Below are 115,343 nucleotides of genomic sequence, written 5' to 3' on the forward strand. Positions count from 1 at the left end.
ATTATTTTTATAAAAATTTTTTTTTTTTTTTATCAAAATAAAAAAAAAAAAAAAACCCCAAAAAAAAAAAAAAATTTTTTTTTTTTTTTTTTTTTTTTTTTTTACCGGCGCCCCCCCCCCCCCCCCCCCCCGAAACCTGAAAATAAATTCAAAAAAAAAAAAAATACTTTAATCAGTAATTGGGTGATAATTTTTCTTTTCAAGAATTGAAAAGAAATCATCAAAATTTGTCATCATATAAAGATCCATACGAAAACGAACTATATACTGTATTTAGACACGGAAGTAACAAACTTAATGAAAGAGAAATAAAAAATCCCCGGACTTCTCCGAGGATAAAAACTAATAACCATGAAAACTCAAATTAAACATGAGTTACTTTTTTATATTGAAATATTGTGCCAATATTTAACGCAAATTTCATTTTAACTTTATTTTAATAGTTTAAAATTTTACAAGAAAACAAGGTCAATAAGTGAAAGAAGTTATAAACAATTGTCTTTTAGGAGAAATAAAAAAATAAGTTCTAAAGAGCATATGAAATCAGCATATAGAATGTTAAAAAGAATTAAGAAAATCTACTATCGTCGCTGAAATTTGAAAACCCCTCTTACGGGAGGGGGCAACTTTACTGAGATATTAATAACACTTATTAATTGAAATCAAATATAAAAATTTAATTATCAAACATTTATGACCACAATCACAAAGAGAATAAATTAAAATAAATCGTAAACATTCTACTGCCAAAGAGAATTACTTCAGAACTTGTTGATAATATAGTAACAGACTCTATTTTATCTTTATCCCGACAGTTTAAATTCCCAAATCCTTTTATACTAAATATTTTTGATTTAATAGTATGACCACAGTCAGGTATTGATAATAATTATCCAAATAAATACTCACCAAACAGTGACTTTAATTTAACGGTGAAAATTCATTAAAATCAGATTTTCAACATATTATATATTTTTGATTCAAAAAATAACGCTAAAATTAAAAATTTAACAAAAAAGAAAACTTATTTTAACGAAAACCATATTATTTTTTTATACCTTTATACTATAATTCTTTTAAAAGTGAATAAAATATCAATCCTTATCGCCAATTATAACAATGGCAGATACTTCAAAGAATGCTATGATTCTATCATTAGCCAGTCGCATGCGAGTTGGGAAGTTATCATTGTGGATGATGCTTCTACAGATAATTCTTTAGAGATTATTCATAACATCATTAAAGAAGATCCGAGATTTAAAGTGTATGAAAATTCATCAAACAAAGGATGTGGATACACAAAAAGAAGGTGTGCCGAACTTGCCACTGGGGATTATTGCGCTTATTTGGATCCGGATGATGCACTCTATCCTCATGCCTTAGAATGGTCTCTGGAAGAACTTGATGATAATGACAAAATTATAGCCACCTACTCTCAACTTAAATTTTGCGATGAAAAGCTTAAGCCAAAAAATATCTTTAACAAGATAAAACAGGTTCACAATAATAAATATTTCTTTAACTGCCCTATTCAGATTTCTGCATTTTTTGTATTTAAAAGAAGTGCTTATTTAAAAACAGAAGGTATCAATCCTGAACTCACAAGTGCAGTAGATCAGGATCTGTATCTCAAGCTTTTGGAAGTAGGTGATGCACTATTTATTAAAGAGCCATTATATAAATACAGATTGCACCCTAACGGAATCTCACAATCCAGATCTAAACAGAAAGCAAAAGATTCATTTTCAAAGGTCATTCATGATGCCATGAAGAGAAGAGGAATCCAGGAAATAAATAACAAATCTGTTCCTCAAACTTACACCAATGCAGAGGAAATTTATAAACTTCTAGAATATCAGACAAGAATTTTATACCGATTAAAAACTAAAGCTACGTTATTTTTAACCATGTAAATGTATTCAATTTGATTTTCATATTTAACTTAGTAATTATAAAAAAATAAGCTCTCATTTCTGAGAGCTTATTCTATTTTAAGATAATATCAAACTTTTATTCTTTGATAAATTTCTTTTGTGCCGTACCTTCTGTATCTTCGATGTCTATTACATAAACACCATTCGTTAATGCGTGTACATCAATTTTATTATTTAAGATAATCCCATTAGATACTATTTGACCCGCAGCATTGTAGATCTTATAATTAGCTCTTTTGCTGATATTCTTAACATTTAAAACTGTTTTAACCGGGTTTGGATAAATTGTGATTTCATCCTGGTTAACAGCATTAGGAACCGGTTGCTTAGAAATTCTTACGGTATAGTCTTCTACTTCACCATTATCGAAGTTTGTACAATTTACAGGGATCCCGTCTCTCTGCATTGCCACTCTCATCACTACATACTTATAGTCTGTCATACTGATGAATGCATCTGTAGGCACACTGAACGTTCCTTTAACAGGAGTCGTTGTATTAGGAGAAGAAACTAGAATTCTTTCATCGATATCAAAATATCCATTTCTGTTAAAGTCGATCCAGACCGCAATTCCTTCTTTATTGTTTGTGCCTACCCAAGATTTTTCAATCGTGATTTCGTTTCCTGTAGAACCTTGAACTAACTCAATAAACTTAGCAGGAATTCCTGTATAATCAGTATATGTAGAAGCTCCCGATGTATTTGTCATTTCCGGTTTACCGTTTGGCTTCACAGAAACTTTAGAAATATATTCATCTGCTGAATTTGTAGAAGACATATTACAATACATCACTGTTGGTGTTGTAAATACGTATGGTAATGTATATGTACCCGGAGTACCGCTACAAACATTCGCTACCATCATTTCATACTGAACCAACTCCTGTAAACCTGTAATAGTGTAAGTATTTGTATTAACAGCAACTGTTGTCCAGCTCGGAATACCTACTTTTCTGTATCTGATAAGATAAGAAGCTCCCGGGAATGGATCCCAAGCCACAACAGCTGTTGTAGTAGTAAGGTTGGTAATCGTTAATCCCGGAGGAGGTAAATCACATGTTCTTTCCGTAGTGAATACTTTTGGATTCGACCATGGATTAAGTGTGGTAGATCCGTCACATTTGTTTGCAATCTGCACTTCGTATGAAGTATACACACTTAAATTATTAAGAACATACGTATTGGCAGGAGCAACCGGTAAGTTGATATCAGCACTCCATCCTGCAGTACCGCTTCCTACTACTCTATATCTCATTACGTAAGTTGAGCTTGCCGCAAGAGGTGTCCAAGAGATTAATGCAGAAGTTGTTGTAATATTAGTGGCATTAACATTTGGAGGTGTAGGATCACACTTCGTAGTAAATTGGCTGTGAGAATATGCTCCAGGTGTCGTATTACAAACTGCAGCTACCTCAACCTCATATAAAGTTGCTGATAAAAGGTTTGTTAAATTAGTTGTATTGGTTGTTGTAGGGTAAGGGGCTGCTGCCACATTTACGGTCTGCCAAGCTCCACCACCACCTACTGGTCTGTATCTTACAATATAAGAAGCTCCTCCTAAATCTTGTCCCCATGTAACAGTAGCCGAATTATGAGTAACAGCACTTACAGTAGGCGTTGGAGTTGCATTGCTACAGATAAGAATTTTCACGTTATCAATAGCTGCTGGCGGTTGAGTTCCCCCAGATCCGTCATTTCTCCATTCGAATACAAGACGCATGGTCTGTCCTGCAAAACTGCTTATATTTAAGTTCGGATTAAGATAACTTTGCCAAGTACCTTGCTGGTTATAAGTTGTTCCTAACTGAATTCTACCTGTTCCTGCAGTAATCAGTGCACCGGAAGTGGGTGTAAATGAAACCGGAACCAACCATACTCTTAAATAATCCCAAGTAGATTCACCTTCAGCTTTCCAATCAAAAGATAAAGTAGCTGTAGTAGTACCCGCAGGAACTGTTACATCTCTGTATGCATGAACTGTACTGATTGCAGATGATATCGTATAGGCATTGCTCGTTCCGTTATCATTAGAAATATAGATTGACTTTCCTGTATTACCGGTAGCCGCACCATAGAACCATTTATTAACCTGTGTTCCGTTTGTAAATCCAAAATCATTGATTGTGGTGAAATCCTGAACATAAGGAATCGTTGCAGGAACCTGTCCTGTAGTAAAGCTAGGACCAGCTACCCAGAAGCTTCTGTCTGTACCCACACAAACTGAACGTACCCACCAGAAATAATTGGTGTTTGGTGCTAAAGTAGAAACAATAACAGATGTACCTGTTGGTACTGCTGTTCCAACAGTAGCCGCAGTTGGCGGTGTATTGGTTGTTGTAATATAATATTGATATCCGCTTGCAGGAGCAGGAGTTGGGCCTGTCCATCCTAATGTTGCAGTGTTTGTTCCGATTGCTGAAACAGCCAGTGCAGAAGGCACTTTACAAGTAGGAATTGTTAAACTGATATTATCAATTGCTCCCGGAGGTTGCGTACCCCCTGATCCATCATTTTTCCATTCGAAAACAAGACGCATCGTCTGTCCTGCAAAACTGCTTAAGTTTAAAGTCGTATTTAAATAATTTTGCCATGTCGTTTGCTGATTGAAGTTTCCTCCAACCTGAATTCTTCCTGTACCAGCAACAATCTGAGTCCCTGCTGTAGGTAAGTAACTTGTAGGAACCAACCATACTCTGATAAAATCGAAAGTACTTTCTCCATCACCTTTCCAGTCGAAAGATAATGCAGCTTCTGTAGTTCCAGCAGGAATCGTAATATCTCTGAATGCATGAACACTGCTCGTATTTGTAATCGAATATGCATTGGCAACTCCATTATTATTTGAAATATAAAGAGCCTGAGCAGGGTTTCCTGTTACTGTTCCTCTGAACCATTTATTAGTCTGAGTTCCGTTTGCAATCTCAAGATCATTCCCTACAGTAAAATCCTGAGTATAAGGCACTGTAGCCGGAACCTGAGTCGTAATAAAACTAGGACCCGCAACCCACACACTTTTATCTGTTGCTCCGCAAGAAGAACGTACCCACCAATAATAAGTGGTAAGTGGCGCTAAACCTCCCGGGTTTGCAGAAGTACCTGCTACTGGCGTTCCAGCTGTAGCAGCGGTAGGTGCTGTATTGGTTGTACTGATATAATATTCATATCCGCTTCCTGGTGCAGGAGCTGGTGCAGTCCAGGCTAAAGTAGCCGAGTTTGCTCCAACAGTAGGAGTAGCCATTGCAGAAGGCGGAATACAAGAAGGAATCGTTACATTGATATTATCAATAGCAGCAGCAGGCTGCGTTCCTCCTGAATTATCATTTCTCCACTCAAATACCAATCGCATGGTCTGTCCTGCAAAACTGCTTACATTTAATGTAGGATTCACATAGTTCTGCCAGCTACTCTGTAAAGTAAACTGACCTACCTGAATTCTTCCTGCAGCTGCAGTAATCAAAGTTCCTGCGGTTGGTGTAAATGTAGCAGGTACCAACCAAACTTTAAAATAGTCGTAAATAGTAGTAGTACCTTCTCCTCCTGACTTCCAATCAAATGCAAGATTGGCAATGGTAGCTCCTGCAGGAATTGCGATATCTCTATATGCCTGCACGGTACTCGCCGTGTTAATGGTGTAGGCATTACTCACACCATTGTCATTGGAGACATAAATAGAGCCTGCAGGATTTCCGGTAAATGTACCGTAAACCCATTTGTTGATCTGCGTACCATTAACAAACGTAAAATCATTCGCTGCCGAAAAATCTTGCGTATAAGGTAATGTTGCAGGTGCCTGACCATAAACGACGGGCATGACTCCGACGTTAATCAAACACAGAAGAAGTACTAAAAAAGTAGAAATTTTCTTCATAAGTTATTATTATTTATATTAATCGTGCAAATCTAAACCGTTTTTTAATAATACATAGTATATATCACGATGTTTTTTATAGAATTTTGAAATAGATAATAGTTTTCATATTCCATGTGATCAACTCATTACTTTATCCTTAATATTAAAACGAACGTTTAATAGTAACAATTACAAAAGTATAAACATTTATTTTTGAATTTTATTATTTGAAAATAAACATTTAACACTAATCAAATAAATAAACAATTAACAATCAATACGTTAAAAAAATGCAGTAGAAATGCAGTAGCCGTAATCTTGTATATTTCTTCTAATTTTGCAAACAAGGAATTAATAAAATTCTACTTCAAAAAACTCCATCTGATAACAATTGTATCTGATCTTAATAAGTTGATTATACTCAAAATGATCGCAACGATTTATTCAAATCTTTTCATGTTCCTTTTAATCAAAAGATACTTTCAGAATTCGGGTTTCGTGTAAATAAGAATTACAAACACTTAAGACTGAAAAAATGAAGAAAGTTTCAATTCTGATTGCTAATTATAATAATGGCAAATATTTTAAAGCCTGCTATGATTCACTTATTGCTCAAAAATATGAAAACTGGGAAGCCATTATAGTTGATGATGATTCGAAAGACAACTCAGTAGAAATAATTAAAGATATTATAAAAGACGACCCAAGATTTATTTTTTACAAAAACGAGATCAATCAAGGATGTGGATTTTCAAAAAGAAAATGTGCAGAACTTGCAACCGGAGATTTTTATGCATACTTAGATCCGGATGATGCCCTCCTTCCGGATTCAATCAGTCGATCATTAGAAGAATTCGACAAAAACAAAGACCTTATTGCTACCTATTCCCAATTATTTTTCTGTGATGAAAATCTTAAGCCTGATAAGATTTTTGACAAAATCAAACAGGTTCACAATAATAAATACTTCTTTAATTGTCCTATACAGATTTCCGCTTTTTTTGTTTTTAAAAAAGAAGCATATCTGAAAACATCAGGAATAAATGCAAACTTAAGAACTGCAGTAGATCAGGATTTATATTTAAAATTACTTGAATTTGGAGATGCCAAATTCATCAAAGAACCTTTATATAAATACAGACTACATTCAAGAGGGATATCTCAGGAATCTTCTAAGCAAAATGCCAAAGATTCTTTTGCCCGAGTAATTTATGAGACCATGCAAAGAAGAGGCATTAAAAGTATCAACAATAATAAGGTACCTGATCACTATACCAATTCTGAAGAAATCTACAGTCTGTTAGAATATCAGACAAAACCTTTATTCAGATTAATAAATAAAATAAAAATCATTATTTGTGCTTAAAAACAAAGACCTCCTGATGAGGGAGGTCAAAAAAACACAAATGATGAAAAAAAACTTTTTTATATTAGAAATATATTTTTGTCGTATTATATGTACAAAAATAGAATATCAAATCTCCTGATTTTATGCGCTCAGTCATAAAAAGATTATTCCTTATTATTTTCCAACAATCTGTGTTACATAAAATGGCCTCCCGATGAAAGGAGGCCGTAAAAACACAAATGATGAAAAAAATCTATTCAGAATGAACTGAACAGAATATCTTGAATAGCAAGAGCTATTATATTTTAAGAATATTCTTTTTTCTTTAAAATTCTAAATCTAAATATTCTAAAAAAGAACAAAATAGATGTCTAAGATAACAAGCATTATCGAAACAAACAAAATACTTTCAAAATAAATGAATAATTAGATATATCATTTTATTTTGAGTGGCAAATTTACTATTTATTTCTAAATACAGTGAATAAAAACATAAATTATTTGCTTTTATTTAAAAATTTTACTCAAAGTCATCAATAAATATTAATAATACTCAACTTCTTTTCTTTGGTTCAAAACCTGAGCAATAACCGGACCATCTTCCATTCTTATCAAGCTTCAATTTAAACTGTAAATTTTTGTGCTAAAATAAAGATTTAATGAATCAAAATTAATCATTTTACATCAACTAAATGAAAATCAGTCATTAAATTAAATTTATATTTAAATATTTTTTATTTAATTGAAAATTTACTTCTGGTTTCATACATCCTACTCTGACCAAACTACTAAACTTTTAAGTGTTTTTTATATTATTTAACATTACTTAACTAAAATTTGGCTTCATAATTGAAAATACATATAATGTTAAAGTCATTCGGCAGTAACAATCCTTTAAAATTTGAGTTATGAAAAATATAGTGTTAACAGGTATTTTGTCAGTTTTTTTAATGACAGCCTGTAAAAAAGATGATCAGGTAGCAGAAAAGTCTCTGGAACAGCAGAAAATGGAGTTCCAGATGAGACAGCTAGATATAGAGAAACAAAAATTGGCTATTGAAAAAGAAAAAATGGCCTATGAAGCTCAGAAAAAAGCAGACAGCATTGTGGAAGCAAAAAAAACAAAAAGTGAAGCCACCGCCAATGCCAAGCCCCAGGTGATCAGAGAAACACATACTGTCTACAGAGACAGACCAAGTTCCAGCTCGAATGGAAATTACGCAGACAACGGAAGCAGTGCATCTCAGGGAACCACTAAGAAAAAAGGAATGAGTAAAGCCGCTAAGGGTACTATTATCGGTACCGTAGGTGGTGCAGCAGCCGGAGCCATTATTGCCAAGAAAAACAGAGGTCTTGGTGCCGTGATTGGTGGTGTTGTAGGTGGAGCAACCGGTTATACAATTGGTAGAGCCGGAGACCGAAAAGACGGAAGAGTACAGCCAAAATAATTAATATATTTTCAAAAAGAATAAAAGATTGCTTATTTTTAAGCAATCTTTTTTTATGATTTTGATACTTCTTTCTACAATTTTTCTTATTCCTGCCTTAATGGGTTGGGGGAAAATTATGGAAAATATACTAGGTCCGATGTTTGAGGGAATCTCTGCAAAGATACTTTCCGGAATTTTGGGAATCAGTCTGATCTGGACCGTTCTTTCATTTTTTATTCCTTTAAATATATCTGTAGAAATTCCAACTCTTCTATTGGGGTTTTTTAATTTTTTCAGAAATAGATTATATCATAGTTTTTATTCATTTTCAAAAACAGATTTTTCATTAATTTTAATTGCTTCAGGAGTTATTTTATTTTCAGGATCATTTTATCCTTATATATTAGATCATTTTGGATATTATGTTCCGACTGTACAATGGCTTAGAGAATTTGGACTGGTTAAAGGGATTTCAAATTTAGATCTCACACTTGGTCAAATGTCGGTCTGGCATATTTTTCAGGCAGGATTTTCTAATTTTTCTGATCCTTTTTTAAGAATAAATAGCATTCTTCTGATTGTTTACTCCGTATACAGTCTCGAAAGAAAAAGTTGGATACAACTCTGTTTTGTTCCTGTGATGCTTTTATTTTCCCAGTCTCCAAGCCCCGATTTACCGGTAATCGTTTTTTCACTGATTATTTTAAATGAAATTATCCACAACAATAAAAATACTTCTCTCCTATTTGCTTTTTCAGTTTTTGTACTGGTCATAAAACCCACCATGATCTGGGTGCCTATTTTGAGTTTTCTCTACTCTGTATTTATAGTAAGGCCAAATTTCAAACATTTGATTCCTGGAATATTCATCATTGCATTATTTTTCATTAAAAATATATGGACCTTTGGATATCCTGTTTTCCCTGTGGCAATCGGAGATTTAGGAATATATTGGAAACCCGCTCCGGAAGTTTTAAAAACCTCCTCACAATATGCCATTCAGAAAACATATGATATGCAATATTCTTATGCCGAAATTCAAAAATTTTCAACATTGGATTATATCAGAAACTGGATTTTTCTGGATGGAATAAAATCAAAAATAAATATCCTGTTTATTCTAAGTTTGTTATTATTTACCGTTTTTACATTTATTAAAAAAAGCAGGATCATTACTTTCATCTGGATTTCTTTACTCATAAAAACAATTTTAGTATTATTATTTTCAGCACAATACCGATTTTTCACAGATGTATTTTTTGTCATTTTTTTCTTAATGTTCCTGAGCTATTTTAATCAAAAGAAATCCGTAATTGTATTTTCAAGCTTAAGCTTGTTTTTTATTGTGTTGCTGTCTTTCCCCAAGCTTGTTAAAACTTATCTGCCAAGCTTCAACCCCGGAAATTTCATGGGAACATTTAAAACTGATCAACTCTATCAACCTTCAGTCTATGAACCAACGGATTATGATACTTTCAGGGTCGGAAATCTAAAATTCAATGTTTCAAGAAAATATCCATATAATTATAAAACACCGGTGCCCGCTATTTCATCAAGTTTTATTTTTGATGATGAAAAAGCAGGTATTTTTCCACAATTAATAAATGAACATAACATAAAAGAAGGCTTTATCTGGAAAAATCTGAATTCCAAAGAAAAAAAAGAAGCTCAAAGCATCATCAATTCTATCAACAATTCATATCAATAGAACAAATTTCCAAGCCTTATTATCTGAATAAAAAGCTGTAAATTTGTGCTATGTTAAATACTCTAGGTAATCTTCTCAGTCTTACAACATTTGGGGAAAGCCACGGTCTGGCTTATGGTGGAATAATCAATAATTTTCCGGCAGGTTTAGCGCTTGATTTTGATAAAGTTCAATACGAACTGGATCGAAGAAAGCCCGGTCAGTCGGCAATTGTTACACAAAGAAAAGAAAGTGACACTGTAAAATTTCTTTCAGGAATTTTTGAAGGAAAAACAACCGGAACTCCCATTGGTTTTATCATCGAAAACGAAAATCAGAAATCAAAAGATTATGATCATATCGCCAATTCTTATCGTCCAAGTCACGCAGACTTTACGTACGATCAAAAATATGGTTTAAGAGATTATCGCGGCGGAGGAAAATCTTCTGCCAGAGAAACGATGAACTGGGTGGTAGCCGGAGCTTTAGCCAAACAGCTTTTATCAGATATTGAGATTAACGCATACGTTTCGTCTGTAGGTGATATCTTCTGTGAAAAACCCTACCAGGCATTAGATTTTTCAAAAACTGAAAGCAATGAAGTTCGTTGTCCTGATGCAGAAACTGCCAAAAAAATGATCGAAAGAATCAAAGAGATCAAAAAAGAAGGCAACACCATTGGCGGAACCATTACCTGCGTGATTAAAAATGTTCCTGTAGGAATTGGGGAACCTGTCTTTTCAAAGCTTCAGGCAGAACTGGGAAAAGCCATGTTAAATATCAATGCTGCAAAAGGTTTTGAATACGGAAGCGGATTCTGTGGGGCTAAAATGACAGGAAAAGAACATAATGATCTTTTTAACGAAGATTTTACTACCAAATCTAATCTTTCAGGCGGAATTCAGGGTGGAATTTCAAACGGAATGGATATTTATTTCCGTGTAGCTTTTAAACCCGTAGCCACTATTTTAAGACCTCAGGAAAGCATTGACAAATATGGAAATCCTGCTATTGTAGAAGGAAAAGGACGTCACGATCCATGTGTACTTCCAAGAGCGGTACCTGTTGTGGAAAGTCTGGCAGCTTTCGTTTTGGCGGATTTATTTTTGATCAACAAAACAAGAAATATCAATAATTTTTAATATAAATTTTAAGTAATGAAAAATTACTGGGATAAAGGGATTTCTTTCGAAGAATATGTACACATAGGAAGAGAAAGACTTGAAAATCCTTCTAATCAACAAGAAATTGATTACAAACAATATTACGAATTGGGACTTCAGAGAATGGACAGAACATTAAAAAAATATGTTCCGGATGAAGAGCAATTAAAAGAACTAGCTTCAAAAAACTTTGACGGAAAAATTTTAATTATTTCAGAAGCATGGTGCGGCGATGCAAGCGCTACTGTTCCCGCATTGGTTAAATTTTTTGAAGGTAGAAATGAAGTGAAAATATTCCTTAGAGACAGTGACAAAAGTTTAATCAGTCAGTTTCTTACCAACGGTACAGAATCTATTCCGAAAATTATTATCCTTGACGAGGATTTTAATGTAAAAAATTCATGGGGTCCACGTCCAAAATACGGCAAAGACCTATTATTAAAATATAAAGCTAATCCTGAAGAATATACAAAAGATCAGTTTTACAACGATCTACAGCTGTATTATGCTAAAAACAGAGGAAAAGATGCGGTTCAGGAAATATTAGAATTGCTTTAATTCAATAACTTCAATAACTATAAAATCCTTCGACTGCTTCACATTCAGGATGACAGCTGAAAATTTACAAAGAATAAATTAATAATAGCAATGTTATCGTATACGAAGTGAAAATCTCAATATTTTTCAGTTAAAATATACAGATTAAAACAATTTTTATCAAAAAAGTAAAAATGAAAAAAAATATAATTTATCTTGTACTGATAGTCATCATTGGAGTGATCGCCTTCGTTCCGGGAGTGAAAGACAAGCTTAAAGATATGTTCTTTCCCATTGCAACGATTGAAAATGCCGTTCATATCAGTGATGAAGATTATGATGTTGAACTAAAAGGAATCAATGCCCCGAGCACCAATCTTAAAAATTTCAAGGATAAAGCAATTTTTCTGAACTTTTGGGGAACGTGGTGTCCTCCATGCAGAAAAGAATGGCCTTCTATTCAGAAATTATATGATACCAGAAAGGATCATGTCGATTTTGTATTAATTGCAATGAATGATCAGGAAGATGCTGTGAGAAAGTTTTTGAAAGAAAATAACTACACTGTCCCTGTCTATATTGCACAGAGTCCTATCTCGGAAAAGATACTTCCAAAGGTATTCCCTACTACCTTTCTTTTAGATAAAAACGGAAGAATCCTGATCAAAGAAGATGCTTCAAGAGACTGGAATACAGAATCTACCCATCAATTTATTGATAATATTATTAAGTAAAGTTTAACTAAATTTTATAGTTAGTTGGTACAGAATTTGCGAAATTTGTATAGTTGAAAAATTATTTAAAACTAAACACAAAATGAAGTATTCAAAATTAAATTTGGCTAAAGAAGCGATCAACCATAAAGGATTTATAAAAAAAATTCCTGATATATTCAGAATGGTAAAAATGTGGCGCAAGGGTGACTACCCTATGAGGTCTATTGATATTATTCTGCCGTTGTTAGGTCTTTTGTATGTGATCTCTCCGATCGATTTACTTCCTGAGGTTGCTGTACCGGTATTAGGCGTTTTGGATGATCTTGCGGTTTTATCCCTGACTATTCCGAAACTAATTAGAGAAGTCGATAAATTTTTACTTTGGGAAGCTGAACGAAAATACAGCTCTGGAGATACTAAAATAATTGATGCGCAAATCATAAAATAATAAAAAACATTCCTTTCTGGAATGTTTTTTTGCTAATAACCTAATATATATTGAGCTCATCAAGGTTGTTCCGACAAAGTTTAAAATTCATCGTTTCCTTAAAATTAACAATAAACCAGGTTCGTTTTTCAGCAACGACGCAAAATTCACTATTGGCAATTGATTTTAACATCAATTTCTTAAATTTGCAACATCTAATAAAAAATAATGGAAAGTAAAAAAGAATTCTTTTTGGAGTGTTACAAGCTCGGTATCATTAAATTCGGAAGATTTACATTAAAAAGCGGTATTGAAAGTCCTTTTTATGTAGATTTAAGACCTCTGGCTTCGGATCCTAAAATTTTAAAAAATCTGGCAAATTATTTACTGGAAATGCTTCCTTTAGATAATTTTGATCTGATCTGCGGAGTTCCTTACGCTGCTCTTCCGATGGCTACAGCTATGTCGTTGGAAAGTTATATTCCATTAATTATTAAGAGAAAAGAAGCCAAAAATTACGGAACCAAAAAGCTAATTGAAGGAATTTACCAGAAAGGACAAAACTGTCTTTTGGTGGAAGATGTGATTACTTCAGGAAAATCTTTGATAGAAACGATTGCAGAAGTTGAGCAGGAGGACCTTAAAGTAGCGGATATCGTGGTTGTTTTGGACAGAGAACAAGGCGGAAAAGAACTTTTGGAAAGCAAAGGCTACAGAGTTCATACCCTTTTCAACATTTCTGAAGTTTGCAAAATTCTTCAGGAAAATGGTGAATTATCGGATGAAGAGGTAAAAAGAATTCAGGACTTCCTACAGGGGAATCACATTCAGTTTGAAGAAAAAGTAAGACCTTCTTATGAGAAAAAATTAGAGGTTTCACAACATTCTGTTTCAAAAAAATTATTAGAAACCGCTTTAGCAAAAAAATCAAATTTAATTGCATCAGCTGATGTTACCACAACTCAGGAATTATTGGATCTTGCTGAAAAAGTAGGTCCGCATGTGATTGCATTAAAAACTCATATTGATATTATTTCTGATTTTGATTATGAGAAAACGATAAGCCCGTTAAAAGCTATAGCTGAAAAACATCAGTTTTTATTAATGGAAGACCGAAAATTTGCTGATATCGGAAATACGCAGGAACTTCAGTTTACAAGTGGAGTTTTTAAAATTACAGATTGGGCAGATTTTGTAACATCGCAGGTAATCGGAGGGTTCGAATCTTTAGACTGTTTCAATAATGTAGGTGTTGTGGCTATCGTGGGAATGTCTTCCAAAGGAACTTTAACCACCAACAGCTATAGAGAAGAAGCATTAAAAATTGCTTTATCACATCCAAATGTTATCGGAGGCGTTTCACAAAATATAATCCCTGAGGATCTTTTACTGTTCACCCCAGGTGTAAATTTGGCAGATTCAGGGGATGGAAAAGGCCAGCAGTACAATACTCCGGAACACGTTTTCAAAACACTTCATACTGACTTTATTATTGTAGGAAGAGGAATTTATAAATCTGATAATCCAGAACAGGCAGCCGTTACTTATAAAAATGAAGGATGGAATGCTTATTTGAATTCTTTAGAGAAAAAGTAACTCAGAATTAACTTTTTCTTTCTTGAATTATATACAAAATAAGTTATATTTGGTACTTTATCAAGAAAGTTGAAAAGAATCAGTATTTGTCTTATTTTGTTTCTGGGGGTTGTAGAGGTTTCTGCACAGAAAGATAGTATTTATATCGAAGCACAATTGTCTTCAGATAAGAAAACGCTGGCTGTGAATCAGGAGCTCGTTTATTATAACAACTCTGAAAAAGACATCAGTTCCATAAAACTTTTAAACTGGGTTTCGGCTTATCATAAAAGAGGAACATCATTAGTTTACAGAAAACTTGAAGACAGAAATACGGATCTGCATTTTGCCAAAACAGAAGAGCTTGGAAAGCTTTTAAGTTTGAGTATTAAAAATTCTGATCAGCTGGAAATTCCGGTCAATAATATTTCTGATGAAAACTTCTTTCTTCCTTTGAGCAATACGTTGAAGCCGGGAGAAAGTATAAAATTACAATTGCAATATCAGATTCAGCTTCCTGATAAAAAATTTACAGGATATGGGACTTCTGATAAAAATATAGCTTTAAAATATTTCTTTATTGTTCCGGATCATTTTGATCCGGACAATATTTCCAAAAGAAATTATCATGATATTGAAGAATCCGTAAGTTTTAATACGTATTGGACTGTCAATTTCGATCTTCCTGTCAATCATTTTATAGAAAGCAACCTGAAACAGATTCAAATGAATTCTTTTAAGGGTTATCTTGATTCTGACCCGGAGTTTTTGATTTCACAAAATGAATACCCATCCATCAATGTTGATACGGAAGGAATTCACACGGAAGTAAAATTTGGTTATAATTTAAAACCTGAAGAAAAACAAAACTTAGAGTTCTACCTTCCGTTACAGTTAAAGTTTATAAAAGAAAGAATCGGTTTTCTGCCTGAACGTCTTTTTATTTCTGAAAAATTCAGGGAAAAAGAAGATTTCTTTGGAAACAATGATATTACCTTCTGGAAATTCAGGTTTCAATTGTTTACCGATGCTGAAAAAACTGATCTGGATTATTTTGGAATTATTGCCAAAAAGATCTTAGACGAAAGTACTATTACTGATAAACAGGATTATCACTGGTTCAAAAACGGATTAAAATCTTACCTTGAAATTCAATATCTGAAAAATTTCTATGCAGATGCAAAGATTTTGGGGCATTTACCGGAAGCTAAAATTTTGGGGGTAAAGCCTTTAAAATTGTTTCATGCGTCGAAAGTTAATCTGATTGACCGCTATGGTCTGACCTATCAATATATTGTTGCTCAAAACCTTGATCAGAAGATTGATGAAAAATATGCCGTTCTAAGTAATTTTAATGACATGGCTATCAGCAGTTTTGAAACCGGAAGCCTATTCAACTACTCTGCCGAAAAAATGGGTTATAAAAAATTCAATACCCTTGTAGAGAGCTTTATTAAAAGAAATACTGACAAGCAGGTGGATCCTAAAGATTTCCTGAAAGAGCTGGCAGAAGTTGATAAAAGAACAGCTTATCTTACAGATTTTATCTCCAGAAAAAACAGAGTTAATTTTAAGCTGAAAAAAATAAAAAAAGAAAACGATTCTTTACACATTAAAATTTATAAAAATACACAGGCATCCATTCCTGTAAAGTTAGAAACACAAACCAAAGAAGGTGAAGAAAAAAACTATTGGGTAGAAACTGAAGAAAATGAAAAAATAAAAACTTTTTCTATTCCGGCGCTGGATGTTTATAAAATCACGCTCAATGATGATTATATTTTCCCTGAATCAAAATACAGGGATAACTTTTTATATGCAAAAGGATTTTTCTCTAATACCAAGAAGATAAAATTTAAACTTATAAAAGATATTCCGAACCCGGAGTTTAATGAAATTTATGTAAGTCCGCGAGTGCGTTTCAACAATACATATGATAAATTTCTCATTGGATTTAATTTCAAAAACCAGTCTTTTTTTGATCAGAAGTTTTTATACTCTGTTACTCCTACTTACAGTACAGGAACAGGAAAACTAACCGGTTCTGCAGGAGTTTCCTATTCATTTTTACCAGCAGAAAGTATCATCAGAAGTTTAACTTTTGGTGTTTCCGGTTCTTATTTTCATTACGATTATGATCTGGCTTACAGAAAAGCTTCTGTTTTTTCAAATATCAATTTCAGGAAAAATCCAAGAAGTACCGTGAGCCGAGGTATTGGTATTTCGTATAATTACCTAGAGAGAGATCTTAGTCCTCTCATGATCGCCAGAAATGATTATGACAAATACGGTCTTTGGAGTGTAGGTTATGGATACAGTGACAATCAAAGCATCCACGAAAAAAGTTTAAGTGTAAGTACGCAGTGGATGGAAGATTTCCATAAAGTGGCAGCAGAAGCCTTCTATCGTTGGGAATTTGCTCCAAAACAAAAATTAAGCGTCAGATTATTCGCTGGATATTTTATAAAAAACAATACCCGTAATAATACTTTTAATTATGGAATTTCCAGAGTTTCAGATTATTCCTTTTCCTATAATCTTTTAGGGCAAAGTGCAACAAGCGGTATTTTATCACAGCAATATATTCTGGCCGATGGTGGTTTTAAATCTTTTCTTCCCGGAAGTGTCAATCACTGGATCGGTTCTGTAAATGTAGATTCCAGTGTATGGAAAATTTTCCATGTCTATGCTGATGCGGGAGTTTATCAAAATAAGAATCAGCCGACAAAATTTATTTGGGACAGTGGTATCAAAGTAAGACTTATCCCGGATTTCCTTGAAATTTATTTCCCGGTTCAGTCTTCATTAGGATTCGAACCTTCTTTCAAAGATTATGCAAAACGAATCAGATACACCCTGGTCCTAAACCTTGGATCAATCATTAATGCTGCAAGAAGAGGTTGGTATTAAAAAAAACAGCTGTACAAAACTGCACACTGTTTTTCATAGTATATACATTTCATTTTTATTAATCTTTTAAAATCTTTTGGGATACAGGCTCATTGTTGATTGTTCCTGTAACGATATAATTTCCTTTTGGTAAATCCGTTACATCCAGATTATATATAGGTCTTGTGGATGATTTTTTCACCATTTGACCAAACATATTGTAAATTTTTACATTTTGAATTTCGCCTCCAAAAATAATTTCATTTTCTTTAACAAAAGAGTTTTGAATAAAATTATATTTAAAGTCATTGAAGTCAGTTTCTGCAATGGCTAATGTTCCGCCTCCTGAATTAACAGGATTAGTAACTCCGGTAGTGAAATCAATCGTATTATCATTTGTATCACCGGAAATTCTTTTAATAGCTGTTGTGGTAGTCGGAGAAGGAGCCGGTCCTGAACCTTCAAACTGATTAGCCGTTAATCCGTATCCTACAAAATCTGCAACATTTGAACTCAAAGGACCTGTAACCTGTACTGCATTATTGGCTAAAACTATTTTCCCGGAAGTAACAGCGATTCCAATTCCTACGGAAGGATTAGAAGATCCGTCAAAATTAATAACTGTGGTAGCAATAAAATCAGGGCTCGGAAGATTTACAGTTCCACCTCCACCTGTTGCCTCTTGAATCAAGTAGCTTTGACCGGGGCTCAAGGTAATATTTGGTAACGTATGATATTGAGTAAACGTAGATGTTGCCGGAGCATATTGGATTGTTGCTCCAACAAGAGAAGCCGTAGATGAACCTATATTTTTTAAAACTACGTAGTCATTCTTCAGAGTAGATCCTGTGTTTCCACCTCCACCATAAATTTCATTAATTACAATTTGGGCATTTGTAAATAGAATTACCGAAACGAATCCGATAAAGGTAAAAATCTTTTTCATAATAAATTATTTGGTGTTTGTAATTAACTGAATACAAAAACAATACCACCTGAACGAATTAATTTCATTCAAAATAACGCTATTATTAATCACAACCACCGAAATATTATATTAAATGAAAAATATTCATTTAATATAAGTCTTATTTATAAGTTTAAACATAAAAAATCCGTCGTTTCTGCGAAACGACGGATTATATTTAAAAAATTCTATAAGAATTAGTCTTTTAAAATTTTCTGAGAAACCAATTCATTGTTAACTGTACCTGTTACGATATAGTTCCCTTTTTGTAATTCAGAAACATTTAAAGTTTCGTTTTCTTTAACAGAAGCAGATTTTACAACCTGTCCGAACATGTTATAAACTTTTACGTCTTTTACGTTGGCTCCAAAAGTGATTCCTTCAGATTTAACAAAAGTATTTTTGATCATTCTATATTTAGATGCCGCTACTTCTCCTGTAGCTAAACTTCCTGCTGCTACAACAGAGAAATCATCAAATGCAGCTACAGTTGCATTATTATAAGCTCTTACAGCTAACTGTAATGTTGTAACATTTGCAGGAGCAGTAACCGTAGTTGTAAACTGAGTCCACGCACCAGAAGTTGCTAAGTATCCATTCTCAGGTCCTCTTAAAGGATCTGTACCTACTGTACTTGCGTTACCTTGCTGATAGATAATATTTGATGATGCATCCTTATAAACTGACCATATTCTTGCGTCAGTACCATCTCCTGTTGCTTTGTACCAGAAAGAAACAGTATAAGACTGTCCTGCACTTACAGGAACATCCTGATAAAATCCTGTAGTTGCTGTTGCATTTTGATACTGAGCTGAATTCGTTCCATTATGACCATCAGCAGCTACCAAATTTGGTAATTGATATGAATTAGTAGGTCCAGCAGTCCATCCTGTCAATCCGTTATTAAAAGTTGGATTAGATACTAAGTTCTGAGCAAATGCACCAGTTGAAATTAATGCTACTGCAATAAGAGAATAAATCTTCTTCATAGTTTAAAAATTTAATTATTAATAATTTACATTACAAAATTACAGGAATTTTTCTTTTCAATACAATAATTGGGTTAATTTTTTGTTAATAATGCTAAAACCCTAATCATTAACATTTTTTAGCTATTTTTACCAATTATTTTTACTGAGGCTTGCGGAATTATATCCTGATATTCGTGTTGTTTTTTATGGGCTTATTCTCAAGTAACGCACAGGTTTTTTCATGGACTAATCCCAATATCCCACAAGACAGTATAAAAAGAGACAGTATACTTGCTGCCAGGCTTGAACAGGACATTTTTGCAAAAGATACTTTAGATTTTGTTAAAACAAGCAACCGAATAGTTGTAGATGAGGCCGTACTTGCTAAAAATGATAAAAAAAGATTTCTTGGAGAGCTAAATTCTAAAGGTTCCATTATTAGGGGAATCACGTTTGGTAACAATCAGGGGCAATCTGTACAGAGCTCTATGGATTTACAGATTTCAGGAAGACTTTCGAAAGATGTTACTATTCTCGCCAGTATTTCAGATCACAATTTACCCATCCAGGCTGATGGATATACGCAAACTTTAGAAGAGTTTGATAAAATCTATATGCAGCTTAATATTAAGGATAAATCGATCTTAAGAGCCGGTCACTTAGACTTGGTAGAATCTAAAAATTATTTCGCCAAATTTCAAAGACGAAGCATGGGTCTTGAATTTCAGACCGAATTCGGCAAAGAAAATAAGACATTTGTAGATGTATCCATGGGTGTTGCCCGAAGTGAATTTCACAGGGTTCGTTTTCAAGGGGTTGAGGGAAATCAGGGACCATATCGACTAACAGGTAAAAACGGTGAACAGTTTATCACTCTTATTTCAGGTTCGGAACAGGTTTTTATCGACGGTATTTTAATGAAACGTGGAGAAAACCAGGATTATATCATTAATTACAATACAGGAGAAGTTACCTTTACCAGTTTCCGTCCTATTTTCCAACAAAACTTCATTACTATTTCTTATAACTATACAAATAGAAATTATTCCAGATATTTATTTACCGGAAAAGTAGAGCATAAAAGAGAAAAACTGAAGCTGGGGCTGAACTGGTTTATGGAAAATGATAATAAAAATGCTCCGCTTTCTTTAAATCTTTCTCCTGAAGATGAGCAGATCTTAGCTGATGCCGGGAACAATCCTGATCTGATGTACGCTCCATCGGGAGTCGTTACAGAATATGACGTAAATAAAATACTATACCGATTGGTGCAAAACCCGAGCGGCAATTATTATCAGTTTTCCACTGATCCGAATGAAACTCTTTATACAGTTTCTTATACTTATTTCGGATCAAATCTTGGAGACTATAAAATTACTCAGACTACCAATAACGGTCGTGTTTTTGAATATGCAGGACCTAATTTGGGAGATTACAGAGCAGTAAGAAAATTACCTTCACCTCAGAAGTCTCAGGTATACTCTTTAAATTCGGAGTATTTACTAAAAGATGGAAAAATAGGTGCCGATTTCTCCTTAAGTAATTATGATGTCAATCTTTTCTCATCAAAAGATTCGGATCAGAATGTAGGCTACGCATGGCGTGTATTCGGAAATAAAAAGTTTACAAAAAATAACTGGAACGGTACTCCAAGCTTTGAATATCAGTACATTGACAGACAGTTCCATATTCTGGACCGTATTAATGATGTAGAATTTTCCAGAGATTTTAACCTGGCTCAGGAATTCAGCGGAAGAACACAAAACAGATTTATTTTCAGCTTTTTAAATAAATGGAATAATAAATCAACTTTAAACTACAGAGTCAACTATCTTGATGAGCAGGATTCTTATAAAGGAATTAAAAATGATCTTGATTTCGGATGGATCAAGAAAAAATTTTTCACCAAAGGAAATCTTTCTTACCTAAGTACCAATGCTACTCTTCAGGACACCAAATTCATCAGAGGTGGTGTTTCTACCGAATATACCGGCAAAAAAGGAAGTTGGGCAATCGGTGGTAGTATGGAACACAATGAAAAGAAATACAATGACACCCAGTTGATGGATGTTACAAGTTTCAGCTGGAAAGAAATTTTTGTTCAAAAGAAAATCGGGGACAGTACAAGAACAAAATTATTGGCTAAAGTTTATATGCGAGACAATGATTCCGTTCGTGATAACAGGCTTCAAAGCATGAATAACATTTTAGGATTTATGGCAGAAAGTCAGTTGATTAAAACAGAAAAAACTACATTAAATGCCTTAATTCACTATAGAAAATTCTTCTATCAGAATCAGGATGCCGATATGTCAAGGAATAATGATTTTGTAGTCGGAAATATCCTGTACAACCAACAGCTTTTCCGAAACGGTATGCGTCTGCAGGCATTTTATGAATTAGGAAACGGACAGGAAGCGCAAAGAGAATTTCAGTATATTAAAGTAACAGATGGGCAGGGTGTCTATAAATGGACCGATTATAACGGTGACGGAATTCAGCAGCTTGACGAATTTGAAATTGCCGAGTATTCGGATTTGGCCCAATATATTAGAGTGTACACCAATTCTGTACGCTATTTACCTTCCAATAAAAATAAATTACAGCTGGCTTTATTCGTCAACCCATCTGTCGTTTTCAATTCTGAAAATGCATTTTTAAAACGTTGGAATTTTAATATTTCCTTAAATTCCCAAAACTCTTTCTATAAAAAAGACAAGGTTTTGGTGATTAACCCATTCGAAAAAAATGCAGATCAGATTCTTAAAAATCAAAATATTTTAACATCAGTTCAGTTCAGTCCGACAGAGAAGTCAGGTTGGAACGGAAACTATCGTTTTATCTCTAATGACAACCTCATCAATGCCAATTTCAGTAATGAAGAGCGTGAACAGACTTCTCATTTCCTGAATATCGGATACTGGTTCAACAAAGAATTCAGAGTAGACTGGGAAAATTCCGTTCATGATATTAAAAACTCTTCACAGCTTTTTGCAACACGAGATTACCGTCTGAATAACTTTGAGACCAAGCCTAAAGCGACTTATAAGTTCACAGATGCTATTCAGGCCGAACTATCTTCTGCATACCGACAAAAACAGAGAATGGATGGAGAAGAGCTACTGAAAGCTTTTGATGTTACAGGAACCATTCAGTGGGACCGAAAAAAAACATCCATTAGAGGAAACTTCTCATTTATTAATAATGATTTTAACGGAAACAATTTCAGCATTGTAGGAAACCAGATGCTGGATGGTCTAAAACCTGGAAAAAACCAAGTCTGGAGCGTATTTATTCAACAGGCTATCAACTCATTCCTGCAGCTAAACCTTAACTATGAAGGAAGAAATTCCGGAGACCGAACAATACATATCGGAAGTATGCAGGTGAAAGCAAGTTTTTAGCAGTTCATTATTTTTTTAGCATAAGTCATTTAATATTTCAAAATATTATTCTATATTTAGTGAAATATTAATTATCACCATGAAAAAAATTCTTTTTACACTTTTCAGTGTATTCATTCTTTCTGCATGCCAGACGAATGAAACTGACGATCTTAACAACCATCATGAAGATCTTACATCAAAATCACAACTTTCAAAAAACACTACAGGAACTTTAATGTCTTCTGTAGATAAAAATGTTCTATGTGGTGGTGGAAGCTTTACCAATCCTATTAATGTTAATCCAAATTATCCTTATATCACAGGTTATACTGTAGCATTTTGGGATAACAGTCCTTTAATACAAGGTCCGGATGTAGATAGATATACAGTTGATTTATCACATTTTGTGATCAGAAATCTTTTCCCTTGGGATGAAGTAATCTCTCCGAGTATATTCCCTATTTATTACGGATATAGTAACGAAACTGCTTTTTCTATATTTTCAGAAGGGCACAATTGGGAGACTAAAACGTTTACCATCGGACAAGATGGTGATAATGCCGCCATCTATGGAGATATGTTTAGCGGACCTGGTGGGTTTATGACAAATGATGCTACCAATACCGTTTTACATGGTTTTAAAAGTATGTTGGCTGCTAACAATTTAAATATTTACAACATAAAAGCGATTCATATAAAAACTGATGGCTTATTGTGTATTCCCTCAGTAAATTATATAAAAATTACAATAAAATATTAGCTTGCTATAACAAATAACACTTATAAAATCCTTCAATCAAATTGAGGGATTTTATTTTTTAAGAATTTCGTAAATTTGCGCCATGGTAAAAATAGGCAACATAGAACTGCCGGAATTTCCGCTTTTGCTGGCTCCGATGGAAGACGTGAGTGACCCTCCGTTCAGAAGATTATGTAAAATGCATGGTGCAGACTTAATGTATTCAGAATTTATCTCTTCTGAAGGCTTAATTCGTGATGCGATGAAAAGCAGAAAAAAACTCGATATCTTCGATTATGAGAGACCCGTAGGAATCCAGATCTTCGGTGGTGATGAGGAAGCCATGGCGATGTCAGCCAAAATTGTGGAAACTGTAAATCCTGATTTGGTAGATATTAATTTTGGATGCCCTGTAAAAAAAGTGGTTTGCAAAGGAGCCGGTGCCGGAGTATTAAAAGATATAGATTTAATGGTTCGCCTTACAAAAGCTGTTGTAAGCTCTACTCACCTTCCTGTAACGGTAAAAACTCGTTTGGGTTGGGACAGTACTTCTATCAACATTGATGAAGTTGCAGAACGTCTTCAGGAAACCGGAATCAAGGCATTGACAATTCATGCCAGAACCAGAGCCCAAATGTATAAAGGGGAAGCTGACTGGGAGCACATTTCAAGAATCAAGCAAAATCCTAATATTGAAATTCCAATTTTTGGAAACGGTGATATTGATTCTCCTGAAAAGGCTTTGGAATACAAGCAGAAATATGCCTGCGACGGAATTATGATTGGTCGTGCAGCTATTGGATATCCATGGATTTTTAATGAAATTAAACATTTCTTCGAAACCGGTGAACATTTACCGGAGCCTAATATTTCAGACAGACTACTGGCAGTCCGCCAACATGCTGAATGGAGTGTTGAATGGAAAGGTGAAAGACTTGGACTGGTTGAAATGAGGCAGCATTACAGCAACTATTTCCGCGGGGTACCTCACTTTAAAGAATTCAGAAAGAAATTCCTTGAGGTTTTTACCTTAGAAGAAATGGATACACTTATTAAAGAAACTCAGGCCTTTTATACAGAATATCAGGCACAGTTATAAAAAAAATAAAACCATCAAAATATTTTGATGGTTTCTTTTTATGTATTGAGTGAATTTTATTTTAATATCCTTCTGAAGCGGACTGATTTTTAATCAAAGCCAATGCTGAAGACGTTCCTATTCTTTTAACGCCCATATTAATCATTCTCTCTGCATCCTCTGGAGTTCTAACACCGCCTGCTGCTTTTACAGGAAGTTTTCCGGCATTATCAAGCATAATTTTTACACCTTCAAATGTTGCTCCGTTTGGCTTTCCACCGGTAGTTTCATAAAAGCCTGTAGATGACTTTACAAAGATATTTGACAAGTCGTTATCAGAGAAATTTTCCTCTGCCCAATCAGAAATATTTTTAGTAAGATCTGCAATCTGCTCATCTGTTAAAGCTGCAATTTCGATAATCCATTTCGCAATTTTATGATGCTGTAAGCACAATTGTGTACATTTTACAAATTCATTTTTTACCAGATCCGTATTTCCTTTCAGGTATGCATTATAATTAATAACAAAATCTAATTCGTCTGCTCCGTTTTGTATTGCCTGAGTAGCCTCTGCAAGCTTTTCATCTATGGAATACGTTCCTTCATGAAAACCTATAACAGTGCCTACTACAACATTTGAATTTTTGTCGTTGATGTACTTTTTAATTTCAGATACATAATCCGGACGGATCATTACTGCAAAAATACCATTATCAATAGCTTCCTGTGTAAGTTCTATATCTTTTTCTAAAGTTTCTTCGTTTGACATACCTGATTGTGCGGGCGTTTTCAGATAGGTCGAATCCAAATATTGTGCAATGTTCATAATCTGTTATACTTTCAATTGTCTGTAGATACCTTGTTCCAAAGATATGAAAGTTTCTGTTCTTGTCACGCCTTTTAGCTTTTGAAGTTTGCTAAGAATTTGCATTAAGTGATCATTATCTTTACACAAAACCTTTAAGAAAGTTGTATAATTACCGGTTGTGTAATGAGCTTCCACCACTTCATTGATATCTTTCAGAGACTTTACCACTTCCGGATAGTGACTTGGCTGATCCAAGAATACACCAATATATGATATTACTTTATATCCGATTTTTTTAGGGTTTAAGAAAGAGATTGAGTTTTCAATAACACCTGCATGTTCCAGTTTCTTTATTCTCTGGTGAACAGCTGTAGTTGAGATCCCAACATTTTTTGAAATGTGAGCTAAAGAAGTTTTAGCGTTATCCATCAACATATAGATAATTTCTTTGTCGATTGAATCCAAATGGTAGTTTGCGTTGCTTGAATTTTTCATTTTCTACTTTTTTTTATTATTTATGTTTTTACTAATATTTTATAAACTTTTGAATTTAACAAAAACCGGAAAATGATCGCTATAGCCTCCCAAATATCTCGTACCCGCATACGTTCGAAAGGGTCTGCCTTCAAAATTCCTGTCCCGACTGCTAATTTTCTCAGCGTTAAACACTTCAGCGTCCTGAAATGAGAAACCATCATTATCAAAAAGTGATTTTGACAATATAATCTGATCAAACAGCAGTCCAGATTTATAATGAAAAGTAGAATAATTTCTTGTGGAAAACAACTCTTGAAATGGGTTCTCCAGAACCTTTTCTTGGGCGTTGTCGTAGAGAATTTTTACTAAATTTTCATCATCTGGGTTTTCATTAAAATCACCACACAGAATAACGTGTTCCTTTTCTTCATTCACAATATTCAATATCCGCCCCCGGATTTCGCTCATTATAAAGTCTCTTTTTGGTTTATTAACATCTTTTTCTCGCTTAGAGGGAAGGTGGGCGATAAAAACATTAATAATCTCTCCTTTATATTTCACTCTTGAATAAAGTACATCCCTAGTTGTATCGTAATTTTCTGTGTTTTTGTTTATAATTTCAAAGAAGAAAGTAATAGTTTCTGAATCTATAACTTCTACTTTATTTTTATCATATAACATAGCTACATCTACCTTTCTTTCATCCATAGAATTGTAATGTACAATTCCGTATTCAGAATTAAAAGGATCCATCTGCACAAGATCTTCCAAAACTTTCCTTCCGGAAACTTCGGACAATCCGATCATAAATGGCAGAACGCCATTCTCCTCCTTCATCAATTGAAATACATGAGATATTTTAAAGAGTTTGTTCTTATATCTTTTTTCGTCCCAGTTTCTTAGTCCTGATTTGGTAGGATCTAATTTATGAACTGGCTTCGGATCCGGTAGAAATAAATTTTCTACATTATAAAAAGAGAACAGCTCCATCTACAATCTTTTCAATTCTTTAAAATATACATTCGCTTTCAGAATGTAAATTTATTATTTTTTTTGAAATATGGTTAATTTATTTATAATATATTCATATTAATTTTATATTCAATTCATAACGATGACATTAAATAAACATAACCAAATACTTATATACAGTTTAAAATTTCAGTTAATTAAGAAAATCACTTAATCAAGTAAGATAAAAACAGTATATAAAATTTAAAAAACTTAGAATAAAATATATTATAGATTACATTTACAGCCAAGTATTTAAACCTCAATCCCTTTAATTGCAATTATTGTTCCATTCCGTAAATAGAACCGTAAAAATGTGAAAAAAAAGGTTGAGGTTAACGAATTTCTGCAACTTTTTTTAAAGTAAATCGGGACGTTTTTCTTTAGTAATCCTCACAGCTTCATCATGACGCCATTCTTCAATTTTACCGGAATTACCGCTTAATAGAATTTTTGGCACCTCTAAACCTTTATAAACTTCAGGTCTTGTATAAATAGGTGGTGACAGAAGATCATCCTGGAAACTATCGGTAAGAGCGCTTTGTTCATCATTTAAAACGCCCGGAAGTAAACGGATAATAGAATCTGCAAGAACACATGCTGCCAGCTCTCCACCTGTAAGAACGTAATCTCCTATAGAAATTTCTTTGGTAATATGTAAATCTCTTACACGCTGATCAATCCCTTTATAGTGTCCACACAAGAAGATCAGATTATTTTTGATAGAAAGTGTATTGGCTATTTTTTGATTTAAAGTCACACCATCCGGTGTCAGATAAATGACCTCATCGTACGCTCTCTGAGATTTCAGTTCAGAAATACATTTATCTAAAGGCTCTATCATCATTACCATTCCTGCTCCGCCTCCGTAAGGCTCATCATCAATTTGCCTGTGCTTATTGATTGACCAGTCTCTCAACTGGTGAAAATGTACTTCTACCAACCCTTTATCCATTGCTCTTCTTAAAATAGAAGTCTGAAACGGACTTTCCATCAGCTCAGGAAGTACGCTTATAATATCAATTCTCATTGTACTGTTTCGTTTTTCTTATTTGGCAAAATTATTAATCTTAAAGAAGAATCTTTATTAAAATAGCTCCACATCCAGTTAAAAAATACCGCCAGTTTATTTCTTACACTTAAAATTAACATCAAGTGTAAAAACATCCAGAAATACCATGCCAGAAAGCCCTGGAATTTTATAAACGGTAAATCTACTACTGCCCTGTGTTTCCCGATGGTAGCCAATGAACCCTGATCGTCGTATTCATATTCCTGCCATTCGGCTTCACTCTTCTTTATCAGATTTTTCCCTAAATTTTTCGCCTGATTAATGGCTACATTTGCTACCTGAGGATGCCCCTGAGGATATTTCGGAGTCTCCATATAGGCAATATCTCCTATCGCAAAAATATTATCATAGCCTTTGATTTTATTATATCGATCTACGATGTATCTGTTTCTAATTAATTTTTCTTCAGGAAAACCATCCACAACATTTCCGGTAACTCCGGCTGCCCAGATTACATTATTGGAAGCTATTTCTTTTCCGCTCTTCATGAAGACTTTATCTCCGTCATAATCGGTCACATACTCCTCACTCAGAAAAGTCACGCCCAAATCTTTGAGATATTTTTCAGATTTCTCCTGAGCTTCCGGACTCATGACCGCTAAAGGTTTTTCGGTGGAACTGATCAATATAATTTTAAGGTGATCAAAATTCATATAAGGATAATCTCTCGGCAGGATTTCCTTTTTCATTTCTGCAAAAGCTCCGGCCAGTTCTACCCCGGTGGGACCACTTCCTACAATTACAATATTCCAGTTTCCGTCATCACTTCGGCTTTTTTCAATGATCAGTTTTTCAAAAGTCATCAAAACATGATTTCTGATGCCGATTGCTTCCTGAGTATTTTTCATTCCGAAAGCTTTGCCTTCAAGATCTTTATTACCGAAAAAGTTAGTTTTACAACCTGTTGCAATGACTAATTTATCATACGTAAACTCAGCTTCATCCGTAATCACTTTATTATTAGCCGGATCAATTTCACGAACCTCTGTTAAACGGAATTGAGTATTTCTTGACTGCTGAAAAATTTTCCTGAATGGAAAGGAAATATTGGAAGGTTCTATCCTTCCACACGCTACCTGATAGAAAAGCGGTTGAAACATATGATGATTTACTCGATCCAGAACAATTACTTTTTTATTTTTATTGTTCAATGTTTTTGCAAGTTGCAGTCCCGCAAAACCTCCTCCTATAATGATGATCTTTTCGCGTGTTTCCATAGTATACAAATTTACTGATTTTATTTAGCATTTAGAAGTGAAAAAAGCTAGTTTTGCAAAACTTTATGTCACCAAAAAAGTACACCAAAAAAACTGCCAAAAACATTCACAAAACACGGAGAAAGAATTATTTTTTCCGTAGAAAAGTGGTATTGGCTATTTTGATCATTGCTTTAATAGGAACGGGATTGTACTTAAAACAGTCCATCAGCTATTATTATGCTTTGTACTTTAACAAATTCACTCATAAAAAACTTCACAACTCTGAAAAGGAAACCCTGAGAATTCAAAGAATCATCAGCAGTAATCTCGATAAAACCTATGGCTTTGATATTTCACATTATCAGAACAGAGAAGATATCAAATGGGACAGTTTAAGCATCGGAAACAAAACCATTCCTCTGGAGTTTGTAGTCATGAGAGCCACGATGGGCAACAGAAATGCAGACAAACATTTTGATGAATTCTGGGGTCAGGCAAAAAAATACAATCTGGTCCGCGGTGCCTATCATTTTTACAGAGCCGATGAAGATCCTGTGATTCAGGCAAATAATTTTCTAGAAAATGTAAAACTGGAAAGTGGTGACCTCCCTCCGATTCTGGATATCGAAAAAATCCCAAAAAGAAAAACCAATAAAAAACTGATTGAAGACTTAAAGGTATGGTGTAAAATCGTTGAAGAAACTTATGGTGAAAAACCTATCATTTACACCTACTACCATTACTACAAAGATTTTCTGAAAGGGGAGTTTGATGATTATCCCCTTTGGCTGGCCAATTATAACGATGTCCCTACTCCATCTCCTGATACCGACTGGGATTTCTGGCAGTTTACAGAAAACGGAATCGTTCACGGGATCAACACCAAAGTAGATGTAGATATCTACAATGGAAGTTTGTGGTCTTTAAAGAGACTTACTATCGATTAATTTTTCAGAAAATCGATCACATCTTTATTCAGCTCGTCAGCAATTTCGAAAGGAAGATAATGCGAAGCCTTGGGATAAATTTTCAGTTTTGTATTGGGGATTTCTTTTGCTATCATTTCGGTGTGCTCTTTTTTGATTACGTCATTTTCTCCTACGATAACAAAAACCGGATTTTTTATTTGACTTAAAGACTTCTTATTGATATTCGGTTCGTTCAACATTAAATTCAGCAGCCTTTTTTCAGTATCATGTTCCCTTTGATTGGCAAGATCCATAAATTTCACTTTACTTTTAAAGTTTTTCAACAATTCTACATCAACACCCTCAGGAAAAGTATTGGCTCCTATAATGATCAGTTTATTTAGATTTTGAGGATATTTCAAAGCAAATTCCAATCCTGTATTTCCACCATCACTCCATCCTAAAATATTGATTTTCGTTAGATTTAAATGAGTCATTAGATTGTTAAGATCATCAGCAAAAATTTTATAATTTAAATCACCTTTCGTAAAATCTATGCTTTTACCCTGAGCCCTTGTATCAATAGCAATAATTTTAAACTGTTTGGAAAGTTCAGGAATCTGTTTATAAAATTCCTGTATGCTTCCTCCGTTTCCATGAAGCAAAATAAGAGGCTCACCTTCTCCATACGTTTCATAATACAATTCTGCATCATTTAATTTCACTGTTTTTCCGACAGCATCATTTTTACCGTAAACAGAATTTTCAGATTCAATAGTGTATTGACTGATATCCGGTGTGAGCACAGAAGCTCTGTCGTTATCTTTTACTTCGTCTTTGATATTTTTACCGTTCTTATCCACTTTTACATCAATATTTATAGCAGGAGCAGCAATAGACATCTTCTGCCAGTCTCCATAAAACTCTCTGATAAAACCTGCCCTGAATAGTGCAGCACTGATTCCTATCCTGCCTTCAAATCTTTTCAGAAACTGAATTCCAATAAAAAATTTGCCCTGCACCCAAATATTCTGATCATTAACATCTATTGTAAATGTTCCGTCTTTTATCTTATCCTCCGCCAGTTCAACAGTAATTTCTTCATCCAGAATATTTTTATCCGGCAGCCCGTTTTTTTCACTATAGACACTGTAACGCATTAAAACAGGCTGATCTGATTTATAACTTGCAATATTTAAGTTGATATTTTTGATTTTAGATCTTTTATTCGTGCTAAATTCCAAAGCCGTTTCGCCCAGAAAATTTTCATTATTAAATGATGGATTTACCGAATAGATGACATGTTTCGTTTTTGTATTGACTCCCCAGTTTTTATCTACCAGTTTTTTAGGTTTGATCTTTATTTCCTGAATATTTTTAACCTTTTCGCTTAAAACAATTTTTTGTGGATTATTCTTGATAAATTCTCCAATATTCTGGGTATAAACTTCATATCCGGGTACTTCAATTTTCAGTTTATGAGATGTATTTGCTTTGGAAAGATCAATAGAAAAATTTCCTTTTTCATCAGATATAATCCCTTTTGACTCTCTTTCAACTCCAATTTTCACATAAGGAATCGGTTTATTTTCTTCTTTTGAAAAAACTGTTCCCGAAACAATTTGCGCATTAAAATAAAAAGCTGAGAATAATAGAAATAACGAATTGATTTTTTTCATGTTAAAAGTTTGCAGCAAAAATCAATAATTCCGGTAACAAATACTCATAACAGGATATTAAAATTAATTTCGTTTGTGTTAAAATTATTTTAAAGAATCACCAGACAGTGATCATTGTTATAGGAAACATCTAAAATTTCAAAAACAGCATAGATATTTTATTTAAAAGGTTTCCTTTGGACCCAATCGATTTTTGGAGAAATTGAAGGAAAAACAGAGCTCATGAAAGGATTAATGATAAAACTGTTATGTCTTATTAATCCAAAAATTTCAAAAGGTTCCGCTCCTACAGTAGATTTAATTTCCAATGCTGTTCTTCCGAAAATAACTCTTTTAAATTGATTGGTAACAGCAAACTCAACCATATCAAGCAGCATGTTCAGATATAGCTGTTTTTCTTTTTGAAGTTCTTTATTATATCCTAAAAAATAAGTATCAATATCCTCTGAATTTAGAATTAAAGTATAAAAACCTATTAACTGTCCTTCTAAAAAATATCCAAATATTTTAAAATTTCGTCCCAAATTCTCCTTCATACTTCTAAAATGATTTTCCGGTAAGAAAAAAGTATTGAAGGGTGCATTGTCAGCAACATTCTGATACAATAAATCAAGTTGAGTCTGGTAACGGATAATGTCTGGTAACGAAAGTTCTGACTTTTCAGTTTTCTCGATTTTTTTCCGGGCAGATTTGGCTCTCGTTCTGTATTTTTTAGAAAAGTCATTGAGATAGTCATCAAAACCCTTCCAGTGATCTCTTATTTTCAACATCATATTAGGCTGAACAGAAAATCTGAAATAAGATTTATATTCATTTCCCTTAAAATGGGTAATAAAATTAGCCTGATAATCTTTATAAATTATTAAAGACGTTTTTCTGATTTCGTTTTGCATCTTATCAACAGCGTCATTTAAAAGCGGAATTACCTGCTCAAGATTAATTTTTTCCGGATTAAAGTAAAATCCGTTCTGTCCGGTCAGCATATTATTTCCCAAAATCATCACATCGCGACTTAGTTTCTTTGCAAAGAAATTTCTAATGTTACACCAAACTTCATTTTTCTGAAAAGTCGAATGATAACGAAAACTCAGATATTGAAATAAAGCTCCCCCAATTAATTCTTCATGCTGAAAAAAACCGATCAAATAGCAATCCATGTTCTCAGGAGAGGAAGTTTCCAGAACATGAAAATATTCTTTGGAAAGCATGATATTATGATCTCCAATAATCAAATTCCAGTTCTCCGGCAAAGCTGAAGAACTTTTATATATTGTTAATTTATATGACATAAAAAAGGCCACAAATGTAGCCTTATCTTTTTAAATGAGTTATCTTTTATTTCTGAGTTACCCAATGAAAACCATCAATAGCATACCAGCCACAAATAATCCCACCCATAATGGTAATCGTAACCGTCCAGTAAGCTGTATTGATCATTGTATATTTCCAGGATTTCCTTTCAAACATTGCATTAATTGCAAACATCGGAAAAACGAAGAAAGCTCCCGCCATAAAAGAATGTAAGGCACCATGGCCAAACGAGCGATACGCCATGCCGTAGTCTTTCATAAAAGCAGCATAAGAATCTTTGGCATTCATTTCATCTCCACCAACCATTCCTACAGCTCCAAACTGATGAATTGTAACCATTTGCAGGAAAAAGGCTACCAAAAAAGATAAAATAACCGCGAAAACAAAGACAAACCCCATATTTCCGCCCTGTATTTTCTCTTCAGAAAGTCCAGCTTCCTTCATCCATACACTTCCGAAAACCTTTGGATTATACCAGATAAATCCCACAATTAACGGAATCAAAGCGGCCACAAAAATGGCCCAAAAGTTAATCTGTATCATAGTTTTAATTTTTAAAATAAGCTATATAAAGCTACATTAAAAAACAATACAAAATAAATTTAATATAAAAATACATTCATTTTAATTATAAAATCACAAACAAAATACCATTTAAAGAATAATAATTTAAAACAAACAGATATTTAGTTATAATTTCAATTTAAAATAAGAGATTAAAAACCTGCTGTATAAATCCAAATGACTTTCGAGGCTCACTAATAAAATAATATATCATTTGCGGTAGCGCAGTGGAGACTTCTAAAACCACCGCGAATACAGGAACCATTAAATACAAAATCACAGGAAATTTTCGTTTTAAGGAAAATTCTTTAATCATCGTATTCCAGATAATTTTCATTCTTTCTCTTTCATGCCATAAAATCAGGAAGCAAAGGATAAAATACAGGATAAATCTTTTTACAAAAACCGTTGCGAGATCCTCAGGCATAAAACTGATATCCATCAGCAGAATATTAGCCGCAATAGGGATGAAAAAGAAAACTCCCAAAATCACGGTTCTGTGGAAAAGCAGTAAAAGCCCGGTGATGATCTGAAGTATTCCGACTACAGATTTAAAAGGTTCATGATCAAACAAATACCACATCACCCGGAATAAAGACAAATCTTTAATAGGCATAGACATTTCCTTTGCGGAAATTCCAAACTGTCCGTGCTCAGTTAATTTTCCGGAGCCGTAGAGTATAAAGATTACAGCCAGTAAAAACCTCGCTACCAGAATAAAATATTCCCAATATTTCTCTCTTGGGACAGATCTCAATTTTGTTATCATGATTAATCGTTTTTTAGTATGAGTTTATTTAAAAGTTTTCTTGTTACATTTTCGTACTTTTGCGGCTCAATTGAAATTATAAATCAAACTACTATATTCTAATGAATTACGTTTCTGTCGAAAATCTTACCAAATCCTACGGCATCAAAGTTTTGTTCGAAAATGTCTCTTTTCACGTCAATGAAGGTGACAAAATAGCCATCGTTGCCAAAAACGGAAGCGGAAAATCTACCCTTTTAAAAATATTAATGGGTAAAGAAATTGCAGACAGCGGAAATGTGATGATCAATAAAGATATTCAGGTAGTACTGTTTGATCAGGAAATTGATTTTGATTCTAACCTTACGATTGATGAATTTATGATGACTTTGGATTCAGCGCCTATCCTGGCTTTGAAAAACTACCACAAGTCACTTCATTCCACAGACCATGATTTTATCGAAAAGGCATTACTTGATATGGAGGCCCATAAAGCCTGGGATCTTGAAAATGAAATGAAGCAGATCCTTTCGCAGCTTAAAATCACAGATTTGGACGCCAAAATGGGAACTCTTTCGGGTGGTCAGATCAAACGTGTGGCTTTGGCGAAGTTATTAACAGAAACAAGAGCTGAGCACCGTCATACTTTATTAATTATGGATGAGCCTACCAACCACCTTGATGTAGAAATGGTGGAATGGCTGGAAAGCTACTTAAGCAAAGCAAAAATAACTTTACTTCTGGTAACTCACGACCGTTATTTCCTTGATGCAGTCTGTGGGATAATCTGGGAGATGGAAGATAAAAACCTTTATGTTCACAACGGTTCTTATGCCACGTATCTTGAGAATAAAATGATCCGTGAAGATAATCTGAATGCCACCATCGATAAAGCCAACAACCTTTACAGAAAGGAGCTGGAGTGGATGCGAAGACAGCCTAAAGCAAGAACTACAAAATCTAAATCGAGGCAAGATGACTTTTACGAGACCGAAAAAATAGCCAAAACTGATACCCGAAAAGAATCTTTAGAGCTTGATTTCGAAATGAAAAGGCTTGGAAATAAAATTTTAGAGCTTAGAGATATTTCTAAAAGTTATGGTGATAAATTGTTACTAAAAGATTTCAGTTATCAGTTTCAACGCGGTGAAAAAGTAGGAATTGTAGGAAAAAACGGTGCAGGAAAATCTACCTTACTTAATATTATCCAAGGACTTGAGCCAAAGGATTCCGGGGAAATAGAAACTGGAGAAACGATCAAATTCGGATATTTTTCACAAAAAGGTCTTAAATATAAAGAAGACGAGCGTGTCATCGATTTTATCAAAGAAATTTCTGAAAACTTTCCTCTGGCCAATGGAAGAACCATTTCGGCTTCACAATTTTTGAGATTATTTTTATTTGATGATCAGACACAATATTCTCCAATTTCAAAACTTTCGGGTGGTGAAAAAAGAAGACTGCATCTGATGTATATTTTATATCAGAATCCTAATTTCCTGATATTTGATGAGCCTACGAACGATCTGGACCTTCCGACTCTTACTGTACTGGAGAATTTTCTGCTGAATTTTCAGGGAAGCTTAATTATTGTTTCTCACGACAGATATTTTATGGACAGGATTGTGGATCATATTTTAGCATTTGAGGGAGAAGGAAAAATAAAGGATTTTATCGGTAATTTCTCCGAATACCGTGAAGCAAAAAGCAAAGAAGAAGCGCTAGGAAAAACGACGGCCTCAAAACCTGAACCCATAAAAGAAACGATAACTCCTGCCCAGCCTGTATCTAAAAAGAAAAAGCTTTCTTTTAAAGAGCAGCGCGAACTGGAAATGATCGAAAAAGAAATGCCTGAACTGGAAGAAAAACGTACTAAAATTTTGGATCAGCTTAACAATGAAAGTGATTATGAAAAAATCGCCAAACTTTCAGCTGAATTGGAAAATCTTTCTGAAAGTCTTGAAAATCATGAAATGAGATGGCTTGAACTTCAGGAAGCTTTAGGAGAAGGATAAAAAAGTTATGAGTTATAAATTATGAGTTATGTTTATATTGTAAAAACGGCTCATAATTTATAACTCATAATTCACAATTAAGCTAGACTAATTACTTTTTGAGCATTTGAGCTCTCCATAGCAGCATCTATAATTTTCATATTCTGGATAACCTCTTCCGCAGGTGACGGCAGATAATATCCAAATACAATATGCTCATAGATATTCTGATAATAATTCATATAATTTCCCGGCTCGCTTGAGGTAAGTATTCTTTCTGTTTCTGAATTTTCATTTAAATAGTTTAAAATTCCGTCTGTTCCCTTCAAAGGCTGAGTCCAGTCTTGTCCATAAACAGGAATGGCTCCGGCTACCAGTTCATTTTCTTGATTATCGGTTCTTTCCTGTAAAAAACTTCCTTTATCTCCATGAATAACGTAGGCATAGTGTGCCTCTTTACTAAATACCGAAGACTTTAATCGTACCCTCAGATCATTTTCATAAAACAAAATAATTTCAAAGTAATCATTTGCAAATTCTTTTCCTTTCATTGAAAAAACATCAGCAAACAATTTCTCAGGAAAACCAAAATACTGAACCGCCTGATCTACCAGATGCGCTCCCAAATCATGAAGAGACCCTGAACCTGTAGCTTCCGGATTTTCTTTATGAGCCTTACCACTTGCTGTTGTACGGAATCTGTCAAAACGGATTTCAGCTTCTTTGATATTGCCTAGTTTATTTTCATTAATCACTTTTTGAACCTGCAAAAAGTCTCTGTCAAATCTCCTGTTCTGATAAACACTTAAAAAGAGTCCTTTTTCTTCCGCTAATTTCACAAGCTCTTCTGCTTCTGAGACATTTACAGTAAAAGGTTTTTCAACAATCACATTTTTACCGGCTTCCAAAGCCATTTTTGTATATTCAAAATGCGTCTGAACCGGCGTATTCACAACCACCAATTCAATATCCGCATTTTCCAGCATATCTTCTACAGAACAATATATCGTAGCATCCGGATATTTCTCTTTTGAATCTTCCTTACTTCGTTCTACAACAGCAGACATAAAAAATCCTGGGTGCTCTTTTAAAAATGGAGCGTGAAAAATTTTCCCGCTCATTCCGAAAGCACATAAACCAACTTTTATCAATTGCATAATTTTATTTTTAACAAATATATTTATAAAAAACATTTTAAAGAACAGTCTACCATATTAATAGACATAATTCATTATCTTTTGAATAATATGATAAATATCAGAATTTTATTTTTATTAATTCTAAATTACAAGCTTACATTTGCGCCTTATTTAAATCCACTCTAAATAAAGGTAAAAAATGAAAAAACAGCTAGTTACTTTAGGGTTATTGTTCACTGCAATATCCTTCACCGCACAAATGAAAAACACTGAGACTGATACCATCAGAACTCAAACCATTGAAGATGTCAATCTTCACAAAACCGGAAATCCAAACAAAGCAAAACCGTTCTCTACAAAATCTAACCTTACGGTTATGGAAACGCCGCAGCCTATTGCCATTGTCACACATGAAGTGATTGAGCAGCAACAGGCCAAGCAATTGAGTGATGTCCTACAGAACGTAAACGGTATTTACCTTACATCTTCCAGAGGAAACTCTCAGGATAGTTTTGGAGGTCGAGGATTTATTTTAGGAAATGATAATATTTTCAAAAATGGATCAAGAATCAACAGTGGTGTTTTCCCTGAAGTAAGCGGATTGGAAAGAGTGGAAGTTTTAAAAGGAGCCAACGCCATGCTATATGGAAATACTGCTGCCGGAGGTGTCATCAATATGATTACAAAAAAACCTAAGTTTAATTTCGGTGGAAATATAGGGTTAAATGCTGGAAGCTGGAATTCATATAAGCCCACGGTAGATATATACGGACCTCTTTCTAAAAATATTGCATTCCGAGTAAATGGTGCTTATGAATATGCAGAAAGTTTCCGAGATGTGGTACAGTCGGAAAAGTATTATTTCAATCCTTCGTTTTTATTTAATCTGAGCCCAAAATCTCAATTAATTGTAGAGGCAGATTATCTTAAAAATGATTTTACACCAGATTTTGGGATTGGGTCTATTACCAAACAAGATGGATTAACTTATGAATTAAATAATTTGTTGCCTAGAAATGCATTTTTAGGAACAGATTGGCAATATCAGAATATAGAACAAGTTTCAACAAATGTTACTTTTAATCATCAGTTTAATGAAAAATGGTCTTTAAATTCTACGGCATCATACCAAAACTATACTAAAGACTATTTTTCTACAGAAAGAGTTCAATGGGGATACGCCAGTAACAGATTATCATGGAAAAGACCTTTAAACAGAACGTATAACGAACAAAACTATACTTCTGCACAAATAAACTTAAATGGCGAATTTAATACCGGAAAAATTAATCACAAAGTATTAATTGGAGCTGATGCGGATTACAGCGCTGCAGATTCTTATACTTATTATAACCCTACGAATAATCTGCCTTACGGAAACAGTTATTTATATGGAACAAATGGAAACAGCAATGGAATTCTTTATCTAGACGATCCATCAAGTTGGGCAAGCGGAGCAATACCAGAATCTACAAGATTAGAAAAAAACCGTATTAATACAAGAAGAATAGGTGTGTATGCACAAGATTTCATTAGTCTTACTAAAGAATTCAAAGTAATAGCCGGATTGCGTTGGTCATACATCGAAAATATGCCAACCATAAACACTAAGTTTAAAACAACTAAAAGTGGCGTTGTTTTACCAAATTCAACAACTGGTAAAGGCTTAGTAGATAATACATCATCGTCGGATCAGTCCATTTCACCAAAAGTAGGTTTGATATATGCTCCAAATGATAATTTATCTGTTTTTGCTACTTACACAAATTCTTTCGTTGCCAACACGGGCAGATTAAGAAATGATGAAGCATTAACTCCAACAAATATTGATCAATATGAAGTGGGCGCTAAGAAAAATCTTTGGAACAATGCATTAGCAATCAATCTTACAGTTTATCAAATCTTATATAGAAATTACTACCAGGTAGCATTAAATGATGCGGGGCAGCAATTAGATCCAAATGGCTTAATTAAAGATTTTGCCGGAAAAATGAGAAGCCGTGGCGTAGAATTAGATATCACGGGAAACCCAACTGAAAATCTATCGATAATAGGAGGAGTTTCATATAATAACTCTGTATATCTGGATACGCCGGAAGCCTTCGGATATGTGGAGAATCAAAGATTGGTAAGAACTCCTGCTACAACAGCAAGTGCATCTGTTTTCTATAAATTTACCAATTATGTAAAAGGTCTTAAAATTGGTGCGGGTATCTATTATATTGGAGACAGAATTGCAGGGTGGAATGATACAAAAACCGGGAGTAATAGCTTAGCTTCAAGAAATGGTGTAAGTAGAATGTTTGATTTAAAGGATTACACAACTGTTTCTCTTTCTTTAGGCTACGAATGGAAGAAATTCATGATTCAGGGAAAGGTTGGGAATTTATTTGATGTTGTTAATTACAATGTTCATGAAAACTATTCTGTAAACCCGATTACACCTAGAAACTACTATTTCACATTAACTTATAAACTGTAATATTTTATACAGATAATAATTTCTTTATATAAAGTGGAAGTTGCAAATTTGCAGTTTCCACTTTTGAATTTTAAAATAACAAACTTTTTAGATATGGATAAGATTAAGGATACAAGGAGTTTTATGAGAATCACACACCGTTATCTGGGCTATTTTCTGGCAGGAATTATGGCTGTTTATGCTCTAAGCGGCGTACTGTTAATTTACAGAGATACGGATTTCCTTAAAAAAGAAAAAAAATACGACAAAATCATTGCTAAAGAACTCAATGAAAAAGAACTCGGAAAAGAATTAAAAATTAAAAACCTTGAGGTTGAAAAAACCGAAGGCGCTCTTCTTACCTTTAAACAGGGAACTTACAATGCATCAACCGGACAAGCTCAATACAGCAAGAAAGAACTTCCCTTTGTATTGGATAAAATGACAAAACTTCATAAATCACAGTCAAAGGACAAATTGTCACCTATTAATGCCTTCTTTGGCATATCACTCTTCTTCTTTGTCATATCAAGTTTTTGGATGTTTAACCCAAAATCAAAAATCTTTAAAAGAGGAATAATTTTCACTACTGTTGGGATTATTGTTTCTATTATTTTGCTATTTTTATGATATTATATTTTTTTTAATTAAAATGTTAAAATAACCGAATATTAATTTTGTATAAATTAACATTAATTGTGAGAAATTAGCTAAAATAAAGTATTCTGGCATATTTATTGTTTTTACCCTACTTTAACAAATGATAAACAATTAATTAATAAAATAATTAAATTATGAAAAAACTAATTTTAACAGGAATACTAGCAGTCGCTGGTTTAGCAACAACTGCGAACGCTCAAATTCAAAAAGGCAACTGGCTTGTAGGAAGTAGCTTATTGACTAGTAACTTCGGATTAAATACAGGCGGTGGATATAGTATAGCATTACAACCAAAAGGAGCTTATTTTATTAAAGATAATGTAGCTGTTGGGGGATACGTAAATTTAGGTATTAGTAAAGTTACCAACGGAAGCCCTACAGATTTCACATATGGAGTTGGAGGTTTAGGACGTTATTATCTATCTCCGGGTGAGAAGGGTGTTGATAACTTGTTAAACCACGGACGTTGGTTCGTTGAAGGTAACTTAGGTATAGGAGGTAGATCTGTAGAAGGAGGTAACTCTACAACAGGTTTAGATTTCGGTGTTGGTCCTGGTTATTCTTACTTTATTACTCCAAACATTGGTTTAGAAGGTTTAGTAAAATATCAAGGTCAATCTGGATTCGGTAGCGAAGGATTAAATTCAAACATTACTTTCAATGTAGGATTTAGTATTTATTTGCCAACTTCAAAGGCTAAGCAAGTTGTTAATGATGTAAAGTAATCAATCACTTCACATATACATACACTAGTATAAATTGAAATCGCCTCGAAAAATTTTCGAGGCGATTTTCTTACAAATTAAAACTAAACTATAAAAAATCAAATAAATCATGTATTAGGTTGAGGCGTATATCTTAGATACGGCTTTATTTCTGTAACACCTTTTGGAAATATTTTTCTGGCATCTTCCGTAGAAATCGTCGGAGGCACGATAACATCTTCTCCGTCTTTCCAGTTGACAGGTGTTGCAATTTTATGAGAATCAACAAGCTGAAGAGAATCCAGGACTCTCAGAATTTCATTGAAATTTCTTCCTGTTGATGCAGGATAGGTTATAATCAATCTTACTTTCTTTTGCGGATCTATAATCAATAAAGAACGAACCGTTGCTGTAGCAGAAGCGTTCGGGTGAATAAAATCATATAATTCAGAAACTTTTCTTTCTTTATCTGCAATGATTGGAAATTGCACATCTGTATTTTGAGTTTCGTTAATATCTTTAATCCAATTCTGATGATCTTCTACTCCATCCACACTTAGTGCAATCACTTTCGTTCCTCTTTTATCGAATTCTGATTTCAATTTTGAAGTATAACCTAGCTCTGTAGTGCAAACCGGTGTATAATCGGCAGGGTGCGAAAACAGAATCCCCCAAGAATCTCCTAAATAATTATAAAAATCAATATCACCCAAAGATGATTCGGCTTGAAAGTTTGGTGCTGTGTCCCCAAGTTTAATTGACATAATATTTTGCTTTATTAGTCTACAAATTTAGTAGACTTTTTGAGACTGGCAAAATTTTTGTTTAAATTTTTTTATATTTAATTAAAATAATTTTAGTTCATGCAAAAAAATGGTTTAAGCTACATCGATGTTGTCTATAGGGTTCTTGAAAGTTGGTATGTGAAATTTGCAGAACTTACTCCCAAATTAATTGTTGGAGTTTTAGTTTTTTCGTTTTTCCTGATCTCAAGTAAATATTTAAGTCAGTTCTCCGTTAAGGTTTTTCACAAACTATTTCCCAAGAGTAAAAAAGAAAGCTCACTGGTAACATTAATCAGTATTTTCCGATTTGTAATTATGCTGATGGGAACTTTCATTGCACTGGAAATTATGGGATTCAGTGGTTTTCTTTGGAAGTTTATCGGAAGTTTAGGGGTTGCCGGGGTGATTGCCGGGGTTGCCCTGAAAGATTTAGTTTCAAGTATATTTTCGGGTATGCTGATCGGTATTGATAAAGCTTTTAAGGTCGGAGATTATATCACTATTGGAACCCATTCGGGAACAGTACAGGAAATTGGTTTTTTAACGACAAAAATTATTACTGACGATGGAAAGAAGGCTTACATTCCCAATCAGGTGGTTTTTAATGCTCCTTTTTATAACATAACGGCTTCCCCGCAGCGAAGAATTATTTTAAATTTTGAAATTCCAGCCGATGAAGATATCAACAAAGCTCAGATAGGTATTTTAGATGTTATTAAGAATCTGGAAAATGTAGATAAATTAGATACTGCAGAAGTTATTCTCACTGATTTAAAGCAAGGGGTCTTCAGCCTTCAGACAAAATTCTGGATGAATGTCGGCGCCAATATGCTTCAGCTGAAAAGTGAGGCTTTAATGAAAATTAAAGAACGTCTCGATACAGATCATATTCAGCTGGTCACGCCTACAAGTATTAATATTACGAATGGAGAAAGTCTTATCAACGAAAACCATGACTAACACTAATTAAACCGCTTTATAAGGGCGGTTTGTTTTTATGTAAATTAAAAAAATTATTTCTTCTGATTTTGCTTTAATTGAATACTATCTTTTAATAATCTTTTCGCAGTCTGTTTATCTTCCCGGATTACAGCTTCTCCAATCACATAATTTTTATTTTGAGCTGTATCCAACTCTATGTCTTCGATGACTGTCTCCTCTGTTGTAATACAAACTTCATCTTTGGATTTTGAGCAGCCCGTCCAAAACAAAAGCACTGAAAAAACCGTTAATGCTATTTTATTACTCTGGAGATTTGAAGGGATATATTTAAAAAAATACCTCTTAATCTGCTCAGACATATTAACACGATTGGTTAATTGATGACTATAATATCTTCCACAAATATTTTCCTCCTTTCTTTCAGCGAAAATACTTTTAATTTCGTCCTTATTCTTTTGTGTAAAATCAATCACACATTTATTGCATACAGAGCAGAACCTTCCTTTTTCCTGAAAAGACATGGATTCCCAATTTTCTGAACATGGATTCGGAATATATAATTTTTCCATTAAGCATTATTTAATTCCAAAAAAGAAAAAACCGTTCCAAAAATGAAACGGTTTTTTTTATATAAAAATTTTAGACTAAGCTAAAACTTCTTTTACTTTGTTTGCAGCTTCTTCTAAAGTAATTGCAGAATGTACAGGAAGACCTGAATCATCAATTAATTGTTTAGCTTCAACAGCATTAGTTCCCTGTAATCTTACGATCAATGGAACAGGAAGGCTTCCCATAGCTTTATAAGCATCTACAACCCCTTGAGCAACTCTGTCACATCTTACGATACCTCCGAAGATATTGATCAAAATAGCTTTTACGTTTGGATCTCTCAAGATGATTCCGAAAGCAGTCTGTACTCTCTGAGCATCAGCAGTTCCACCTACGTCTAGGAAGTTTGCAGGGTTACCACCAGATAATTTGATGATATCCATAGTTGCCATTGCAAGACCAGCTCCGTTTACCATACAAGCAACGTTACCGTCTAGTTTCACGAAGTTAAGACCAGCTTCACCAGCTTCAACATCGATAGGATCTTCTTCTCTTGTATCTCTAAGCGCTTCAAGATCTTTGTGACGGAACAATGAGTTACCATCTAAAGTTACTTTAGCATCTACCGCGATAATTTTGTTATCCGAAGTTTTCAACACAGGGTTGATTTCGAAAAGAGAAGCATCAATTCCTGTATAAGCATTGTATAAAGAAGAGATGAATTTTACGAATTCTTTGAAAGCATTCCCTTCAAGACCTAAATTGAAAGCAATTTTTCTAGCCTGGAATCCCTGAAGACCCAAAGCAGGATCAATCAATTCATTGTGGATCAAATGAGGTGTTACTTCAGCAACGTGCTCAATATCCATACCCCCTTCAGTAGAATATACGATTGTATTTTTACCTTCAGCTCTGTCTAAAAGAATAGAAACATAAAATTCTTTAGTTTCAGATTCACCTGGATAATACACATCTTCTGCAACCAAAACAGAATGTACTTTTTTACCTTCTGCAGAAGTTTGTGGAGTTACCAACTGCATTCCGATAATGTTCTGAGCGTTTTCTTTAAGCTTATCCATGTTTGGAGAGAACTTAACACCACCACCTTTACCACGACCACCTGCGTGAATTTGAGCTTTTACAACCCAAGCCTGAGCTCCGGTTTCAGCAGTCAATTTTTCAGCAGCAGCTACAGCTTCGTCAACATTATTAGCTACAAAACCACGTTGGATTGCTACTCCGTACTTTGATAAAATCTCTTTTGATTGATACTCGTGAAGATTCATATTATTTTTATTATTTTATTTTAAAATTTAAAGGTTGACAAATTTACTAAAAATGAACAAGGTTAAAAAGAAAATTATAGAACTTTTAACGCATTCATTAAGTTTAATGTTAATCTTATTCGGATTGAACCTGCCAGAGATAAGAATAATGCCGTAAAGATGGTAAAAAACCCTGAACAACATCTTATATTCTAATCACATTTTAATAGCATTCTAATTCTAGATAAGAATAATCCCCGATCTCATATTTTATCTTTGTTCCACCGAAAAAATAAGGATCTTTTCAGAATTTCCAGCAATTCAAAGGTCATCCAAATCGGTTTTCACACATACCATTCACAAAATAGCGACGAAGTATTTAAAAACATTTAAACTTACAACATAAGAAAATGGAAATAACTGCTAATGAACAGGGAAAAAGATTAATCCGCTACATTACAAAAGAAAAAAAAGACGTTACCAATATTTATTTTTATGCTATTTTGAATGGACTTGTCTCGCTGAGCATTCCGTTGGGAATACAGTCTATTGTGAGTTTTGTAATGGGTGCCACAATGGCCACTTCAATTTATATCTTAATCTTTTTTGTTGTTATCGGAACATGGCTTGTCGGCTATTTCAGACTGAAAGTGATTGAGATCATCGAGAAAATACAGCAGAAAATATATGTTGAGTTTTCAATGGCCATTGCGGAAAAAATTCCTAAAATAAACCTTTCCTACACAAGAAAATATTACCTCCCGGAGCTTGTTAACCGATTTTTTGATATTCAGAATCTTCAGAAAGGTGTTTCAAAAATTTTATTGGAAATTCCGACTGCACTGATCCAGATTTTCTTTGGAATCTTGCTGCTTTCCTTTTATCATCCTTGGTTTTTGGCATTCGGAGCTTTGGTTGTGATTTGTGTGATCATTATTTTCAGATATACCATGGAAAGCGGCATCAAATCAAGTATTGAAGAAAGCAACAAAAAATATGAGACGGCAGCCTGGATAGAAGATATTGCAGGATCTGTAAAGACATTTAAAATGCATTCTGAAAGCAGTGCCCATCTGAAAGGAACCGACGACCGCGTGGTAGAATATCTGGATCACAGAACTTCGCATTTCAAAGTTTTGGTTTTTCAATACAAAACTATTATTGCTTTTAAAGTCATTATTACCTTAGCAATGCTTGCGATAGGAACCTATTTATTGATTAATCAAAAATTAAATATCGGAGCTTTTATCGCCACAGAAATTGTTGTTTTAAGCATTATGGCTGCGGTAGAGAAATTGATTGTAAGCCTTGAAAGTTATTATGATCTTATTGCTTCTTTCGCCAAACTTTCGAAAATTACAGATCTTAAAGAAGAAAAAAACGGAGAAATCATACTTTCTCAAAAAGAAAAAGGAACTGAAATTGAGTTCAAAAATGTTAATTTTTCTTTCAACGACAGCACGCCTATTCTTTCGAATCTTAATTTTAAAATAAAAGAAAACAGCATTACTGTTTTAACCGGAAAACTAGGAACCGGAAAATCTCTTTTGCTGAATATGATCGCCGGTTTCTTTGAACCGAGTTCAGGAACCATTCTTTTTGATAAAATCCCGTTACAGAATATCGATAAACAGAAAATGCGAAACTCCATCGGGTTGTATCTGGAAAATATGAAAGTGATCCAAGGCAATGTAAAAGACAACATCCTGCTGGGAAATACAGAAAGTACGACTGAAGATATCCTTGAACTTTCTGAACACATCGGAACTGAAAATATTTCAAGTCTTTTCAGCAGTGGATTTTTCACAGAAATCAGCGAGACAGATTCTGAAATTACGTTTAGTTCAAAGAAAAAAATATTACTGCTTCGGGCACTTTTAGGCGAAAAAAGGCTTCTCATTTTAGAAAATCCGTTTGCCGGATTACAGCCGGAACATCAGCAAAAAATGATGCAATACCTTCAGGTGAAAAAAGAAAAAACAACTATTATTCTTGTTTCACAGGATAAAAACTTGTTGAAGATCGCAGATCAGCATATTCACATGGAAGAAGGTACTTTAAAAATTCTATCATAAAATTTCACCACAATGGAACTACAGTCATTCGACAAAATATATCATATTCATAAAAAATCAAGGGTAAAAAGATGGTTTTTATTCATTTTTATCGGTGGAATTATCACGTTGTTTCTTCCCTGGACTCAGAATATAAAAGTAAAAGGCAATGTAAGTTCGCTTTATCAGGAACAGAGACCTCAACAGCTGAATTCTCCAATCCCCGGAAGAATTACCAAATGGAACGTAAAAAACGGTGATTATGTAAAAAAAGGAGATACTTTGCTTCAGCTTTCAGAAATAAAAGATGATTATTTAGATCCGCTTTTGGTACAGAGAACACAGGAGCAGGTAAATGCAAAAAAGGGTGTTCGGGATTATTATGAGGCTAAAGTAGGAACTGCAAAAAGTCAGCTTCAGGCTTTGAATTCTGCGAGAGATTTAAAATTAAATCAGTTAAAAATAAAGGCCAGTCAGCTCAACAATAAGCTTACAGGCGAAGAAGCCGAATTGGAAGCCATCCGAAACGAACTGAAACTTTCTGAAGACCAGTTTGCCCGACAGAAGAAAATGTATGATGAGGGTTTGGTTTCTCTTACGCAGTTTCAGCAAAGAAGTATTTCTTATCAAAATGCTGTCGCGAAAAAAACATCTTCTGAAAATAAAGTAGCTCAAACACGTCAGGAAATTGTAAATGTCGGCATCGAACAAAATTCCGTCATTCAGGATTATAATGAAAAATTAAGTAAAACAGAGGGCGACCGTTTTCAAAGTATGGGACAGATTGAAGGCAGCGACGGCGATATTGCCAAACTTGAAAATCAGGTGGCCAATTATAAGGCAAGACAAGGTTTATACTTCATTATTGCATCTCAGGACGGGCAGATTGTTCAGTTAAACAAAGCCGGAATCGGGGAGATTCTGAAAGACGGTGAAAATATCGGCACTATTGTTCCGACCGTTGTAGATCACGCCGTGGAAATTTATATCAAACCGGTTGATCTTCCGCTGGTAAAAGAAGGTCAGCGCGTGATGTGTACTTTCGATGGTTTTCCCGCAATCGTGTTTTCTGGATGGCCGAATTCCAGCTATGGAACATTTGCAGGAAAAGTAATTGCTGTGGAAAGCAACATTAGCATGAACGGGCTTTTCAAAGCATTGGTCATTGAAGATAAAAATGAGAAAAGATGGCCGCCAAAGATCAAAATGGGAACCGGTGTACAAGGAATTGCCATTCTGAATGATGTCCCGATCTGGTATGAATTATGGCGAAACATCAATGGTTTCCCACCCGATTATTACGAAGTGAAAAATGAAAAAGCAGGCAAAGATGAAAAGGCAAAATAAAATTATTTTCACGCTACTCTTATTTTTATTTCATAATAGCTTTGCGCAGGATTCGCTTAAAATTTCGGCTCAGGAATTTATTTCTGTCGTGAAAAATTATCATCCGTTGGCTTTAAAATATCAACTTCAAAACAAAATTGCCGCATCTGAAATTACCAAAGCAAGAGGAAGTTTTGATCCTGTTTTAGGGGCTAAGCTGGGCGAAAAAAATATTGATGGAACAAGATATTACGAACAGAAAAATATTGAATTAGGTATTCCGACCTGGTACGGAATTGAAGTAACCGGAAGTTACAATTATTTGGATGGCGAAAAACTAAATTCAAGTGATACCAAAGGCGGATTGTATCAGATGGGAATTACAGTTCCTTTGGCTAAAAATCTATTGTATGACAAACGAAGAGCAGTTTTGGATCAGGCAAAATTTGCACAGAAAATGACGGAAGCCGAACAGGCTGTTCTTACCAATAATCTTCTTTTGGAAGCTGAAAATATGTATTGGGAGTGGGTTCAGCATTATGAAATTTACAAGCTGAAATCTAAAATCGTCGACATCAACAAAGAGCGTTTGAAGCTTACCAAAAAAACGTTTGAATATGGAGAGAGACCCGCCATAGATACGGTTGAAGCCATTTCTCAGTTACAAAGTTTTGAACTTCAGCAGAGAGATGCTTATCTTAATTTTGTAAAAAGTACACAGCAGCTTCAGGTATTTTTATGGAAAGACGGACAGGAATTATTTGAAATTTCGCAGCTTTTTTATCCTTCAAACCAACTTTCTGACCATGTAGCCTACTCTGATTTTGAATTTCTTTTGCAGGAATTTAGAGGAAAAGAAATTAACAATCATCTATCAGTTTTATATTATAATCAGAAACATAATATATTGGAAAGTGAGCGCAAACTGAAATGGCAAAGCTTTCTTCCCAAGCTTGATTTTACGTATAATTTCTTCAATAAAGAAAATTACCGTGCAGATTATCTTCCGCTTTTTGATAATAATTTTCAATATGGTTTAAAGCTTGAAATTCCCTTATTTCAAAGAGAAGCAAGAGCGAATTATCAGATGGCCAAGATTAAAATCAATCAGAACCAACTGGATACTCAGCTGAAAAAAAGAGAACTGGATACAAAAATTGAGACGTATAAAAATGAGGTGATGAATTATCATATTCAAATTGATCTTTCGGAGAATAATCTGGTCAATTATCAAAGACTTCTATATGCTGAAGAAATGAAATACAATAATGGGGAAAGTTCTCTTTTCCTGATCAATTCAAGGGAAAATAAAGTGATTGATGCGCAGGAAAAATTGATTTCCATTAAAACTAAATTTCTAAAAAGCTTTAATAAACTGAAATGGATGAAGGAAAATTTTTCATTATAACACCCTACCTAAAAATTATTTTTCTTTTGTCTTAACACAAAAGAAACAAAAAGTCAAGACTTGGAAACTGAATGCTAAAAATTAAAATATAATCCTAAAATCCCCAAAACTTGCGCGAATTCATTATTTCTTCTTCGTAGCCAAATTTGCCTCGCGCTTCGAACAGTGGGAATTTTTTAACGGATTACTATTTAATTTTCTTAACGCTTCATTTTCCGAGGTCGATTTAATACATTAAACCCGTTGTGCATTTTGCGAAATTTTGGTATTAGATTCGTCTATTCGAGTGTTTTTCATAACAAAGTAGAGAAAAAATGTATCGAGAACAGATTCATCTTCAAAATTACAAACTTCTCGATACGATTTTTTTCAAAAATCTACTCGAAGTGACGAAAACAAATCAAAATGCACAACGGGTTACATTAATAAAAAACAAAAGTTCAGGCAAAACCTGAACTTTTTTATATCTAACAATTGAATTTATTATTTACTCTTCTTCAGATAATTTCTCTGATTGTGAACCGATGAAAGGAATTTTAGGAGCCAGAAAATAACCTGTTAGGCTCGCAAAAAGTATCGGAACAAAATAGGTAAAGCCAGTTAAAGTTCCTAAGATAATAGTTGTACTCATCGGAGTTCTTGTTACACACGCATTAATGGCAGCCATACAACTTACAATAGCCAAAGTGGTATCAACCGTTGGAAATAAATTATGAATAATTAAACCTAAAGTTGTTCCCACGAAAAACAACGGAATGATAAAACCACCTCTCCAACCAGACGTTACGGTGATCGCAATAGCTAAAATTTTGAAAATTAAAATGATAATTAAAAAATTCAATGCAAAATTCCCGTTGATTAATTGGTTGATTTCGTTATGTCCAAAATATCTGGTCAATGGAAAATAGAAAGCGATAATTCCCAAAACAATTCCGCCCACAAAAGTTTTAATATAAATTGGAAATTTTCTGTATTCAAAAACTTTCTTGAAAAATTTTACCACAAAAATAAAAATCCAGCCAAATAAAGTTCCTACAATCCCAAAAGCAGTCGCATAGGCAAAATCATAAACTCCTGTGTAATGATAAGCCTTCAAATCCCAGGTCGCCCCGATCCCCAAGTGGATGATCAAAGCAAACATCAGATAACTGAAACAGCTCGCTACCAGGGCAGGAATAATAGCTTTGTAATATTCAACGGCATGCTTATGATGCAAAATTTCCAGTGAAAAAAGACTTCCTCCAAGCGGAGCCCCAAAAAGTGCGGTAAAACCAGACGCCATGCCGGCAATACTTAAAGAACGTAATTCTTCTCCTTTTAATCTGAAAATTTTTCCGAGCCAGGTTCCTGTAGAGCCCGTCACCTGAACCAAAGGTGCTTCCGGACCTAAACTTCCTCCCGATGCCACGCAAAAAAGCGATGACAAAATCATGGAAGGGTTATTTTTGGGTTCTAATTTTCCTTTATTAAAGCGGATGTTATTTACAATTAAATGAATTTCTCCGGGATCGCCGATAAAATGAATGACTAATCCCGCCAAAAGACCAGAAATTGCCATGGTAGGAATTACCATCCATCCTTGAAATTCTGCTAAAAACTCAGTGAAATGTTCGAGAACAATCCAGTAAAGTCCTGCAATAATTCCGCCGACCAGACCTGTAAAGGCCCACATGAAAAAAGTCCGGCTGAACACAAAAGGATTGAATCTTATGGGTTGATCCAAAAGATCAAATGTTTTGATTAAGCGTCTTCTTCTATTGATTTTCATTTTAATTTAATTTTTAAAATTACGATCATCATTTGTTGCTAATTTTTCAAGACTTTACGAATGAAAAATTGAGAATAAAAAAGCATTTTAAATGCTTCGACAGGCTCAGCATGACATTCCTAATACTAAGCGTTATAACTCTAACGGTGTCAGCCTGAGCTTGTCGAAGGCTTTATTTTAAATTTTATTTTTCAAAAAATAAAGAATCAACATTCCCCAACTTAAGATCATCAATAAACCTCCTAGCGGAGTGATCGGACCCAAAAATTTCAGGTTTGCCCCCAAATAATCCTGAAGGCTCAAAAAATAAATACTCACAGAAAACATAAAAGCTCCTATAATCATTAAAATAGACGTCCATTTTTCTGAAGATGTTTCAAATTTCAAAATATAGCCCACAATCAATAAAAAGAAGGCAGCATACATTTGGTATCTCACTCCTGTTTCAAAGCTTTCAAGTCTTTCCACAGATAAAATTTTCTTTAAAGCGTGCGCGCCAAATGCACCTAAAATAACGGATAACATTCCGTAAACAGCGCCAAAAACTAAAGTAATTGTTTTCATCTTATAACTCTTCTAATTCTAGTTTTAAATATTTTTTTGTTTTATAATCCTGCCAGGTTCCCAAAATTTTGTTTCCCTGCAGATCTGCTTCTATTAAAGCTTTAAAGATCCACATATGCGTCTCTTCGCTATAATAATCGCTTTCGATAAGCGAAAGGTGATTTCCATCAAGTTTTCCGTGCCATTCGATCAGTTTTTTACTTTTATCGTACCAATATTTTGCAGAAAAAGAACCGTCATCATACACTTTATCGATCAACACCGTGATAGGATATTTTCCATCAATTTTCCCTTTGTAGAGTTTATGACTGAAACTTGTTTTATCAACTTTTTCTGAACCGGACAACAAATTCTTTGCATAAACACTCCAATGCTTATCCAATTCTTTGTAAGGAAACTCCACGACATAATAATCCAGTTCATCCAGCTGTCTCATCGCATGATTAGCACATCTTCCAATAATAAATCTAATTTTATCCTGTGCAAAATAATATTCGACACCATCTAAAGTAAAATCTGTAAAACAATGTTCATAGATAGAAATCTGATCTAAAACTTCTTGTGAAGGATTTTTCTCTGATTTTAGCTGAGTCAGAAAATCACTGATCTCTTTTTTTACACTTTTCTGAATTAAATTTTCAATTATTTTTATTGAATTGGGTTGAAATAAATCTTGTGGATTAATAAGGTTTCCTGTTCTTAAATCAAAGTTTTTACAAATTGAGAAATCTTCAGGATATGCACCTGAAGCCTCACCATCGATCATGATACTCAGAATATTTTTGGGAGCTTCCATCTTTTCCCAACTGTAAAAATAAACGTAGTTGGAGTACGAGGTTTTTCCTGTAGAAACCAATTTTGAAGGACTTCCTTCAGCTCCTGGAACATGCTCTAACTGATCAACCTGTAAAAAAGTATTGATCTTATTTTCTATCACCGGGTTTTGAGAATAGGAAACCATCGGAAAAGCAAAATTTTCAGTATTTGGTAACAGACTCTTTATAATGACATTTTTCTGTTGCGAAAAACTTAATCCAAAAATTAACAGAAAGAATAAGATATTACTTTTCATTATTTCGATGCTAAATACATTAAAATAAATTTCGCCGTCAATGTAGAGATTCCCAAAATAATAAACATTGTGGAAAATCTTTTGGAGCTTCTGAATCCCGGATGATTGGTTTTCTTTAAAAACAATCCGAAGATTAAAAATATGATAGGCAGAATAATCTGTAACATTAGTTTCCTCTCAATCGGTTAAACTCATTGATAACCTCATGATGAGTCACCGTTTTATCTTTAAAGTAGGCTACAAAATGTAGTTTTTCCTCTTCTGTAGCGCCCATTTGGTTTAAAATATTCAATAAGTGCATTTTCATATGCCCTTTCTGAATTCCAGTGGTGATCAGAGAACGTAATGCCCCAAAATTCTGGGCCAACCCTGAAACGGCTAAAATACTCATCAATTCCTGAGCTGAAGGTTTTCCAAGCAGTGCCAAAGAAAATTTTACCAACGGATGAAGATTCGTTAAACCACCCACCACTCCCACAGAAATCGGAAGGTCGATCCAGAATCTGAAAACTCCGTTATCCGTTGTACAATGAGTTAATGAAGCATATTTTCCGTCTTTGGCAGCATAGGCATGCGCACAGGCTTCCGTTGCTCTGAAATCATTTCCGGTTGCAATTACTACCGCATCTACCCCATTCATAATCCCTTTATTATGCGTCGTCGCACGGAAAGGTTCAATTTCAGCAATCGTTACCGCCTGTTTGAATTTCCATGCAAATTCTTCATTAGAAATTCCGCTGTCATCTTTTAAATCATCAATTTTACACGAAACCTCAGCTCTTACGATACAATCCGGCGTAAAATTGGAAAGAATATTCATCACAATCTGCAAAGAATTCTTTTCTTCGTGTGTGAAATTTTCATCAATAGCAACTTCCTGCTTTAATGTTTTTCCAAACTGTTCCAGACATGAATTAATAAAATTTGCCCCCATTGAATCCACCGTGTCAAAACTTGCTTTAAGCTGGTAATAATTGGGCATTTCAGAAGTTTTATCAATTAATTTAATATCTAAAATTCCACCGCCACGATTTCTCATGTTTGCCGTAATATCGTTGGTCGCTTCAATTAATTTTTTCTTTAAATTGAAATTAAAAAAATGAAGAAGTTTGTGAGATTCAACGTTAAATATAAAGTGTGTATGTCCTAATTTTTCGTTGTTGATAATGGTTGTTTTAAAACCACCTTTATCAATCCAGAATTTGGCAGCTTTTGAAGCCGCTGCCACCACTGAACTTTCTTCCACAGCCATTGGAAGAGCGAATAATTTTCCGTCAATCAGAAAATTCGGAGCAATTCCGTAAGGCATATAAAAATTGGAGATTGTGTTTTCAGAAAACTCATCGTGAAGTTTCTGCAAATCAGCATTTTCGTTCCAATATTGGTTTAATATACTTTGATATTCCGAGTTTCCTTCAAGGTATTCGTTAACAAGCCAATCGATTTTCCCCTGTTTTGTCAATTTGGAAAAACCTTCAACGGGTTTATGATTCATATGGATTAGGTTTATTTTTATTATGTAACCGTAAATTTACGATTTCACGCATAAATTAATGTCCGTAAATATACTAATTTTGTCTCTGTAATATGTGGATAACTTCCATTAAAAAAGATTGACATTTATCAATTTTGGACCTACATTTGGATATAATATTATTTTCAATAATTAACAGCTTCAATTAAAAATATGAATTTTGACCGCCTGAAAGAAAAACTCGAAATCCTTGCTGATGCTGCGAAATATGACGTTTCCTGCTCGTCCAGCGGAGGATCGAGAAAGAACAAAAAAGGCGCTTTGGGAGACAGTTCTGCAAGCGGAATTTGCCATACCTATACGGAAGACGGACGATGTGTATCGCTTCTCAAAATTCTGCTGACTAATCATTGTATTTACGATTGTGCTTACTGCGTTTCCAGAAGTTCTAATGATATAAAAAGAGCGGCATTCACCGTTGAAGAAGTCGTTGATTTAACAATAAATTTCTACAGAAGAAATTATATCGAAGGTTTATTTTTAAGTTCAGGAATATTCAAAAATGCTGATACCACGATGGAGCGTTTGGTTCGTGTGGCAAAAAAATTACGTCTGGAAGAAAATTTTAACGGATATATTCATTTAAAATCCATTCCGGGAGCGAGTGACGAACTGATGCAGGAAGCAGCTTTATATGCCGATCGATTATCCATCAATCTTGAAATCCCAACAGAAAGCGGATTGAAATTACTGGCCCCTGAAAAAAATCGACAGGATATGCTGAATCCGATGAAATATATTCAGAACGGAATTGCCCAATATAAAGACGAAAAGAAAATTTTCAGGAAAGTTCCGAAGTTTGCTCCGGCAGGACAATCCACACAAATGATTGTCGGAGCGACCAATGAAAATGATTTACAAATTATCAAAGTTGCAGATCATTTTTATAAAAATTTCAGTCTGAAAAGGGTGTATTATTCAGGTTATGTTCCGGTTTTAGAAGACAAAAGGCTGCCTTCTTTAACAACGGAGGTTCCGATGCTTCGTGAAAACCGTTTGTATCAGTCGGATTGGCTGATGCGTTTTTATGGTTTTAAAGCGGAAGAAATTTTAGATCCTACAATGCCTTTTCTGGATTTGGAAGTTGATCCGAAATTAAGCTGGGCCTTACGACATCTTGATCAGTTTCCTGTGAATTTGCAGACGGCCGATTATCAGATGATTTTAAGAATTCCTGGAATCGGTGTAAAAACAGCTCAGAAAATCGTCAGTGCAAGACGTTTTCAGGTGCTGAATATGGATCATTTAAAAAAACTGGGAGCTGCGGTGAATCGGGCAAAATATTTCATCGATTTTAATGCTGGAAATGCTTATCTGAAATATTTAACAGATCAGAACCTGAAGAAATTATTGATTGGCGGAAGTTCTTCTAAGTTTCATAATCAGTTTTCGCAGCAGCTAACGCTTTTTTAAATACAAATTGCACGTACGGATGCTTACAGCATGACAAACTCAGAAAATTAAAAAATTCAACACTCATTGTTAAATTACTAAATTGTTATACTAATTAAATGACCACTCTACTCTATGACGGCAGTTTCGACGGACTTTTCACTGCGGTATTTGAAGTTTTCGAATACCGTTATCAAGATGTGGAAATTGTAAGCAGAGAGAGATTTCATCAGGAAAATATTTTCGCTGAAATTCATGAAGTAATTACACAAAATGAGAAGTCAGAAAGGGTTTTAAATAAATTAGAGAAAAATATCGGCAAATCAGGAATTCATGAACTATTGAAAGTCTATTTATCTGAAGATCCTGAATTGGAACAACTTATTTTATCTGCTGTAAAGCAATCTATAAAACATCCTGAAGAAAATATTCTGCAAAATTATGCAGACAGTGATATTTTGAAAATTTCAAAAATCTGCAAATCTGTAAGCCGGGAAAGGCACCGTATGACAGCTTTTGTCCGTTTTGAAAAAATGCAGGACGATGTTTTTTTTGCTAAAATTGATCCCGATTTCAATGTACTTCCTTTGATTCGAAAACATTTCAGAGACCGTTATCAGGATCAAAAGTGGATGATTTATGATTTAAGACGAAATTACGGTCTTCTCTATGATCTTGAAAATTGTGATTTCTTTTACCCTGATGAGAAATTGGATTTAAACAGATACCAACAAAAGTTTCATGATGAAGAAACGCAATATCAAACGCTGTGGCAAAGGTATTTTACGAAGACCAACATTGTGGAAAGGAAGAATTTAAAATTGCATATACAGCATGTTCCGAGGAGGTATTGGAAATATTTGACGGAAAAACATTAGATTTTATTTTCCTTTTTCTCATAATCCTTGTCAAGGTTTTGAGCCTTGACAAGGATTACGTACTATTGTAGAAGAATATTCATCGATGAAAAAAATAATATCCCTATTCATTTTAACAACAATCATAAGCTGTAATAAAGAAAAATTGGGCGATAAACTTTTGCCTGAACCTGATAAAAAGGAACATTTAATTTCAGAAAGCTTGGTTCAAATTAATAAAGATAAAAATACGATCAAAGAAAGATTTTCGCCACCAAAAGGTTTTCAATGGGTTGAAGAAAATTCTGATTCTTTCGGGTATTTTATTGAAAATTTTAAGTTAAAATCTTATGGAAGTCCTATTTTAAAATACGACGGAAGTTCAATTTCTACACAGAATCTCCATGAGGCCGTTTTCGATATTGATACGGGAACTCAGGATCTTCAACAATGTGCTGATGCCGTGATTCGTCTTCGGGCTGAATATTTATTTAAATCCAAAAAATTTGATGAGATAAAATTTCATTTCACCAGTGGTGATCTGGTTTCATGGAATGATTATAAAAATGGAATAAGATCTTTTGTAAAAGGAAATTCTGTAAGTTTCAAAAAAGTGGCTGAGCCTGATAGCTCCTATGAAAATTTCAGAAAGTATCTGGATGTAATTTTTAATTATTCGGGAACGATCTCATTAAGTAAAGAAACGAAGAATGTTACGAAAAATTCACATTTAAAAACAGGAGACATTTTAATTACTCCCGGAAGCCCCGGGCATGTTGTCTTTATTGCCGGAGTCTGCAAAAATAAAGATGGGAAAAAGTTATTTTTATTAAGTGAGGGTTTTACTCCTGCACAATCTATTCATCTGCTTTCCAATCCTTTTGAGAAAAATATTTCGCCCTGGTATAATTTGGATGTTGATAATTCTGAGACCAAAACAGCAAGGTATATTTTTAAACCTACAAATTTTAGACAATTTTAATAATTTATATTCAAAACTCTTATAAAGTTACTGCGATTATCTGAACTTGTTTTTGTAGATTTGTGTTCGAAATTTTTTACTAGATGAAAGAGAGTGCTGTAAAAAAAATTGCAGTTCTTACCTCTGGAGGCGACTCTCCAGGTATGAATGCAGCATTAAGGGCGGTAGTAAGAACCGCAAATTACTATAATATCGAATGCTACGGAGTAAGAGAGGGCTACAATGGTCTTATCCACAACGATTTCCTGAAAATGGGACCTCGTTCCGTAAAAAATATAATCAATCAAGGCGGAACCATTCTGAAATCTGCCAGATCCATGGAATTTAGAACCAAAGAAGGTCGCCAGAAAGCTTATGACAATTGTGTAAAGCTTGGCATTGACGGATTGGTTTGTATTGGTGGGGACGGAACTTTCACAGGAGCTAAAATCTTTAACGAAGAATTCGGAATCAGAGTAATCGGCGTTCCGGGAACAATCGATAATGATATTTTCGGAACCGATAACACCATCGGTTACGATACAGCTTTAAATACGGCTATGGAAGCAATTGATAAAATCCGTGATACGGCAACTTCTCACAACAGAGTTTTCTTTGTGGAAGTAATGGGTCGCGATGCAGGTTTTATCGCTCTGAACAGCGGATTGGCAACTGGAGCTCTGGATATTTTAATTCCTGAGCGAAAAGATAGTATTGATGAGCTTTTTGCCAACTTCAGAAATGCTGAAAAAACAGGAAAAGCTTCAAGCATCGTTGTTGTGGCTGAAGGAGAAAAACTGGCCAATATCTACGAATTAGCAGAAAAAACAAAACAGGAATTCCCGGATTATGACATTCGTGTTGCCATTTTAGGACACATCCAGAGAGGCGGTTCTCCCAGCTGTGCTGACAGAGTTTTAGCGAGCAGATTGGGTTATGGTGCTGTAACAGGATTGATGGAAGGACAAACCAACGTAATGGCAGGAATGCGTTCAAATGATATGGTGTACACTCCTATCGAAGAAGCCATTAAAAAACATAACGAAATCAATAAAGATCTTTTATTGATTTCAGAAATCTTAGCAATCTAATATTTTTTAATATAATTTAAAACAAACTATTATGTCAACAATTAAAGTAGGTATCAACGGGTTTGGTAGAATTGGACGTCTTGTTTTCAGAGCAATGACTGAAAGAGACAACATCGAAGTAGTAGGAATCAATGACCTTATCGATGCTACATACATGGCTTACATGTTAAAATATGACTCTGTACACGGTATTTTCCCGGGTGAAGTTTCTGTAGAAGGAAACGATCTTGTGGTAAACGGAAAAAGAATCAGAGTAACTGCAGAAAGAGACCCGAACAACCTGAAATGGAACGAAATCGGAGCTGATTATATTGTGGAATCTACAGGTCTTTTCTTATCTAAAGACTCTGCTCAGGCTCACATCAATGCTGGTGCTAAGAAAGTAATTCTTTCTGCTCCTTCTAAAGATGATACTCCAATGTTTGTAATGGGTGTAAACCACACTGAACTTACTGACGATGTTAAAATCTTATCAAACGCGTCTTGTACAACAAACTGTTTAGCTCCTTTGGCTAAAGTAATCCACGATAACTTCGGAATCGTAGAAGGTTTGATGACAACAGTACACGCTACAACAGCAACTCAGAAAACGGTTGACGGTCCTTCTGCGAAAGACTGGAGAGGTGGTAGAGCTGCTCTAAACAATATTATTCCTTCTTCTACAGGTGCTGCAAAAGCAGTAGGAAAAGTAATTCCTTCATTGAACGGAAAATTAACAGGTATGTCTTTCAGAGTACCAACTGTTGACGTTTCTGTAGTAGATTTAACTGTAAGATTAGAAAAAGCTACTTCTTACGATGAAATCTGTGCTGCTATCAAAGCTGCTTCTGAAGGTGAATTGAAAGGTATCCTAGGATATACTGAAGATGCTGTAGTTTCTCAGGACTTCATCGGAGATAAGAGAACTTCAATCTTTGATAAAGATGCCGGTATTATGCTTTCTCCTAACTTCGTAAAACTTGTTTCTTGGTATGACAACGAAATGGGTTATTCAAACAAGTTAGTTGATATGTTGATCCACGCAGCTTCTTTATCTAACTAATAAAGTATTGGCTTTACATAAAAAAACCTTCCAGTTGGAAGGTTTTTTATTTTTATACAAAATGGGGGAACAATTTTATAAAACAACCTGTTCATAGCTTTTTATAATATCTGTCCAAATTCTCTGATCACTTTCTTTAATATATCTTGTCCCGTTATGAGATGCAATTCCTTCTTTAAATTCTACTCTTTCATTGCTAAAATTATCAGCATTTAAAATAATACTGTTCCCTGCAAAAACATTATCATGAGGATTATTAAAATTATACCATCTTTTAAGGTTTAGTCTTTGAATTGGTATAAAATCAGGAAGCCTCTGAACACCTAGCTGACTTCCTGCCGTAATTAATGTAATATCTTTATAAATCATACCATTATTTTCTGAAAGGAAAAGATCATAGCATATTAATGAACCCAAACTATGCGCATAAATTACATTACAACCACTATTCTGAATTTCTTTTTTCAGAAATTCTTTTAATTTTCTCCTCAACCCCGGATATTGAAAAAATTCTACGACCATATCCAAATAATCATCTTTAAAACTCTCAACACCTTTCATCCGTGATCTTTCGTAAAGAAAATATCTTTCAGAAATTTCCAGTAATCTATTATTCCAGCTTGCTGTTCGTCAAAAAAATGATCAAAAACCGGAAAACTAATATTGACATTCTTAGCTTTACTTTCTATCGCATCCTTCCAGTCTGTTTTCCAGTCTGTTTTTGATTGGCGGTCATCTTTCCCTCCTATGCCGTGAAGACATAATACATTTATTTTATTCATGGTTATTATTTTTTATTAAGTTACTTAAATTCATGATTGCATGTGTTTTTATTTTTAGCAATATTCAAAAACATCCATCAACAATTTGATGTATTACTTTGTATTATTAAGGCAAAGTTTAAAATTTCATGAATACAAAAAAATGGCCCGTTTGGGTGATTTTTGGGATATAAATGATGATTAAGAGTCAATAAATAAAAAAAGCCTCTCAATATTGAGAGGCTATAGTTTATCATTTTCAAACAACTAAAAAGAAAAAGGTAAACTATGATATTTTTTGCAAAATAATTTTAAAGAAGTAAATATAATTTCTCCTCATAATCATTTAATATGCCTATAGTTAAAATTTTTTTGATTTAAAAATAGAATATATGAAAATATCAGCTACAAAATTAAACAGCTAATAAAATTTAAGCTTTCACGGTTATTAGATTTACAAAGTTTCAAATTTTATCGACGCAAAAAAATCCCCCTTTTGTAGTATTTCTTAAGTTAATTTCGTTATTTTTAACATCAAAACTAAGTTTCATGGAAGATGCAGAGAAAAAACATCCTTTAATTGAAGTCTGGAACACTTATCCTGGTGTCCGACAAAGCGGAAAAAAAAATCTTAGTATCCCTCCTATTGAACGTATTATTGGCGAAATGTTTGCTATTGGTGAATATTACTATTATGTGTTAAACCTTACCAACAGTACCCTTTCTCACCATCATGAAAATATTTTAAAGCTCCACGGTTTAAAAAAATACCCTGAGAATTTAAAAGAAGTCATTGATCTTACTCATCCCGATGATATTGAATTCGTCATGAAAGCCGAACAGACTGTCATTCAAAAAATGGTTGAAATTGGCTTAAAACATCAACTGTACACAAAAGCAAGCTATTGTTTCAGAATGAAAACAGCCAGTGGAAAATATGAATTATTCCATCATCAGGCCATTCCGACAATGGAAGATGAACATGGCCAACTAGTGCAATCGATAAATATCCATACCAATATTAACCATATTACAAAAGAGAACCCACATACCGTTTTGGTATCAGGTATCGGGCACAGAAAGGATTTCCATCAGGTCAATCTGGATTGTAAAGTTGATGACGAACTTTTGGAAAGTCTGACAAAAAGAGAAAACGAAATTTTATCGCTGATCGCTAAAGGCTATTCGGGACCAGAAATTGCGAAAATACTTATTCTATCAGAACATACAGTCCGTACACACCGAAAGAATATCTTAAGAAAAACCAAATCCAGAAACAGCAAAGAGCTTTTGAAAAAGGCTTTCGAAAATGGATTAATTTAATTGTAAATTTATATCCTATAAAATAATTTACGTTTAAACTGATAAATCTCACGGCGAAATTTCGGCGTAAAACTTGTACTTTTATAGGTAATGGAAAAAGCAACTTTACAACCGCGTTTTAAAGATTCACAACATTTTAGAGATTTTTGGACAAAAGGCAACGGAAAACAACTCATAGAATTTTCCGGAGCAAAGGTGAGTTTTGATGACTTTGAAAAATTTTCACAAAATTTCTATCATGTTGATGAAATTGGGGATGAAGTTGTAAAAGATGTTTATTTCACTAAAAAATACTCCGAAGCCTCTAGAGAAATTGAAAATTATATTCGAAACGGGATTTCAGATCATGATGATGTGCAAGGCAGTGTAAAAACCCTTTTTATGCAGACCCAGCGTATCCCGGATTGGCTGGATTATGATCTTTTAAAAAGTGGAGCAGAACTTTGTATGAGGAGCAACCTCGATTCTTTAATTTCTCTCAGAGATTACTGCCTGATCGGAGGATATGATTACGCCTATCTCAACAAGCCGCTGATCGCCACCGAAGCCTTAAAAAAAGGGGCTGTAAAACGACTTTCTGAAACTCTGGACTTTTGGGTCAATGTTACCCGATATGATGCTTTGGAAATCCATAAAAAGGGATATGAATTTGCTATAAAAACCCGTTTGATTCATTCCTACGCAAGGCTTTCCATAAAAAAACATTATAAAGACTGGGACACTGAAAACTGGGGCGAGCCCATCAACTCCTGGGATATGATGGCTACTTACATTGGCTTTAGTCTTGTTTTTCTTCACAGTCTTAAAAAATTAGGAAATACTTTTTCTCCTCAAGAAGAAAAAGGACTTTTCCACCTTTGGAAATATGTAGGCTATCTTTTGGGAATTCCCGAAAACTTACTGCCCAATGACAAAAAACAGGCTACAGAATATTTTTATTTATGGACATCCGTTCAACCTTCCTCAGATAAAGATTCTGTTTTACTTGCTCATTCTTTACTGAACGAATCTCTGGAAAATCCTATTTTAAAATACGAGTTTCAGCGAAAAAATCTACGTTATCTGCACATTTGCTGTACATGGTATCTGCTGGATGATGAAGTTTGCAAAAGACTTCAGATTCCGGACGTCAAAAATAAAAATCTTTTCCCGAAAACAAAGTGGCTGATCAATAAAATTTATGACCATACGGTGAGCCGTAAAGCCAGAATTCAAAAAGGAAATAAAGACCAGCTGAAAGTTTTGGAAGATTATTTAAGAATAACAGACAATTCAAATTTCCACTAAATTTATTGATCATTTTTACATCCACATCGATTTCGTTTTGAAGGAATTAAGCCTTTAAATTTTAGAAATTTTTAACTATAAAAACGAATTTCGGTAATAAATAATATTAGTTTTTGATCGTAAATTTCCTTATTTTTGAGAAATTATTATAACAACAGATGAGTAATATTGACGATAAGAAAAAAGCACTTGCATTGGTGCTTGACAAGCTAGATAAAACATACGGAAAAGGAACAGTAATGACATTGGGAGATGATGCTGTAGACAATACTATTGAAGTAATTCCTTCCGGATCTTTAGGGTTAGACATCGCTTTAGGAGTGGGTGGATATCCAAGAGGCAGAATTATCGAGATCTACGGACCTGAATCTTCAGGTAAAACAACTTTAACACTTCATGCTATCGCTGAAGCTCAGAAGGCAGGTGGTATTGCCGCATTTATTGATGCTGAACATGCTTTTGACAGAGGATATGCCGGAAAATTAGGAATCGATTTAGAAAACCTTATTATTTCTCAGCCGGATAATGGTGAGCAGGCTTTGGAAATTGCTGATAACTTAATCCGTTCAGGGGCAATTGACATCGTTGTCATTGACTCTGTGGCTGCTCTTACTCCAAAAGCGGAAATTGAAGGAGAAATGGGTGATTCTAAAATGGGTCTTCATGCAAGATTAATGTCTCAGGCATTGAGAAAACTGACAGCTACCATTTCAAGAACTAAATGTACTGTAATCTTCATCAACCAGTTGAGAGAGAAAATCGGTGTAATGTTCGGAAATCCTGAAACAACAACCGGAGGTAACGCCCTGAAGTTCTATGCTTCTGTAAGGGTAGACATCAGAAAAGCAAGTGCTCCTATTAAAAATGGAGATGAAGCTGTTGGAAGCCGTGTAAAAGTGAAAATTGTGAAAAACAAAGTCGCTCCACCTTTCAAACAGGCAGAATTCGACATCATGTACGGAGAAGGTGTTTCTAAAACAGGAGAAATTCTAGATCAGGCTGTAGAGCAGGGAATCGTGAAAAAAAGTGGTTCTTGGTTCAGTTATGAAGAAACAAAATTAGGACAGGGTCGTGATGCAGTGAAAGATGTACTGAAAGACAATCCTGAGCTTTCTGAGGAATTAGAAAATAAAATCAAAGAAGCAATTGCTAATAAAAAACAGTAATTTCTAAAGATATATTAATAAAACCCGGCGGAGCCTTTGGCTCCGCCGGGTTTTATTTTCTACTAAGGTTTGTCGTCCGTTAACTCAAATCCCCAGTCTTTTCCTTTTTGTGTGGCAGGAACTCCTTTGGTCATCCAGGCCGGAGCTTTAGCACCTTTAAGATAATAATCAAAAAACTGCTGTTCACGGATCTGGATATCTTTTCTGTTCTGACGTTTCATAAGATTATGATCGTCGCCATTATAATTCAGAAGCCAAACCGGTTTTCCTAGACGGCGTAATGCAGTAAACATTTCAATACCCTGATACCAAGGCACTGCCCCATCTTTATCATTACTCATAATGGCCACCGGAGTTTTCACTTTATCAATTGCAAAAAGTGGCGAATTTTTAATATAAAGATCCGGTGCTTCCCATAGATTTTTCCCTAATCTGCTCTGTGATTTTTCATACTGAAACTGACGGTTCATCCCTGAGCTCCAGCGGATTCCTCCATATGCAGAAGTCATATTTACCACAGGAGCACCACTCCACGCTGCGGCATACATATCAGTATGAGCAATAAGATAAGCTACCTGATAGCCACCCCAACTTTGCCCCTGAATTCCTATTTTTGTACCATCTATCCACGGATTTTGTTTTAATTTTTCAACTCCGGAATTAATGTATTCCATAGCAGACTCACCAGGTAAGCCATCAGTGTAAGAAATATCAGGGGTAAAAACCAAATATCCGTTGCTTACAAAATATGAAATATTCAATCTCGAAGGTGTAGGAGCCGGAGCTACATAACGATTCAGATTATCAGAAAGTTTTTCATAGAAATAGACAATCATAGGATATTTCTTGTTCGGATTGAAATCTTCCGGTTTATATAAAACCCCTGTAGATAAGTTTCCTTTTGGCGTCGTCCAGTGCACTAACTCGTCTGTTCCCCAGTTATAACCGTTTTGCTGAGGATTCGTATTACTCAGCTTGTCCTGCTTAGAGAAATCTGATGTTGCAAAAATATTCGGAGAATCGGTATAGGACTCTTTAATCAAAATATATTCCTCTGCATTTTTCGCTTTTTGAAGGCTGCGGTATCCCCAGACATTTTCCATCTGAATTTTTTCAGGATCAGCATTTGAGTGAATGGATGTCTTAAAAATTCCGTTCGATTTGGATGTATTGTCAAATGCCGACAAATAAACAGAAGATTTTCGGTTTAAGCTTTTAATATCTTTATCTAAATTGTATGTATCAAATGTTATTTTATTTCTACGTCCAAATCCATTCGTGATATTTCTTGGCTTTTTTGAGCCGTTAAGGAAAAACTCCCAAAGGTCAAAACGGTCTTTAATAATCACAGATTCATCATTATCCGTCCAGGAGGCGATCCCATAAGGGTCCGGAAAATCCGGCATATCAAACTCTTCATCCACAAAAGAAACAGGTACTTCGTTATTGAGTGCAAGTATTTTCTTTGTTTTCACATTATAGCTGAACCATTTTCCTTTTTCTCTGTCAAAAATAACAGCGAATTTACCTAGCGGCGATACAGCCACTGCACCGTTCAGATTTTGAATAATTTCTGTTCTTTCCCCTGTTTTATTATCAATAAGAAAATAAGTTTTCTTTGTTGAACCTTCCCATTGCGAAGAAATTCTATTATTGAAACTGGTTATACCCAATGTAAATTCGGCATTTCCTTCGTTTACCAATCTTAAAGTATCCAAATCCTCACCATCAATATTCGTGAAGAAATCTGGTTTTTCTGTTTGCATTACTGCTGCATAAGATTTTTTCAGATCATTTTTCAAGTCTTTTAGTTGCACCGTTTGCAGATAATCGTCTTTATAGTTCCAAATATCCACAACCGCATGATCGTTGGCAATCATTGCGGTATCTTTTGCAACAGGTTTTGGAGCAACACCAAAGTACAGTTGTTTTCCATTTTTACTGAATATCGGCAGACGATTTTCGGAAATTACCCAATTCTTTTTCATCTGCGAATGATCATTCGCTACTATTTCCTTTTTATTATTTTTAAAATTAAAATAATACAACTGATACAGTTTCACTAAATCATTCTGTGCAGAAGAAGTTCCTACAAATGCCAGCTGATTTCCTTCCTCATCAAAAGACAGCTGTAAAAAATCGCCTTCCATTTCTGAAATCTTATTGACTGTTCCGGTTTGTAAATCAACTACCTGTACGGTTTGAAGCGTATATTTCTTTGGCTTCGATTTATCTGCAACTTTTTTATCTGCAGATTTATCATCCAATGAATCTTTTTTATCTTTTTTGATTTTCTCTTCAGGTTTTTTGGTTACAAAAACGAGCTGCTTCCCATTATTACTAAATTCGTAACGAGATACATTATCATAGGTTGTACTTTTTCCATTCAAAAGATTTCGTACAACTAACTGCAATGGTTTTGAGTTTTTATCATCATCTTTCTTTTCATCTCCATCATCTTTATCAGAAGCATCATCCGAAGATTTATCTTTCATATTTTCCAGAAGATAAGCAACATATGAAGCTCCTTTTTCAGGAATTTTAAATCCTTTTACATTAGGAATTTTCTCCGTTTTACCACTTGAAAAGTCAACGATAACAAGGCTGTCTTTTGTTAGCTTATTTTGTTTCAGCTTTTTATCCTTTACCGCTTTTATATCTTTATATAAAGGGCGTATCTGGAAAACACCAAACCTGGAATCATTCGTAAACTCCATTTTTGTTCCTCTGGGAAACTTTTTAGAATTTTTGTTTTTAACTGAATACAAAAAAAGATTGGAATTTCCTTCCTGGGCATCTACAGAATAGGCGATCCATTTTCCATCATTTGAGATTTTTCTCGCACCTATATTTTGCCAGCTGTCGTAAACAGAATGGTCTAAAGGCTTTTTCTGTCCATACATAAAACACGTCATGATGAGCAGAATAAAAACTGTACATTTCAACTTCATTATTAAATAATTTAAGGGTTAAAAGTAATGCATTTCATTGAGTAATGGTCATACATTATTCTTACTTTGATGGTAAATAGAAGATAAAAGTTAAAAACAGACCTCTGAATTCAATACTTTCACTAAATGTGATCACCTAACACACTCCCCAACCTTAAGCTTCCGGCAAAACAATGTCAAAATGTCACTTTTCATCAAACGGTATTTTTTTTGAATTAGAGGTAGGAAATTAAAAAACAAAAATTATTATGACTAAAGGAAATATAAATGTATCTGTGGAAAATATTTTCCCGCTTATCAAAAAATTTCTTTACAGTGACCACGAAATATTCTTGAGAGAACTGATATCAAATGCAACGGATGCTACTTTAAAATTAAAGCATTTAACAAGTATTGGAGAAGCGAAGGTAGACTATGGAAATCCAAAACTTGAAGTTAAAATCGACAAAGAAAATAAAACACTTCGTATTATTGACCAGGGGATCGGAATGACGGCTGAAGAGGTTGAAAAATACATCAACCAGGTTGCTTTTTCGGGAGCTGAAGAGTTTCTGGAAAAATATAAAGATTCTGCAAAAGATTCCGGAATTATAGGACATTTCGGACTTGGCTTCTACTCTGCTTTTATGGTAGCTGAAAAAGTTGAAATTTTAACAAAATCTTATAAAGACGAACCCGCAGTTCGTTGGATCTGTGACGGAAGTCCAGAATTTACTTTAGAAGAAACAACCGATAAAACTGACAGAGGAACGGAAATCACCCTTTACATTGCAGAAGATTCAACAGAATTTTTAGAAGAAGGAAAAATTCGTGAATTGTTATTGAAATATAACAAATTCATGCCTGTTCCTATTAAATTCGGAACAAAAACCCACACCCTGCCTTTACCGGAAGACGCTCCTGAAGATGCTGTCGCAGAAACGGAAGAAGTAGATAATATCATTAACAACCCTACTCCGGCATGGACAATTGCTCCCAATGAGCTGACCAATGAGGATTATATGAAATTCTACCACGAATTGTACCCTATGCAATTCGAAGAACCTTTATTTAACATTCACCTGAATGTTGATTATCCGTTTAATTTGACAGGAGTTTTATTCTTTCCGAAACTGAACAATAGCTTAAATATTGATAAAGATAAAATTCAATTATATCAAAATCAGGTTTTTGTAACCGACGAAGTAAAAGGTATTGTTCCGGATTTCTTAATGCTTCTTCGTGGAGTTATTGACTCTCCGGATATTCCATTGAACGTTTCCCGTTCATATTTACAGGCAGACGGTGCTGTGAAGAAAATTTCTTCTTACATCACTAAAAAAGTGGCCGACAAAATGTCTTCTTTAATCAACGAAAACCGTGAAGATTACGAGAAAAAATGGAATGACATCAAAGTTGTTATTGAATACGGAATTGTAACTGAAGAAAAATTTGCCGAAAAATCAGATAAGTTTACACTATATCCTACCACTGACGGAAAATATTTCTTGTGGAATGAATTAGAAGAAAAAATTAAACCTAATCAGACAGATAAAGACGGCAACACAATTGTTCTGTATGCTTCAAATGCTGATGAACAGCACAGCTATATTCAATCTGCAAAAGATAAAGGGTATGAAGTTTTACTTTTAGATTCTCCTATTATTTCTCATGTTATTCAAAAAATTGAAACTTCAAAAGACAAAATTTCTTTTGTAAGAGTAGATGCGGATCATGTGAATAATTTGATTAAAAAAGACGAGCCTATTATTTCCAAATTAAATGATACTGAAAAAGAATCATTGAAAAAAGATGTCGAAGAAACAATTAATGATACAAAATTCACGGTTCAGCTTGAAGATCTGGATAGTTCTGATGCGCCTTTTACCATTACTCAGCCTGAATTTATGAGAAGAATGAAAGAAATGCAGGCTACAGGCGGTGGCGGAATGTTTGGAATGGGTGGCTTCCCGGAAATGTATAATCTTGTTGTGAACTCCAACAGTGAATTTGCCAATCAGATTTTGAAAACAGAAAACACTGAAGAGAAAGAAGGATTGATAAAATATGCTTTGGATCTGGCCAAACTTTCTCAGAATTTGCTGAAAGGAAAAGAACTTACAGAATTTATTCAGAGAAGTTACAAACAGTTAGAAAAATAATTTGACTATTTTATATTGAGAAATCGGAGCTGCGAAAGTAGTTCCGATTTTTTATTTAAATATTTCAATCTTTAAAAGAAACGTTTTAGAAATCAAAAACAACCATTCAGTCATCTATTTTTTTAAACAACTGAAATCTACAATATCTTTGCTTCAACAATTAAAAACAATACCCTATGAAAACCGTTATTACATTCTTTTTTGTATTCATTCTTCAACTTTGCAGTGCACAACTTGATGACAAATTCTATCAACCTAAAAAGGAATTAAAACCAATAGAAAATGTAAAATATGAAAACATTGATTTTCCTGTAGATAAAGATACTATTACAGCTATTTTTTTAAAACCAACCCAGACGAAACCTAAAGTTACTGTTTTATTTTTCCATGGTGCAGGAGGAAATGTGAGTACTTATACTTTTATGACCCAACCATTAGTTGAGAAAGGATTTCAGGTTGTAATGGTAGATTTCCGGGGATATGGAAAGTCAACAGGAACTCCGACTCACCAAAATGTTGCTGAAGACGGACAAAAGTTTTTTGATTTTATTTCTAAAAGGAATGATGTGAAAAACACAAAAATTTTATTTTACGGAGCTTCTTTAGGCTCACAGGTAGCAACTCATTTGGCAAGAACCAATAAAGACAAAATTTCCGGATTAATTATCGATGGTGGGATGTCTTCATTCGCTGATATCGCAGCTGTTTTTGCACCTGACTATAAAAGTATGCTTGAGCAGATGCTGGTATCGGTATATTCGGCTAAAGAAGATATTAAATATACAAAAGGACTTCCTACACTTTTTATTTACAGTAAAAATGATAAAACAGTTCCTTACTCTCAGGGAGAAGTGATTTATGCAAACGCTTCTGAGCCCAAACAGTTTTTAGAATTTTCAGCGGATCATTTGGAAGCTGTAAAAGAAAAGCCTGTCGAAGTAGTGAAAGCTATTGAATCATTACTAAAGTAAAAGTTATAGAGTTTCGGGGCGACTTTGTCGCCCCGAAACTCTATATTGGAATTTTTATTTTTCGTTTAAATATTTTTATTCTCTGGAGCCTCTTTTTTTACTCCAGGCTATAATAGCAAGAATAAGCAATGCTGCTAAGATAATAATCTGAACAAAAAAGTACTTATCTTCCTTATCAAATATTTGAATAGAAATTAATGCTATAAAAAAAATAATAAATACATAATTGAATTTCATAAGCTTAAATTAAGAGTTTTTTCCATTCATACAAGTATGATAATCTGACTCTGCATCGGAATTACAGGCTATCATCACTGCCGTCGCTGCTGCACCAGCTATAACTGCACCTGCTCCAAACGATATTGTACCGCCTACAACAGCAACAGTCATTGACATTAAATAATTTCTCATACACCTTCTACTAGCCGTAGCAAAATTAGCCTGACAATTTGCTCGTGCAGTTCCGAAGATATTGCTTGCATCAAGTTGAGAATCTATCTCATTCGTTAGCAAAGATAGTCTTTCATCTTCCTTGTATTTAGAATAGAAATCCGGATTACTTCCGACAAAAGTCTGCGTATTTGAATTTAGCTCCTGATATAACGTGATAAGCTGATCTATATTTTTTACATTGGCGTTTTTGTAAAGCATTTTAAGATCATCAACCGTTTTCACCTTCTCTAATCCGGTTTGAATCATTGAAAAATCAGCCCCTTTTTCCTGATCTAATAGATCTTTGATTTTAGTACTGATCGTCAACTGATTTTTAATGTAGCCCGATAAAGTTTTAGAATCAGAAGTTAATCTGTTATCCACTTCTTTTTTTGGCTGATCATTTTGAGAAGATAATTCGTCGTTGCTGCTACAGGATTGCGCAACCAGCAGGAAAAGCATTCCTGCTATAAATAATTGTTTTTTCATTTCTTTGTTTTTTACGTTTGATAAAATTATAAAACTCATATATCACACCATGTAGAATTCTATTGTATATTTTTTGCATTTTTTTTGTACACATCTTGTACACATCTTTCTTTTTTATACTTTTGTAAAAAACTGTGATATGCAAAAAGAAAAATTACGTATAGCAAGAAAGAAAAAAGGATACACCCAGCAACAGATTGCTGATGTGATTGCTACGGATGTTTCTAATTATAGCAGAAAAGAAAGTGGAGATGTAAAAATCATCAAAGATGAATGGGAAAAAATCGCACATTTTTTAAATATCCCCCTGGAAGAAATATACGAAGAGGAAGATGCTAAAATTGTTGTAAATAATGATCATCCGGTATATAATGACAATGCATCCTCATCATCCGGAGTTATCACACAATTTAATAATATTTCAACTTCTGTTATTCAGAATCTTCAGGATTATATCTCCTTATTAAAACAAGAAATTGACAGACTGAATGAAGAATTAAAAAATTCAAAAGTAAAAAAATAAAATATTTCGGGGCGACAAAGTCGCCCCGAAATATTTTACCTATTATTATTTATTTTTAGTTTCCCACAGTTATACTTAATCTCTGTATTATTTTTTATCTCATAAATAAATTCCTGTTCTTTTTTTGAGCTCCTGCTGACTTTTACACTTCTTTCAAGTTTGTCATTAATGTAAGTTTTCACAATCCTATTCCTGTAATCAACTATAGAAACTATATTTTCCTTTTTATTCCTGTTTTCGATATTAATTGATTTTACCATAAAAATCCTCGAAATCGAGTCATTTTCAAATGTAACTTTTTGACGAATGCTTACTATCTCTCCATTGCTTTCCAATTTTAGAAATTTCAATTTACACCCTACAAAATAAGAAGATTGGGGAGTCAAAGCATCATATTGAAAATCAAATCTTGTTGCGTTATATTTTTCGATAGAATCTGAAAAATCAGAAGCTAAAGTATCATATACTTTACTTGAATTATCTGAACAGCTGAAAATAAGTATTAGCAGAAGTAAAGATAAAAGTTTAAAAGAGTTTTTCATAGAGCTGATTACAATTCATTCAAAGGATCCCAAAAGATTTTTTTAAAATTCTTAATTCTAAAATTTTCAACAACAATACCTTCTGCTTCCAGTTTTTTCTGAAATTCGGGAACAGATAAAGTCCCTGAACTGGAAATTACACGGTGAGCAGGAACATCTTTCGGGCATCCTCCCATGGCTTTTCCAACATGACGGGAATGATTAGGATATCCTACAGCTTTTGCAATAGCTCCGTAGCTCGTTACTTTCCCTTTAGGAATTAATCTTGTAATTTCCCAAACCTGTTGTTTAAAAATTTCATCCATTTTTATGAATTTATATCGTTCAAAAATATGAAATAAGTTTGGCTTAAAAACAGATTCTAAATACATTCAAATCATTTTTAAATCATGTATAATTATATTTTCAATTCCTTATCATACATCAAGACCTATGAGGTATATATCCCGTAACTTTAATATTATAAAATTCATAAAACTATGGCAAATTTAAAAGGAAAAGTAATCATTGTAACAGGAGCTGCAATGGGACTAGGATTAGCTGCAGCAGAAGTTTTAGCATCCAAAGGAGCTGATCTTACACTTGTAGATTATAATGATGAAGCATTAAATAAAACCAAAGAAGAATTACAGAAAAAATTTCCTGAAATCAAATTTCTGACGGTTGCAGCAGATGTTTCTGTGGAAGAAAATGTAAAAAATTATGTGGATGAAACGGTAAAAGAGTTCGGAAAAGTTGACGGACTTTACAACAATGCAGGAATTGAAGGTAAGCAGGCACCAATGGTTGATTATGACATCAATGTTTTCAAAAAAGTAATTGATATTAATCTTTTAGGAGTATATTACGGAATGAAATATGTAATTCCTGAACTCCAGAAAAACGGAGGTGGAAGAATTGTAAATGTAGCTTCTGTAGGTGGTATCCGAGGCGTTTTAAATCAGACGGCATACGTTGCGACAAAACATGCTGTTGCCGGAATGACAAAAAATGCAGCTTTGGAATATGGCAAAGATAATATTTTAACGAATGCGATTGCTCCGGGTGCGATTTTAACACCGATGGTCGCAGAAGCTTTCAAACAGGTAAATCCTGAAAACCCTGAGGTTGCAGAGAAAGAATATGCATCCAGAAACCCTACCCGAAAATTAGGCGATCCTACAGATGTCGGAAACTTAGTCGCATATTTACTGAGTGATGAAAACGGATATGTTTCCGGGCAAGTGATTGCCATAGACGGCGGTGAGTCTAATATGTACGGAAATCCATAAACATAGAAATAATAAATAATTTAATTTTTGTTAGTGCTGAATTGCCTGTCTTATGATGGGCAATTTTTCTTTTAGATCTATTGATGAAATCCGCCAAAAGCTGATTTATAATCTTTAATTTACAACAACATTCTATTTCGCACAATTTTTGAAGGTTAAATCATAATCACTAAAATATTTTGTTATGAAAAAATCATTTTTCAGCTTTTTGAATAAAGTCAATAAAGCGATATTGCCTAAATTAAGTGATAAAGATCCTAATACACTGACCAAGCTTCAAAAGGGCGTTTTGGCGTATCGATATTTTGTTCTGATCAATTCTATGGACTGACATCATCCAATTATTCCCTAAGTATCTGTCAAAATTTGTGGAAGAGAACAAAAAAACGCTCCAATCGGAGCGTTTATATAACTTCAAGCTTCAGATTTTCACCTTCCTGCTTTATTAATTTTCTAAGATGTATGAGAACATCAATGGCGCACAGATCGTTGCATCACTTTCAACGATAAATTTCGGTGTTGTGATATCCAATTTACCCCAAGTAATTTTCTCATTAGGAACAGCTCCCGAATATGAACCGTAAGAAGTCGTTGAATCTGAAATCTGGCAGAAATAAGACCAGAACGGAATGTCATGCATTTCCATATCCTGATACAACATTGGAACAACACAGATTGGGAAATCTCCTGCGATACCTCCACCAATCTGGAAGAATCCGACTCCTTTTCCACCTGAGTTTTTAGTGTACCAATCTGCCAAATAAGTCATGTATTCGATACCTGATTTCATCGTTGTTGCAGTTAATTCACCTTTGATGCAGTAAGAAGCAAAAATGTTACCCATTGTAGAATCTTCCCATCCCGGAACTACGATTGGTAAGTTTTTTTCTGCCGCTGCAATCATCCATGAATTTTCTCTAGGAATCTCATAATACTGCTCCAAAACTCCTGAAAGAATCATTTTATACATAAATTCGTGAGGGAAATATCTTTCTCCTTTTGCTTCCGCATCTTTCCAGATCTCCACGATATGCTTCTGCAATCTTCTGAAAGCCTCTTCTTCAGGGATACAGGTATCTGTAACTCTGTTAAGACCTCTTTCCAAAAGATCCCACTCGTCCTGAGCTGTTAAATCTCTGTAATGAGGAACTCTTTCATAGTGAGAATGTGCAACAAGGTTCATCAAATCTTCTTCAAGATTCGCTCCTGTACAAGAAATGAAATCTACTTTATCTTGGCGAATCATCTCAGCAAGAATTTTCCCAAGTTCAGCAGTAGACATTGCTCCTGCCAAAGTAATCATCATTTTTCCACCCTCTTTTAGGTGTGCTACATATCCTTTAGAAGCATCTACTAATGCTGCTGCATTGAAGTGCAGATAATATTTTTCTATGAATTCAGTAATCGGCTTGTTCATATTTTTTTTAATTTTTGCAAAGATAAAACTTAAAAACGGAATGAAGCTGCTGCACTTAAAGAAACTCTGTGTAAACCTTCTTTTTGATCATCATCAAAGTGAACTGTCTGCCCGTTGAACGTCATTTTTGATAATGTTCCGGCAGTCAATCCAAGCTTTGGACCTATAAGAATATTCTTTGTTACAGCATACTGATAGGCAAAATCAGCTTCTAATCCTAAACTGTTTCCTTTTCCGGTTACAAAACCGGTCACTGTTTTATAGGAAATTACACCTATTCCAACATCCATAAATAACTTATGCTTCGTTTCTTCGTTGTAGTTGGAATACATTAACGCCGGTCCCCAAAAAGTAATTTGATCTTTAGTACTTACGTTAGCTGAGACTCTGTTTCCATTTTGATCAATAACACTCAATCGTCCGTCACTAGAAGCACTGTAATTGGAATATTTTAAACCAATCCCTACATTTTTCACATTATAATATGCCGAAACATCAAAATTAACCCCGCTTTTCAGTCCTTTAATATAATTTCTTTCTTCATTGCTGATGCCTTTCGGCATTGCTGCGGTCCTCCATGCATATCCTACAGAAGGAATAATGGAAAATTTTTGTTGGGCAAATGATATTGCCGAAATCGAAAATAAGCCTAATGTTATTAGTTTTTTAATCATTATTTAAAATTTCCGGCAAAAATAATATTTTTATTACAATGAATTTTCACTTCTTAATACCTGAACTTCCTGTTTTCTTTTTTATCCGAAAGTTTTTTCTTGGTATCAAGTCTTTTTTGTTTCTGAGCTTTTGAAGGTTTTGTGGCAAATCGTTTTTTAGGAATAATTAAAGACTGAGCCACCATATCCAGAATTTTCTCAATTGCCTTATTTTTGTTCATTAATTGAGTTCTGCTTTCAGAAACAGTGAAAAATAAAAACCCTTCAGAATTGATTCTGTTTTTCAGTTTATTCAGAATTAAATATTTCTGATCTTCATTAAAAAACTCAGATTTCTCAACATTCCACAGAACGGTAACTGCCGTTTCCACTTTATTTACGTTTTGCCCTCCCGCACCACTGCTGCGGGAAGTTTTAAAACTAAGTTCTTTTGAAAAATCTTTCATTTTACTAAATTAAGAGATTAAAGAGTAAAGATAAATGACTTTATAATATATTTTTCAATGCTATTCTATTTACTTTTCCGTTCGGAGTTCTTGGAATTTTTTCTACAAAAACAATTTCTTTGGGTTTATAAAAATTTTTATCAAACTGAACAGATGCCACTTTTTTAATCAGCTCTTCTGATTCTTCTCCTTCTATTATTAATATTAATTTCTGTCCCAAACTTTCATCCGGTTTTCCCAGAAAAACAACCTCATTAGAAATTTCTTTCTTAACAAGAGCTTCCAGCTGCTCAGGAAATATTTTAGCTCCTCCGGAATTAATAACATGATCTATCCGTCCCAAAAATTTGAACTTATTTTCATTTTTAATTTCAACTAAATCATTCGTTTGTAATATTTCTGCATTAAGGTCAGGCGCATAAATTTTAAGACACCCTCTCTCATCTGTAGAAACAGAGACGTTTTCAAAGACTGTAAAATAATCTTCCGCAACAGGAAAAATTTGTTTTAAACCTATATGAGAAAGCGTTTCCGACATTCCGTAGGTTTCGAATATTTTGGTTGATAATTGATGGTTGATGGTTGTTAATTCCTTCTCAATTTTTACTTTCAAATTTTCAGAAACAGCCGCTCCGCCAATAATTAAATTTTTGATCAGATGCAATTGATCTAAAGAGTTTTCTACCTGCAAAGGTGTCATAGCACAAAAATCAATGGGATCATTTAGGCTTTCAAGAGGCTTCAATGAAGGCTCAGCAGTTATTAATTTTAAATGCCTTTCCAAAGAACGTACGATCATCATTTTTCCGGAAATATATTCTACCGGAAGACAAATCAAAGCGGTATCGTCTTTTTTAAGTCCTAAAAAATCACAGGTCATCACCGCAGAATTGATCATTCTCTTTTTTTCAATTTCAAAAACTTTAGGCGTTCCTGTAGATCCTGAAGTCTGAACATTTACATTTTCAGAATCAGAAAACCAATCATCAAGAAAATTTTTGATTTTTTTTTCAAATTCTGTTTCGAATGATAATTTATTAATATTGAGATTATTGAAATCTATGAGCATAATTTCTATGAATAAAATGTGGAGTAAATTTAAAAAAAAGTTTAAAAAGTTCTTGCAGATAATGAAAAAAGCTGTAAATTTGCATCACCAAAATAAAACAGACCTATAGTGTAACGGTAACACTCCGGTTTTTGGTACCGTCATTCGGGGTTCGAATCCCTGTGGGTCTACAAACCATCCTTTTTTAAGGGTGGTTTTTTTATGCTATTTTAAAGTTTATCTGATCAATTTTTTTTCACTTTTTTAGACAAGGTATTTGCAAATAATAAAAAAAACTGTAAATTCGTACTACCAAAATAAAACAGACCTATAGTGTAACGGTAGCACTCCGGTTTTTGGTACCGTCAGTCGGGGTTCGAATCCCTGTGGGTCTACAAACCATCCTTTTTAGGGTGGTTTTTGCTTTTTCAAGCCTGAAAGTTTTTATAATACTTTAATTGGAGTTTTAAATTCTTTCAAAAATAAAACCCGCTAAATGCGGGTCTGACTTATCTGATGGAGGCGTAATGCATCAGGAACAATATTCTTTTCAGTCTTTTTGGAGTGAAAAATGCCTTTTCTGTAGGAGTCAACAATTTATTACATCGACAATCCTGATTTATATGAATCTTCATATTAATAAATATCAACTAAAACAGTAAAAGTCATTTTTTATCACTTTTATTTGCTAATTTTTATCTCTAAAATAAAATTGAAGATTTAGCCATTTCCCAAAAAATCAAATTCCGAATCCTCTTAGGCTTTCAATAAATTAAAAATAAAAAAGGATAGATAAAATCCATCCTTTAATTTATTGTTATTAATTCGATTTAGGTTTGTATAATTTATACATCAAAAATAAAAATACCAGCCACACCGGAATCAAAATTACCTGAATTTCCATTCCTGTTATGCTCATCAGCACTAAAATTAATAATAAAAAAGCAATACAGATATAGTTGGAAACAGGATAAAATATAGAAGGAAACTTTAGCTTAACCCCGGAATTAATATTACTTTTTTTGAATTTCAAATGAGTATAACAAATCATCAGCCAATTGATAATCAATGTAGAAACGACTAAAGCCATTAAATATTCGAAAGCTTTTTCCGGAACCAGTTTATTAATAATGATACAAATCCCTGCAAAACACGATGAAATCAAAATAGCATTTGTCGGAACGCTGCTTTTATTAAGTTTCGTTAAAAATTTCGGTGCATTGCCTTGTTGTGCCAATCCGAACAGCATTCGGCTATTGCTGTAAACGCTACTATTATACACCGACAAAGCAGCTGTCAAAACAATTAAATTAAGTACATTAGCAATCAAAACATTGAATTGAATTACTTTTCCAAACATGGTAAATTCCAATCCATTTAAATTTTGGAAAACCATAACAAACGGGCTTGTCCCTTCTGTAATTTCTCTCCACGGGCTTAAGGAAAATAAAATAACCAAAGCTCCGACATAGAAAATCAATATTCTGTAGATCACCTGATTTGTTGCCTTTGGAATTGTTTTTTCGGGATTTTTGGCTTCTGCAGCGGTAATTCCTATCAGTTCCAATCCTCCGAATGAAAACATGATCATCGCCATTGCCGAAAAAAGTCCTGAATATCCATTAGAATCTTTATTAAAAAAGCCTTTCGGGAAAAAACCGCCGTCATTCCATAAATTGGAAATACCGGCCTTCTCACCTCCCGTTCCGCTTATCAGCAAATAAATTCCAAAGACAATCATCGCAATAATTGCCACCACTTTGATAATGGAAAACCAAAATTCAGTTTCACCATATACCTTTACAGAAGCCAGATTAAGAGCATTGATCACAATAAAAAAGAATAAACTTGAAGCCCAAAGCGGAATATCAGGCCACCAAAAATGAACATAATGGCCAATCGCCGTAAGCTCGGCCATACTTACTAAAATATAGAGAATCCAATAATTCCAACCGGAAGCAAAACCGGGGAAATTTCCCCAATATTTATAGGCAAAATAACTAAAACTTCCAGAAACGGGCTCCTGAACTACCATTTCACCAAGTTGGCGCATAATAAAAAAAGCGATAATACCCGCCAAAGCGTATCCTAAAATAACTGACGGACCAGCCAATACTGCAGCAGGACCAATTCCCAGGAAAAGCCCTGTACCAATAGCACCACCAAGAGCTATCAGCTGAATATGCCGATTAGTGAGCCCTCTAACCAGAGAATCTTTTTGTTCCTCTTTATTTTCGTTGTTCATAGAATGAAAAATATGGACCTAAATATATAAAAACTTTCGGTCCTTATTTTATGGAATGCTTTATAAAAGTTGATGAACAGAGTGAATAATTTTCATCCTTGACAAACATTTAACAAAGAAATTAAACTTAATAGTCTATTCATATTCCATTAATACTAATATCCTAATCTTGCAAAAATTTTTACAATGAAAAAAATATTCCTTTTTCTTGCACTGGCAACGGGATTAGCGAAAGCTCAAAACAATTCCGACCATGTCGTTTTAATAAGTATTGACGGTTTAAGACCTGAGTTTTATCTGAGTCCTGAATGGTCGATGGTAAACCTGAGACAAATGATGAAAAAAGGGGCTTACGCCAATGGAGTGCGCGGTTCATTTCCAACAGTTACCTACCCATCTCACACGACAATCGTAAGCGGAGTTTTACCAGCGAAACATGGAATTTACTATAATACTCCGGTTCAGCCTTTGGGAATTACCGGAGAATGGTTTTGGTTTTACAAGGACATCAAGGTGCCTACAATTTTCAGTGCTGCAAAAGAAGCGGGACTTACAACTGCCGGGGTGAGCTGGCCGGTAACAGTAGGTGCTCCCATTACCTACAATTTACCGGAATACGTTTATCTTCCGAAGAATAAAGGTGAGAAAAAAGATGAAGTAAAAGCGATGAGCTTAGAATCGACCCCAAAAGAACTTTTTCAGGAAGTTGAAGATTATGCAGTAGGAAAATTCGGAGAATATGGTGCAAGCTTAGATTATGCGGTAACAGATCAGAACAAAGCAAGAATGGCTGCTTATATTCTGAAAAGATACAAACCCTCATTTTTAGCACTTCATATTGCTGCCACCGATCATTTTGAACATGAAGAAGGCAGAGACGGGGATAAAGTTCGTTCTGCTGTAGCAGGGGCAGACGTAGCTATTAAAACGCTTATTGATGCTGCCACTGCAGCAGGAATTGGAGAAAATACGACATTTATTATAACAGGAGATCATGGCTTTGTGGATATTCATACTCAGTTTAATCCCAATGTTATGCTTGCAAAAGCCGGATTATACAACAATGATAAAAAAGAAGACTGGAAAGCTTACTTTCAGGCAAGTGGAGGTTCCGCCTTTTTGCATTTAAAAAATCCTAATGATAAAGCCACATTAAATAAAGTAAATGATCTTCTTAACAATCTTCCTGATGGATACAAAAAACTCTTTCACGTTTTGAATAAGCAACAGGTCGCAGATGCCCAGGGAGATCCGACCGCATCACTGGCACTGGCAGCATATCAGGGAGTAAGTTTCGGAGCGACAGCTGCCGGAGAATTATTAAAGGCAACAGACGGAGGAACACATGGATACTTGCCTACGGATTTTAAAGAAATTCAGACAGGATTCGTTGCTTTTGGTAAAAATATTAAACAAGGAACGGTTTTACCTTTAATGGGACAGGAAGATATCGCTCCTTTAATTGCTTATTTATTAAAACTTAATTTAAAAACAGACGGAGTTCTTTATCCCGGATTGCTGAAGAAATAAAGTACAAGAACTAATATAATGGAAGCTGAAAGTTATCCTTGCCAAGTTTTTTATGCGTTTCAAATTGTTTTATAGTAGTAGTTGGTGAATCGCAAAAGACATAAAATTTCAACTCGATATAACTTTTAAAATAAAAAAAACTTCAACAAGCTCAGTGCGATAGGATACTTATCAACAAAAAATTATATTCAATTAATTCTATAGAAAACAAATTTGTGTCTTTGTGATTAATTCGTAAAATATTCTGGTCTAAATTAAAAGCATATTTTAAAAATGAAAGGCTGTCTCATGATGAAACAGCCTTTCTTGATTTTATATCTAACAAAAAATTTACAAATACTCTTTTGGGATAGCAATATCATTCTTTTTCATATACTCTACAAGATCATGGTATTTATTTTCATATTCATTGTTCCCGCATTTGTGCGAAATACTGCAGATTTCCGAAGGTTTAATTTCCAAAATAGCAGATATTTTAGTTAATATATCCAGATTAATCTTCACTTTGGAGTTTTCAATATCAGAATATGCTTTCTGAGAAATTCCCATCTCAAATGCCATATATTCCTGGGTAAAATCCTTATTTCTTCTGATTTTCCTAATATTTTGACTACATATTTTCATTGTGTTTATTTTAGAAGTTTTCGGTATATTTTAGAAGTATATCTATTAGACTTACACAAAGTTAGTGAATACCTTTGGCAAAACATTATTACGCTACATGATATTTATTTTTTATCAACATTTAAGTTAAAAAAATATTTTAAAATTTTTGTTTTAAAGAAAAATATCACTTCAGTACAACAACTATTGGAATTATGGAGACGCAGAAATTTAGTTATGACAATAATATTGTCAAGGCATTCCTCTATGCTACAATTGCATTTGGTCTTGTGGGGTTTTTATTAGGTCTTACGGCAGCACTGATGCTTTTTTATCCCGAGCTTCCTGAATTTTTATTCGGAACAGACGATACCACCATCAAAAGTCTGTCTTCGGGTAATATTCAGGGTCTGATTAATACACAGGGTGCATTAGGCTTCGGAAGAATAAGAATGCTCCATACCAGTGCGGTTATTTTTGCGTTCGTCTGTAATTCCTTTTTCTGTGGTGCTTATTACAGCATGCAGAGATTACTGAAAACAAGAATGTACAGTGATACCCTTTCCTGGATTCATTTCTGGACATGGCAGATCATGATTATTTCTGTAGTGATCACTTTCTTAATGGGAATTAACACTTCAAAAGAATATGCAGAGCACGAATGGCCTATTGATATTCTGATTACCATCTCATGGGTTGTTTTTGGGATCAATATGTTCGGAACCATTGCCAAGAGAAGAGTAAGACATTTGTATGTAGCCATCTGGTTTTTTATCGGAACCTGGATTGCAGTGGCAATGCTTCATATATTTAATAATCTCGAAGTTCCGTTATCATTCACAAGCTGGAAATCCTACTCCATCTATGCAGGAGCAAAAGATGCTCTGGTACAGTGGTGGTATGGTCACAATGCAGTCGCTTTCGTATTGACAACGCCAGTTCTTGGTCTGATGTATTATTTCTTACCAAAAGCAGCAGACAGACCTGTATTTTCATATAAATTATCCATTATTCACTTCTGGTCTCTGATCTTCGTTTACCTTTGGGCGGGGCCGCATCACTTACAGTATACTGCTTTGCCGGCTTGGGCTCAGGCAGTGGGGACAGGCTTCTCTATTATGCTGATTGCACCCTCATGGGGAGGAATGCTGAACGGTCTTCTTACCTTAAGAGGTGCCTGGGATAAAGTAAGAGAAAACCCCATCTTAAAGTTCTTTGTAGTCGCCGTAACCTGCTATGGAATGGCCACTTTTGAAGGACCTCTATTAGCAACAAAATCATTAAATAAAATCGGGCATTACACAGACTGGGTAATCGGTCACGTACATTTGGGAGCATTGGGATGGAATGGTTTCATGGCCTTTGGCGTAGTGTATTATTTAATTCCTGTGATGTGGAGAACTGAACTTTGGTCTAAAAAACTGGCGAACTGGCATTTCTGGCTGGGAACTTTAGGAATTATTTTCTATGCCGTACCTATGTATATTTCAGGATTCACACAGGGGCTCATGTGGAAACAGTTCAATCCGGACGGAACTTTATTATGGAAAAACTGGTTAGACACTGTCACTGCTATTATTCCTTATTTCAAAATGAGATTTTTAGGAGGTGTTCTTTATCTTTCAGGAGCTGTTTTAATGGTAGTGAATGTCATTAAAACCATCAGACAAGGCTCATTCCAGAAAAATGTTCCTGCAGAAGCACCCGCTTTAGCCAATATCGGAAGTGTAAGGAAAGAAGGAGAAGGGGTCCATCTCTGGATCGAAAGAACTCCAAAATTATTATCAATATTAGCTTTTATAACCATAGCGATCGGCGGTCTGGTGGAAATTATTCCGACCTTAACCTTAAAACAAAGTGTACCAACCATTTCTGCAGTAAAACCTTATTCACCACTGGAACTGGAAGGAAGAGATCTGTATATCCGTGAAGGCTGTAACTCCTGCCATTCGCAAATGATACGACCTTTCAGGGATGAGATTGTAAGATTCGAAGGAAAAAACGGGCAATATTCCAAAGCTGGAGAGTTCATTTACGACAGACCGTTCCTTTGGGGATCAAAAAGAACAGGTCCTGATCTTCACCGAGAGGGAGGTAGAAACCCGGATTCATGGCACTTCAAACATATGTACAACCCAAGAATTACGTCTGCAGGATCTATTATGCCACGTTTTCCATGGCTGATTACCAATAAGCTGAACAGAACACAAATGGTTGACAAAATGAAACTAATGAAAAACTATTTTGATGTTCCGTACACCAAAGCTGAGATAGATTCTGCCAACCAATGGGCAGACAGCCAGTCTAAAGCCATTGTACAAAGAATTTATTCTGAAGCTGCAGATGTAAAAGAGCAGCTAGAAAAAGACAGATCTGCAAAAGGAGCATCATTTGTTCCGCTTGAACAAAGAGAAATTGTAGCCATGATCGCTTACCTGCAGAGACTGGGTACAGATATTAAAACAACACAAATTCAAACTGCAAGTGCTGATTAATTTAAATTGACAGACAAATGAAAACGAGAACCCCATTATTCATCTATATCGCTGTAACAATAGGTTTAACTATTCTAGCATTCGAAATGTTTGCGCACGATACCGCTTATTTTTCATCACCTTTTTTCTGGGGGCTGATCCTTATCACCATCATTCTGCTCTTCATCATGAACTCCATCGGGGATTTGATTGAGAATGAAAACTTCAGAAAATTATCCGAAGAGGAAAAGAATATATTTCTGGAAGAGAAAGATACCCCGTATTTTCAGAAACTCTGGAATTCGGCTTTCAAAAAGCAGTCTGCCACTGAAGAAAAAGATATTTTGATTGATCACGGTTTCGATGGAATTACAGAATTAGACAACTCTTTGCCCAAATGGTGGATCGGTCTGTTCTATTTCGGATGTATATTCTGTGTGGTTTATTTAACAGCCTTTGCCTTCACCGATTATGCACATCCTGAAGCTGAACTTACTCATGAAACGAAAACAATGCTGGCTTCCATTGAAGAATATGAGAAAAATGCTCCGCAGATCAACCTTGAAAATGCCAAATATAGCGCAGACAATATCGCCGAGGGTCAGGAATTATTCAAAACCAATTGCGTAACCTGCCATGGAGACGGTGGAAAAGGAGGAATAGGCCCCAATTTGACAGACACCCATTGGATCAATCATAAAGAAAAAAGTTTATTCAAAAATGTGTTCTGGATGCTTGAAAACGGTTCTCCAAATAACCCTACCATGAGACCTTTCATTAAAGAAGGTACTATCACTGGGCGGGATGCCGAAAAAATAGCCGCTTACATTTATCATATCAATCAGGAAACAGCTCCTATTACTCAAGCTCAGGGCGGTGCCGCTCCTCAGGGCGAAGAAATAAAATGGGAAAACGGAAACGATTAAAAAAATTTATTATCTCAAGTATATGCCTGCCCCCTTTGAAAAACTGAACTAACATTTGAACTTTCATTTTTGCATCCACCTTTTCAACTATTTAAAAATGAGATCAAAGGGGGCATTTTAAAAACAAAAAAATCCAGGCTTTGACTGTCTTCATCAACTGATTCACTTGACTATTCACTAAACTAAATTCCATAATAGGCAGTCAAGGCAGGATTTTTGTATTCACTTGTGGTAACCATAATAAAGAATTAATCTCTAATGATAAATGATTTATTATCTTTGTTAAAACCACCCACATTTGAAACTAAAAATTAATAAAAGAAAACTCCTGAGGCGATCTGCAATAACCGTTATTTCTATATTGGTTTTTCTGATCCTGCTTATATTCAGCTTAAGACTTCCTGTTGTTCAGAATTTCATTAAAGACAAATTAGTCGTTTATTTAGAGAAAAAAATTAAAACAAAAGTAAGCCTTGAAAGGGTTTACATAGGATTTCCAAACAGTCTTGTTATGGAAAATCTCTATTTAAAAGGACAGGATATCGATACCCTGCTGGCTGTAAAAAAACTGGACGTCGGTTTAAATATGCTTAAACTGATCAACTCCACTGCAGACATCACTTCAGTAGATCTTGAGGGGGCGAGAGCCAATGTTGTAAGAAAAAAAGACGGCAAATTTAATTTCGACTATATCATCGATGCATTTGCAACCAGTGATAAAGAAGAAAGCCCGTCTAAACCTTTTATTATTTCTCTGGATAAAATTAAGCTAAAAGATATTGGGGTTACTTTTAATGATCAACAATCAAGAAACGACATTAAATTATATTTCAAATCCTTTGATACAAGGGTCAAAACTTTCGATTTAAGCAACAATAAATACGCTGTCAATGATATTAATCTTGACGGATTAAAACTAAAACTGAAACAGGATCTTGTAGAAGAAGTTTCTAAAAAGGTAGAGAAAAAAGTAGATTCTTTAAATAATCAGAAACCGATGCAGATTGGTTTGAGAGGAATTAAACTGACGAATTTCGATATCGACTACGGTGATGACAATACCAAAACTTTCGCTAAGGTTTTATTTAAAGAATTAAGCACTAAAGTCAACAAGCTTGACCTTGAAAACAATGCTTACAATGTGGCCAATGTTTTCCTTTCGGGAGCAGATATCAATGCCAACCTCTATCTTCCGGCTCAGAATGCCAATCCGAAAAACCCAAAAGAAGAACCTGAAGTTTCAAAAAATTCTGACAAAGAAAAAGCGATGCAGCTTCTTCTTGGGAAATTGGTTTTAAATGATGTAAAAGTAGCCTATAATAACACGGCCATTGCCCCTACAAAACAGGGAATGGACTTCAATCACATGAATTTTTCGAAGATGAATGTGGAAGTAAGAAGTTTCAAAATGCAGGATAATACTTTTGCAGGAACCGTTAATTCCGCAGAAATTCAGGAAGCACGAGGTCTGAATATCCAAAAGTTCAACACAGATTTCGTATATGGCGATAAAGAAGCCTATCTGAAAGATCTTTATCTTCAGACTCCAAAAACACTTTTACGTAATGAGGTTATTTTAAATTATAATTCTATTGATCAATTAACTTCAAATCCGGGGGCCGTAAAAATTTCTGCTAATATTAAAGATTCAAGAATTGGTTTTGCTGATATTTTAAATCTTGTTCCGACTTTAAAGAGTACAGTTCCTTTCAACAAATATCCCAATGCTATTTTAAATGTTAACGCCGATGTCAAAGGAAGCGTTAATGATTTATTGATAAATAATCTTAAGGTTTCTGGCCTTGATCAGCTGAGGGCCGCAGCATCAGGAAGAATTAAAAATGCGATGAATCCTGATAACCTGTATTATGATTTAAGAATTGCAGAACTATCATCTTCGGCAAAAACTATTTTCAATTTAGTTCCTAAAAACACTATTCCTTCAAATATTTCTCTGCCATCACATATGAGTGTCAAAGGAACAGCTAAAGGAACCACAAAGATGGTTAATACCAATCTTAACCTATATTCTACGCTGGGAAATGCCGCTGTTATCGCTAATGTTGACATGCGCAGAAAAAATCACGAATTATATGATGTAAAGGCCAATCTTCAGGGTTTGCAGATCGGAAAAATCATTCAGAATAAAGATATAGGACCTATCAGTGCACAAATTGCAGCTAAAGGAGAAAGTTTCGATTTTAAAAATGCAAAAGCAGACCTCAAAGGACATGTCGCATCGGCTGTCTACAAAGGTTACCGCTATCAGAATATGAATCTGACAGGGAAAATCAATCGTGGTGCGTATAATATTGTTCTGGACTCAAAAGATCCGAACGCCAGCTTACTGTTAACTGCTTCCGGAGTCTATGACGAAAAAAATCCTACTGTTAAGGTTAGCGGGGAAGTTATCAAACTGGATGTCAATAAACTCGGATTCTATGAAAAACCTATGATTATTGCGGGAAAAATTGATGGTGATTTCACAAGTTTAGATCCTGATCATTTGAATGGCTATCTGAATCTTAAAGATTTTGCATTCTCAGATACCAAAGAAGTATATCCTGTTCAGGAACTGAATTTAAAAGCTCGTTCAACGAATGATTCCACACAGATTATTTTCAATTCTCAGGTTGCAGATGTAGAACTTACCGGAAAATATAAACTGACGCAGATTTTTGGTTCTCTGGCGCAGACCGTCAACCAGTATTATCAGTTTCAAAAGCCGGATAAAAGCCAAAAAATTGAAGCCGGGCAGTTTTTCACATTTAATGCAAAGATTAAAAATGATGATATCATCAGAAAATTTGTTCCGGATCTGAAAAGTTTTGAAACCATTAATTTAGTAGGAAACTATGATGCCGATTCCCAAAAAATTGAAGTAAACGGACAGATTCCTCAACTCCTGTACGGTGAAAACACCATTGAGAATGCTTCATTAAAAATTACGAATGAAAACCAGGCTTTACAATATGCCCTAAATGTGGCAGCTTTGAAAAGTTCCAGTTTTGCTTTAAATAAAATTGACATTAATGGTGATGTTGCCAATAACATTATCAATTATAATGTCACCACAAAAGATGAAAAAGATGCTACCCAATTCTTAATTGCAGGGAATGCCAAATCATTGAATGATATCACAGAAATTTCGTTAAATCCAAATGGTTTAAAATTAAATTATACAGACTGGGCGGTTGCTGAAAACAATAAAATTCAGATCAGTGACAAAGGAATTCTGGCTGATAATTTCAGGCTTTCCAATGGAGGAAGCGAGATTTTATTACAGTCAGAAAACAATTCGCCAAGCAGTCCTTTAAATGTTTCGTTGAAAGATTTTAAAATAGAAACCATCACCGAGCTAATAAAAAAAGACACTCTTCTGGCCAAAGGTACCATTAATGGTACAGCTCAGTTACGTGATGTAACTAAAAATATGACCTTCACTTCAGATTTAAATATTTCGGACTTATTTGTCTATGGAAACCCGATTGGGAATCTTGCTGTAAAAGTAAATAATACATCCCCGAATATTCTGAATGCCGATGTTGCTCTTTCAGGAAATAACAATGATGTAAAAATACTGGGTGACTACAACACATCTTCAAGCACATTTGATCTCAATATGGCGATCAATAAACTTCAGATGAAGAGTGTACAGGGATTCTCAATGAATGCGATAACCAATACAGAAGGCTATATTTCAGGAAACCTTAAGATCACCGGAAATACGGATAAACCGAATATTTTAGGAAAAGTAAAATTCAATGATGTAGGAATGGAAATCGCACAGACAGGAAGTGATTTCAGAAAACTAAATGATGAGATTGATTTTACCAACCGTGGAATTGAATTTGACAATTTCAAAATCAACGATAAAGACGGAAATTCTTTGAAGATAAACGGTCAGGTTCTTACACAGACATATCGTGATTTTGCGTTCAATCTTGATCTTAACTCTAAAGGCTTTAAAGTCGTAAATTCTGAAAAATCAAACGACGCCATGATGTATGGAGTTCTTGCCATTGATGCAGCTTTACATATCCGCGGAAATCTTGATCTTCCAAAAGTAGACGGCAGACTGGCTGTTGCAGACAATACCGATTTCACTTTTGTGCTTCCGCAATCTTCTCCTACCTTACAGGAAAGAGACGGAATTGTAGAATTCATCGATCAGGATCAGGTAGTTTTAAATAAAACAGTAAAAGCAGACTCACTGAAAGCACAAAGCCGTATCAAAGGAATGGACGTAAGCGTCAATATCGAGGTCAGCAAAGAAGCAAAAATGTCTATCATCATCGATAAGGCCAACGGAGATTTTGTAAAACTTCAGGGTGAAGCAGAGCTTACAGGCGGTGTAGATCCATCAGGAAAAACAACTTTAGTCGGCGTTTATGAAGTGGAAAAAGGAAGCTATGAAATGTCAGTAAGCATTCTGAAACGTAAGTTTGATATTCAGAAAGGAAGCACCATCACATGGACTGGTGAACCTACCGCTGCCATAATGGATATCACGGCCATTTATAAAACAGATGCCGCGCCGATTGACCTTGTTGAACAGCAGGTAACCGATGCTAGCACGATCAACCAGTTTAAACAGAGAATACCTTTCAATACTTTATTAAAAATGAAGGGTGATCTACTAAAACCGCAGATTACATTCGATATTACTACTGATGAAAAAAACAATGCAGTTTCTTCGACCGTAACAGATTTGGTGGACCAGAAATTAACCCAGCTGAGAACTCAGGAATCTGAAATGAACAAGCAGGTTTTTGCCTTACTGTTACTAAACCGGTTTATTGGTGAAAATCCTTTTGAGTCAGGCGCAGGAATGTCCGGAGAGATGATGGCAAGACAGAGTGTGAGTAAATTACTTTCGCAACAATTGAACAATCTTGCATCCGGTCTTATTAAAGGTGTTGATTTGAATTTCGGACTTGATTCTTCGGAAGATTACTCGACCGGACAGAAAAATACAAGAACAGACCTTAATGTAGATATCAGCAAAAAACTACTGAATGATCGTCTGAAAGTAACGGTAGGAAGTAATTTCGGGCTTGAAGGAGAAGCCCGTCAAAATGAAAACATGACGAATATTGCAGGAGATGTAACCGTAGATTACAGCTTGTCTAAAGACAGCAGATATATGCTTCGAGCCTATCGTAAAAATGAATATCAGGTAGCTCTTCAGGGGCAGATAGTGGAAACAGGACTCGGATTTATCATCACTTTAGATTATGACAAATTCCGTGAAATTTTCCAAAAATCGAAAAACAAAAGACCTAAAAAAGAAAATAAAAACAACCAAGTGGTAGAATTTAAATAAATGAAAAGTAATTTCCATACCTATTTTAAATATTTGTTCGCTTCCGGATTAGCTTCGGCTACCCTGTCATGCAGCAATACGAAGTATTTGAAGCAAGGCCAAATGCTGTATACAGGCGCTGAAGTGAAAATCGAGAACGATACCATTTCAAAAAAAGAAAAAAAAGAACTTCAGGCCGCTCTTGAATCTAAACTGACTCCTAAACCCAATTCTACCGTTTTGGGACTAAGACCTAAATTATACTTTTACAATATTGCCAAAGAGCCTAAAAAAGATAAAGGTTTTAATTATTGGCTGAAATATAAAATGGGGGAAAAACCTGTTTTATTAGGAGATGTTGACCGGGAATTCAATAAAGATATTATTGTCAATTATTCCGAAAACAAAGGGTATTTTAATGCGAAAGCAACCTATGACACGGTTTCTAAAAATAAAAAAGCTCAGGTTATTTACACGTTAAGACCAGGTGCACAATATTTAATCAGCAATGTAAAGTTTCAGAAAGATTCCACTCTTATTAATAAAGAAATTCAGAGTCTGTCTGATAAAACATTCCTTAAAACAGGAAATCCTTTTGATCTTGATGTTATAAAAGCTGAACGGGAAAGAATTGATAACGGACTGAAAGAAAGAGGTTTTTATTATTTCCATCCTGATAATATTATCGCGCAGGCCGACAGTACCGTGAGTAAAAACCACAAAGTAGAACTGAATGTAAAACTTAAAGATGATACCCCTGATCTGGCAACCCAGCAGTTCAGCATCAATAAAGTCATTGTATTTCCCAATTATAATATTCAGGATGTAAAAGACGGAAAATACAGCGTTCCTATGAATCCTGATTCTCTTTCAAAATATACCTATGATCATATTCATGTGGTCGATCCTCAGCATAAATTTAAACCCAGAATTTTTGACAGAGCTCTGTATTTTAAAGAAGGAGATGTATACAACCGTACCAATCATAATCTTTCTTTAAACCGTTTGATAAGTTTAGGGGTTTTTAAATTCGTGAAAAACGAGTTTGTTGTTTCAGACTCTTTAAATCATAAATTTGATGCTTACTATTTGTTGACGCCAAGGGAAATTCAGTCTCTGCGTCTTGAAGCTTTGGGAAGAACCAACTCTGCAAACTATGCAGGTAGTGAACTTAACCTGAACTGGACTCACAGAAATTTTTTCCGCGGAGCAGAACAGTTTAAAGCTTCTGTTTACGGAGCATTTGATGTACAGATGGGAGGTCCTGAAAATGCACAGAATATATTCAGAGCCGGAACGAATGTTCAGCTTTCTATTCCTAGAATTGTAGCACCTTTCCGTTTCAATTCTTCCAGTGCTTTTGTTCCGAGAACCAATATTACGCTAGGCTATGAATTCCAGAACCGTACGCAATATTATACGCTAAACACGTTCAGCGGATCATTCGGTTATTTATGGAAGGAAAATGTAAGGAAAGAACATGAACTAAAAGTATTGGACGTTACGCTGGTTTCTCCTGCTAAGGTGACCCACCTTTATGATTCTCTTGCAGCAAACAGTGATGCTATGCGAAGAGTGGTTCAAAAACAGCTTATTTTCGGTCCTACCTACTCTTACACCTACACCAACACAATGGTGAACAAACCAACGACGTTCTATTACAAAGGAACATTGGATCTGGCAGGAACACTTGCCGGCCTTGTAAGCGGTGCCGATGTAAAAAAAGACAAAGAAAAGAAACTCTTCGGAATCCCTTTCAGTCAATATGCCAAAATTGAAAATGACTTCCGATTATATCATAAATTTACTGAGAAAACCTCTCTGGCCACAAGATTCATTGCTGGTATTGCTTATCCTTACGGAAATTCAGATCATATTCCTTTCTCCAAACAGTTTTTCTCCGGAGGAAGTAACAGTATCCGAGCATTTCGTGCAAGAACTTTAGGTCCGGGAAGTTTTGATCCGAGAACGATTCAGTCTGGATATTATTTTGATCAGTCTGGAGACGTTAAGCTGGAATTAAATGCAGAATATCGCGCCAATATTTATAAATTTTTAAATGTTGCTGTTTTTGCAGATGCCGGAAATATCTGGCTGATCAATGAAGATGAACAAAGACCGGGCGCTAAATTTTCCAAAGAGTTCCTAAGCGAAGTTGCTGTTGGAGCCGGAGTTGGTCTAAGACTTGATTTCTCTATTCTGATTTTAAGATTAGATCTTGCTATGCCTCTAAGAGTTCCTTATTATGAGAAGAATGACCGATGGACTTTTGACAGGATCAATTTTGGAGATCCAAACTGGCGAAAAGACAATCTTATCTTGAATATTGCAATCGGATATCCTTTTTAATATGATCAATAACATAAAATTTTTCTGGGAGGTTTTAAAAGAAACCTTCACCGAATGGAACAATTCCTCTGCATCGAAAGATTCGGCAAGTCTGGCGTATTACGCTATATTCTCCATTCCCGGACTTTTGATTATTATCATCTGGATTGCCGGCTATTTCTTTGGTGAGGAAGCTATTCGAGGACAAATCAGCAGCCAGATCAGTGGCATTATGGGTCCGGATGTTGCCAAAAGTATTCAGAGTATGATTGCCGGTGCATTGATTGACAAGCAAAATATTTTCATGAAAATAGTGGGTGTAGGTGCCTTGGTTTTTGGTTCTACTACCCTATTTTTTCAGTTACAGCATACCTTAAATACACTTTGGGACGTACAGTCTGCTCCCAAAAAAGCATTAATAAAATTCCTTCTGGACAGGGCCAACTCATTGGGAATGATCCTTATTCTCGGGTTTTTATTAATGATCACGATGATTTTATCATCCTTAATCAGTGTTTTCAATAATATTATTACCAAATATTTTGGTTTTGAAACCTATATGCTGGTAGAGCTGGTAAATTTTGGAGTAGGATTCGGATTTGTGATGTTGCTTTTTGCCTTAATGTTTAAAGTACTTCCAGATGTACAGATCAGTTGGAAACCTGTCTGGAAAGGAGCCTTTCTTACAGCAGTTTTATTTACCCTCGGAAAATTTTTACTGAGCCTTTATTTCGGAACGGCAAAACCGACTTCAGCTTTCGGAACTGCGGGAACTGTAATTCTGATTATGATGTGGATCAACTATTCCTGTATGCTGATTTTCTTCGGAGCGGTATATACGAAAGTTTATGCCTATAAAAAAGGATATAAAATCAATCCTTCCAAACATGCAAAATGGAGTAACGCCAAGCTGTATGAAGAAACCCAGAAAAAAAAGGAAACTCAGGATAATCCTTCTTAAAATAAAAAGCCTCCCGAAAATTTTCGGGAGGCTTTATTATTACATTCTGTTTACAGTTCCTATTCCCAGAAGCTGCAACGATTTTTTTATCGTTTTTGCCGTTAGATCTGATATATTCAAACGGAATTGCGTTATATTTTTATCTTCCTGATTTAAGATCGGATTACTCTGATAGAAAGAGTTATATGATTTAACCAAGTCATAAACATAATTGGCTACCAAAGCAGGGCTCAATGCTTCTGCAGATTTTGCCACCACGGGTTTAAAATTAGCAAGCTGCATAATCAGTTCTTTTTCGGACTGATTCAATTCAATATCAGCAACTTCTTTTTGTTCATAACCAGCTTTAGCCAGCAAAGACTGAATACGTGCGTAGGTATATTGAATAAAAGGTCCTGTATTCCCATTAAAATCAATACTTTCTTCCGGATTGAACAGCATTTTTTTCTTAGGATCAACTTTTAGCATAAAATATTTTAACGCTCCTATTCCTACATTTTCGTAGTTATCATTCTTCTCTTCTTCTGTGAAGTTTTCCAGTTTACCCAGTTCTTCTGATTTAGATTTTGCAATATCATACATATCCTGCATCAATTCGTCAGCGTCTACAACAGTACCTTCACGGGATTTCATTTTCCCGTTTGGAAGCTCAACCATTCCATAAGAAAGGTGATACAGCTGATCAGCCCATGAATATCCAAGTTTTCCAAGAATCTTAAATAAAACCTGGAAATGATAATCCTGCTCGTTACCAACAGTATAAATTAACTTTTGTATATTGTTTTGCTTGAAACGTTCTACCGCTGTTCCTAAATCCTGAGTCATATATACTGAAGTTCCGTCTGAACGCAATAAAAGTTTCTGATCCAGTCCTTCGTCCGTAAGATCACACCAAACAGAACCATCTTCTTTCTGGTATAAAATCCCTTTATCCAGTCCCTCCTGAATAAGATCTTTTCCTAAAATATAGGTATTGCTTTCGTATTGTATCTGATCAAAATCTACTCCTAATCTTTGATACGTTTCATTAAAACCTTTATAAACCCAAGAGTTCATTTCAGCCCAAAGATTTCTTACTTTTTCGTCACCATTTTCCCAGTCTAAAAGCATTTTCTGAGCCTCTTTCATCAAAGGAGCTTCTTTTTTTGCCTGATCTTCACTCATTCCCTGTTCTACAAGTTCTGAGATTTCTTTTTTATAGTTTTTATCAAACTCAACGTAGTAGTTTCCTACAAATTTATCTCCTTTGGTATCAGTCGTTTCCGGAGTTTCTCCATGCCCGAATTTTTCCCATGCCAGCATTGACTTACAGATATGAATTCCTCTGTCATTGATGATCTGGCTTTTAATCACATCATATCCTGCTTCTTTAAGAATCTGCGCAACCGAAAAGCCTAATAAATTATTTCTAACGTGTCCTAAATGGAGAGGTTTATTCGTATTGGGAGAAGAATATTCCACCATTACGGCAGAGTTTTTCTTTTCTATAACTGAAAAGCCTTTCGTTACCGTTTTAAACTGGTCAACAAAAAAATGGTTTTTAACTTTAACATTTAAAAAACCTTTTATAACATTGAAGCTTTCCAGCAGCTCCGTTTGCTCTGTTAATGCTTCTCCTAATTCAACTCCAATACTTTCAGGATTTTTTTTCAATTGTTTAACCAATGGAAAAGTGACAATGGTAAAATCCCCTTCAAATTCCGTTTTATTTTCCTGAATTTCCAAATTAATGTCTTTTAATTGATAGACATTTAATATGACTTCAGAAAGTTTATTTTCTATAATATCTTTAATGTTCATTGTAAAATTTTGAAGTACAAATATACGGAAATAAAAAAACCGCCCGAAGGCGGTTTTCATATGAATGTTAAAATATTAAAACTTGTTTTCTAGTATTAGTTGATATCCCAGAATAATTTTGTTGTTGCTTTATCTCCGCCTATTGCACTTGCCGCAGCAGATACATTGGCATTGTTGGTAACATATTCCTGATCAGAATATGGCATTCTGTATGGAATACCTCCAATATATGATGAAGGTGGAGCCGTCAATATAGGGTTATCTAATCTTCTTGTAAAGTTCCAGGCAGCAAATGGATTATTCCACATTGCGATCCAACCTTCATAACCGATAGATTGTTTCCAGTTTGCTGCATTGTACGGATTAGCAGCAATGTATGTAGCCGCATCAGTTGCTGTTACTCCGTTTTCTAACATTGAGGCCGTAATTGCATCCGCATATAAGCTAGCTGCAGTTCCACCGCCAACATTATATCCTCTTTGAGCTGCTTCTGCTTTTAAAAATAATACTTCTGTATAACTTAATAAATTCGCAGGTGCATTTCCAGTTAAGTAACTTGGATTTACATGAGAATTACTTGCAAAAGAGTTAGCAGTTCCGTATGTTCCTCCTTTATAAATACCTCCTACTTGAGTAAAGTAAGCAGCTCTCCTTGGATCGGATTTAGTATTCATTGGATTTACCATAATATTAGATGGAATATAATCATTTCTACCAGACGCTACCAAATCATCAAATAAGGGATTTGTAAAAGTATTTCCATCAAATTTTAATGAATAAGAGTCAGATGCAGAAGCTAATACTCCCCCCGCAATAGCACTTTCTGCTGCTGCTTTAGAAGTAGCCGGATCAACGTCCGCAAGGTTAATTGCTAATCTTAGTTTTATTGAATTGGCAAATTTAATCCATTTTGTCATGTCTCCTTTATACACTAAATCTTCAGGATAACCTTGTTTAGATGAATGAATTTTTGCAATTGCCGCATTTAATCTAGAAATAAGGTCTAAGTAAATGGTTTTTGCATCATCATATTTAGGAGATTTAATTGTTTCTGCCTGTAAAGCTTCTTTATAGGGTACATTTCCAAAAGTATCAACAATATTCTCCCAAGTAAACACAGAAGCAATTTCCAAAGTCGCCCATTTATTGTCTACCACTTCAGGATCTGCATTAATTTCTTTTGGAAGATCTTTTTTTGCCTGCTCAAGCGGAGCTAATGTATACACATACATTCTTCTAAAATGATTTCTAGGCTGGTTTCTAGTCGTCAAATTATAGTTTGTTTCCTGAGTATAAATAGTTTCAGTCCACTGTTGTGTAAAAAAACGATAGTTATTAAAATTTACACTTCCTGTGTACATGTAATAGAAACCTTGGTACATACTTGTCGCCAACATATTTCCAGATGGAACCTCAGATGGGTGCTTTGGGTCCTCGTTCAAAGAAGTAATATCGCTTTGGCATGAATTAAACATGAATAACGAAGCGACCACTCCTCCAGTATATAATAATTTTTTGAAATTTTTCATTTTTAAATAATCTTAAGTTTTAGAATTTAAACGTAAAGTTTACTCCAAGCTCTCTTGTTGTAGGTAAAGATCCCACGGATGATCCGTAAGAATATAAACCTCCCATCTGTGATGATTCAGGATCTGCGTAAGGAAGATTCTTATGAATAATCCAAAGGTTTCTTCCTACAATAGATATTTTGGCATCATTCATGAATGTATTTGCCAATAAACTTTTCGGAAGAGAATACGTAATACTTGCTTCTCTTAATTTTATATAAGATCCATCATATACAAATCTTTTATCTGGAGCGATTGCATATCCATCATTTGGATTGTTACCATATTCATTAGGATCAACACCACTTACAGGAGTTGTATTTACCTGACCGTTTGGATTAACTCCTGCCAATACCGGTATATTTGTTCTATATCCGTCTACAGCTGTTTCTGGGAATAACCCACTGGCAAGTCCGTAATACATATCCGATGAAAATACATCCCCACCGTGACGGACATCAATCAAGAAACTTAATGAAAAATCCTTATATCTGAATGAGTTTCTTAAACCTCCAGTCCATTTCGCCTGAACATTTCCAATCACCTTATTATTTTCAGTTTGGTATAGTCCAGTAGTAGGATCAACCACTTTTTCTCCGTTCAAATACACATAATCACTTCCATAAATATCTCCCCATTGGTTACCAACTGAAGCAACAATAGAAGCACCTCCTACTAAGCCTACTAATTGATATACTTGCAGACCATCAGCCAACTCAACAACTTTACTTCTGTTTCTAGCCCAGTTTGCATCTATATCCCAAGCAAAATCTTTTGTTTTGATTGGGCTAATACCTAAGTGTAGCTCTACTCCTTTATTATTAATCTGTCCCGCATTAATTGCTGCTCCTAAACTTCCTGAACCAGCTGAAATATCTGGAGTAATTAACTGATTTGTTGTTTTCGAATCATAATAAGCTCCATCAAAAACAATTCGATCTCTTAAGAAATGAACTTCAGTACCAAATTCAAACTCTTTAGAACGCTGGGGTTTCAAATTTGGATTGTTTAATATAGTTTGTGGTCTATAAATGTTAATATTGCCATCACCTGTATTAAAATATCCTGATGTATAATAAGTATAATTTAAAAGATAGGAATTAGCAGTTCCTCCAACCTCTGCATAGTTACCTCTTACTTTCCAAAAATTCATAATTGATTTTTGAGATTTCAAGAGTTCTGATAAAATTAATGATCCTGAAACAGACGCATATGTAAATTTATTATTTTCAGCTGGAAGAGTTGAACTAACATCTCTTCTTATAGTTCCATCTAAATAAAACATTTTATTAAAGTCAAATGAAGCTGTAGCATATAAACTATTCGTTTGTGTTGTTGCTTCATATTCAACTGGATTCAAGATTGGAGCTTTAGAGTTATCCAATGAATAAAAACCTGGTTTGATTAAACCCCCTTCAGTTGATGCTTCGATAGTACTAAGATAGTTTCTTCTTACATTCCCTCCTGCAATACCACTTAAATTTAACCAAGGTGCTAGATCATATTTGTAATTAGCAAATACATCATAGTTTGTTTCACTTCTTTTTAAATCATATCTGTGGTAACCAGAACCTACTGCTTTACCTGATACCCCAAAATTCTGAGGATAAGATCCGGGAGCAAGTCTTCTTTCAAAAACTAAATTAGTGTTATCATAGCTTAATTTACCTGTAATATTGATATGGCTATCAACATCATATGTTAATTGTGCATAAGAGAACGTTCTTGTTCTATCATCAGTAGAGTAATTTTGGTAACGCTGAAAATATGGATTGTTCCAGAATGCCGGAGTACCGTCATCATCGGCAGATCTATTCCATGTCACGTTTCCATAATTGTTTGCTAATGTAGGATTACTAACATTATTAAAATAAGCATTTTTCAATGCATTTAAATCAACGTTTGTTTGCCACCATTGTCTGAACCCTCCAACAACATTATCATTATAACCAGTCTCTGTTCTACCAGTAGTCCCTTGAAGAGTCAAGGTCGAATAAACAGTTGCATGTAACTTAGGATTTAAATCATAATTAATTTTTGTCGAAAGGGTATTTTTTCTTAAATCTGAATTAGGCAACAGACCATTAGAAATATTATTATCGTAAGTCAAATTAAAGTTAAACCCTTTGGTACCTTTTGATAAGGAAATAGAGTTAACAAACGACATCGGTGTTTCAAAAAACTTAAGTGGGCCATTTTTTGCGGCTACCCAAGGAGTAGCTTTATTATAGTTAGGTGAAGTTGGGTCAAACGAATCCCACTGATATACCAATAAATTAGGATCATATGCAGGGCCCCAAGATGCATCTTCACCAAAATTAGCATAACTAATACCGTCTGGTGCACTTCCGTAATAGAAGGATGGATCATAGCCACCTCCATATCTATTCTGATACTTTGCAAAAGTGGATTTATCTATAAAACCAGCCTGAACTGAAGAAGATAAAGTAACTCCCCAAGATTTGTCATCTTTTCCTTTACCGTTTTTAGTTGTAATTACAATTACTCCATTAAGTCCTCTCTCTCCGTATAATGCAGAAGCTGCAGCCCCTTTCAAAACGTTTACGGATTCTATATCCTCTTGATTGATATCAGATAAAGCATTTCCTAAGTCGAAACCTCCATTTTGAGTTCCAAAAGAGGTTGCTGAATTATCCACTGGAGATCCATCTATTACAATCAAAGGATTAGTTCCTCCTAAAGATTTTACTCCACGAATAACCAAATTAGCAGACCCCCCAAAGTTAGAGTTTGTATTTACATTAAGACCTGCTACTTTACCGGAAAGCTGAGAAGCTATATTACCAGTATTAGTAGTTCCTTCAAATAATTTATCTGCTTTTACTTCCTGAGAAGCATAACCGAGAGATTTTTTCTCTCTTTTAATACCGAGTGCCGTTACAACGATTCCCTCGATTTCTTGTGTATTCACAGTATCATTCTTCTTCTGCTGAGCATTAGCCACAGCTAGAGATGAAGATAATACTAAGACAAGCACACCAGCTGTTAGTTTCTTCATATCAAATTAATTTATTGTACCCTGCAAATTTGTAAAACTTTCTTAACAAGACAAAACAAAAACCCAAAAAATTGTTATTTCTGTCATAGTTCTTATAATTTTCTTAATTTTGCTTGAAAGAAATTGTTAAAAATTATGGATTTGCTAAAAAAATGGACAGATATTTATATTGAAGCAGGGTGTGATGAGGTAGGAAGAGGGTGTCTCAGTGGTCCGGTGGTTGCAGCAGCTGTTATTTTGGATGATAATTTTAAGCAAAATTTGGTTAATGATTCTAAAAAGTTAAATTTTAAAACCAGAATGGAATTGGATAGTTATATAAAAGATAATGTAAAAAATTATGCAATTGCAGAACTTCCCCCATCTTTCATAGATAAACACAACATACTGAATGCCAGCATACATGCAATGCATCAGGCATTAGATCAGCTTACCATAAGACCAGAACTTATTTTAGTGGATGGAAATAAATTTCATCCTTATAATTACATTCCCCATCAATGTATCATTAAAGGGGACTCAAAAGTTTTATCCATTGCAGCAGCTTCAATTTTAGCTAAAAATTACAGAGATAAACTGATGATTGAGCTTCATAATGAACATCCCGAATATGGATGGAATACCAATTTCGGATATGCTACAAAAAAACACCAAGAAGCCCTGATAAAGCATGGTCCGACAAAACACCACCGCCAGTCTTTCAGATTGAAGTACGATTAAAATCACCACAAATTGAATTATAAAATTTTCAACACAAGGTGATGTAATTTAAAATCTGTCTAAATAAAAAAGGAGAAGCAATATTTGCTTCTCCTTTTCGTTATACTAGATTAATTATCTACTTTTTCTTTTTTTGCTGCTCTTGCGTTTTTTGCTGTTCCTGAGCCTTTTCCATCATTTCTCTCATACGTTTCTGGAATTTCCCTTCAGCTTTTGGCTTTTCTTTATTCGCCTGAATCTGTGCATGAATTTTCTTTTCATCCAAAATCACATATTTAATAACCAGGATAATTAAGATGTTAATCGCATTCGATACAAAATAATACCAAGAAAGACCAGATGCCGACGTATTCAGGAAGAATAAGAATGTAACCGGGAAGATATACATTAACACCTTCATATTTGGCATTCCTTCCTGTTGAGGCTGCTGCATATTTCCTGAAGTCATGATTGTATAAATCAAAATAACAATCGTACATGCAATAGCGAAAACACTTAAATGATCTCCTAAGAAAGGAACTTTAAATGGTAACTTAATCAAGTCATCATAAGCTGTTAAATCTTTTGCAAACCAGAATCCTTGTCCTCTCAAATCAATAAAGTTCGGGAAGAAACGGAACAATGCATAGAAAATAGGAATTTGCACCAAGGCCGGTAAACATCCTGCCATCTGATTGACACCCGCTTTTCGATAGATCTCCATTGTCGCCTGTTGTTTCTTCATCGGATCAGCATCCTTGAACTTGGCATTAGCCTCATCAATCTCAGGACGGATTACTCTCATCATCGCACTTAATTTATGTTGCTTATACATAATTGGCGACAGGATCAGCTTAACAATAATAGTCATGACAAAAATCACCCAACCTGCAGACAATCCCCATCCAGCGATAATACCATACATCCACATAAAGAAATAACGGTTCATCCATCCGATGAAAGACCACCCTAAAGGCAAAATTTCGTCAAAGTTTTTATCATAAGATTTAAGCAAAGGTAAATCAAGAGGCATAAAATACCAGGTAAAATCCTGATTCAGTTCGCTACCTGTCATTTGAACAAAACCTTCATAATTCAGTTTCTTCAAATATTCTCCCTCTTCAATTGTTTCCTGATTCCCTTTACTTTGTGTAAATCCGTTTTTAGCTTCGATCACAGAAGCAAAGAACTGCTGCTTTACACCAATCCAGTTAAGGGTTTCTTTTTCTTCATCCATCGTTGTTCTTCCGTCATAATCATATTTTTTATAATTATCGAAAGCATATGAAAACTCAGAGTGAGACTGCTCCTGAGCTCTACCCTTTTCTAAGTTTCTTACACTGTAATCCCAGATGAAGTCAGCTTTATTATCAGATGTAATTTTAGCTAAACCTTGAGTTCTTACTTTAAAATCAAGAGTATATTTTGGAAGTAATGTATAGATAAACTGAACAACAGCTCCATTATAGTTAGCCGTCATCGTTACTGAATTTCCATTAACAGAAGGAGCAAAAACCAAATCTTTGGTATTGATCACTTTTCCTGTTTTATCTTTAAACTGGAAACCGTAGTTAGAATTATTTTTATTGATCAGATAAAGCGGAAGATCTGCTTTATCACTTTTGTGATCATATGCTTTGTATTCTGCAAGTTCTACTTTAGAAACCTGCCCACCTAAGCTTGCAAATTCAATTTTCAATTCATTATTTGCTAAATTGGCAGTCTGAATTGCGTTAGGAGTTACATTAGGATTGATATTGCTTGCCTGAGTTTGTTTTACGGCATTTTTTGCCTGTTCAGTTTTTTGCTGCTGAGCTTTTACCTCTTCTTCTTTCGATTGTTTGTTTTGGAAATAAAACATAAAACCGAAAAGAACCAAACATAAAACCGCAAAACTAATCATTTGACTTTTATCGAGTCCGTTGTTCTGTTGCATTTTATTTTTATTAAAAATTTTTTACCTATTTATAATATGTAGCCCTGCTACATTTTGAGTCGACAAAAATACTGTTTTTTTATCAAAACTCTATGGTATAATATATTACTATATAATAAACTCAGGCTGAGAATAATCAGTCTGAGTTTATTTATGACGTTTGTAATTAAAAAATTACTTTATTTTGATGTACAGGCTTTGATGAAAGCTCTGAATAATGGATGCGGTGTTGCAACCGTACTTTTATATTCAGGGTGATACTGTACTCCTACATAGAATGGGTGATCCGGCATTTCTAATGCTTCTACCAATCCTGTTTCGGGGTTTGTACCAGTTGCCATGAAGCCGTTTTGTTCAAATTCAGCTATATAATCACTGTTGAATTCGTATCTGTGACGGTGTCTTTCTGTAATATTTTTCGTTCCGTAGATATCATTTAATTTAGAATTGTTTTTCAAAGAACATTTCCAAGCTCCAAGACGCATTGTTCCTCCTTTATCTACAACATTTTTCTGTTCTTCCATTAATGAGATCACAGGATGTTCCGTAGAAGTATCAAATTCCATAGAGTTTGCTTTTGAATATCCTAAAACATTTCTTGCAAATTCAACAGTCATGATCTGCATTCCCAAACAAATTCCCAACATCGGAACTTTATTTTCTCTTGCATACTGAGCTGTTAATACTTTCCCTTCAATTCCTCTGTCGCCAAAACCTGGAGCAACAAGAATTCCGTCTACACCTTGTAAAGTATCTTTAATATTTTCAGACGTAATATCTCCACTGTAAACCCATCTTATTTTCACTTCAGTTTCTACATCTGCTCCGGCATGTTTGAAAGCTTCAGCAATTGAAATATAAGAATCCTGAAGAGAAACATATTTTCCAACCAATGCGATTTCAATAGATTTTTTAGGATTCTGGAATTTTTTCAGGAAGCTTTTCCAGTCTTTAAGATCTGCTTCTTTATCACTTTTAAGATCCAATTCCTTAAGAACTACATCATCAAAGTTTTGCTTTTGAAGGTACATCGGAACTTCATAGATCGTTTCCAAGTCCTTACATTCAATTACATTATCCAAAGGAACATTACAGAACTGAGCCAGTTTTGCTCTCTGATCTTTCGGAATTTTATGTTCTGTACGACAAACCAAAACATCAGCCATAATTCCACTTTCCATCAACTGACGAACGGAATGCTGAGAAGGTTTAGTTTTTAATTCTCCGCTTGATGCCAGGTAAGGCAGCAATGTAAGGTGAATCACCATAGAATTATTCTCCCCCAATTCCCATTTTAACTGACGAACAGTTTCAATGTAAGGCAAAGATTCAATATCTCCTACAGTTCCTCCGATCTCGGTAATAATGATATCGTAGTTCTGTTTTGATAAAATTTTAATTCTGCGTTTGATTTCGTTTGTAATATGAGGAATTACCTGAACTGTTTTTCCAAGGAAGTCTCCTTTTCTTTCTTTTTCGATTACAGTCTGGTAGATTTTCCCTGTCGTAACGTTGTTGTTCTGGGAAGTTGGAGCATCCAAATAACGCTCATAGTGACCTAAATCCAGATCCGTCTCCGCACCATCTTCGGTTACATAGCATTCTCCGTGTTCATAAGGATTCAGTGTTCCTGGGTCGATATTGATGTAAGGATCTAGTTTTTGGATCGTTACATTAAAGCCGCGTGATTTTAGTAGAAGTCCCAGAGAAGCAGAAACGATTCCCTTTCCCAAAGATGAAGTTACACCTCCTGTCACAAAGATGTACTTTGTATTCTTTTTACTCATTAGATTAGGTTTGTGCAAAGTTAGGGGAAAAAGAAATACAAAGCAATTTCATTTTAGAATTTACCTTTTTTAATTATTCGAATTATAAAAAAATGCTTCGACATGCTCAGCATGACACCGCAACCAATTGATGATTAATAAAGCAAAAAAAGTATAAGAATTATTATGTAAAACAAATTCTTAGCATCTTACTTTTTTCTATAAAAAAATAAAAAAGGTTTCCAATACAATTGAAAACCTTCTTTCCTAAACCAAATTATATATGAAAACTATTGTTTAATTAACTCAAAATATAAGTTAACGTCAACGTCTTTAGCCACGCCTGCTCCCGTTGGATCAAATTTGATGTTATAATCTAAACGGTTAATTTTAAATGTTGTCTGAAAGCCCAAGACTTCTTTTCCCTGCTGGTTTTTCGTAATTCCTCCGAAAGTAACCGGAACACTGATATCTTTTGTAACATCTTTAATAGTCAGCTTTCCTTTTAATATATAGGTATTATTCTTATCCTTTGTGATAGAAGTTGATTCAAAGCTCATATTCGGATATTTTTCACCGTCAAAAAAATCAGGGCTTTTCAAATGTTTATCTCTCATATCAACACCGGTATTCACGGCGTTTACATCTACCACGAAAGACATTGTTGCACCATCCAGATTATTTCCTTTAGTGGCCACTTTACCATCGAACTTGTCAAATCTGCCCTGTACAAAGCTGATCCCCATATGTTTAATATTAAAGTTCACAGAAGAATGCATTGGATCTACAGCCCAACCGGTCTGTGCAAATCCTACAATACTTAAGAACGCAAATACAAAAGTTAAAATTCCCTTTTTCATTGTATATATTTTTTAGATTAATCTTGAAACAAATGTAGGTCGTAAAAAATTGCACGACATTGATCTATGTTAGTTTTTTTGATTTTGATGAAATTATTTTTGAATAAAGTATATGAATCAGATATATTATCAAGAAAACAACTATTGAATTTGCATACATTATGATCATCAGAAGATTTTCATTGTTAGCATCTGAAAAATATAAAAACGGATTATTTCCGGAAATTATTAGAAAAAAGAAATAAATGACCTCAAATAAAATTGCTATTCTAAGTATTGAATGATAGCTTTTCCTAAAAATAATTACAGTCACCAAACCTATCAATGTAATGACTGAGCAAAAAATAAGAATCAGATAAGAATACATTCCGAAATTCCCGCCTGGCAAATGTAAAAATCTGACAGACCATTCACTAAACTGAGCATTTAAAAGACTCATTACAATAAATATCATCAGACTTTTAATTAAAATTTTTTCCATAGGCGAAAATTAATTAAAATTCGAAAGAAAAATTCAAAAAAAATTTTGAACTTCGCGGTATGGCAAAATTAAAAACAGCATATTTCTGTCAAAACTGCGGAACCCAATATCCACAATGGCTGGGACAATGCAAAAGCTGCGGAGAATGGAATACTTTAGTGGAAGAAGTGGTAGAAAAAACGACTTCACACAAAACGCCGCCTTTTTCAAAAACGAAACAACACGTCATTAATATTGTAGAGGTTGAAACCAACGAAGAACCGAGAATAAAAACTCCTTCCGAAGAGCTCAACAGAGTTTTAGGGGGCGGAATCGTTCTAGGATCTGTCACTTTAATTGGTGGAGAACCCGGAATCGGAAAATCGACTTTACTTCTTCAGCTAGCCTTAAAAATGAAGAAAAAAGTGTTCTATGTTTCAGGGGAAGAAAGTGCCTCTCAGATTAAAATGAGAGCAGATAGGCTAACAGATATTCAAAATCCGAACTGTTTTCTTTATACTGAAACTTCATTGGAAAAAATTCTTCATGAAGCCAAAAAACTGGAACCCGATTTCGTAATTATCGACTCGATCCAGACTTTACAATCCCAATTGATTGAAAGTTCTCCGGGAACCGTATCTCAAATCCGTGAATGTTCTAATGAGATCATCAAATATGCAAAAGAAAACAGCATTCCTGTTTTTCTGGTTGGACATATCACAAAAGACGGGCAAATTGCCGGACCGAAAGTGCTGGAACATATGGTAGATGTTGTTTTAAATTTCGATGGCGACAGAAATCATCTTTTCAGATTATTGAGAGCCAACAAAAACCGTTTCGGCTCAACTTCCGAGATTGGAATTTATGAAATGATCTCCCAGGGTTTAAAAGAAATTAAAAATCCTTCTGAAATTTTAATTACCAAAAAATTTGAGGAACTTTCCGGAAATTCAGTAGCGGTGACGATTGAAGGAAACCGACCGATGTTACTGGAAATCCAGGCATTGGTAAGTACGGCAGTTTATGGAACTCCTCAAAGAAGCTCTACTGGTTTCGATTCCAAAAGGCTCAACATGCTGCTTGCCGTTCTGGAAAAAAGAGCAGGTTTTCAGTTGGGAGCAAAAGATGTCTTCTTAAATATTACAGGAGGAATCAAAACAGATGATCCGGCTTTAGACCTCGCTGTAGTTGCCTCTATTCTTTCATCCAATGAAGACATTGCTATTTCAGAGCACTACTGCTTTGCAGGAGAAATTGGATTAAGTGGAGAAATTCGCCCGATTGCACAAGCCGAACAAAGAATAACTGAAGCCGAAAAATTAGGTTATGAGAAAATTTTTGTTTCTAATTTAAACAAGCTTCCGAAGAAAAAATTCGGCATTAAAATAGAAGAAGTCAGTAAAATAGAGGATTTTCACGAAAGACTATTTTAACATAAAAAATATTCACTTAAGTTTGAAATATTATGTACATTTGTTACAATAACCCTCAAACTTAAGTGAATATGAAAACAAAATTTATTACCTTGTTCGTTTTCTGTGTTACTTTCTACTCGGCACAGATAAGTGTTTTTCAAAATCCCATTAATGAAAGCAGTTTAAATACTGATCAGAAGATAACAAAAGAGCTCGCTTCAAGCTACATTTCAACAGAATATTATCTTCAGCCTTCCTTCAATCTACAATCTGACTTAAAAATCAATCTGCCGACCCACAAACAGATCACTGCAAAATTCAGCCGCATTTTCAGCTACAGCAATAAGACAGAATCTTACGTTTATACTATTGAAAATGAACCTGAATCAGAATTGGTTTTATCAAAATCCGGTACTGTTGTAACCGGAATGTACGCTCCTGCAACAGGCACAAAAGTAATGTTTCATCAGACGAATGGCGATATTTTTGCGCTTTCGGTGGTGAGTGATCAGAAAATTTTGGATCAGGATTCGAAAGATGATTATATTTTAGATTCATCTATTCCCGGAGCCGGAAAAGTAAATTCAAATGTATGTCTTTCTACTACTCCGGTTTGTGCAGCTTCAACAGTTGACGTCATGGTTGTTTATACCTCAGCAGCAAGAACTGCCTGGGGCGGTGTTTCTCAAAGTAATTCTTTTATTGCTACAGCGATTACGAATTTCAATACCTCATTAATCAATTCCGGAGTTTCTAATGTGAGCATCAATCTGGTATATTCCGGAGAGATTTCCTATACAGAACCAGGAAATATAAGCACTGATTTGACAAGGCTAAGAACCAATAATGATGGTTATATGGACAATGTTCATACATTAAGAACAACTTATGGTGCAGACCTTGTGGCTTTGGTAACAGGAACTCCTACCAATACCTGCGGATTGGGCTATGTGAATACCAACCCTACAAATTATACCGGCACCAGTGGATTTTGTGTAAGCTTATATAACTGTGCGGTTTCCAACTACTCCTTAGCCCACGAATTGGGTCATAATATGGGATTACAGCATGACTGGTACGTCAATACAAGCACCACACCCTGCAGCCATCATCATGGCTATGTCAACAGAACAGCTATTAATCTGGGAACTTCCAGCACTTCGTCACAAAGATGGAGAACAATAATGGCATATAATGATGAGTGCTCAGCAACCGGTTTTAATTGCACAAGAATCAACCGTTGGGCAAACCCAGGAGTTAATTACAACTCTGAACCTACAGGAATTGCCATCGGAAATACAAATCCTTCGAATGAAGCGTATGGCTTCTCAAGATTTGCCTGTGTAGTTTCCAATTTCATGCCGACCGCATCGGATGCTTTGTCCACTGCAGAAATTCTCCCTGACACCAAAGAATTTACTCTATACCCGAATCCTGCAAAAGATTTAATTACGATCTCATTAAATGACCGTGAGAAATATTCTTTCAAAATTTTCAATACGGCAGGACAGTTTATTTTAAATACAACAGAAAGAACGATCAATCTTAAAGGACTCAATTCCGGAGGTTATTTCTTAAGTGTTTATGATGACAAAGGATCTTTGATAGGCAGTAAAAAATTTATCATTAAATAGTTTTCACTAAAGATACATCACTTAAATTCCCTGAATATTTTAATTTTATTCGGGGAATTTTCAATTTTAAGCCTTATCTTGTAGTATGAATTATCTGGCGCATTCTTTTCTTACTTTTACTGACGGACAGATTGTAGGACAGTTTTTGGAAGACTTTATCCGAAATAGAGACCGTTTTTCTTTTCCAAAAGATATTCAGGACGGAATTACTTTGCATCGGGCTATTGATACATTTACAGATTCTCATCCTGCGATTCATGAAGCCAAAAAAATTTTCAGCCCTCTGGTAAGACTGTACGCCGGAGCTTTTGTAGACGTTTCAATGGATTATTTCGTTGCCAATGACTTACAACTTCACTCTTTAGCAGAATGGAAAGCACATTCTCTAAGAGTTTACCGTGTTTTGAATGAACATAAAAAATGGCTTCCTGAAAATTTTAAACTGATGCTAAAAAAAATGGAAGAAGATGACTGGTTATACAATTACAGAGAAGACTGGGGCATCAAATTCAGTATTAAAAATGTTCTGAACAAAGCAAAATACCTTGAAAAAGACATTCCTGTATTTGAGGCTTTTTTAGAAAACAAAGATGCACTTCAGCAATGTTACCATGATTTTTTTCCTGATCTTTTGGATCATGCAAAAGGAGTCAATACTCTTTTACAGCTAGAAAATTAAACATAAAACACTTACCCGAAAGTAAGTGTTTCTTAATATACTTATTTGTGTTATTAGAATGTTTTGTGCCTGAAATAAAGATAAGAGGGGAACTATTATCTTACTGAAATTATTTCAACTTAGCTGGCTGATTTTTGCTGATGATTGAATTTAAGGTTTCAATCTGTTTTTCCTGCTGATTTACTCTTTTAGTAAGCTCAGAGATCATATCCTGCTGTTGCTGTAAAGCTTTTGTGAGTACGACACTCATTTCAGCATAATTTACACCAAGGGTTTTTATTTCATCATCAGCGGTACTTACCAATTCCGGCATTGTCGCTTTTATTTCCTGGGCTATAAATCCTATTTTTTTGTCTTTACTTAGTTTTTCATCTTTATAACGGTAATTGATGGTACGAAGCCCCATTATTTCTTTCAGTCCGTAAGAATTGTCTGTAATATCTTTTTTGATTCTTATATCTGAAGGAGTAATTGTTCCTGACGCCAGAATATTTCCGATAACATGTAATCTTTGGGTTGGAGCGGCAGTTCCTATTCCCACATTACCGTTTGATGTCATTGTAGCAACCGTAGTTAAGGTTTGTCCGTCACCATAAGTACCCGTTAAATTCAGTCCAACTTTAAACTGCAGTCCTATTTCCGCTCCAGACGTATTAATAGCAGGAGCCGAGGAATTTGACAAATCAATCCAAAGATTATCCCAGCTTCCAACCCCCTGACTTCTTCTAACTCCAAAGGTATCTCCTATAATGTCAAGTTTAGATACCGGAGCAGCTGTTCCTATCCCAATAGTGTTATTGGCGGCATCCACAGAAAAAGTAGTCCCGTCAACAGAAAATCCGTTGGTGGCAGTACTGGTAAATGCCAAGGTATTGGCGGCCTGCGTCACTATTCTGTTACCGGTTAAAGAACCATTCGTATTATAAATATTTGTAGATGCCGGTAAAATTTGCCACGTTCCTACCCCATTGGCATCGGAGGTCAAAACATGTCCGGCAGACTGAGTCCCGTCTACCAGTCTTAAAGCTCCCGAAGTAGGAGATACAATATGCATTCTGGCAGTAGGAGCTGCAACTCCAATTCCAACTCTATCATTGGCTGCATCTACAGAAAACGTCGTTCCGTCAACAGAAAATCCGTTGGTCGCCGTAGAGGTAAATGCTAAGGTATTGGCAGCTTGTGCTACGACCCTGTTACCGGTAAGGGAACCATTCGTATTATAAATATTCACAGATGCCGGTGCTGTCTGCCAGGTTCCTACTCCATTCGCATCAGAGGTCAATAAGCGCCCTGCAGATTCTGTTCCGTCTACCAGCCTTAAAGCCCCTGCCGTTGGAGACACCACATGAATTCTGGCAGTAGGAGCCGTCACCCCAACTCCAAAATTTCCGGTATTGGTAAGTACTGCTCCTGGAACATCCGTTGCTGCAGATGCCGCGTGGAACTGAAGTATTCCTGAACTTACTCCAAATCCATAAAATGAAGTTCCTCCGGCATTATTGTACACCGCCAGTTTTTTTCCGACAGCATCTGTAATACTGGAACCAACTGAAGATCCTAAATCCAATCTACTGCTTGGAGCAATAGTACCAATCCCCACTCTGTCATTCGCTGCATCTACAGAAAATGTAGAGCCATCCACTGAAAAACCATTCGTAGCAGTACTTGTAAATGCCAGTGTATTGGCAGCCTGCGTAACGATTCGGTTTCCGGTAAGAGAACCATTTGAATTATAAATATTCACAGAAGGAATGGTTGATCCATAAGCTACCCAAAGGCTGCCATCAAAATAATAATAACCGGTGCTGCTGACCTGCGATACCTGGGCTAAACTCGGTGTCGTTCCGGTAGGAGCAGTCACATCATTTACATATACAGTTGCTCCGGTTTGTGCTGCGGCATAGGTCCCAGACACCTTAGATGCCAATTGCTGTTTAGAGATTCTTGGCGCTATTATACCATCTTTTGCAGAAGTAGTAGCACCATTTCCAACAACATCCAAAGAAGATTGTGGATCAGGTGTATTAATCCCTACTTGTCCAATAGCTAATGAGCTAAAGCTTATAAGGGATAATAAAGAAAGGAGTGTTTTCGATTTCATAACAAGTAATTTAAAGTATTATTTTCTTGGATATTATCCTGATTATATGATAATTTCAATCAGGATTACCTTAATTTTTAAGAATTAATCTTACATAGACTTTATATGTAATTATTGATCTTTAAAACAAAAAAGATATTTTCGGAAATGAGTTGACATTACAGAAGCACAGCATTTGGAGTTGTCTACTTCTTCATCGTTTAATATTTCTGATATTGTTTTAAAGTGAAACAAGCGTGAAAGATCATCAACCTAATTAAATATGATATTCTGAATATTTTTATTTTGAATTTTCATTAACATCAGTATCAAAAATACAAGCAGATCTTTAAAGTTAGATTAAGATTAACTCAATCAATAAATCGCAGGAGATAACAGATATTTTTTCTTTTTTTTCATAGGCTGTGTTTTAATAATATACTAAAAAGAATTATTTATTATTTAAAATAAAATAAGACCCATAAATCATTATTGAAACAAATGTAATATTTTAAATTCAATAATAAAAAATATTTAACATAAATAAAACATTAGTAAAAATAAAACAAATTATTCACCTATTTAAGATTAATTTATTAAAAATAAATCACTATTTAGATAATAAAAAAAATAAACATAAAATAAATATTTTTCATTTCATGAATACTTATAGTTAATTATTTTAATCCGTTTCTTTTATTTCAAACATAAAAAAACACTTACTAAAAAAGTAAGTGTTTACTATATATTGTATTTGTGTTATTTAGAATGTTGTGCCTTATAAATTAAGATAGGTTTGGGAACCATTACCTATTTTTATTTTCTTATAAAAGAATATAAATTAATCACCAATCCTGAACACAAGTACCTGAGTAGAATTAGCTGCCAATGTCATACCAGTACCACCACAATTCCCTGATTGACCTCTTCCCAAACGTAATTGCCATGTAGTACCTGCAGGAATCGTTGTAGCATAAGTAATTGCACCTCCGTGATTTGACAATCCTCCTTCTACATGCGATGCCGTACTATGAATTCTGCTTGTTGTTGCATTTAAAGGAAAATCTACGAAGTATGAACTTATTGTACATCCTGTAATATTATGAGTAGCTTCATATACAAATGTAAGCTGATAAGTCCCGGCAGGAAAAGTAATGATACTTGTCCCTGCATTATAACTCATCCCGGGAATTGTATTTTTAACAACAGACATAGGAACAACCTGTGAACCTCCAGCTCCTTGCCCGTTTAAAAAGTTATTTTGCGCTGTTTCTAATCTGAAAACAGCAGGATTCGGAATTGATAAAGCGCCTAAGGTACCAATTGCCTTTACGACACCAGTAGCATCTATTACCACAAGTTGATCTGTAGTTGTTGTTCCCGCACTAAGCCCCTGAAGACGTAACGGATTAGCACCACTTACATGAAGCCTGTTCGTAGGATCTGTAACCCCAATTCCGATATTTCCGGTATCAGTCAGTACCGCGCCAGGGGTGTCTGTAGTTGCTGAAGCTGCATGAAACTGAAGTCTACCAGAACTTACTCCTAGCCCGTAAAATGAAGTCGCTCCGACATTATTATAAACTGCCAATTTTTTTCCTGCGACATCTGTAATACTCGCTCCTGCAGTAGTCCCCAAGTCCAACCTGCTATTGGGCGCCGTTGTCCCCATCCCGATTCTGTCATTAGCCGCATCTACAGAAAATGTAGAGCCGTCTACAGAAAATCCGTTGGTTACTGTACTGGTAAATGCTAAAGTATTGGCGGCTTGAGTTACTGTTCTGTTACTGGTAAGAGAACCATTAGTATTGTAAATATTGACAGAAGCCGGAGCCGCCTGCCAGGTACCTACTCCATTAGCATCAGAGGTCAAAATTCGTCCTGCAGACTGAGTTCCGTCTACCAGTCTTACAGCTCCCGCGGTGGAAGATACCACATGAAGCCTGTTTAAAGGGTCTGTAATTCCTATCCCCATATTTCCGGTATCTGTAAGTACCGCACCAGGGGTGTCTGCAGCAGCAGATGAAGCATGAAACTGAAGCCTTGCAGGGCTAACTCCTAAACCATAGAAAGATGTACCTGCTGCATTATTATAAACAGCTAATTTTTTCCCTACTACGTCAGTAATGGTAGCACCAACGGAAGCTCCCAAATCTAATTTGCTATTAGGTGCTGCAGTGCCAACACCCACTCTATCATTAGCTGCGTCTACTGAAAAGGTAGAACCGTCCACAGAAAAACCATTCGTTGCAGTACTGGTAAATGCCAAAGTATTCCCTGCCTGTGTAACAATTCTGTTTCCGGTAAGAGAGCCATTGGCATTGTAAATATTAACAGACGCTGGTGCCGCCTGCCAGGTTCCTACTCCATTGGCATCAGAGGTCAATAGACGTCCTGCTGATTCTGTACCATCTACCAGTCTAAGAGCTCCTGCCGTTGAAGATACAATATGCATTCTGGCAGTAGGAGCTGCAACTCCAATTCCAACTCTATCATTAGCTGCATCTACTGAAAAGGTAGAACCGTCCACAGAAAAACCATTCGTTGCAGTACTGGTAAATGCCAAGGTATTCCCTGCCTGCGTAACAATTCTGTTTCCGGTAAGAGAGCCATTTGAATTATAAATATTCACTGAAGGAACTGTAGATCCATAAGCCACCCAAAGAGTTCCATCGAAATAGTAATAACCTATTGTACTTACCTGAGCCACCTGAGCCAAACTGGGTGTTGTACCCGTAGGAGCAGTAATATCATTTACATATACTGCCGAACCGGTTTGCGCTGCTGCATACGTACCTGCAACCTTTGAAGCCAGTTGTTGTTTTGAAACTCTTGGAGCTATAATACCATCTTTTGCAGAGGTAGATGCACCATTGCCTACAACATCTAATGAAGACTGAGGTGTTGAGGTATTGATCCCTACTTGCCCAATAGCTAACGAGCTAAAGCTTACCAGGGACAATAAAGAAAGGATTGTTTTTGATTTCATGACAAGTTATTTAAAGTATTATATGATGTAAATCTATTCTATTAAAAAATCATTTCTTAAAATAGATTTCGATTTATCGATTGATTACCTATACAAGCCATTTCATATACAAAATATAAAATTTTATAAAAAATTAACATTTTGTCAGCAAATCAAATATAATAATTATTTATAACAAAGCAAATATTATTAATGAATATAAATTGGGGGAAATAATCCTTTGTAAATCACCATTTAATGACCTTAAAAATTTCATAAAAACATAGAATTCAAAGCAAAAAATACCATTTAAAGAGAGGGTAAAAATATCAATATTTTACACCAAAATATTCCCCTATTTAAGAAATATACAGAAAGTCCAATTTTCATGGTGAAAATTTAACACATAAAATTCCTGAATTCAAAATTTGACAGAAATTGAAGAGTATTATTGCATTAAAAAGAAGGATCAGAATTGCTGATACAAATAACGGTTGGGGTATACCAGTTTTTCACTTTTTCGCTGCCCATTGATGATGATATGAACGATATTAATCTGATCATCAAATAAATTATACAAAAGACTCACTGCAGCTTCTATTT

87 protein-coding genes and 2 tRNA genes (1 of these 89 running past the window's edge) are annotated in these 115,343 nt (G+C 34.8%); 47 read left to right on the top strand and 42 right to left on the bottom strand.

Annotation, left to right across the window (positions count from 1 at the left end; translation table 11 throughout):
- Positions 1–1,082 precede the first annotated feature (1,082 nt).
- A complete protein-coding gene (locus tag M2373_RS09015; protein WP_259109797.1) occupies positions 1,083–1,913 on the top strand; it encodes a glycosyltransferase in 831 nt (276 codons plus the stop codon).
- A 97-nt stretch (positions 1,914–2,010) separates the two neighbouring features.
- Here the strand turns inward: M2373_RS09015 and M2373_RS09020 are convergent, their stop codons facing one another.
- Complete coding sequence (locus M2373_RS09020) at positions 2,011–5,802, bottom strand: fibronectin type III domain-containing protein (RefSeq protein ID WP_259109800.1); 3,792 nt, start codon at positions 5,800–5,802, stop codon at positions 2,011–2,013.
- 517 nt (positions 5,803–6,319) lie between these two features.
- Between M2373_RS09020 and M2373_RS09025 the strand changes: the two genes are divergently transcribed.
- The 9 genes from M2373_RS09025 (at position 6,320) to M2373_RS09065 (ending at position 17,577) form a co-directional block, all read left to right on the top strand.
- Entirely contained in the window at positions 6,320–7,150 is an 831-nt protein-coding gene (locus tag M2373_RS09025; RefSeq protein WP_259109803.1) for a glycosyltransferase family A protein, read from the top strand.
- A gap of 890 nt (positions 7,151–8,040) precedes the next feature.
- A complete protein-coding gene (locus tag M2373_RS09030; RefSeq protein WP_259109805.1) occupies positions 8,041–8,580 on the top strand; it encodes a YMGG-like glycine zipper-containing protein in 540 nt (179 codons plus the stop codon).
- A 55-nt stretch (positions 8,581–8,635) separates the two neighbouring features.
- Positions 8,636–10,270, top strand: coding sequence for an LIC_10190 family membrane protein (locus M2373_RS09035; RefSeq protein WP_259109808.1), 1,635 nt, complete (start codon positions 8,636–8,638; stop codon positions 10,268–10,270).
- Between the two features lie 50 nt (positions 10,271–10,320).
- Positions 10,321–11,391, top strand: a complete 1,071-nt coding sequence (gene aroC / locus M2373_RS09040) for a chorismate synthase (protein ID WP_259109810.1) — start codon at positions 10,321–10,323, stop codon at positions 11,389–11,391.
- Positions 11,392–11,406: 15 nt separating this feature from the next.
- On the top strand, positions 11,407–11,970 hold the full coding sequence (locus M2373_RS09045; protein WP_259109813.1) for a thioredoxin family protein: 564 nt from the start codon (positions 11,407–11,409) through the stop codon (positions 11,968–11,970).
- A 173-nt stretch (positions 11,971–12,143) separates the two neighbouring features.
- Positions 12,144–12,683: a TlpA disulfide reductase family protein gene (locus M2373_RS09050; RefSeq protein WP_259109815.1), complete on the top strand. Its 540-nt coding sequence runs from the start codon at positions 12,144–12,146 to the stop codon at positions 12,681–12,683.
- Between the two features lie 82 nt (positions 12,684–12,765).
- A complete protein-coding gene (locus M2373_RS09055) occupies positions 12,766–13,113 on the top strand; it encodes a YkvA family protein (RefSeq protein ID WP_259109818.1) in 348 nt (115 codons plus the stop codon).
- 207 nt (positions 13,114–13,320) lie between these two features.
- Positions 13,321–14,688, top strand: a complete 1,368-nt coding sequence (gene pyrF, locus M2373_RS09060; RefSeq protein ID WP_259109820.1) for an orotidine-5'-phosphate decarboxylase — start codon at positions 13,321–13,323, stop codon at positions 14,686–14,688.
- A 69-nt stretch (positions 14,689–14,757) separates the two neighbouring features.
- Positions 14,758–17,577 (top strand): aminopeptidase, encoded by a 2,820-nt coding sequence (locus M2373_RS09065; RefSeq protein WP_259109823.1) that lies wholly within the window; start codon positions 14,758–14,760, stop codon positions 17,575–17,577.
- A gap of 58 nt (positions 17,578–17,635) precedes the next feature.
- On the opposite strand, the gene M2373_RS09070 is transcribed toward M2373_RS09065, so the two are convergent.
- Together M2373_RS09070 and M2373_RS09075 are read right to left on the bottom strand one after the other, a co-directional pair.
- On the bottom strand, positions 17,636–18,502 hold the full coding sequence (locus M2373_RS09070) for a lamin tail domain-containing protein (RefSeq protein ID WP_259109826.1): 867 nt from the start codon (positions 18,500–18,502) through the stop codon (positions 17,636–17,638).
- A 218-nt stretch (positions 18,503–18,720) separates the two neighbouring features.
- Positions 18,721–19,512 carry a carbohydrate binding domain-containing protein gene (locus M2373_RS09075; RefSeq protein ID WP_259109831.1) on the bottom strand — a complete coding sequence of 264 codons (792 nt, stop codon included), beginning with the start codon at positions 19,510–19,512 and terminating at the stop codon, positions 18,721–18,723.
- Between the two features lie 188 nt (positions 19,513–19,700).
- Here M2373_RS09075 and M2373_RS09080 point away from each other — a divergent pair, with 188 nt between their 5' ends.
- The 3 genes from M2373_RS09080 to dusB all read left to right on the top strand — a co-directional run bounded on the left by M2373_RS09080 (position 19,701) and on the right by dusB (position 24,718).
- Entirely contained in the window at positions 19,701–22,898 is a 3,198-nt protein-coding gene (locus M2373_RS09080) for a hypothetical protein (protein WP_259109834.1), read from the top strand.
- Positions 22,899–22,977: 79 nt separating this feature from the next.
- A complete protein-coding gene (locus M2373_RS09085) occupies positions 22,978–23,640 on the top strand; it encodes a membrane lipoprotein lipid attachment site-containing protein (RefSeq protein WP_259109836.1) in 663 nt (220 codons plus the stop codon).
- Between the two features lie 82 nt (positions 23,641–23,722).
- Entirely contained in the window at positions 23,723–24,718 is a 996-nt protein-coding gene (dusB, locus tag M2373_RS09090) for a tRNA dihydrouridine synthase DusB (RefSeq protein ID WP_259109838.1), read from the top strand.
- Between the two features lie 61 nt (positions 24,719–24,779).
- Here the strand turns inward: dusB and deoC are convergent, their stop codons facing one another.
- From deoC to M2373_RS09115, 5 genes are all read right to left on the bottom strand, one after another.
- On the bottom strand, positions 24,780–25,526 hold the full coding sequence (gene deoC / locus M2373_RS09095) for a deoxyribose-phosphate aldolase (protein WP_259110517.1): 747 nt from the start codon (positions 25,524–25,526) through the stop codon (positions 24,780–24,782).
- 3 nt (positions 25,527–25,529) lie between these two features.
- Positions 25,530–26,000: an Lrp/AsnC ligand binding domain-containing protein gene (locus M2373_RS09100; protein ID WP_259109841.1), complete on the bottom strand. Its 471-nt coding sequence runs from the start codon at positions 25,998–26,000 to the stop codon at positions 25,530–25,532.
- Between the two features lie 39 nt (positions 26,001–26,039).
- Positions 26,040–26,972, bottom strand: coding sequence for an endonuclease (locus M2373_RS09105; protein WP_259109843.1), 933 nt, complete (start codon positions 26,970–26,972; stop codon positions 26,040–26,042).
- Between the two features lie 379 nt (positions 26,973–27,351).
- Complete coding sequence (gene trmD, locus M2373_RS09110; protein WP_259109845.1) at positions 27,352–28,023, bottom strand: tRNA (guanosine(37)-N1)-methyltransferase TrmD; 672 nt, start codon at positions 28,021–28,023, stop codon at positions 27,352–27,354.
- Positions 28,020–29,282 carry an NAD(P)/FAD-dependent oxidoreductase gene (locus tag M2373_RS09115; RefSeq protein WP_259109847.1) on the bottom strand — a complete coding sequence of 421 codons (1,263 nt, stop codon included), beginning with the start codon at positions 29,280–29,282 and terminating at the stop codon, positions 28,020–28,022. The genes trmD and M2373_RS09115 overlap by 4 nt, the downstream gene beginning before the upstream one ends.
- Before the next feature lie 65 nt (positions 29,283–29,347).
- Between M2373_RS09115 and M2373_RS09120 the strand changes: the two genes are divergently transcribed.
- Positions 29,348–30,211: a glycoside hydrolase family 25 protein gene (locus M2373_RS09120; RefSeq protein ID WP_259109849.1), complete on the top strand. Its 864-nt coding sequence runs from the start codon at positions 29,348–29,350 to the stop codon at positions 30,209–30,211.
- On the opposite strand, the gene M2373_RS09125 is transcribed toward M2373_RS09120, so the two are convergent.
- The 4 genes from M2373_RS09125 to M2373_RS09140 all read right to left on the bottom strand — a co-directional run bounded on the left by M2373_RS09125 (position 30,208) and on the right by M2373_RS09140 (position 34,495).
- Complete coding sequence (locus M2373_RS09125) at positions 30,208–31,851, bottom strand: alpha/beta fold hydrolase (protein ID WP_259109850.1); 1,644 nt, start codon at positions 31,849–31,851, stop codon at positions 30,208–30,210. The two genes, M2373_RS09120 and M2373_RS09125, sit on opposite strands and share 4 nt — an antisense overlap.
- A 158-nt stretch (positions 31,852–32,009) precedes the next feature.
- A complete protein-coding gene (locus M2373_RS09130; protein WP_259109854.1) occupies positions 32,010–33,140 on the bottom strand; it encodes an 8-amino-7-oxononanoate synthase in 1,131 nt (376 codons plus the stop codon).
- 46 nt (positions 33,141–33,186) lie between these two features.
- A complete protein-coding gene (locus M2373_RS09135) occupies positions 33,187–33,705 on the bottom strand; it encodes a DUF1761 domain-containing protein (RefSeq protein WP_310468210.1) in 519 nt (172 codons plus the stop codon).
- A 160-nt stretch (positions 33,706–33,865) separates the two neighbouring features.
- Positions 33,866–34,495 carry a hypothetical protein gene (locus M2373_RS09140; protein WP_259109857.1) on the bottom strand — a complete coding sequence of 210 codons (630 nt, stop codon included), beginning with the start codon at positions 34,493–34,495 and terminating at the stop codon, positions 33,866–33,868.
- A 101-nt stretch (positions 34,496–34,596) separates the two neighbouring features.
- On the opposite strand from M2373_RS09140, the gene M2373_RS09145 reads away from it, so the two are divergent.
- Entirely contained in the window at positions 34,597–36,489 is a 1,893-nt protein-coding gene (locus M2373_RS09145; RefSeq protein ID WP_259109860.1) for an ABC-F family ATP-binding cassette domain-containing protein, read from the top strand.
- A 77-nt stretch (positions 36,490–36,566) separates the two neighbouring features.
- Here the strand turns inward: M2373_RS09145 and M2373_RS09150 are convergent, their stop codons facing one another.
- Positions 36,567–37,625, bottom strand: a complete 1,059-nt coding sequence (locus M2373_RS09150; protein ID WP_259109862.1) for a Gfo/Idh/MocA family oxidoreductase — start codon at positions 37,623–37,625, stop codon at positions 36,567–36,569.
- 181 nt (positions 37,626–37,806) lie between these two features.
- Here M2373_RS09150 and M2373_RS09155 point away from each other — a divergent pair, with 181 nt between their 5' ends.
- From M2373_RS09155 to M2373_RS09165, 3 genes are all read left to right on the top strand, one after another.
- Positions 37,807–40,089, top strand: coding sequence for a TonB-dependent siderophore receptor (locus M2373_RS09155; RefSeq protein WP_259109865.1), 2,283 nt, complete (start codon positions 37,807–37,809; stop codon positions 40,087–40,089).
- A gap of 93 nt (positions 40,090–40,182) precedes the next feature.
- On the top strand, positions 40,183–40,698 hold the full coding sequence (locus M2373_RS09160; RefSeq protein WP_259109867.1) for a hypothetical protein: 516 nt from the start codon (positions 40,183–40,185) through the stop codon (positions 40,696–40,698).
- Positions 40,699–40,862: 164 nt separating this feature from the next.
- Complete coding sequence (locus tag M2373_RS09165) at positions 40,863–41,453, top strand: hypothetical protein (RefSeq protein WP_259109871.1); 591 nt, start codon at positions 40,863–40,865, stop codon at positions 41,451–41,453.
- A 107-nt stretch (positions 41,454–41,560) separates the two neighbouring features.
- Here the strand turns inward: M2373_RS09165 and M2373_RS09170 are convergent, their stop codons facing one another.
- The gene (locus tag M2373_RS09170; RefSeq protein ID WP_259109874.1) at positions 41,561–42,196 is read right to left on the bottom strand and encodes a peroxiredoxin; all 636 of its coding nucleotides are present in this window, start codon (positions 42,194–42,196) and stop codon (positions 41,561–41,563) included.
- Between the two features lie 99 nt (positions 42,197–42,295).
- Between M2373_RS09170 and M2373_RS09175 the strand changes: the two genes are divergently transcribed.
- Positions 42,296–43,177, top strand: coding sequence for a mechanosensitive ion channel family protein (locus tag M2373_RS09175; RefSeq protein WP_259109876.1), 882 nt, complete (start codon positions 42,296–42,298; stop codon positions 43,175–43,177).
- A 53-nt stretch (positions 43,178–43,230) separates the two neighbouring features.
- Here the strand turns inward: M2373_RS09175 and M2373_RS09180 are convergent, their stop codons facing one another.
- A complete protein-coding gene (locus M2373_RS09180; RefSeq protein ID WP_259109878.1) occupies positions 43,231–43,728 on the bottom strand; it encodes a hypothetical protein in 498 nt (165 codons plus the stop codon).
- Between the two features lie 75 nt (positions 43,729–43,803).
- Positions 43,804–44,994, bottom strand: coding sequence for an ADP-forming succinate--CoA ligase subunit beta (sucC, locus tag M2373_RS09185; RefSeq protein WP_259109880.1), 1,191 nt, complete (start codon positions 44,992–44,994; stop codon positions 43,804–43,806).
- A gap of 389 nt (positions 44,995–45,383) precedes the next feature.
- Between sucC and M2373_RS09190 the strand changes: the two genes are divergently transcribed.
- Genes M2373_RS09190 through M2373_RS09200 form a run of 3 tightly spaced genes read left to right on the top strand, consistent with a single transcriptional unit; the run spans position 45,384 to position 49,761 of the window.
- Positions 45,384–47,048 carry a peptidase domain-containing ABC transporter gene (locus tag M2373_RS09190; RefSeq protein ID WP_259109882.1) on the top strand — a complete coding sequence of 555 codons (1,665 nt, stop codon included), beginning with the start codon at positions 45,384–45,386 and terminating at the stop codon, positions 47,046–47,048.
- 12 nt (positions 47,049–47,060) lie between these two features.
- Positions 47,061–48,374: an HlyD family secretion protein gene (locus tag M2373_RS09195; RefSeq protein ID WP_259109884.1), complete on the top strand. Its 1,314-nt coding sequence runs from the start codon at positions 47,061–47,063 to the stop codon at positions 48,372–48,374.
- Positions 48,358–49,761, top strand: coding sequence for a TolC family protein (locus M2373_RS09200; RefSeq protein ID WP_259109887.1), 1,404 nt, complete (start codon positions 48,358–48,360; stop codon positions 49,759–49,761). Before M2373_RS09195 ends, M2373_RS09200 begins: the two co-directional genes overlap by 17 nt.
- Positions 49,762–50,248: 487 nt before the next feature.
- On the opposite strand, the gene M2373_RS09205 is transcribed toward M2373_RS09200, so the two are convergent.
- The 5 genes from M2373_RS09205 to M2373_RS09225 form a co-directional block, all read right to left on the bottom strand.
- The gene (locus M2373_RS09205) at positions 50,249–51,529 is read right to left on the bottom strand and encodes a chloride channel protein (protein ID WP_259109889.1); all 1,281 of its coding nucleotides are present in this window, start codon (positions 51,527–51,529) and stop codon (positions 50,249–50,251) included.
- A gap of 177 nt (positions 51,530–51,706) precedes the next feature.
- Positions 51,707–52,093 (bottom strand): DUF423 domain-containing protein, encoded by a 387-nt coding sequence (locus tag M2373_RS09210; protein WP_259109891.1) that lies wholly within the window; start codon positions 52,091–52,093, stop codon positions 51,707–51,709.
- A gap of 1 nt (position 52,094) precedes the next feature.
- Complete coding sequence (locus M2373_RS09215) at positions 52,095–53,165, bottom strand: hypothetical protein (protein WP_259109893.1); 1,071 nt, start codon at positions 53,163–53,165, stop codon at positions 52,095–52,097.
- The gene (locus M2373_RS09220; RefSeq protein WP_259109895.1) at positions 53,165–53,332 is read right to left on the bottom strand and encodes a hypothetical protein; all 168 of its coding nucleotides are present in this window, start codon (positions 53,330–53,332) and stop codon (positions 53,165–53,167) included. The genes M2373_RS09215 and M2373_RS09220 overlap by 1 nt, the downstream gene beginning before the upstream one ends.
- The gene (locus M2373_RS09225; RefSeq protein ID WP_259109899.1) at positions 53,332–54,660 is read right to left on the bottom strand and encodes a hydroxymethylglutaryl-CoA reductase, degradative; all 1,329 of its coding nucleotides are present in this window, start codon (positions 54,658–54,660) and stop codon (positions 53,332–53,334) included. Before M2373_RS09225 ends, M2373_RS09220 begins: the two co-directional genes overlap by 1 nt.
- 192 nt (positions 54,661–54,852) lie before the next feature.
- Here M2373_RS09225 and M2373_RS09230 point away from each other — a divergent pair, with 192 nt between their 5' ends.
- The 5 genes from M2373_RS09230 (at position 54,853) to gap (ending at position 60,042) form a co-directional block, all read left to right on the top strand.
- On the top strand, positions 54,853–56,112 hold the full coding sequence (locus tag M2373_RS09230; protein WP_259109902.1) for a putative DNA modification/repair radical SAM protein: 1,260 nt from the start codon (positions 54,853–54,855) through the stop codon (positions 56,110–56,112).
- Between the two features lie 98 nt (positions 56,113–56,210).
- A complete protein-coding gene (locus tag M2373_RS09235; protein WP_259109904.1) occupies positions 56,211–56,969 on the top strand; it encodes a TIGR03915 family putative DNA repair protein in 759 nt (252 codons plus the stop codon).
- Positions 56,970–57,054: 85 nt separating this feature from the next.
- The gene (locus M2373_RS09240) at positions 57,055–57,930 is read left to right on the top strand and encodes a DUF4846 domain-containing protein (RefSeq protein ID WP_259109907.1); all 876 of its coding nucleotides are present in this window, start codon (positions 57,055–57,057) and stop codon (positions 57,928–57,930) included.
- Between the two features lie 83 nt (positions 57,931–58,013).
- The gene (pfkA, locus tag M2373_RS09245; protein WP_259109909.1) at positions 58,014–59,000 is read left to right on the top strand and encodes a 6-phosphofructokinase; all 987 of its coding nucleotides are present in this window, start codon (positions 58,014–58,016) and stop codon (positions 58,998–59,000) included.
- Between the two features lie 31 nt (positions 59,001–59,031).
- Positions 59,032–60,042, top strand: coding sequence for a type I glyceraldehyde-3-phosphate dehydrogenase (gene gap, locus M2373_RS09250; protein ID WP_259109913.1), 1,011 nt, complete (start codon positions 59,032–59,034; stop codon positions 60,040–60,042).
- A gap of 75 nt (positions 60,043–60,117) precedes the next feature.
- Here the strand turns inward: gap and M2373_RS09255 are convergent, their stop codons facing one another.
- A complete protein-coding gene (locus tag M2373_RS09255; protein WP_259109915.1) occupies positions 60,118–60,603 on the bottom strand; it encodes a hypothetical protein in 486 nt (161 codons plus the stop codon).
- Positions 60,600–60,824 (bottom strand): hypothetical protein, encoded by a 225-nt coding sequence (locus tag M2373_RS09260; RefSeq protein WP_259109917.1) that lies wholly within the window; start codon positions 60,822–60,824, stop codon positions 60,600–60,602. Before M2373_RS09260 ends, M2373_RS09255 begins: the two co-directional genes overlap by 4 nt.
- Before the next feature lie 528 nt (positions 60,825–61,352).
- Here M2373_RS09260 and M2373_RS09265 point away from each other — a divergent pair.
- The 3 genes from M2373_RS09265 (at position 61,353) to recA (ending at position 64,579) form a co-directional block, all read left to right on the top strand.
- On the top strand, positions 61,353–62,126 hold the full coding sequence (locus M2373_RS09265; RefSeq protein WP_259109919.1) for a response regulator transcription factor: 774 nt from the start codon (positions 61,353–61,355) through the stop codon (positions 62,124–62,126).
- A gap of 90 nt (positions 62,127–62,216) precedes the next feature.
- Positions 62,217–63,413, top strand: coding sequence for an oxygenase MpaB family protein (locus M2373_RS09270; RefSeq protein WP_259109921.1), 1,197 nt, complete (start codon positions 62,217–62,219; stop codon positions 63,411–63,413).
- 158 nt (positions 63,414–63,571) lie between these two features.
- Complete coding sequence (recA, locus tag M2373_RS09275) at positions 63,572–64,579, top strand: recombinase RecA (RefSeq protein ID WP_259109923.1); 1,008 nt, start codon at positions 63,572–63,574, stop codon at positions 64,577–64,579.
- A gap of 62 nt (positions 64,580–64,641) precedes the next feature.
- Here recA and M2373_RS09280 read toward each other — a convergent pair whose 3' ends face one another.
- Positions 64,642–67,530 (bottom strand): S9 family peptidase, encoded by a 2,889-nt coding sequence (locus tag M2373_RS09280; protein ID WP_259109925.1) that lies wholly within the window; start codon positions 67,528–67,530, stop codon positions 64,642–64,644.
- 248 nt (positions 67,531–67,778) lie between these two features.
- On the opposite strand from M2373_RS09280, the gene htpG reads away from it, so the two are divergent.
- Together htpG and M2373_RS09290 are read left to right on the top strand one after the other, a co-directional pair.
- Positions 67,779–69,671: a molecular chaperone HtpG gene (gene htpG / locus M2373_RS09285; RefSeq protein ID WP_259109927.1), complete on the top strand. Its 1,893-nt coding sequence runs from the start codon at positions 67,779–67,781 to the stop codon at positions 69,669–69,671.
- 176 nt (positions 69,672–69,847) lie between these two features.
- Positions 69,848–70,642 (top strand): alpha/beta hydrolase, encoded by a 795-nt coding sequence (locus tag M2373_RS09290; RefSeq protein ID WP_259109929.1) that lies wholly within the window; start codon positions 69,848–69,850, stop codon positions 70,640–70,642.
- Positions 70,643–70,888: 246 nt separating this feature from the next.
- Here M2373_RS09290 and M2373_RS09295 read toward each other — a convergent pair whose 3' ends face one another.
- On the bottom strand, positions 70,889–71,563 hold the full coding sequence (locus M2373_RS09295; protein ID WP_259109932.1) for a hypothetical protein: 675 nt from the start codon (positions 71,561–71,563) through the stop codon (positions 70,889–70,891).
- Positions 71,564–71,702: 139 nt separating this feature from the next.
- Between M2373_RS09295 and M2373_RS09300 the strand changes: the two genes are divergently transcribed.
- Positions 71,703–72,086, top strand: coding sequence for a helix-turn-helix transcriptional regulator (locus tag M2373_RS09300; RefSeq protein WP_259109934.1), 384 nt, complete (start codon positions 71,703–71,705; stop codon positions 72,084–72,086).
- A 35-nt stretch (positions 72,087–72,121) separates the two neighbouring features.
- Here M2373_RS09300 and M2373_RS09305 read toward each other — a convergent pair whose 3' ends face one another.
- Both M2373_RS09305 and M2373_RS09310 read right to left on the bottom strand, forming a co-directional pair.
- Positions 72,122–72,628 (bottom strand): hypothetical protein, encoded by a 507-nt coding sequence (locus M2373_RS09305; RefSeq protein WP_259109936.1) that lies wholly within the window; start codon positions 72,626–72,628, stop codon positions 72,122–72,124.
- A gap of 8 nt (positions 72,629–72,636) precedes the next feature.
- Entirely contained in the window at positions 72,637–72,933 is a 297-nt protein-coding gene (locus tag M2373_RS09310; RefSeq protein WP_259109938.1) for an MGMT family protein, read from the bottom strand.
- 174 nt (positions 72,934–73,107) lie between these two features.
- Between M2373_RS09310 and M2373_RS09315 the strand changes: the two genes are divergently transcribed.
- Complete coding sequence (locus M2373_RS09315; protein WP_259109941.1) at positions 73,108–73,899, top strand: glucose 1-dehydrogenase; 792 nt, start codon at positions 73,108–73,110, stop codon at positions 73,897–73,899.
- A 184-nt stretch (positions 73,900–74,083) separates the two neighbouring features.
- Entirely contained in the window at positions 74,084–74,230 is a 147-nt protein-coding gene (locus tag M2373_RS09320; RefSeq protein ID WP_259109943.1) for a hypothetical protein, read from the top strand.
- Positions 74,231–74,344: 114 nt separating this feature from the next.
- Here M2373_RS09320 and M2373_RS09325 read toward each other — a convergent pair whose 3' ends face one another.
- Genes M2373_RS09325 through M2373_RS09340 form a run of 4 tightly spaced genes read right to left on the bottom strand, consistent with a single transcriptional unit; the run spans position 74,345 to position 77,505 of the window.
- Entirely contained in the window at positions 74,345–75,316 is a 972-nt protein-coding gene (locus tag M2373_RS09325) for a deoxyhypusine synthase family protein (protein ID WP_259109946.1), read from the bottom strand.
- Between the two features lie 29 nt (positions 75,317–75,345).
- Positions 75,346–75,990 (bottom strand): hypothetical protein, encoded by a 645-nt coding sequence (locus tag M2373_RS09330; protein WP_259109950.1) that lies wholly within the window; start codon positions 75,988–75,990, stop codon positions 75,346–75,348.
- 53 nt (positions 75,991–76,043) lie between these two features.
- Entirely contained in the window at positions 76,044–76,436 is a 393-nt protein-coding gene (arfB, locus tag M2373_RS09335; RefSeq protein WP_259109951.1) for an alternative ribosome rescue aminoacyl-tRNA hydrolase ArfB, read from the bottom strand.
- A 40-nt stretch (positions 76,437–76,476) separates the two neighbouring features.
- Positions 76,477–77,505 (bottom strand): AMP-binding protein, encoded by a 1,029-nt coding sequence (locus tag M2373_RS09340; RefSeq protein ID WP_259109952.1) that lies wholly within the window; start codon positions 77,503–77,505, stop codon positions 76,477–76,479.
- Between the two features lie 99 nt (positions 77,506–77,604).
- Here M2373_RS09340 and M2373_RS09345 point away from each other — a divergent pair.
- Positions 77,605–77,675, top strand: a tRNA-Gln gene (locus tag M2373_RS09345).
- A 133-nt stretch (positions 77,676–77,808) separates the two neighbouring features.
- A tRNA-Gln gene (locus tag M2373_RS09350) sits at positions 77,809–77,879 on the top strand.
- Positions 77,880–78,304: 425 nt separating this feature from the next.
- Here M2373_RS09350 and M2373_RS09355 read toward each other — a convergent pair.
- Positions 78,305–79,729 (bottom strand): amino acid permease, encoded by a 1,425-nt coding sequence (locus M2373_RS09355; protein ID WP_259109956.1) that lies wholly within the window; start codon positions 79,727–79,729, stop codon positions 78,305–78,307.
- A 186-nt stretch (positions 79,730–79,915) separates the two neighbouring features.
- Here M2373_RS09355 and M2373_RS09360 point away from each other — a divergent pair, with 186 nt between their 5' ends.
- A complete protein-coding gene (locus M2373_RS09360; RefSeq protein ID WP_259109958.1) occupies positions 79,916–81,259 on the top strand; it encodes an alkaline phosphatase family protein in 1,344 nt (447 codons plus the stop codon).
- Positions 81,260–81,589: 330 nt separating this feature from the next.
- Here the strand turns inward: M2373_RS09360 and M2373_RS09365 are convergent, their stop codons facing one another.
- Complete coding sequence (locus tag M2373_RS09365; protein ID WP_259109961.1) at positions 81,590–81,883, bottom strand: helix-turn-helix domain-containing protein; 294 nt, start codon at positions 81,881–81,883, stop codon at positions 81,590–81,592.
- A gap of 194 nt (positions 81,884–82,077) precedes the next feature.
- Here M2373_RS09365 and ccoN point away from each other — a divergent pair, with 194 nt between their 5' ends.
- The 5 genes from ccoN (at position 82,078) to M2373_RS09390 (ending at position 93,856) form a co-directional block, all read left to right on the top strand.
- Entirely contained in the window at positions 82,078–84,357 is a 2,280-nt protein-coding gene (gene ccoN, locus M2373_RS09370; protein WP_259109963.1) for a cytochrome-c oxidase, cbb3-type subunit I, read from the top strand.
- A 17-nt stretch (positions 84,358–84,374) separates the two neighbouring features.
- Complete coding sequence (locus tag M2373_RS09375) at positions 84,375–85,262, top strand: cbb3-type cytochrome c oxidase N-terminal domain-containing protein (RefSeq protein WP_259109965.1); 888 nt, start codon at positions 84,375–84,377, stop codon at positions 85,260–85,262.
- A 298-nt stretch (positions 85,263–85,560) separates the two neighbouring features.
- The gene (locus M2373_RS09380; RefSeq protein WP_259109967.1) at positions 85,561–90,588 is read left to right on the top strand and encodes a translocation/assembly module TamB domain-containing protein; all 5,028 of its coding nucleotides are present in this window, start codon (positions 85,561–85,563) and stop codon (positions 90,586–90,588) included.
- Complete coding sequence (locus M2373_RS09385; protein ID WP_259109969.1) at positions 90,589–92,916, top strand: BamA/TamA family outer membrane protein; 2,328 nt, start codon at positions 90,589–90,591, stop codon at positions 92,914–92,916. It abuts the gene before it with no gap.
- A 1-nt stretch (position 92,917) separates the two neighbouring features.
- A complete protein-coding gene (locus tag M2373_RS09390) occupies positions 92,918–93,856 on the top strand; it encodes a YihY/virulence factor BrkB family protein (RefSeq protein ID WP_259109971.1) in 939 nt (312 codons plus the stop codon).
- Positions 93,857–93,895: 39 nt separating this feature from the next.
- On the opposite strand, the gene argS is transcribed toward M2373_RS09390, so the two are convergent.
- The 3 genes from argS to M2373_RS09405 form a co-directional block, all read right to left on the bottom strand.
- A complete protein-coding gene (gene argS / locus M2373_RS09395; RefSeq protein WP_259109974.1) occupies positions 93,896–95,656 on the bottom strand; it encodes an arginine--tRNA ligase in 1,761 nt (586 codons plus the stop codon).
- Positions 95,657–95,751: 95 nt separating this feature from the next.
- Positions 95,752–97,185, bottom strand: a complete 1,434-nt coding sequence (locus M2373_RS09400; protein WP_259109976.1) for a SusD/RagB family nutrient-binding outer membrane lipoprotein — start codon at positions 97,183–97,185, stop codon at positions 95,752–95,754.
- Between the two features lie 19 nt (positions 97,186–97,204).
- Complete coding sequence (locus M2373_RS09405; protein WP_259109978.1) at positions 97,205–100,243, bottom strand: SusC/RagA family TonB-linked outer membrane protein; 3,039 nt, start codon at positions 100,241–100,243, stop codon at positions 97,205–97,207.
- A 135-nt stretch (positions 100,244–100,378) separates the two neighbouring features.
- Between M2373_RS09405 and M2373_RS09410 the strand changes: the two genes are divergently transcribed.
- Positions 100,379–100,963: a ribonuclease HII gene (locus tag M2373_RS09410; protein WP_259109981.1), complete on the top strand. Its 585-nt coding sequence runs from the start codon at positions 100,379–100,381 to the stop codon at positions 100,961–100,963.
- Positions 100,964–101,081: 118 nt separating this feature from the next.
- Here the strand turns inward: M2373_RS09410 and yidC are convergent, their stop codons facing one another.
- The 3 genes from yidC to M2373_RS09425 form a co-directional block, all read right to left on the bottom strand.
- Positions 101,082–102,878: a membrane protein insertase YidC gene (gene yidC / locus M2373_RS09415; protein ID WP_259109983.1), complete on the bottom strand. Its 1,797-nt coding sequence runs from the start codon at positions 102,876–102,878 to the stop codon at positions 101,082–101,084.
- 179 nt (positions 102,879–103,057) lie between these two features.
- A complete protein-coding gene (locus tag M2373_RS09420) occupies positions 103,058–104,665 on the bottom strand; it encodes a CTP synthase (protein WP_259109986.1) in 1,608 nt (535 codons plus the stop codon).
- Between the two features lie 269 nt (positions 104,666–104,934).
- Positions 104,935–105,504 carry a YceI family protein gene (locus tag M2373_RS09425; RefSeq protein ID WP_259109988.1) on the bottom strand — a complete coding sequence of 190 codons (570 nt, stop codon included), beginning with the start codon at positions 105,502–105,504 and terminating at the stop codon, positions 104,935–104,937.
- Between the two features lie 540 nt (positions 105,505–106,044).
- On the opposite strand from M2373_RS09425, the gene radA reads away from it, so the two are divergent.
- The 3 genes from radA (at position 106,045) to M2373_RS09440 (ending at position 109,692) form a co-directional block, all read left to right on the top strand.
- Entirely contained in the window at positions 106,045–107,397 is a 1,353-nt protein-coding gene (gene radA / locus M2373_RS09430; protein WP_259109990.1) for a DNA repair protein RadA, read from the top strand.
- Between the two features lie 71 nt (positions 107,398–107,468).
- On the top strand, positions 107,469–109,013 hold the full coding sequence (locus tag M2373_RS09435; RefSeq protein ID WP_259109994.1) for a zinc-dependent metalloprotease: 1,545 nt from the start codon (positions 107,469–107,471) through the stop codon (positions 109,011–109,013).
- Between the two features lie 85 nt (positions 109,014–109,098).
- The gene (locus tag M2373_RS09440) at positions 109,099–109,692 is read left to right on the top strand and encodes an ACP phosphodiesterase (RefSeq protein ID WP_259109995.1); all 594 of its coding nucleotides are present in this window, start codon (positions 109,099–109,101) and stop codon (positions 109,690–109,692) included.
- 109 nt (positions 109,693–109,801) lie between these two features.
- On the opposite strand, the gene M2373_RS09445 is transcribed toward M2373_RS09440, so the two are convergent.
- From M2373_RS09445 to M2373_RS09455, 3 genes are all read right to left on the bottom strand, one after another.
- Entirely contained in the window at positions 109,802–111,793 is a 1,992-nt protein-coding gene (locus tag M2373_RS09445; protein WP_259109997.1) for a tail fiber domain-containing protein, read from the bottom strand.
- Between the two features lie 820 nt (positions 111,794–112,613).
- The gene (locus M2373_RS09450; protein WP_259109999.1) at positions 112,614–114,761 is read right to left on the bottom strand and encodes a hypothetical protein; all 2,148 of its coding nucleotides are present in this window, start codon (positions 114,759–114,761) and stop codon (positions 112,614–112,616) included.
- Between the two features lie 448 nt (positions 114,762–115,209).
- Positions 115,210–115,343 carry the final stretch of a DUF6702 family protein gene (locus tag M2373_RS09455; protein ID WP_259110001.1) on the bottom strand. It continues 397 nt past the right edge of the window, so only the last 134 of its 531 coding nucleotides appear in the window; its start codon lies beyond the right edge, outside the window — the gene reads right to left on this strand; it ends in the stop codon at positions 115,210–115,212.

This window comes from Chryseobacterium sp. JUb7 (assembly GCF_024806495.1).
In the GTDB taxonomy this organism is placed as follows: Bacteria; Bacteroidota; Bacteroidia; order Flavobacteriales; family Weeksellaceae; genus Chryseobacterium.

Bases quoted from the DNA above. Each gene is read 5' to 3' on its own strand.
- M2373_RS09425 (WP_259109988.1), bottom strand. From the start codon at position 105,504: ATGAAAAAGGGAATTTTAACTTTTGTATTTGCGTTCTTAAGTATTGTA.
- M2373_RS09445 (WP_259109997.1), bottom strand. From the start codon at position 111,793: ATGAAATCGAAAACACTCCTTTCTTTATTATCCCTTATAAGCTTTAGC.
- M2373_RS09180 (WP_259109878.1), bottom strand. From the start codon at position 43,728: ATGGAAAAATTATATATTCCGAATCCATGTTCAGAAAATTGGGAATCC.
- M2373_RS09295 (WP_259109932.1), bottom strand. From the start codon at position 71,563: ATGAAAAAACAATTATTTATAGCAGGAATGCTTTTCCTGCTGGTTGCG.
- M2373_RS09125 (WP_259109850.1), bottom strand. From the start codon at position 31,851: ATGAAAAAAATCAATTCGTTATTTCTATTATTCTCAGCTTTTTATTTT.
- M2373_RS09330 (WP_259109950.1), bottom strand. From the start codon at position 75,990: ATGATTAAAAAACTAATAACATTAGGCTTATTTTCGATTTCGGCAATA.
- M2373_RS09420 (WP_259109986.1), bottom strand. From the start codon at position 104,665: ATGAGTAAAAAGAATACAAAGTACATCTTTGTGACAGGAGGTGTAACT.
- M2373_RS09020 (WP_259109800.1), bottom strand. From the start codon at position 5,802: ATGAAGAAAATTTCTACTTTTTTAGTACTTCTTCTGTGTTTGATTAAC.
- M2373_RS09195 (WP_259109884.1), top strand. From the start codon at position 47,061: ATGGAACTACAGTCATTCGACAAAATATATCATATTCATAAAAAATCA.
- M2373_RS09055 (WP_259109818.1), top strand. From the start codon at position 12,766: ATGAAGTATTCAAAATTAAATTTGGCTAAAGAAGCGATCAACCATAAA.
- M2373_RS09160 (WP_259109867.1), top strand. From the start codon at position 40,183: ATGGATAAGATTAAGGATACAAGGAGTTTTATGAGAATCACACACCGT.
- M2373_RS09240 (WP_259109907.1), top strand. From the start codon at position 57,055: ATGAAAAAAATAATATCCCTATTCATTTTAACAACAATCATAAGCTGT.
- M2373_RS09310 (WP_259109938.1), bottom strand. From the start codon at position 72,933: ATGGATGAAATTTTTAAACAACAGGTTTGGGAAATTACAAGATTAATT.
- ccoN (WP_259109963.1), top strand. From the start codon at position 82,078: ATGGAGACGCAGAAATTTAGTTATGACAATAATATTGTCAAGGCATTC.
- M2373_RS09030 (WP_259109805.1), top strand. From the start codon at position 8,041: ATGAAAAATATAGTGTTAACAGGTATTTTGTCAGTTTTTTTAATGACA.
- M2373_RS09190 (WP_259109882.1), top strand. From the start codon at position 45,384: ATGGAAATAACTGCTAATGAACAGGGAAAAAGATTAATCCGCTACATT.
- M2373_RS09115 (WP_259109847.1), bottom strand. From the start codon at position 29,282: ATGGAAACACGCGAAAAGATCATCATTATAGGAGGAGGTTTTGCGGGA.
- M2373_RS09355 (WP_259109956.1), bottom strand. From the start codon at position 79,729: ATGAACAACGAAAATAAAGAGGAACAAAAAGATTCTCTGGTTAGAGGG.
- M2373_RS09400 (WP_259109976.1), bottom strand. From the start codon at position 97,185: ATGAAAAATTTCAAAAAATTATTATATACTGGAGGAGTGGTCGCTTCG.
- M2373_RS09070 (WP_259109826.1), bottom strand. From the start codon at position 18,502: ATGAAAAAGATTTTTACCTTTATCGGATTCGTTTCGGTAATTCTATTT.
- M2373_RS09175 (WP_259109876.1), top strand. From the start codon at position 42,296: ATGCAAAAAAATGGTTTAAGCTACATCGATGTTGTCTATAGGGTTCTT.
- M2373_RS09100 (WP_259109841.1), bottom strand. From the start codon at position 26,000: ATGAAAAATTCAAGCAACGCAAACTACCATTTGGATTCAATCGACAAA.
- M2373_RS09340 (WP_259109952.1), bottom strand. From the start codon at position 77,505: ATGCTCATAGATTTCAATAATCTCAATATTAATAAATTATCATTCGAA.
- M2373_RS09080 (WP_259109834.1), top strand. From the start codon at position 19,701: ATGGGCTTATTCTCAAGTAACGCACAGGTTTTTTCATGGACTAATCCC.
- M2373_RS09260 (WP_259109917.1), bottom strand. From the start codon at position 60,824: ATGAATAAAATAAATGTATTATGTCTTCACGGCATAGGAGGGAAAGAT.
- M2373_RS09165 (WP_259109871.1), top strand. From the start codon at position 40,863: ATGAAAAAACTAATTTTAACAGGAATACTAGCAGTCGCTGGTTTAGCA.
- recA (WP_259109923.1), top strand. From the start codon at position 63,572: ATGAGTAATATTGACGATAAGAAAAAAGCACTTGCATTGGTGCTTGAC.
- argS (WP_259109974.1), bottom strand. From the start codon at position 95,656: ATGAACATTAAAGATATTATAGAAAATAAACTTTCTGAAGTCATATTA.
- M2373_RS09375 (WP_259109965.1), top strand. From the start codon at position 84,375: ATGAAAACGAGAACCCCATTATTCATCTATATCGCTGTAACAATAGGT.
- M2373_RS09225 (WP_259109899.1), bottom strand. From the start codon at position 54,660: ATGAATCATAAACCCGTTGAAGGTTTTTCCAAATTGACAAAACAGGGG.
- M2373_RS09205 (WP_259109889.1), bottom strand. From the start codon at position 51,529: ATGAAAATCAATAGAAGAAGACGCTTAATCAAAACATTTGATCTTTTG.
- M2373_RS09135 (WP_310468210.1), bottom strand. From the start codon at position 33,705: ATGATACAGATTAACTTTTGGGCCATTTTTGTGGCCGCTTTGATTCCG.
- M2373_RS09305 (WP_259109936.1), bottom strand. From the start codon at position 72,628: ATGAAAAACTCTTTTAAACTTTTATCTTTACTTCTGCTAATACTTATT.
- M2373_RS09360 (WP_259109958.1), top strand. From the start codon at position 79,916: ATGAAAAAAATATTCCTTTTTCTTGCACTGGCAACGGGATTAGCGAAA.
- dusB (WP_259109838.1), top strand. From the start codon at position 23,723: ATGGTAAAAATAGGCAACATAGAACTGCCGGAATTTCCGCTTTTGCTG.
- M2373_RS09035 (WP_259109808.1), top strand. From the start codon at position 8,636: ATGATTTTGATACTTCTTTCTACAATTTTTCTTATTCCTGCCTTAATG.
- M2373_RS09140 (WP_259109857.1), bottom strand. From the start codon at position 34,495: ATGATAACAAAATTGAGATCTGTCCCAAGAGAGAAATATTGGGAATAT.
- M2373_RS09200 (WP_259109887.1), top strand. From the start codon at position 48,358: ATGAAAAGGCAAAATAAAATTATTTTCACGCTACTCTTATTTTTATTT.
- M2373_RS09265 (WP_259109919.1), top strand. From the start codon at position 61,353: ATGGAAGATGCAGAGAAAAAACATCCTTTAATTGAAGTCTGGAACACT.
- pfkA (WP_259109909.1), top strand. From the start codon at position 58,014: ATGAAAGAGAGTGCTGTAAAAAAAATTGCAGTTCTTACCTCTGGAGGC.
- trmD (WP_259109845.1), bottom strand. From the start codon at position 28,023: ATGAGAATTGATATTATAAGCGTACTTCCTGAGCTGATGGAAAGTCCG.
- radA (WP_259109990.1), top strand. From the start codon at position 106,045: ATGGCAAAATTAAAAACAGCATATTTCTGTCAAAACTGCGGAACCCAA.
- M2373_RS09320 (WP_259109943.1), top strand. From the start codon at position 74,084: ATGAAAAAATCATTTTTCAGCTTTTTGAATAAAGTCAATAAAGCGATA.
- M2373_RS09155 (WP_259109865.1), top strand. From the start codon at position 37,807: ATGAAAAAACAGCTAGTTACTTTAGGGTTATTGTTCACTGCAATATCC.
- gap (WP_259109913.1), top strand. From the start codon at position 59,032: ATGTCAACAATTAAAGTAGGTATCAACGGGTTTGGTAGAATTGGACGT.
- M2373_RS09220 (WP_259109895.1), bottom strand. From the start codon at position 53,332: ATGTTACAGATTATTCTGCCTATCATATTTTTAATCTTCGGATTGTTT.
- M2373_RS09130 (WP_259109854.1), bottom strand. From the start codon at position 33,140: ATGTCATATAAATTAACAATATATAAAAGTTCTTCAGCTTTGCCGGAG.
- M2373_RS09300 (WP_259109934.1), top strand. From the start codon at position 71,703: ATGCAAAAAGAAAAATTACGTATAGCAAGAAAGAAAAAAGGATACACC.
- M2373_RS09170 (WP_259109874.1), bottom strand. From the start codon at position 42,196: ATGTCAATTAAACTTGGGGACACAGCACCAAACTTTCAAGCCGAATCA.
- M2373_RS09085 (WP_259109836.1), top strand. From the start codon at position 22,978: ATGAAAAAAATTCTTTTTACACTTTTCAGTGTATTCATTCTTTCTGCA.
- M2373_RS09050 (WP_259109815.1), top strand. From the start codon at position 12,144: ATGAAAAAAAATATAATTTATCTTGTACTGATAGTCATCATTGGAGTG.
- M2373_RS09270 (WP_259109921.1), top strand. From the start codon at position 62,217: ATGGAAAAAGCAACTTTACAACCGCGTTTTAAAGATTCACAACATTTT.
- M2373_RS09075 (WP_259109831.1), bottom strand. From the start codon at position 19,512: ATGAAGAAGATTTATTCTCTTATTGCAGTAGCATTAATTTCAACTGGT.
- M2373_RS09210 (WP_259109891.1), bottom strand. From the start codon at position 52,093: ATGAAAACAATTACTTTAGTTTTTGGCGCTGTTTACGGAATGTTATCC.
- M2373_RS09325 (WP_259109946.1), bottom strand. From the start codon at position 75,316: ATGAACAAGCCGATTACTGAATTCATAGAAAAATATTATCTGCACTTC.
- sucC (WP_259109880.1), bottom strand. From the start codon at position 44,994: ATGAATCTTCACGAGTATCAATCAAAAGAGATTTTATCAAAGTACGGA.
- M2373_RS09280 (WP_259109925.1), bottom strand. From the start codon at position 67,530: ATGAAGTTGAAATGTACAGTTTTTATTCTGCTCATCATGACGTGTTTT.
- M2373_RS09215 (WP_259109893.1), bottom strand. From the start codon at position 53,165: ATGAAAAGTAATATCTTATTCTTTCTGTTAATTTTTGGATTAAGTTTT.
- aroC (WP_259109810.1), top strand. From the start codon at position 10,321: ATGTTAAATACTCTAGGTAATCTTCTCAGTCTTACAACATTTGGGGAA.
- pyrF (WP_259109820.1), top strand. From the start codon at position 13,321: ATGGAAAGTAAAAAAGAATTCTTTTTGGAGTGTTACAAGCTCGGTATC.
- M2373_RS09290 (WP_259109929.1), top strand. From the start codon at position 69,848: ATGAAAACCGTTATTACATTCTTTTTTGTATTCATTCTTCAACTTTGC.
- M2373_RS09440 (WP_259109995.1), top strand. From the start codon at position 109,099: ATGAATTATCTGGCGCATTCTTTTCTTACTTTTACTGACGGACAGATT.
- M2373_RS09230 (WP_259109902.1), top strand. From the start codon at position 54,853: ATGAATTTTGACCGCCTGAAAGAAAAACTCGAAATCCTTGCTGATGCT.
- M2373_RS09410 (WP_259109981.1), top strand. From the start codon at position 100,379: ATGGATTTGCTAAAAAAATGGACAGATATTTATATTGAAGCAGGGTGT.
- M2373_RS09390 (WP_259109971.1), top strand. From the start codon at position 92,918: ATGATCAATAACATAAAATTTTTCTGGGAGGTTTTAAAAGAAACCTTC.
- M2373_RS09315 (WP_259109941.1), top strand. From the start codon at position 73,108: ATGGCAAATTTAAAAGGAAAAGTAATCATTGTAACAGGAGCTGCAATG.
- M2373_RS09385 (WP_259109969.1), top strand. From the start codon at position 90,589: ATGAAAAGTAATTTCCATACCTATTTTAAATATTTGTTCGCTTCCGGA.
- M2373_RS09145 (WP_259109860.1), top strand. From the start codon at position 34,597: ATGAATTACGTTTCTGTCGAAAATCTTACCAAATCCTACGGCATCAAA.
- M2373_RS09120 (WP_259109849.1), top strand. From the start codon at position 29,348: ATGTCACCAAAAAAGTACACCAAAAAAACTGCCAAAAACATTCACAAA.
- M2373_RS09105 (WP_259109843.1), bottom strand. From the start codon at position 26,972: ATGGAGCTGTTCTCTTTTTATAATGTAGAAAATTTATTTCTACCGGAT.
- M2373_RS09450 (WP_259109999.1), bottom strand. From the start codon at position 114,761: ATGAAATCAAAAACAATCCTTTCTTTATTGTCCCTGGTAAGCTTTAGC.
- M2373_RS09150 (WP_259109862.1), bottom strand. From the start codon at position 37,625: ATGCAATTGATAAAAGTTGGTTTATGTGCTTTCGGAATGAGCGGGAAA.
- M2373_RS09405 (WP_259109978.1), bottom strand. From the start codon at position 100,243: ATGAAGAAACTAACAGCTGGTGTGCTTGTCTTAGTATTATCTTCATCT.
- M2373_RS09045 (WP_259109813.1), top strand. From the start codon at position 11,407: ATGAAAAATTACTGGGATAAAGGGATTTCTTTCGAAGAATATGTACAC.
- htpG (WP_259109927.1), top strand. From the start codon at position 67,779: ATGACTAAAGGAAATATAAATGTATCTGTGGAAAATATTTTCCCGCTT.
- arfB (WP_259109951.1), bottom strand. From the start codon at position 76,436: ATGAAAGATTTTTCAAAAGAACTTAGTTTTAAAACTTCCCGCAGCAGT.
- yidC (WP_259109983.1), bottom strand. From the start codon at position 102,878: ATGCAACAGAACAACGGACTCGATAAAAGTCAAATGATTAGTTTTGCG.
- M2373_RS09435 (WP_259109994.1), top strand. From the start codon at position 107,469: ATGAAAACAAAATTTATTACCTTGTTCGTTTTCTGTGTTACTTTCTAC.
- M2373_RS09365 (WP_259109961.1), bottom strand. From the start codon at position 81,883: ATGAAAATATGTAGTCAAAATATTAGGAAAATCAGAAGAAATAAGGAT.
- M2373_RS09025 (WP_259109803.1), top strand. From the start codon at position 6,320: ATGAAGAAAGTTTCAATTCTGATTGCTAATTATAATAATGGCAAATAT.
- M2373_RS09235 (WP_259109904.1), top strand. From the start codon at position 56,211: ATGACCACTCTACTCTATGACGGCAGTTTCGACGGACTTTTCACTGCG.
- M2373_RS09255 (WP_259109915.1), bottom strand. From the start codon at position 60,603: ATGAAAGGTGTTGAGAGTTTTAAAGATGATTATTTGGATATGGTCGTA.